Annotated in this window: 106 protein-coding genes and 3 pseudogenes (1 of these 109 only partly in view); 61 read left to right on the top strand and 48 right to left on the bottom strand. The window is 72.5% G+C overall.

What is annotated here, in order from left to right:
• Positions 1-1,775: the 5' portion of an MMPL family transporter gene (locus AB0L56_RS24615; protein ID WP_365426428.1), read on the bottom strand. The gene continues 460 nt to the left of window position 1, outside the view; the window shows 1,775 of its 2,235 coding nt (coding positions 1-1,775); its start codon is at positions 1,773-1,775; its stop codon lies off the left edge, out of view.
• A 128-nt stretch (positions 1,776-1,903) separates the two neighbouring features.
• On the bottom strand, positions 1,904-2,818 hold the full coding sequence (locus AB0L56_RS24610; RefSeq protein ID WP_365426425.1) for a DUF4232 domain-containing protein: 915 nt from the start codon (positions 2,816-2,818) through the stop codon (positions 1,904-1,906).
• Between the two features lie 138 nt (positions 2,819-2,956).
• Here AB0L56_RS24610 and AB0L56_RS24605 point away from each other — a divergent pair, with 138 nt between their 5' ends.
• Positions 2,957-3,148 (top strand): hypothetical protein, encoded by a 192-nt coding sequence (locus AB0L56_RS24605; protein WP_361037430.1) that lies wholly within the window; start codon positions 2,957-2,959, stop codon positions 3,146-3,148.
• A 66-nt stretch (positions 3,149-3,214) separates the two neighbouring features.
• Here AB0L56_RS24605 and AB0L56_RS24600 read toward each other — a convergent pair whose 3' ends face one another.
• On the bottom strand, positions 3,215-5,785 hold the full coding sequence (locus AB0L56_RS24600; RefSeq protein WP_365426422.1) for a SpoIIE family protein phosphatase: 2,571 nt from the start codon (positions 5,783-5,785) through the stop codon (positions 3,215-3,217).
• Positions 5,786-5,950: 165 nt separating this feature from the next.
• On the opposite strand from AB0L56_RS24600, the gene AB0L56_RS24595 reads away from it, so the two are divergent.
• Complete coding sequence (locus AB0L56_RS24595) at positions 5,951-6,532, top strand: hypothetical protein (protein ID WP_365426419.1); 582 nt, start codon at positions 5,951-5,953, stop codon at positions 6,530-6,532.
• 31 nt (positions 6,533-6,563) lie between these two features.
• On the opposite strand, the gene AB0L56_RS24590 is transcribed toward AB0L56_RS24595, so the two are convergent.
• Entirely contained in the window at positions 6,564-7,229 is a 666-nt protein-coding gene (locus AB0L56_RS24590; protein WP_365426416.1) for a GAF and ANTAR domain-containing protein, read from the bottom strand.
• Between the two features lie 225 nt (positions 7,230-7,454).
• Here AB0L56_RS24590 and AB0L56_RS24585 point away from each other — a divergent pair, with 225 nt between their 5' ends.
• From AB0L56_RS24585 to AB0L56_RS24555, 7 genes are all read left to right on the top strand, one after another.
• The gene (locus tag AB0L56_RS24585) at positions 7,455-8,180 is read left to right on the top strand and encodes a restriction endonuclease (RefSeq protein WP_365426481.1); all 726 of its coding nucleotides are present in this window, start codon (positions 7,455-7,457) and stop codon (positions 8,178-8,180) included.
• A gap of 49 nt (positions 8,181-8,229) precedes the next feature.
• Positions 8,230-8,496 (top strand): hypothetical protein, encoded by a 267-nt coding sequence (locus AB0L56_RS24580; protein ID WP_365426413.1) that lies wholly within the window; start codon positions 8,230-8,232, stop codon positions 8,494-8,496.
• Positions 8,497-8,581: 85 nt separating this feature from the next.
• Positions 8,582-9,484, top strand: coding sequence for an oxygenase MpaB family protein (locus AB0L56_RS24575; protein WP_365426410.1), 903 nt, complete (start codon positions 8,582-8,584; stop codon positions 9,482-9,484).
• Between the two features lie 60 nt (positions 9,485-9,544).
• Positions 9,545-10,051 carry an SRPBCC family protein gene (locus AB0L56_RS24570; RefSeq protein ID WP_361037418.1) on the top strand — a complete coding sequence of 169 codons (507 nt, stop codon included), beginning with the start codon at positions 9,545-9,547 and terminating at the stop codon, positions 10,049-10,051.
• Complete coding sequence (locus AB0L56_RS24565; RefSeq protein WP_361037416.1) at positions 10,044-11,693, top strand: NAD(P)/FAD-dependent oxidoreductase; 1,650 nt, start codon at positions 10,044-10,046, stop codon at positions 11,691-11,693. Before AB0L56_RS24570 ends, AB0L56_RS24565 begins: the two co-directional genes overlap by 8 nt.
• 74 nt (positions 11,694-11,767) lie before the next feature.
• Entirely contained in the window at positions 11,768-12,235 is a 468-nt protein-coding gene (locus AB0L56_RS24560) for a hypothetical protein (protein ID WP_361037414.1), read from the top strand.
• On the top strand, positions 12,232-13,122 hold the full coding sequence (locus AB0L56_RS24555; RefSeq protein WP_365426405.1) for an SDR family oxidoreductase: 891 nt from the start codon (positions 12,232-12,234) through the stop codon (positions 13,120-13,122). Before AB0L56_RS24560 ends, AB0L56_RS24555 begins: the two co-directional genes overlap by 4 nt.
• A gap of 318 nt (positions 13,123-13,440) precedes the next feature.
• On the opposite strand, the gene AB0L56_RS24550 is transcribed toward AB0L56_RS24555, so the two are convergent.
• From AB0L56_RS24550 to crtI, 3 genes are read right to left on the bottom strand one after another with little or no spacing between them, the layout of a single operon-like run.
• Positions 13,441-14,448 carry a DUF5914 domain-containing protein gene (locus tag AB0L56_RS24550; RefSeq protein ID WP_365426402.1) on the bottom strand — a complete coding sequence of 336 codons (1,008 nt, stop codon included), beginning with the start codon at positions 14,446-14,448 and terminating at the stop codon, positions 13,441-13,443.
• Entirely contained in the window at positions 14,445-15,449 is a 1,005-nt protein-coding gene (locus AB0L56_RS24545; RefSeq protein WP_365426399.1) for a phytoene/squalene synthase family protein, read from the bottom strand. Before AB0L56_RS24545 ends, AB0L56_RS24550 begins: the two co-directional genes overlap by 4 nt.
• Complete coding sequence (crtI, locus tag AB0L56_RS24540; protein WP_365426396.1) at positions 15,446-16,975, bottom strand: phytoene desaturase family protein; 1,530 nt, start codon at positions 16,973-16,975, stop codon at positions 15,446-15,448. The genes AB0L56_RS24545 and crtI overlap by 4 nt, the downstream gene beginning before the upstream one ends.
• A gap of 282 nt (positions 16,976-17,257) precedes the next feature.
• Here crtI and AB0L56_RS24535 point away from each other — a divergent pair, with 282 nt between their 5' ends.
• The 3 genes from AB0L56_RS24535 to AB0L56_RS24525 are packed head-to-tail and all read left to right on the top strand — an operon-like array spanning position 17,258 to position 20,827.
• A complete protein-coding gene (locus AB0L56_RS24535; protein WP_365426393.1) occupies positions 17,258-18,499 on the top strand; it encodes a lycopene cyclase family protein in 1,242 nt (413 codons plus the stop codon).
• A gap of 31 nt (positions 18,500-18,530) precedes the next feature.
• Positions 18,531-19,262 (top strand): methyltransferase domain-containing protein, encoded by a 732-nt coding sequence (locus tag AB0L56_RS24530; RefSeq protein ID WP_365426391.1) that lies wholly within the window; start codon positions 18,531-18,533, stop codon positions 19,260-19,262.
• Complete coding sequence (locus AB0L56_RS24525) at positions 19,259-20,827, top strand: FAD-dependent oxidoreductase (protein ID WP_365426388.1); 1,569 nt, start codon at positions 19,259-19,261, stop codon at positions 20,825-20,827. Before AB0L56_RS24530 ends, AB0L56_RS24525 begins: the two co-directional genes overlap by 4 nt.
• Positions 20,828-21,387: 560 nt before the next feature.
• Here AB0L56_RS24525 and AB0L56_RS24520 read toward each other — a convergent pair.
• Positions 21,388-21,810: an ATP-binding protein gene (locus AB0L56_RS24520; RefSeq protein WP_361033549.1), complete on the bottom strand. Its 423-nt coding sequence runs from the start codon at positions 21,808-21,810 to the stop codon at positions 21,388-21,390.
• 62 nt (positions 21,811-21,872) lie between these two features.
• Entirely contained in the window at positions 21,873-22,025 is a 153-nt protein-coding gene (locus AB0L56_RS24515) for a hypothetical protein (RefSeq protein ID WP_361033552.1), read from the bottom strand.
• 347 nt (positions 22,026-22,372) lie between these two features.
• Between AB0L56_RS24515 and AB0L56_RS24510 the strand changes: the two genes are divergently transcribed.
• Together AB0L56_RS24510 and pgm are read left to right on the top strand one after the other, a co-directional pair.
• Positions 22,373-22,801 (top strand): hypothetical protein, encoded by a 429-nt coding sequence (locus tag AB0L56_RS24510; protein WP_361033554.1) that lies wholly within the window; start codon positions 22,373-22,375, stop codon positions 22,799-22,801.
• Positions 22,802-22,915: 114 nt separating this feature from the next.
• Complete coding sequence (gene pgm / locus AB0L56_RS24505) at positions 22,916-24,556, top strand: phosphoglucomutase (alpha-D-glucose-1,6-bisphosphate-dependent) (protein ID WP_361033557.1); 1,641 nt, start codon at positions 22,916-22,918, stop codon at positions 24,554-24,556.
• 48 nt (positions 24,557-24,604) lie between these two features.
• Here pgm and AB0L56_RS24500 read toward each other — a convergent pair whose 3' ends face one another.
• The gene (locus AB0L56_RS24500) at positions 24,605-25,120 is read right to left on the bottom strand and encodes a hypothetical protein (protein WP_365426382.1); all 516 of its coding nucleotides are present in this window, start codon (positions 25,118-25,120) and stop codon (positions 24,605-24,607) included.
• Between the two features lie 505 nt (positions 25,121-25,625).
• On the opposite strand from AB0L56_RS24500, the gene AB0L56_RS24495 reads away from it, so the two are divergent.
• The 6 genes from AB0L56_RS24495 (at position 25,626) to AB0L56_RS24470 (ending at position 32,496) form a co-directional block, all read left to right on the top strand.
• Positions 25,626-26,618: an alpha/beta hydrolase gene (locus AB0L56_RS24495; RefSeq protein WP_365426379.1), complete on the top strand. Its 993-nt coding sequence runs from the start codon at positions 25,626-25,628 to the stop codon at positions 26,616-26,618.
• A gap of 62 nt (positions 26,619-26,680) precedes the next feature.
• Positions 26,681-27,091: an AraC family ligand binding domain-containing protein gene (locus tag AB0L56_RS24490; protein WP_365426376.1), complete on the top strand. Its 411-nt coding sequence runs from the start codon at positions 26,681-26,683 to the stop codon at positions 27,089-27,091.
• A 64-nt stretch (positions 27,092-27,155) separates the two neighbouring features.
• The gene (locus AB0L56_RS24485; RefSeq protein WP_365426373.1) at positions 27,156-28,421 is read left to right on the top strand and encodes a glycosyltransferase family 4 protein; all 1,266 of its coding nucleotides are present in this window, start codon (positions 27,156-27,158) and stop codon (positions 28,419-28,421) included.
• Positions 28,418-29,221 carry a transferase gene (locus tag AB0L56_RS24480; RefSeq protein ID WP_365426370.1) on the top strand — a complete coding sequence of 268 codons (804 nt, stop codon included), beginning with the start codon at positions 28,418-28,420 and terminating at the stop codon, positions 29,219-29,221. The genes AB0L56_RS24485 and AB0L56_RS24480 overlap by 4 nt, the downstream gene beginning before the upstream one ends.
• Before the next feature lie 342 nt (positions 29,222-29,563).
• Complete coding sequence (locus tag AB0L56_RS24475; protein WP_365426367.1) at positions 29,564-30,595, top strand: hydroxyacid dehydrogenase; 1,032 nt, start codon at positions 29,564-29,566, stop codon at positions 30,593-30,595.
• Positions 30,592-32,496: a DUF2264 domain-containing protein gene (locus AB0L56_RS24470; protein WP_365426364.1), complete on the top strand. Its 1,905-nt coding sequence runs from the start codon at positions 30,592-30,594 to the stop codon at positions 32,494-32,496. The genes AB0L56_RS24475 and AB0L56_RS24470 overlap by 4 nt, the downstream gene beginning before the upstream one ends.
• Positions 32,497-32,503: 7 nt before the next feature.
• On the opposite strand, the gene AB0L56_RS24465 is transcribed toward AB0L56_RS24470, so the two are convergent.
• Entirely contained in the window at positions 32,504-33,187 is a 684-nt protein-coding gene (locus tag AB0L56_RS24465) for a hypothetical protein (RefSeq protein WP_365426361.1), read from the bottom strand.
• Positions 33,188-33,401: 214 nt separating this feature from the next.
• On the opposite strand from AB0L56_RS24465, the gene AB0L56_RS24460 reads away from it, so the two are divergent.
• From AB0L56_RS24460 to AB0L56_RS24445, 4 genes and pseudogenes are all read left to right on the top strand, one after another.
• Positions 33,402-34,142 carry a discoidin domain-containing protein gene (locus tag AB0L56_RS24460; protein ID WP_361033580.1) on the top strand — a complete coding sequence of 247 codons (741 nt, stop codon included), beginning with the start codon at positions 33,402-33,404 and terminating at the stop codon, positions 34,140-34,142.
• A pseudogene (locus AB0L56_RS24455) lies at positions 34,078-34,357 on the top strand (hypothetical protein); the annotation flags it as partial. The gene AB0L56_RS24460 and the pseudogene AB0L56_RS24455, both read left to right, overlap by 65 nt.
• A 190-nt stretch (positions 34,358-34,547) precedes the next feature.
• Positions 34,548-35,396, top strand: a complete 849-nt coding sequence (locus AB0L56_RS24450) for a L,D-transpeptidase family protein (RefSeq protein WP_365426358.1) — start codon at positions 34,548-34,550, stop codon at positions 35,394-35,396.
• Between the two features lie 83 nt (positions 35,397-35,479).
• A complete protein-coding gene (locus tag AB0L56_RS24445) occupies positions 35,480-35,830 on the top strand; it encodes a hypothetical protein (protein ID WP_365426355.1) in 351 nt (116 codons plus the stop codon).
• Between the two features lie 58 nt (positions 35,831-35,888).
• Here AB0L56_RS24445 and AB0L56_RS24440 read toward each other — a convergent pair whose 3' ends face one another.
• Complete coding sequence (locus AB0L56_RS24440; RefSeq protein WP_365426352.1) at positions 35,889-37,481, bottom strand: glycerol-3-phosphate dehydrogenase/oxidase; 1,593 nt, start codon at positions 37,479-37,481, stop codon at positions 35,889-35,891.
• Complete coding sequence (locus AB0L56_RS24435) at positions 37,478-38,098, bottom strand: TetR/AcrR family transcriptional regulator (protein ID WP_365426349.1); 621 nt, start codon at positions 38,096-38,098, stop codon at positions 37,478-37,480. Before AB0L56_RS24435 ends, AB0L56_RS24440 begins: the two co-directional genes overlap by 4 nt.
• A gap of 73 nt (positions 38,099-38,171) precedes the next feature.
• Here AB0L56_RS24435 and AB0L56_RS24430 point away from each other — a divergent pair, with 73 nt between their 5' ends.
• The gene (locus tag AB0L56_RS24430) at positions 38,172-39,764 is read left to right on the top strand and encodes an FAD-binding oxidoreductase (protein WP_365426346.1); all 1,593 of its coding nucleotides are present in this window, start codon (positions 38,172-38,174) and stop codon (positions 39,762-39,764) included.
• 65 nt (positions 39,765-39,829) lie between these two features.
• Entirely contained in the window at positions 39,830-40,711 is an 882-nt protein-coding gene (locus AB0L56_RS24425) for a YegS/Rv2252/BmrU family lipid kinase (RefSeq protein ID WP_365426343.1), read from the top strand.
• A 3-nt stretch (positions 40,712-40,714) separates the two neighbouring features.
• Here AB0L56_RS24425 and AB0L56_RS24420 read toward each other — a convergent pair whose 3' ends face one another.
• Entirely contained in the window at positions 40,715-41,146 is a 432-nt protein-coding gene (locus AB0L56_RS24420; RefSeq protein WP_365426340.1) for a hypothetical protein, read from the bottom strand.
• An 87-nt stretch (positions 41,147-41,233) separates the two neighbouring features.
• Between AB0L56_RS24420 and AB0L56_RS24415 the strand changes: the two genes are divergently transcribed.
• The 10 genes from AB0L56_RS24415 (at position 41,234) to AB0L56_RS24370 (ending at position 50,861) form a co-directional block, all read left to right on the top strand.
• Entirely contained in the window at positions 41,234-41,923 is a 690-nt protein-coding gene (locus tag AB0L56_RS24415) for a transcriptional regulator (RefSeq protein WP_365426478.1), read from the top strand.
• 154 nt (positions 41,924-42,077) lie between these two features.
• Positions 42,078-42,515, top strand: coding sequence for a Fur family transcriptional regulator (locus tag AB0L56_RS24410; RefSeq protein ID WP_361033604.1), 438 nt, complete (start codon positions 42,078-42,080; stop codon positions 42,513-42,515).
• A 32-nt stretch (positions 42,516-42,547) separates the two neighbouring features.
• Positions 42,548-44,779 carry a catalase/peroxidase HPI gene (katG, locus tag AB0L56_RS24405; protein ID WP_365426336.1) on the top strand — a complete coding sequence of 744 codons (2,232 nt, stop codon included), beginning with the start codon at positions 42,548-42,550 and terminating at the stop codon, positions 44,777-44,779.
• A gap of 128 nt (positions 44,780-44,907) precedes the next feature.
• On the top strand, positions 44,908-45,141 hold the full coding sequence (locus AB0L56_RS24400; RefSeq protein ID WP_361033609.1) for a DUF2945 domain-containing protein: 234 nt from the start codon (positions 44,908-44,910) through the stop codon (positions 45,139-45,141).
• A 5-nt stretch (positions 45,142-45,146) separates the two neighbouring features.
• The gene (locus AB0L56_RS24395) at positions 45,147-45,497 is read left to right on the top strand and encodes a DUF3140 domain-containing protein (protein ID WP_365426475.1); all 351 of its coding nucleotides are present in this window, start codon (positions 45,147-45,149) and stop codon (positions 45,495-45,497) included.
• Positions 45,498-45,625: 128 nt separating this feature from the next.
• Positions 45,626-46,591 (top strand): YihY/virulence factor BrkB family protein, encoded by a 966-nt coding sequence (locus AB0L56_RS24390; protein WP_361033612.1) that lies wholly within the window; start codon positions 45,626-45,628, stop codon positions 46,589-46,591.
• A 148-nt stretch (positions 46,592-46,739) separates the two neighbouring features.
• Positions 46,740-47,147, top strand: coding sequence for a hypothetical protein (locus tag AB0L56_RS24385; protein ID WP_361033615.1), 408 nt, complete (start codon positions 46,740-46,742; stop codon positions 47,145-47,147).
• Between the two features lie 193 nt (positions 47,148-47,340).
• On the top strand, positions 47,341-48,576 hold the full coding sequence (locus AB0L56_RS24380) for a lectin (protein ID WP_365426332.1): 1,236 nt from the start codon (positions 47,341-47,343) through the stop codon (positions 48,574-48,576).
• Positions 48,577-48,771: 195 nt separating this feature from the next.
• On the top strand, positions 48,772-49,323 hold the full coding sequence (locus AB0L56_RS24375; protein WP_190162940.1) for a TerB family tellurite resistance protein: 552 nt from the start codon (positions 48,772-48,774) through the stop codon (positions 49,321-49,323).
• Between the two features lie 86 nt (positions 49,324-49,409).
• Positions 49,410-50,861 carry a WGR domain-containing protein gene (locus AB0L56_RS24370; protein ID WP_365426328.1) on the top strand — a complete coding sequence of 484 codons (1,452 nt, stop codon included), beginning with the start codon at positions 49,410-49,412 and terminating at the stop codon, positions 50,859-50,861.
• A gap of 83 nt (positions 50,862-50,944) precedes the next feature.
• Here AB0L56_RS24370 and AB0L56_RS24365 read toward each other — a convergent pair whose 3' ends face one another.
• Positions 50,945-51,682, bottom strand: a complete 738-nt coding sequence (locus AB0L56_RS24365) for a D-Ala-D-Ala carboxypeptidase family metallohydrolase (protein WP_361033627.1) — start codon at positions 51,680-51,682, stop codon at positions 50,945-50,947.
• Positions 51,683-51,912: 230 nt separating this feature from the next.
• Here AB0L56_RS24365 and AB0L56_RS24360 point away from each other — a divergent pair, with 230 nt between their 5' ends.
• Complete coding sequence (locus AB0L56_RS24360; RefSeq protein WP_365426325.1) at positions 51,913-52,635, top strand: FAD binding domain-containing protein; 723 nt, start codon at positions 51,913-51,915, stop codon at positions 52,633-52,635.
• 70 nt (positions 52,636-52,705) lie between these two features.
• Here the strand turns inward: AB0L56_RS24360 and AB0L56_RS24355 are convergent, their stop codons facing one another.
• From AB0L56_RS24355 to AB0L56_RS24285, 15 genes are all read right to left on the bottom strand, one after another.
• Complete coding sequence (locus AB0L56_RS24355; protein WP_361033633.1) at positions 52,706-53,158, bottom strand: universal stress protein; 453 nt, start codon at positions 53,156-53,158, stop codon at positions 52,706-52,708.
• Positions 53,159-53,227: 69 nt separating this feature from the next.
• Positions 53,228-54,295, bottom strand: a complete 1,068-nt coding sequence (gene hypE, locus AB0L56_RS24350) for a hydrogenase expression/formation protein HypE (RefSeq protein ID WP_365426320.1) — start codon at positions 54,293-54,295, stop codon at positions 53,228-53,230.
• Positions 54,288-55,427 (bottom strand): hydrogenase formation protein HypD, encoded by a 1,140-nt coding sequence (gene hypD, locus AB0L56_RS24345; protein WP_361033638.1) that lies wholly within the window; start codon positions 55,425-55,427, stop codon positions 54,288-54,290. The genes hypE and hypD overlap by 8 nt, the downstream gene beginning before the upstream one ends.
• Entirely contained in the window at positions 55,424-55,735 is a 312-nt protein-coding gene (locus tag AB0L56_RS24340) for a HypC/HybG/HupF family hydrogenase formation chaperone (protein WP_361033641.1), read from the bottom strand. Before AB0L56_RS24340 ends, hypD begins: the two co-directional genes overlap by 4 nt.
• Before the next feature lie 42 nt (positions 55,736-55,777).
• Positions 55,778-58,159 (bottom strand): carbamoyltransferase HypF, encoded by a 2,382-nt coding sequence (gene hypF, locus AB0L56_RS24335; protein ID WP_365426316.1) that lies wholly within the window; start codon positions 58,157-58,159, stop codon positions 55,778-55,780.
• A complete protein-coding gene (gene hypB / locus AB0L56_RS24330) occupies positions 58,156-58,851 on the bottom strand; it encodes a hydrogenase nickel incorporation protein HypB (protein ID WP_365426313.1) in 696 nt (231 codons plus the stop codon). The genes hypF and hypB overlap by 4 nt, the downstream gene beginning before the upstream one ends.
• Before the next feature lie 2 nt (positions 58,852-58,853).
• Positions 58,854-59,249 carry a hydrogenase maturation nickel metallochaperone HypA gene (locus AB0L56_RS24325; RefSeq protein ID WP_365426310.1) on the bottom strand — a complete coding sequence of 132 codons (396 nt, stop codon included), beginning with the start codon at positions 59,247-59,249 and terminating at the stop codon, positions 58,854-58,856.
• Positions 59,250-59,463: 214 nt separating this feature from the next.
• Positions 59,464-60,027 carry a hydrogenase maturation protease gene (locus tag AB0L56_RS24320; protein ID WP_361033652.1) on the bottom strand — a complete coding sequence of 188 codons (564 nt, stop codon included), beginning with the start codon at positions 60,025-60,027 and terminating at the stop codon, positions 59,464-59,466.
• Entirely contained in the window at positions 60,024-61,433 is a 1,410-nt protein-coding gene (locus AB0L56_RS24315) for a hypothetical protein (RefSeq protein WP_365426307.1), read from the bottom strand. The genes AB0L56_RS24320 and AB0L56_RS24315 overlap by 4 nt, the downstream gene beginning before the upstream one ends.
• Entirely contained in the window at positions 61,430-62,068 is a 639-nt protein-coding gene (locus tag AB0L56_RS24310) for a DUF6084 family protein (protein WP_361033658.1), read from the bottom strand. Before AB0L56_RS24310 ends, AB0L56_RS24315 begins: the two co-directional genes overlap by 4 nt.
• Positions 62,065-62,706, bottom strand: coding sequence for a DUF5947 family protein (locus tag AB0L56_RS24305; protein WP_361033661.1), 642 nt, complete (start codon positions 62,704-62,706; stop codon positions 62,065-62,067). Before AB0L56_RS24305 ends, AB0L56_RS24310 begins: the two co-directional genes overlap by 4 nt.
• Positions 62,703-63,287 (bottom strand): hypothetical protein, encoded by a 585-nt coding sequence (locus AB0L56_RS24300; protein WP_361033664.1) that lies wholly within the window; start codon positions 63,285-63,287, stop codon positions 62,703-62,705. The genes AB0L56_RS24305 and AB0L56_RS24300 overlap by 4 nt, the downstream gene beginning before the upstream one ends.
• A complete protein-coding gene (locus tag AB0L56_RS24295) occupies positions 63,284-65,065 on the bottom strand; it encodes a nickel-dependent hydrogenase large subunit (protein WP_365426302.1) in 1,782 nt (593 codons plus the stop codon). Before AB0L56_RS24295 ends, AB0L56_RS24300 begins: the two co-directional genes overlap by 4 nt.
• A 72-nt stretch (positions 65,066-65,137) precedes the next feature.
• On the bottom strand, positions 65,138-66,226 hold the full coding sequence (locus AB0L56_RS24290) for a hydrogenase expression protein HypE (RefSeq protein ID WP_361033670.1): 1,089 nt from the start codon (positions 66,224-66,226) through the stop codon (positions 65,138-65,140).
• 54 nt (positions 66,227-66,280) lie between these two features.
• Complete coding sequence (locus AB0L56_RS24285; RefSeq protein ID WP_365426298.1) at positions 66,281-67,987, bottom strand: hydrogenase maturation protein; 1,707 nt, start codon at positions 67,985-67,987, stop codon at positions 66,281-66,283.
• Between the two features lie 263 nt (positions 67,988-68,250).
• Here AB0L56_RS24285 and AB0L56_RS24280 point away from each other — a divergent pair, with 263 nt between their 5' ends.
• Complete coding sequence (locus AB0L56_RS24280) at positions 68,251-68,631, top strand: hypothetical protein (protein WP_361033676.1); 381 nt, start codon at positions 68,251-68,253, stop codon at positions 68,629-68,631.
• Positions 68,632-68,685: 54 nt separating this feature from the next.
• Here AB0L56_RS24280 and AB0L56_RS24275 read toward each other — a convergent pair whose 3' ends face one another.
• Both AB0L56_RS24275 and AB0L56_RS24270 read right to left on the bottom strand, forming a co-directional pair.
• Positions 68,686-70,164, bottom strand: a complete 1,479-nt coding sequence (locus AB0L56_RS24275) for a glutamate-cysteine ligase family protein (protein ID WP_365426295.1) — start codon at positions 70,162-70,164, stop codon at positions 68,686-68,688.
• 81 nt (positions 70,165-70,245) lie between these two features.
• Positions 70,246-70,469: pseudogene (locus AB0L56_RS24270) on the bottom strand (SRPBCC domain-containing protein); the annotation flags it as partial.
• 99 nt (positions 70,470-70,568) lie between these two features.
• Between AB0L56_RS24270 and AB0L56_RS24265 the strand changes: the two are divergent.
• From AB0L56_RS24265 to AB0L56_RS24255, 3 genes are all read left to right on the top strand, one after another.
• Positions 70,569-71,009, top strand: a complete 441-nt coding sequence (locus AB0L56_RS24265) for a DNA-binding protein (RefSeq protein ID WP_365426292.1) — start codon at positions 70,569-70,571, stop codon at positions 71,007-71,009.
• Positions 71,010-71,413: 404 nt separating this feature from the next.
• Complete coding sequence (locus AB0L56_RS24260; RefSeq protein WP_361033685.1) at positions 71,414-71,608, top strand: DUF2795 domain-containing protein; 195 nt, start codon at positions 71,414-71,416, stop codon at positions 71,606-71,608.
• A 108-nt stretch (positions 71,609-71,716) separates the two neighbouring features.
• On the top strand, positions 71,717-72,130 hold the full coding sequence (locus AB0L56_RS24255; RefSeq protein WP_365426289.1) for an SRPBCC family protein: 414 nt from the start codon (positions 71,717-71,719) through the stop codon (positions 72,128-72,130).
• A 24-nt stretch (positions 72,131-72,154) separates the two neighbouring features.
• Here the strand turns inward: AB0L56_RS24255 and AB0L56_RS24250 are convergent, their stop codons facing one another.
• Both AB0L56_RS24250 and AB0L56_RS24245 read right to left on the bottom strand, forming a co-directional pair.
• Positions 72,155-72,988, bottom strand: coding sequence for a pentapeptide repeat-containing protein (locus AB0L56_RS24250; protein ID WP_365426287.1), 834 nt, complete (start codon positions 72,986-72,988; stop codon positions 72,155-72,157).
• 88 nt (positions 72,989-73,076) lie between these two features.
• On the bottom strand, positions 73,077-73,655 hold the full coding sequence (locus tag AB0L56_RS24245; protein WP_365426284.1) for an ATP-binding protein: 579 nt from the start codon (positions 73,653-73,655) through the stop codon (positions 73,077-73,079).
• A gap of 263 nt (positions 73,656-73,918) precedes the next feature.
• Between AB0L56_RS24245 and AB0L56_RS24240 the strand changes: the two genes are divergently transcribed.
• Positions 73,919-74,794 carry a helix-turn-helix transcriptional regulator gene (locus tag AB0L56_RS24240; protein WP_365426281.1) on the top strand — a complete coding sequence of 292 codons (876 nt, stop codon included), beginning with the start codon at positions 73,919-73,921 and terminating at the stop codon, positions 74,792-74,794.
• Between the two features lie 91 nt (positions 74,795-74,885).
• Positions 74,886-75,701: an SAM-dependent methyltransferase gene (locus AB0L56_RS24235; RefSeq protein WP_361033699.1), complete on the top strand. Its 816-nt coding sequence runs from the start codon at positions 74,886-74,888 to the stop codon at positions 75,699-75,701.
• A gap of 50 nt (positions 75,702-75,751) precedes the next feature.
• On the opposite strand, the gene AB0L56_RS24230 is transcribed toward AB0L56_RS24235, so the two are convergent.
• From AB0L56_RS24230 to AB0L56_RS24200, 7 genes are all read right to left on the bottom strand, one after another.
• A complete protein-coding gene (locus AB0L56_RS24230; RefSeq protein ID WP_365426277.1) occupies positions 75,752-76,552 on the bottom strand; it encodes an enoyl-CoA hydratase/isomerase family protein in 801 nt (266 codons plus the stop codon).
• The gene (locus tag AB0L56_RS24225; RefSeq protein WP_361033705.1) at positions 76,549-77,814 is read right to left on the bottom strand and encodes a cytochrome P450; all 1,266 of its coding nucleotides are present in this window, start codon (positions 77,812-77,814) and stop codon (positions 76,549-76,551) included. Before AB0L56_RS24225 ends, AB0L56_RS24230 begins: the two co-directional genes overlap by 4 nt.
• A gap of 106 nt (positions 77,815-77,920) precedes the next feature.
• Complete coding sequence (locus tag AB0L56_RS24220) at positions 77,921-79,222, bottom strand: cytochrome P450 (RefSeq protein ID WP_365426472.1); 1,302 nt, start codon at positions 79,220-79,222, stop codon at positions 77,921-77,923.
• Between the two features lie 103 nt (positions 79,223-79,325).
• Positions 79,326-79,928: an ATP/GTP-binding protein gene (locus AB0L56_RS24215; protein WP_190162971.1), complete on the bottom strand. Its 603-nt coding sequence runs from the start codon at positions 79,926-79,928 to the stop codon at positions 79,326-79,328.
• On the bottom strand, positions 79,903-80,277 hold the full coding sequence (locus AB0L56_RS24210) for a DUF742 domain-containing protein (protein ID WP_361033709.1): 375 nt from the start codon (positions 80,275-80,277) through the stop codon (positions 79,903-79,905). Before AB0L56_RS24210 ends, AB0L56_RS24215 begins: the two co-directional genes overlap by 26 nt.
• The gene (locus AB0L56_RS24205) at positions 80,274-80,672 is read right to left on the bottom strand and encodes a roadblock/LC7 domain-containing protein (protein WP_361033712.1); all 399 of its coding nucleotides are present in this window, start codon (positions 80,670-80,672) and stop codon (positions 80,274-80,276) included. Before AB0L56_RS24205 ends, AB0L56_RS24210 begins: the two co-directional genes overlap by 4 nt.
• Positions 80,669-81,874: an ATP-binding protein gene (locus AB0L56_RS24200; protein WP_361033715.1), complete on the bottom strand. Its 1,206-nt coding sequence runs from the start codon at positions 81,872-81,874 to the stop codon at positions 80,669-80,671. The genes AB0L56_RS24205 and AB0L56_RS24200 overlap by 4 nt, the downstream gene beginning before the upstream one ends.
• Before the next feature lie 436 nt (positions 81,875-82,310).
• On the opposite strand from AB0L56_RS24200, the gene AB0L56_RS24195 reads away from it, so the two are divergent.
• The 10 genes and pseudogenes from AB0L56_RS24195 to narI all read left to right on the top strand — a co-directional run bounded on the left by AB0L56_RS24195 (position 82,311) and on the right by narI (position 94,010).
• A complete protein-coding gene (locus AB0L56_RS24195; RefSeq protein ID WP_365426271.1) occupies positions 82,311-83,006 on the top strand; it encodes a response regulator transcription factor in 696 nt (231 codons plus the stop codon).
• Between the two features lie 661 nt (positions 83,007-83,667).
• Positions 83,668-83,955, top strand: a complete 288-nt coding sequence (locus tag AB0L56_RS24190; RefSeq protein ID WP_365426268.1) for a hypothetical protein — start codon at positions 83,668-83,670, stop codon at positions 83,953-83,955.
• Positions 83,956-84,055: 100 nt separating this feature from the next.
• Positions 84,056-85,093: a nitroreductase family protein gene (locus tag AB0L56_RS24185; RefSeq protein ID WP_365426265.1), complete on the top strand. Its 1,038-nt coding sequence runs from the start codon at positions 84,056-84,058 to the stop codon at positions 85,091-85,093.
• Positions 85,094-85,212: 119 nt separating this feature from the next.
• Positions 85,213-86,461 (top strand): annotated as a pseudogene (locus AB0L56_RS24180) (NarK/NasA family nitrate transporter).
• A 28-nt stretch (positions 86,462-86,489) separates the two neighbouring features.
• Complete coding sequence (locus tag AB0L56_RS24175; RefSeq protein ID WP_365426262.1) at positions 86,490-86,810, top strand: hemerythrin domain-containing protein; 321 nt, start codon at positions 86,490-86,492, stop codon at positions 86,808-86,810.
• A 23-nt stretch (positions 86,811-86,833) separates the two neighbouring features.
• Positions 86,834-86,962, top strand: coding sequence for a hypothetical protein (locus AB0L56_RS24170; protein WP_365426259.1), 129 nt, complete (start codon positions 86,834-86,836; stop codon positions 86,960-86,962).
• Positions 86,963-87,215: 253 nt separating this feature from the next.
• Positions 87,216-90,899 carry a nitrate reductase subunit alpha gene (locus AB0L56_RS24165; RefSeq protein ID WP_365426469.1) on the top strand — a complete coding sequence of 1,228 codons (3,684 nt, stop codon included), beginning with the start codon at positions 87,216-87,218 and terminating at the stop codon, positions 90,897-90,899.
• On the top strand, positions 90,899-92,593 hold the full coding sequence (narH, locus tag AB0L56_RS24160) for a nitrate reductase subunit beta (RefSeq protein WP_365426256.1): 1,695 nt from the start codon (positions 90,899-90,901) through the stop codon (positions 92,591-92,593). The genes AB0L56_RS24165 and narH overlap by 1 nt, the downstream gene beginning before the upstream one ends.
• Positions 92,590-93,258 (top strand): nitrate reductase molybdenum cofactor assembly chaperone, encoded by a 669-nt coding sequence (gene narJ, locus AB0L56_RS24155; RefSeq protein ID WP_365426253.1) that lies wholly within the window; start codon positions 92,590-92,592, stop codon positions 93,256-93,258. Before narH ends, narJ begins: the two co-directional genes overlap by 4 nt.
• Entirely contained in the window at positions 93,255-94,010 is a 756-nt protein-coding gene (gene narI / locus AB0L56_RS24150) for a respiratory nitrate reductase subunit gamma (RefSeq protein ID WP_361033739.1), read from the top strand. Before narJ ends, narI begins: the two co-directional genes overlap by 4 nt.
• 41 nt (positions 94,011-94,051) lie before the next feature.
• Here narI and AB0L56_RS24145 read toward each other — a convergent pair whose 3' ends face one another.
• Both AB0L56_RS24145 and AB0L56_RS24140 read right to left on the bottom strand, forming a co-directional pair.
• Positions 94,052-95,257 (bottom strand): serine hydrolase domain-containing protein, encoded by a 1,206-nt coding sequence (locus AB0L56_RS24145; protein WP_365426250.1) that lies wholly within the window; start codon positions 95,255-95,257, stop codon positions 94,052-94,054.
• A 206-nt stretch (positions 95,258-95,463) separates the two neighbouring features.
• On the bottom strand, positions 95,464-96,561 hold the full coding sequence (locus AB0L56_RS24140; RefSeq protein WP_365426247.1) for a globin domain-containing protein: 1,098 nt from the start codon (positions 96,559-96,561) through the stop codon (positions 95,464-95,466).
• A gap of 165 nt (positions 96,562-96,726) precedes the next feature.
• Here AB0L56_RS24140 and AB0L56_RS24135 point away from each other — a divergent pair, with 165 nt between their 5' ends.
• Positions 96,727-98,238 (top strand): PTS transporter subunit EIIC, encoded by a 1,512-nt coding sequence (locus AB0L56_RS24135; RefSeq protein WP_365426244.1) that lies wholly within the window; start codon positions 96,727-96,729, stop codon positions 98,236-98,238.
• Between the two features lie 47 nt (positions 98,239-98,285).
• On the top strand, positions 98,286-99,161 hold the full coding sequence (locus AB0L56_RS24130) for an endonuclease/exonuclease/phosphatase family protein (protein ID WP_365426241.1): 876 nt from the start codon (positions 98,286-98,288) through the stop codon (positions 99,159-99,161).
• 30 nt (positions 99,162-99,191) lie between these two features.
• On the opposite strand, the gene AB0L56_RS24125 is transcribed toward AB0L56_RS24130, so the two are convergent.
• From AB0L56_RS24125 to AB0L56_RS24110, 4 genes are all read right to left on the bottom strand, one after another.
• Positions 99,192-99,524, bottom strand: a complete 333-nt coding sequence (locus tag AB0L56_RS24125) for a putative quinol monooxygenase (protein ID WP_361033751.1) — start codon at positions 99,522-99,524, stop codon at positions 99,192-99,194.
• Between the two features lie 12 nt (positions 99,525-99,536).
• Positions 99,537-101,087: an MFS transporter gene (locus AB0L56_RS24120; protein WP_361033754.1), complete on the bottom strand. Its 1,551-nt coding sequence runs from the start codon at positions 101,085-101,087 to the stop codon at positions 99,537-99,539.
• 85 nt (positions 101,088-101,172) lie between these two features.
• Positions 101,173-103,056, bottom strand: a complete 1,884-nt coding sequence (locus AB0L56_RS24115; protein ID WP_365426236.1) for a TerD family protein — start codon at positions 103,054-103,056, stop codon at positions 101,173-101,175.
• A 108-nt stretch (positions 103,057-103,164) separates the two neighbouring features.
• Entirely contained in the window at positions 103,165-104,511 is a 1,347-nt protein-coding gene (locus AB0L56_RS24110) for a family 43 glycosylhydrolase (RefSeq protein ID WP_365426233.1), read from the bottom strand.
• Between the two features lie 239 nt (positions 104,512-104,750).
• Between AB0L56_RS24110 and AB0L56_RS24105 the strand changes: the two genes are divergently transcribed.
• The 6 genes from AB0L56_RS24105 to AB0L56_RS24080 are packed head-to-tail and all read left to right on the top strand — an operon-like array spanning position 104,751 to position 111,193.
• Entirely contained in the window at positions 104,751-106,016 is a 1,266-nt protein-coding gene (locus AB0L56_RS24105; protein ID WP_365426230.1) for an ROK family transcriptional regulator, read from the top strand.
• Positions 106,003-106,875, top strand: a complete 873-nt coding sequence (locus AB0L56_RS24100; RefSeq protein WP_365426227.1) for an ABC transporter permease — start codon at positions 106,003-106,005, stop codon at positions 106,873-106,875. The genes AB0L56_RS24105 and AB0L56_RS24100 overlap by 14 nt, the downstream gene beginning before the upstream one ends.
• On the top strand, positions 106,872-107,681 hold the full coding sequence (locus tag AB0L56_RS24095) for an ABC transporter ATP-binding protein (protein ID WP_365426224.1): 810 nt from the start codon (positions 106,872-106,874) through the stop codon (positions 107,679-107,681). Before AB0L56_RS24100 ends, AB0L56_RS24095 begins: the two co-directional genes overlap by 4 nt.
• Before the next feature lie 20 nt (positions 107,682-107,701).
• A complete protein-coding gene (locus tag AB0L56_RS24090) occupies positions 107,702-108,703 on the top strand; it encodes an aliphatic sulfonate ABC transporter substrate-binding protein (protein WP_365426221.1) in 1,002 nt (333 codons plus the stop codon).
• Positions 108,700-110,241 carry a sulfatase-like hydrolase/transferase gene (locus tag AB0L56_RS24085; protein WP_365426218.1) on the top strand — a complete coding sequence of 514 codons (1,542 nt, stop codon included), beginning with the start codon at positions 108,700-108,702 and terminating at the stop codon, positions 110,239-110,241. Before AB0L56_RS24090 ends, AB0L56_RS24085 begins: the two co-directional genes overlap by 4 nt.
• Positions 110,234-111,193: a formylglycine-generating enzyme family protein gene (locus AB0L56_RS24080; protein ID WP_365426215.1), complete on the top strand. Its 960-nt coding sequence runs from the start codon at positions 110,234-110,236 to the stop codon at positions 111,191-111,193. The genes AB0L56_RS24085 and AB0L56_RS24080 overlap by 8 nt, the downstream gene beginning before the upstream one ends.
• Before the next feature lie 29 nt (positions 111,194-111,222).
• On the opposite strand, the gene AB0L56_RS24075 is transcribed toward AB0L56_RS24080, so the two are convergent.
• A complete protein-coding gene (locus AB0L56_RS24075) occupies positions 111,223-111,765 on the bottom strand; it encodes a DoxX family protein (protein WP_361033781.1) in 543 nt (180 codons plus the stop codon).
• Positions 111,766-111,987 lie beyond the last annotated feature (222 nt).

The raw sequence follows: 111,987 nt of genomic DNA, 5'->3' as shown, positions 1-111,987 counted from the left end.
GCGACGACGACGCCGTACGACGCCGTGATGGACAGCACGTTGAGGACCGCCGCCTTGACGGCGACCAGCAGCCCGCGGAACACGGCCAGGATGATCAGGAACGCCAGTGCGACGACCACGGCGATGATCAGCGGCAGCCGTTCGGCGATCAGGTCGCGGAAGTCGACCTGTGCCGCCGTCGTCCCGGTGACGTAGGTCTGCGCGTCCGTGCCGCGCACCGCGTCCGGCAGGGTGTCGTCGACCAGGCGGTTGGTGAGATCGGTGGTCGTGGAGCTCTGCGGGGAGGCTGTCGAGTACACCGTGCCGACCAGCACCTCGCCGTCCTGCGTGGGGGTGAGCGGCGTGACGGCGGCCGCACCCTCCACGCCGTCCAGGGTCTGCTGCGCCTGCGAGGCCAGGTCGGAACGCTGGGAGTCCGGTACGGAGGACTGGTCGATGACGACGGTGAGCGGACCGTTGGAGCCGGGACCGAAGGCGTCGGTCATCAGGTCGTAGGCGCGGCGGTCCGTGAAGGACGTGGGGTCCGCGCCGTCGCCGATATGACCCAGCTGGATCGAGAACACCGGGATCGCGAGGACGGCGATCGTGGCGACGCCCGCCGCCAGGAAGGCCCACGGCCGGCGCGCCACGCGCTGGGCGTACCGGTGCCAGGTGCCGTGCGGTTCCGCGCCGGGCCCGGCATCGGTCTCCGCCACGGGCCGGCGCACCCGCCAGCGGTCGATGTGCCGGCCGAGCAGACCCAGCAGCGCGGGCACCAGGGTGAGCGCGCCGACGACGGCCGAGACGACGGTGACGCCCGCGGCGACTCCGAGCTTGGAGATGAACGACACCCCGGACACGGACAGACCCGCCAGCGCGATGATCACCGTGCAGCCGGAGACCAGCACCGCGCGCCCGCTCGTCGAGGTGGCGTGCCCGGCCGCCCGCACCGGATCCTCGCCGTTCATGATGTCCTGCCGGTACCGGGTGATCAGGAAGAGCGCGTAGTCGATGCCGACGCCGAGGCCGATCATGGTCGCCAGCGTCGGCGACACCGTGGCGAAGGTGAACGCCGCGGCCAGCAGTCCTAGCACGGCGAGACCGGCGACCACCCCGATGAGTGCCGTCAGGAGGGGGACGACGGCGGCGAGCACACTGCCGAAGCCGATCAGCAGGACCACGATCGCCACGGCGAACCCGATCAGCTCGCTCACCCGGTCGTCGGGCGCGGGCCGGGCCAGCTCGCCCAGCGGTCCGCCGTACTCGACCTGGGCGCCCGCGTTCCGCAGCGGGCGTACGGCATCGTCCACCCCGTGGAGGTAGTCGTCGCCCAGGGTCGAGGGCTGTACGTCGAAGCGGACCGTGATGTACGCCGTCTTCCCGTCGGAGGACAGCGGTCCGACGTTCGGCCCGGACTGGCCGGAGGGGGAGGGGGCGGACAGCGGGTTCTGCGCGGAGAGGACATGCGGCAGCTTCTCCAGGTCGCCGACCGCGGTGGACATCTGACTGTCGAGACCGGTCAGTCGCTGTCGGTCGTCGTGCAGGACGATCTGGCTGCTGTAGCCCCCGGCCTGCGGATCGTGCCGTTGCAGGACCTCGATGCCCTTCTGGGACTGGGAGTCCGGGAGGGTGAAGTTGTCGGAGTAGGTTCCGCCGACCGAGCGGCTCGCGACCTGCAGCGCCACGAGAGCCACCAGCCACGTCACGATCACGACGAGGAAGTGCCGCGCGCACCACTCGCCCAGTCGCCGCAGGACACCCGCCTTCGGCGTCTCGGTGGTCGGCCTGGACGGCATGGACGCATCTCCTCCGCCGGGCCGAGCCGTTGCCGGCCGCCCCTCCATTACAGATGCGCCCGATCACCCCGGCACCTCGACCGTCCCGGCGGGCCCGCCGGTCAGCGGAGGCGGGAACAGCCGTGCCCTCAGGGTGACGCCGGTGCCTCCTCCCGCTTCTTCCACGGCCCCACCGCCAGCTTCCCCGTCGTCCCGAGGTCCAGCTCGGGAACGACCATCACCCGGTCCGCCCCGGACTTCACCCGCACCCGCGCATAAGGAGCGTGGACCGGCGTCCCCGCCTGCACCGTGTTGCGCCACACCAGACCGGCCCAGGCGCTCTCGCCCGGCCCCACGACGATCGGCAGGGCGGGACCGTCCGCCCCCGTGGCGCCGGCGACTGAGCTGCCGTCGCGCAGGATCCGCACCCCCTCCACGGGTTCGTGCTCCTCGTCGTAGAGCCGCACCTCGGGGTAGCCGTGCAGCGCGTAGGGCCGGGTGCCGCAGTTCTCCACGTGGACGGAGACGACCCGCAGTCCCATGGCGGCGTCGCCGTCGTCCGCGTACACCCGGAGGCCGGACTCGGGGCATGGCCCGTGGGTGTACGGCGCCTCGTCGGCCGGGACGCTGCGCACCTTGGCGATCCGTACCCCGCTCACGTTGCGCGAGCCCGCCGCCGACTCGCTCAGCCGGAGCGTGCCCCAGACGGTCCGGCCCGGAGCCACGCGCTCGACTGTCCGCTCGGTGTTGTCCAGCACGGTCCCGGCGTCGGAGAGCAGATCGAAGGTGATCATGTAGGTGAAGGGTTCTGCCCCGGTGTGGGTGACCTTGAATGCGGCGCATCCCTGGCTTCCGCCGCCGAATCCGGTGATCCGGACCCCGTCGTGCTCCGCGTCGGCGGGCCCCGGCGGAGAAGCGGCCGCGGTGCTCGGGGACTGCCCGCCACAGGGGTCGCCCGACGGGGACGGCGAGGCAATCGGGCCGCCGGCCTGCTCGGTTCCGCACGCGGTCAGGAACAGGGCGCCGGCCAGAGCGGCGATGAGGGGCAGGAGAGCGCTGCGCATGGGAGGAGTCGATCAGTAACAGCCTGCCCCCGGCTGTGACGGAAGCCACGCTTCCGGTGCCGGGTGTGGGAAACTCTCTCAAAGAGGCCGCGGTGCTGTCCGAGGGGGAGCATCGGCCGGCTGCGGAGGGGAGTCGCCGTGAGCCAGGAGACCGTGCACACGCACCAGGACGCGGACGGGGCCGCCGCGACCACACGCCGCGCCCGTTTCGGACGTCTCCCCGAGCCGGTTCGGGTGGAGGACATGGTCGAGGAACGGCCGGCCGTGACGCCGGACCCGGCCCGTTATGCCTACGATCCGGACGAGTGGCTGGTGCGCTACTGCCTGTGAGCCGTGCCCGGCGGGCGGTCCGGGGGCCGACCCCCGGTGACCCGGCGACCGGGGCCGGCTCCGGTGTCAGCGGGCGGTGTCCCAGTCGTACGCCGTCAGCAGCAGGGCCACGTCGTCCGGGCGGTCCTCGGTCCGCCGGGCGCTGCGGATCAGCTGGTCGGCGAGCTCTTCGACGGAGCGGGTACGGCTCCGGGCCAGGACGCCACGGACCGCCTCGATCCCCGTCCCGATGTCGGCGCCCGGCGTCTCCACGAGCCCGTCGGTGTACAGCGCGAGCACACTGCCCGGAGCCAGGGTGAGGGTCGTGACCGGGTAGACGGCGTCCGGGATCACCCCGAGCAGCACACCGCCGGGCAGGTCCAGGCTCTCGGTGCGCCCGTCGGGATGGCGCAGCAGCGGCGGGGGATGACCCCCCCGGACGGCCAGGACCCGGCCGGTGTCCGGCTCGAGCTCGATGTAGCAGCAGGTGGCGAAGACGTCCGTCTCCAGCTCGACCAGCAGCCGGTTGGTGTGGGTGATGACCTCCTGCGGCGGGCGGCCGCTGGCCGCGAAGGCGTGCACCGCGCTGCGCAGCTGCCCCATGACGGCCGCGGCGCCGACGCTGTGACCCTCGACGTCACCGATGACCAGGGCCACCCGGGGCCCCGTCCTGATCACGTCGTACCAGTCGCCGCCGATGGCCATGCCCTGTGTGCCGGGCAGATAGCGGCCGGTGGTGAGCATCCGGTCGATGGCCGGCAGCCGGTGCGGCAGCAGCCCCTCCTGCAGGCCGCGGGCCACGGCGGACTCCGCGTCGTAGAGCCGGGCCCGTTCCATCGCCTGCGCGGTCAGTCCGCCCAGCGCGGTCAGTGCACTGCGCTCCTCGGAGGTGAACCGGTGCGGTGCGTTCCAGCCGAGGATGCAGGAGCCGACCGGATGGCCGGAGGCGATCAGCGGCAGGAACGCCCAGGTGCCCATCGAGTTCAGGGTGATCCCCGGGTAGGCGGTCGCCAGCGCCTCGGGCGACTCGAAGAAGAGCGGGAGCCGGGTGGTCAGGGCGTGCACACCGGGCAGGTTCGCGTCGAGGGTGACCCCTTCGAACGGGTCGAGGAAATGACGCGGGTAACCGGACTCCCACAGCAGGTACATCCGTCCCTCGCGGACGGTGTAGAGGGCGATCTCCTGCGCGCCGAACCCGGGCAGCAACCGCTCGGCGACGGCCCGGCACACGTCCCTGACGGTGACGGCCTCGGTCAGCACACTGGCCATCTGCACCACGTGGTACAGCGCCCCCGCACGCGTCGGCGCGACGAGCTCCGACGGCGCCCCGGTGCCCGCGCCGGGTGCCAGGGCCCCGCCCGGCTCCGCCTCGGCCGGGGCGTCGGTGCGGAAGACGCGGCCGGTCAGCCCGTGCACACCGGGATAGAGGGCGAACCCCAGCCAGACGCCGTCCGGATCGCGCACCAGGTACGAGACCGGCTCCTGCGACAGCATCGCCGCACGGTAGCGGTCCTCGTAGGCGGGATCGTGCAGCCAGGTGAGGACATGCCACGGATGGTGGCCGAGCAGCCGTTCCAGCTCGCACCCCAGCAGTTCCTGGCAGCGCCGGTTGGCGTAGATCACCCGGCCGTCCTGGTCGAGGGAGAACAGACCGTCGGGCAGCCGCTCCGCGGCCTCCGCCGCGGTGGCCCCGCCTGCCGCGTCGACGAGGGCGCCCACCAGAATCCGCGCGGCCCCCTCCACCCGTACGACATGTCCCCACAGCTCCACCGGCCGGTAGCGCATCCGGCCGGTGTCCTCGGGCTCGTCCACCACCCTGAAGTGCCGGGCCCTGACCTGTCCGGTGTCCTCCGCCTCCCGCCGGCTCGCCCGCAGTTCGTGCTGGTCGTCGGGGCTGACCCGGGCCTCGACCTCCGCCATGGTGCCGCCGAACTCCTCCCGGGTGACGCCCAGCAGCGACAGCGCGTCGTCGTCCCCCGACCACAGGTCGCGCTCCAGGTCCCACTCGATGATGCCGACTTCCACGGCCCGGGCGGGCGGCGTGGGCAGCCGCACGTTCACCGGCTGGTCGTCGTACTCGATGCCGTACGCCACGGCGTCCGGGCCCTCCCGGCCGGGCATCCGGCGGGCGAACTCGGTGAGCCGCCGCTCCATGTCCCGCCCGGCCTTCAGCAGTGCCACCCGTCCCGACTGCCCGTCCGACGGCTCCCGGGTGGCCGAACGCAGCACGCCGAGGACGCCCACGGTCTCCCCGCCGACCCGCACGGGGTGGTAGGCGTGGGCGAACGCGTACGGCAACGCGGCGGTGAACTGCGGGAAGCGCAGCATCGTCGCCCGCTCGTCCGGCAGCCACAGATCCTCACCCCTGCGGTACGCCTCGGACATCGGCAGCGCCCCGCCCACGGGGACCCGCCACCACGGCCTCAGCAGCGACCGGGGGACACCGCACACCACGCAGAGCACCAGCGAACGCCGGTCGCGTGAGCGCAGGTACACCAGACCGCCGTATCCGCCGACGCCCTGGATCGCCGCCACCACGGGCTCGGCGAGCGCGTCCTCGATACGGGCCTCCGGGTGCGCGCTGTGGACCCTCTCCGTCTCCCGCCCGCGCATGCCTGCCGACCGCTCGCCATGCGGTGCGGCGGCTGCCTCATCCATGTCGCGTCCTCCCGGTGCGGACGCACGGGACATCCATTGGTTCGCCTTCCATCAGGATGTGCCATGCCCGCCGGTCCGGCGACCGGCCGGGAGGGAACAGCAACCTTCCGGGCATCCCGCTCGTCTCACCCGATATCAGCTGGATGCGAGCCCAGGGGGCCGAAAATGCTTCACCACAGAACGATCTGCGCGACTCTTCTGCTCGTGGGCACCGCCCTGGCGACGGCGGCGGTCCCGGCCGTGGCCACCCCGGCGGCGCCGGCCCGGGCCACGGCCTGTTCCACCGGCTGGGGCAGCCTGGCCAAGTCGGACACTGACAGCACGACCATGCCGCTGCGGAACATCAGGACCGGCCGGCACGACTGCTTCGACCGGATGGTGGTCGACCTGCCGGGCGCCGGGCGCGGCGACATCGGCTACTCCGTGCAGTACGTCGATCGGCTGCACCAGGACGGATCGGGCCGGGCGATCCCCGTCGCCGGCGGTGCCGTCCTGGAGGTGCGGGTGGCCGCGCCCTCCTACGCCCCCGAGACCGGCGAGCCCACCTACCCCGCCCGCGCCGCACGCCCCCTGCCGGGGGTGGACCTCACCGGGTACCGCACCTTCCGTGACGCCCGGTTCGCCGGAAGCTTCGAGGGCGACAGCCAGGTCGGCCTGGGAGTCCGCGCACGGCTGCCGTTCCGCGTCCTGGAGCTCCAGGACCGCCTCGTGATCGACGTCGCCCACAACTGGACGGGCACCCGCTGAGCCGGGCGTGAAAGGGCCGGGTGCTGCGCGCTCACTGCTCCGCGGTGCCGGTCTCGCAGACCCGGCGCGCCACGTCCCGCAGCTTGGTGTTGGTGCGCTGGGACTCCGTGCGCAGGATGTCGAACGCCTGGTCCTCCGTGATGTGATGCCGCCCCATCAGTATGCCCATCGCCTCACCGATCAGATGCCGGGTGGCGATGGCCTCCTGCAGCTGGGCGTCGGTCACGGCGGTGGAGAAGGCGACCGCCGCGTGCGAGGCCAGCAGCCAGCCCGCCGTCTCACTGTCCTCCGTGAACATCCCCGGCTTGCGGGAGTACATGTTCAGCGCCCCCAGCTCCTCCTCCCGGGTGTACAGCAGGAACCCCATCATGCTGCCCACCCCCAGCTCCCGGCACTGAGGCACGAACGACCGCCAGCGTTCCGGTTCCGCGGTGAAGTCGGTGATGCGGAAGACCCGTTCGGAGCGGTCGGGTCGTGCCGCGTCGAAGCAGGGCCCTTCCCCCAGGCGCTCCTGGAGCCGGTCGCTCTCGGTCACGAGGTGCTCGGTGGGCGCCAGCGAACTCACCCGGTTCCCGCGCAGTACAAGGATCCCTGACGCGTCGCAGCCCTCGACGAGGTCCACTGCCGAGCGCGTGATCTGCTGCAGGGTGGAGTCGAGCGTGTGTTCCGCCAGCAGATCACGGGCCATGGACGCCATCTGTTGAGCGAATCCCCGCCAGTCCACCGTTCGCCTCCCTGATCGCCGCAGCCAGCACACACGTGTGTACCCCGCACACCCGTGCGGCACGCCGTGAACGCCCCGATCCCGGGCAGACGGCGTACGTGATCTTCGACGGTACCCCGGCCCTCCGGGGGCACCTCCCGCCGGCCGCCAGAGAAGGGAACCACCACGGTGACCACGCCCCAGCACCGCACGCGTCCGATGCCCCGCGCACGGCGCTTCGACCTGCGAGCGACCGCCATGTTCTTCGGCCTGCTGGCCACGGCCCTGGTCACCGGCGGCCTCGCGGTGCGCGCTCTGGCCGGGGCCGCTGAGCGGCGCCCGGTGTGGGCCGTCGTGCTGTGCTGCCTGGCCGCCGCGGTCGTCCTGGCCCATGCGCGCAGACGCCGGCGGCTGTCGGCGTCCGCGCTCGCCCGCGGGGCCGGCGAGGCACTGGAACAGGCCACGGCGACGGCACTCGACGCCCTCGAGGAACCGGTGCCCGCGCCCGGTCCACCGGCCGCCGGCGCCGACGCGTACGCCCACGACTTGGACGCGCTCGGCCCCGAGGAGTTCGAGGAGGCGATAGCGGCCCTGTGCGCACGGGACGGCTGCTCACAGGTGGAGGTCGTCGGCGGCGCCGGAGACCTCGGGGCCGACGTGGTGGCGCTGTCCCCCGACGGCCGCCGCCTCGTCTTCCAGTGCAAGCGCTACGGCCACGACAACAAGGTCGGCTCGCAGGACCTGCAGCGCTTCGGCGGCACCTGCTTCACCGTCCACGAGGCGGACGTGGCCCTCGTCGTGACCACCGGCGACTTCACCGAACCGGCCGAGGACTATGCCGCGCGGTGCGGCATCGTATGCGTCGCCCGCGACACCCTGCTCGCCTGGAACGACGGCCGGACACCGGCACCGTGGACGGCGTGCGCCGGCGACCCGGAGGCCTGAGCCCGCCCGCCGGGGGCCGATTGTCAGTGGCGGATGCCACCCTGCCGTCATGGACGAGCTGGAGTTCATGCGTGCCCGGGTCTACGGCGCGGACCACGACGACCCCGGTCCACGCGAGGGCCGGTCGTACGTGGAGCTGGCCGGTGGGCCGCTGGACGGTCTGCTGCTGGACGTGACGGGCCGCGACGGGACGGAGCTGAAAGACGGCGTCGGCCTGCGCACCGAGATAGGCCGGTACGGCGCGGGCGGACGCTCCGTGTACGTCCCCCGCAGCCCCGGCGGCCGGGTGTACGACTGGTGGGGCGACGTCCCCTGAGCGATGTGGACACCGAGGGGACCGGGGCACACGTACCGTAGGGCGTCCACTGCCTGGCGCGGGCGCCAGGAGGGCGGAGCGAGCCATGGGACTGCTGACCGAAGGCGGCTCGGTGCTGCGCGACCGGATCGGTCACGCGATCTTCTCCCGGGTCGCCGGGCCGGACGGCCCGGCCAGCCGCGCACGCATCCACGGCACACCCGGACCGCGCTGGTTCGGCCCCGAGCGGCCGGTCAGAAGGGTGCACGGGGACGCCTCGATGTTCATCGGCGGTCTGTCGGCCCTGCTGCTGCAGTCGCTCCACCCGCTGGCCATGGCCGCCGTCGCCGGGCACTCCGGATTCCGCGGGGACCCCTGGGGACGTCTCCAGCGGACCAGCACCTTCCTCGCCGTCACCACCTACGGCACCGCCGACGCCGCCCAGCAGGCCGTGGACCGGGTGCGAGCCGTCCACGAGACGGTGCGCGGCACCACCGCGGACGGGGAGGAGTACCGGGCCGCCGACCCCCACCTGCTCTGCTGGGTGCACATCGCGGAGGTCGACAGTTTCCTCCGCGCCCACCAGCACTACGGCGCCCACCCCCTGGACGCGGAGGGCTGCGACGCCTACGTCGCCGACATGGCGCGCATCGCCACCGCCCTCGGCATACCCGACCCGCCCGTCGACCGCGCCGGACTCGACGAGCGGCTCGCCGCCTACCGCCCCGAACTGCGCGCCACCCCCGAGGCGCGCAGCACCGCCCGCTTCCTGCTGCTCAACCCGCCCGTCCCGCTGCTCGCCCGGCTGCCGTACGGCCTCCTCGCCGCCAACGCCGTGTCCCTCCTGCCGGGCTGGGCCTCCCGCGCCCTGTGGCTGCCCCGCGTGCCCCCGGCCGAGGGCGTGTGCGTCCGCCCGCTGGGCTCGGCCGTCACCGCTGGCATCCGCTGGGCCCTCGCACCGTCCCGTCCGGAGACCGCCGGCCCCGCTCCGCCGGCCGCCGCCGGTTGAGCCGCGCCAGAGGGGGCACTCAGTGCTGGCCGGTGCCGCTCAGGGACACGGGAGGTCGAAGTGGCAGCACGTCATCGTTTGATTCGAACGAGCCCGGGGACCGTATGGTCCGTGCTGGAGGACGGCACCCGCTATGCGGACTGGGTGGTCGGCACCTCGTCCTCGAAGCCGGTGCGCGGACAGTGGCCGGAAGTCGGCTCCGCGATCGGCTACGAGATGCGGTTCGGCCCCCTGCGCCTGACCAACGAGACCGTCGTCCGGCGCTGTGTGCCGGGCGAGGTCCTGGAACTCGAGGCCAAGGCCGGGGCGCTGGGCACGGCGCGGGTCGCCATCGAGCTCCGGTCCTGGGGCGACCACTGCCTGGTGATCGTGGACGAGCATCCGCTGCGCGGAGTGGGCGGCCTGGTGCACAACGTGGCCGTGGAGGCACTGATCCAGATCCGCCACCGCGCCATGCTCGCCCGGCTGGCGAAACTCTGCGAGGAGGAGGCGGCGGAGGAGGAACGGCGCCGCCCCGTGGGCCAGGTCGTCGCACCGAAGCCCGGCGCGGGAGGCGCCCGTGCCTGACGCGGTGGTCATCGGGGCCGGGCCCAACGGCCTGGTCGCGGCCAACCTGCTCGCCGACGCCGGCTGGAGCGTGGAGGTCCTGGAGGAGCAGCCGGAGCCCGGCGGCGCCGTACGCCACGACCGGGGCGTCCACCCCGACTTCGTCAGCGACCTCTGCAGCTCCTTCTACCCGCTCGCCGCCGCCTCCCCGGTCGTCTCCGGGCTGCACCTCGAGCGCCACGGGCTGCGCTGGAGCCACGCTCCGCACGTCGTCGCACACCCGCTGAGCGACGGCCGGTGCGCGGTCCTGGACCGCCGCGTCGACGTCACGGCCGCGTCGCTGGACGCCTTCGCGCCGGGGGACGGGGCCGCCTGGCACCGGCTGCACGACATGTGGGAAAGCCTGCGGCCCGATCTGCTGGACGCCCTGTTCACCCCCTTCCCGCCCATCCGTCCCGGCATCCGGCTGGCCGTGAGACTCCGCGGCACGGGCGGTCTGCGCATGGCGCGCACCCTGGTGCTGCCCGTGCGCCGCATGGCGCAGGAGGAGTTCCGGGGCGAGGGGGGAGGGCTGCTGCTGGCCGGCAACGCGCTCCACGCCGACCTGGCCCCCGAGGCGGCGGGCAGCGGCGGCTTCGGCTGGCTGATGTCGATGCTCGGACAGACCTACGGCTTCCCCGTGCCGGCCGGGGGCTCCGGTGTCCTCACCGAGGCCCTCGTCCGCCGTCTGGAGGAGCGCGGGGGTGTGCTGCGCTGCGGACAGCGCGTGGACCGCGTCCTCGTCCGCGACGGACGGGCCGCAGGGGTGCGCACGGCCGGCGGCGAGACGGTGGCGGCGGACCGGGCCGTGCTCGCCGACGTGGCCGTGCCCGCCCTGTACGGCGAACTCGTCGGACCCGAACACCTGCCCGCGCAGGTGCTGTCCGACCTGCGGCGCTTCCAGTGGGACTTCGCCACCTTCAAGGTCGACTGGGCCCTCGACGGCCCGGTGCCCTGGAGTTGCGAGCAGGCCGCCGGCGCGGGAACCGTGCACCTCGCGGACGGTCTCGACGAGCTCACCCGATTCGCCGCCCAGCTCGCCACCGGCAGCATCCCGGACCGGCCCTTCTGCCTGTTCGGTCAGATGACGACCTCCGACCCGTCCCGGTCCCCCCGGGGAACCGAGTCCGCGTGGGCGTACACGCATGTGCCCCACGACGTGGCGGGCGACGCGGGCGAGGAGTCGCTCAGCGGATCCTGGGACGCCAAGGAGCAGGAGATCATGGCCGACCGTGTCGAGCGCCAGGTGGAACGCTTCGCACCGGGCTTCCGCTCCAGGATCCGGGCCCGGCGCATCCTCGCGCCGCCCACGCTCCAGGCCCTCGACCGCAACCTGCACGGTGGGGCCATCAACGGCGGCACCGCGGCCATGCACCAGCAGCTGTTCTTCCGTCCGGCCCCCGGCACCGGACGCCCCGAGACGCCCGTCAGGGGCCTGTATCTGGCGTCCGCCGGCGCCCATCCCGGCGGCGGTGTGCACGGCGCGCCGGGCGCCAACGCCGCACGCGCCGCCCTGCGCCGGCACATGGCGGCCGGGCTGGCCGGGGCGCAGCGCCTGCTGACCCATCGCGACCGCACCGGCCGCAGGCAGCCGGCCACCGGCCGGCGGTCCGGCGACGGATGACCGGCACCGGACCGGCCGGCACCACCCCACCGCGGCACCCCGGGACACCATCGACCACAGGCGGAGGCGAGACGATGACCGGACACGAGGACGGACCCGACCGGGCACACCGTCGCCCCGAGGGCGTCAGCGACGAGACGGTGGAGGCACTCGGGTCGCTGTCGAAGGCGCTGGAGACGACCGAGCGGGCCCGCGGCCACCTCTACAGCTTTCACCAGCTGACCGGCACCGCCGACCTGGAACTGGACCGCACCATCGAACTGCTGCGCAAGGCCGGGCACCCGGAGTGGGCCGAGACGGTGCGCACCCAGGTGCTGGGCCGCAACGTCATCCCGGGGCACTGGACGTTCCAGATCGTCGAGGCCTACGACCGCACCTACTACCGGCCGTTCCGGGACATCGAACACGCCGCCGTGGAGGAACTGGCCGAGGGCCGGGACCACCTGTACGAGGCCGAGCTGAAGGAGGCCCGCCGCACCGTCGGCCACCCCGACCACACGGCCCTCCCCGGCACACCCGCCGACGACGGACAGGCCCGATGAACGACTCCCCGCTCAACGGCCGCACCGTCGTTGTGACGGGCGCCGCACGAGGTATCGGCGCGGCCCTGGCCCGCGACCTCGCCCGGCGCGGTGCCCGCATCGCCCTGCTCGGGCACGAGAGGGCGGAGCTGGAAGCGGTGGCGGACGCCCTGCCCGGCCCCGCGCTGGCCCACGAGGTCGACGTCACCGACGAGGCCGCGCTGGACCGGGCCGCGGAACTGGTCAGGACTCGCCTCGGTCGCCCCTCCGCCGTCGTGGCCAACGCCGGGGTCGCGGAGAGCGGCCCGTTCATCACCTCCGACCCGGCCGAATGGCGGCGGGTGATCGACGTCAACCTGACCGGCAGCGCGGCCACGGCACGCGCCTTCCTGCCGGATCTGCTGGCGACCCAGGGCTACCACCTCCAGGTCGCCTCCCTCGCCGCGATCGGCGCCGCCCCGATGATGAGTGCCTACTGCGCCTCGAAGGCGGGCGTCGAGGCCTTCGCGCACTGCCTGCGCGCGGAGGTGGCGCACCACGGTGTCGCCGTAGGTATCGCCTATGTCAGCTGGACGGACACCGACATGATCCGCGAAGGGGACCATTACCCGGCGCTGCGCGAACTGCGCGGCCACATGCCGCTGCCGGCCCGGCGCGTGCACCCGGTCGACCGGGTCGCGGCCCGCCTCGCCACCGCCGTGGAACACCGCAGCAGGGCCGTCTACGTCCCCCGCTGGGTACGTCTGGCCCAGGTCGGCCGCGCCGCACTCCCACCCATCGTCCTCCGCGCAACCCGCCACCACCTCCCCCGCCTGGAAACCACAACCCCCCTCCACCACACCGGCCTCCTAGGCCCGGGCGGCCGCGCCGACGCCCGGGCATCCAACCCCACCCCCTCCGGCGCTTGAGAAGCGGAACCCACCCCACCGGCCCCCTCGCCCCCGCCGCCCCTTCCCGTTCCCGTCCCCGGGGGCTGCGCCCCCAGACCCCCCTTTCGGCCCTTCGGGCCTCGTCCTCAAACGCCGGACGGGCTGAATTTTTGAGCCCGTCCGGCACAATCCAGCCCCTCCGGCGTTTGAGGAGCCGGGTCCGGGGGGCAGCGCCCCCGGGGTCGGGACGTGACCCCAGCCCCTCCGGCGTTTGAGGAGCGGGGGCGGGGGCAGCGCCCCCGGGGACGGGACGGGAAGGGGCGGCGGGGGCGACAAAAGCCCAGTTCTCCCGCCTGGTCAGCCCGGGAAGCGCCCTGTGGAGCGCAGGGACCAGCGGCGTTCCGCGTACGCCAGGTCGTCACGCCACAACCGCCCGGCAGCGGCCCGCATGAGCGGACGAAGCAGCGGCGCCGCACCCCGCGCCAGGGCGAACCCCGGACGGCCGGACGCCGCCACCACCGCCTCGACAACCGCCGTACGGGGCCGACCCCGGCCGTCCGCTCCCAGCGGGGTCGCGTGCGTCTCGACCACAGACCCCGCACCCTCCCCTTCCGCGATGCGCATCACCACGGTCCGCGGCTCCGGCGCGGAGAACTCGGCCCGCACCGGCACCACCAGCCGCCCCGCGACCTTGAAGGACACATCCACGATGAAGACGTCCGCGCTCCCCTCGGAGCCGTCCGGCACCCCCGTCACGGTGAGGTCGACAAACGAGTAGGGGTGGAACCAGGCCCCGTGCCAGGGATCCAGACGATTGGCCACGACGTCCTCGGGCTCACAGCTACCCACTCCCGTGTACACAGCCGTCAGGGCCCGCTCCGGCCGCTCCGGCACCACCGGCGCCTCAAGCGGCGCCTCGCCCCCGACCGCGTCCAGCCGAACCCACAGCAGCACCCCGTCATCGTGCACGGGAAACGGCTCCCACCCGGCGAACGTACCGCCGTCCAGAGCGAGTCCGTGCCAGTGGCACACCAGGGTCCCGCACCGGACGCGGCTGTCCCGTAGCGGCGCCCCCAGGTGCGGGCAGATCCCGGGCCCGGCGACCGGACGACCGTCGGCGTCCCGCCAGAGCACCAGCTCCTGCCCCGCCACGGTCCGCCCCAACGGACGGTCGTCGCGCAGATCGCGGGAGGCGCCCACCACGTACCAGTTGCCCGACGGACGCGCCTGGGCCCGCTTCAGCGCGGCGGCGATGACGGCGGGCCGTGCCTCGCGCCAGGTGGGACGCTGCCGATCCCACGGCACCGCACGTCTGCGCAGGGACAACGGCAGCCGCCGGCGCCCACCCGCGGATCCGCCACTCATGCCGCCCCCTCGGAACCCGCCGCGCACGCGGTGAGCCGACGGACATCCGGCAACCGCCCGCCGGCGCGACGTGCGCGCAGCCGGGCCGCGGCCACCCGGGCGAGCCCGTCCGCGGCGACCACCGCACGCCGCCGCCGGGGCACCACCGCCCGCCGGTGCAGCACCGCGTACCCGTCTCGGGCCACCGCGTCCAGGATCCCGCCGTACAGCACGAACGCCGTGCGGATGCACGGCCGCGACACCGGTTCCAGCATCGCGAGCCCCGGTGCCGCCTCCCGGTACACGCCCCGCGTCAGCGCCGCGAACTCCTTCAGCGCCGCGACGACACGGCGGTCCCGGCGGCCCGTGTCCCGGCTCCACCGCAGCAGCGCCCGGTCCGCGCCGTGCGCGGCGAGCAGGTCGGCCGGCAGGTATACGCGCCCCCGGTCGAGGTCCTCGCCCACGTCGCGCAGGAAGTTGGTGAGCTGGAACGCCACTCCCAGGGCGGCCGCGTGCGGCTCGGCCACGCCGCGCGGGACAACCGTCCCGAGGACCGGCACCATCTGCAGGCCGATGACCGCCGCGGAGCCGTGCATGTACCGTCGCAGCTCCCCGTAGTCGGCGTAGTCGGTCACCACCAGGTCGGCACGCATGGCGGCCATGAAGTCGGTGAAGTGGCCGTGGTCGATGCCGTACCGGTGGGCCGTGTCGGCCAGGGCCCGCACCACCGGTTCGCCGCTGTCGCCGTCCCGCAGGCCCTTGTCCAGTTCGCGCTCGAGCGCGGACAGTTCCGCGTCACGGCGCGCCGTGTCCGCCCCCGTGCCGAGCGCGTCGACGATGTCGTCGGCCCAGCGGGCGAAGCCGTACAGGGCGTGCACGGCGGGGCGCCGCTCGACGGGCAGCAGCCGGGTGGCGAGGAAGTACGTCCTGCCGTGCCGGGCGTTGAGCACCCGGCAGCGGCGGTACGCCTCGCGCAGCGCCGGATCGGTGATGCCCGCGGCGTCCAGTTCACGCTCGGTCATGCGGAAGCCTCCTGCGTCGCGTCGTGGGGGACACGCGGCCGCCCGCGACCGCCGGTGATCCGTGCCGCGGCCAGCTTCCCCGACAGCAGCACGGTCGGCACGCCGACGCCGGGCGTGGTGCCGCAGCCGGCCAGTACGGCGTTCTCCGTGCCGCGGACCAGGTTGCGGGGCCTGAACGGTCCCGTCTGGGCGAAGGTGTGGGCCGTGGCGAACGGAGTACCCGCGGCGTGCCCCTGGGCGTGCCAGACAGCGGGCGTGACGAGGCACTCGGCCTCGATGGCGGATCCCAGGCCGGCCAGCCCGCGCCGCTCCAGCTCCCGCAGCAGCCGGTCCCGGTAACGCGGGGCCAGGTCGGTCCACGCGGCGGCGCCCGGACCGATGTCGGTGTTGGGGCAGGGCGCGAGCACGTAGTGCAGATGGCGTCCCGGCGGGGCGAGGCCCGGGTCGGTGGCGGTGGGCCGGGTGATGAGCAGCGACGGGTCGCTCATCAGCCGGCCGGTGCGGGTGAGTTCGTCGAACGTGGAGTGCCAGGCGGCGCCGAACGAGAGGGTGTGGTGCGCCAGCTGGGGCCAGGTCCGGTCGGTGCCGAGGTGCAGCACGACCGCCGAGGGGGAGTGCCGCAGCCGCACCGGCCGCCGTGGCGTGCGTCCCAGGAGCCGGTAGGCGACCGGAAGGTCCGGGGTCAGGACGACCGCGTCGCAGGGCACCCGGTCGCGGTCGGTGACGACGGCGGTGATCCGCTCGCCGGAGCGCTCCAGCCGGGTGGCCTCGTGGCCGAACCGCAGATCGGCGCCCGCTTCTGCGGCGGCGTCCGCCATGGCCCGCGGCAGCGCGTGCATGCCGCCGCGCGGGAAGTACACGCCGGCGACGGTGTCCATGTAGGCGATGACGGCGTACGCGGCCAAAGCCCTGGCCGGGGGGACGCCCGCGTACAGGGCCTGGAAGGTGAAGACCCGGCGCAGCCGCTCGTCCCGCAGGAAGCGCCCGACGCGCGCCTCCAGCCGCCCGAAACCGCCCAGCGCCGCCAGCCGGACGAGGTCGGCTGTCAGCAGGCCGAGCGGGGAGTCGAAGTTGGCGTCGATGAAGCGGCCCATCTGCGCCCGGTGCAGCCGCTCCAGCCACTCGCGCAGCCGCAGGTATCCGACGGCCTCGCGGGGGCCGGCGAAACGCTCGACCTCCGTCGCCATCGCCTCCGCCCCGGTGTGCACCTCGAGACTGCTCCCGTCGGCGAAACGGGCCCGGTAGGCCGGATGCAGCGGCACCAGCTCCACGCGCTTCCGCAGACTGTCGCCGACGGCCGCGAAGGGCTCGTCGGCCAGGTCCGGCATGGTCAGCACCGTGGGCCCGGTGTCGATCCGGTAGCCGTCGAGATCCAGCCGCCCGGCGCGTCCGCCGGGCCCGCCCTCCCGCTCGACGACGGTGACGCGCCGGCCCGCGCCCAGCAGGTGCAGGGCCGCCGACAGACCGGCCAGCCCGGCGCCCACGACCACCACATGATCCGTACGGCCGGCCACGGTGCGCGTCACCGGCGGGCCTCGCTGCCGGCGGTCCGGCCGGACACACCGGATACGTACTGGTCCTCCGCATCTGTACAGCCCATCCCGGTTCCTCTCGTTCGCACACCGATCGTCGCGTCACTGGTGTGCTTCCGCCCGTGCACGACACGCACGAGCGGGACACGAGCCGGACCGGCTGGGCGAACCGCCGCCGCATGCCGTCGACGAGCGCGCTCCGTCCCGGGGGTGGCGGTCCGTCACACATCCGAGTGACCCCGAGTGGCCCGGATCGGATCGGGCACGCAGCCAGGAATGCTGGCGAGGTGGGTGTGTGCCGAGGAGCGGGAGGAGCGTGCCGTCGTGCTGGACGCCGAGGTGGCGATCGTGGGAGCGGGCGCCGCCGGACTGTCCCTGGCCCACCGTCTGTCGGAGACCGTGCCGGGAGCCAGGGCCCCGTCGGTCGTCCTGGTGGACGCCCCGCCCGGGCCGCTGCGTCCCCCGCGGCGCACCTGGTGCTTCTGGGAGCCGTTCATGGGCCGCTTCGACGCCGCCGTCACGGCGAGCTGGCGGCACCTGCGGGTGCGTCCGCCCTCGGGCCCGGCGGCGGAGGACGACATCGCGCCGCTGCGCTACAAGATGATCCGGTCCGACGACTTCGAGGGCCTGGTCGCCCGCGACCTGGCCGGCAGCCCGGTCGTGCGCAGGCTGGAGGCCACCGTCGAGACCGTGGAGGACGTGCCCGGGGGAGCGCTGGTCCGTCTGCGGGACCCCGGCGGACGGACACGCGCCCTGCGGACCCGCTGGGTGTTCGACTCCCGTCCCCCGGGCAGCCTGCCGGCCGCCCGCACCACCCTGCTGCAGCACTTCCACGGCTGGTTCGTCCGCACCGAACGGCCGGTCTTCGACCCCGGGACCGCGGACCTGATGGACTTCCGCACCCCCCAGCCGGCGACCGGCCTGTCCTTCGGTTACGTACTGCCCCTCGGGCGACACGAGGCGCTGGTGGAGTACACCGAGTTCTCCCCGCACCCTCTCACGGCCGCCGGTTACGCGTCGGCGCTGCGGCAGTACACCAGGGACGTGCTCCGACTGGGCGAACTGCGGATCCTGTCCCAGGAGACGGGGATCATCCCGATGACCGACGCCCCGATGCCCCGTCAGGTCGGCGCGTCCGTCTTCCGCATCGGCGCCGCAGGTGGCGCCACCCGCCCCTCGACCGGCTACACCTTCGCCGGGATCCAGCGGCAGACGAGCGCCGTCGCCGCCGCGCTGCGCCGGGGCCGCACGCCCGTGCCGCCTCCCGCCCACTCGGCCCGCTCCCGAGCCATGGACGCCGTGCTGCTGCGCGCCCTCGGCAGCGGCCGCGCGGACGGCCCCGCGCTGTTCTCCCGCCTCTTCGCCCGCCTGCCCATGCGGCTCCTCCTGCGCTTCCTCGACGGCCGCACCCGGCTCCACGAGGACCTCACCGTCGGCCTGCACACCCCGGTCGGCCCCATGCTCCGCTCGGCGCTGGAACTGCGCACCCTGCCGCGCCGCCCGTTCGACGGCCCCTGAACCGGGCCACCCAACAACTTACGGAGACCGCATGACCCTGCTGCGCGACGAGGAACTCACCGCCGCCTTCGACCACGCCGCCCGCGGCTACGACGCCCTGGTGGCCGCCAACCCCGGCTACCACGCCCAGCTGCGCCGCTCGGCCCGCCGTCTGGGGCTGCCGCGACGGGGCGAGGGCCTGCGGGTCCTGGACCTCGGCTGCGGCACCGGCGCGTCGACCGCCGCCCTCGCCCGCGTACTGCCGGGCGCACGCGTGGTCGCCGTGGACGCCTCCGCCGGCATGCTGGCACGCGCCGCCGCCAAACCCTGGCCCGACCGGGTGACGTTCGTACGGGCGGCGGCCGAGGAGCTGACCGGGGCGGGAGTGGAAGGCCCGTTCGACGCGGTGTTCGCGGCCTACCTCTTCCGCAACGTCTCCGACCCGGACGCGGTGCTCACCACCGTGCGGGACCTGCTGGTCCCCGGCGGCAGACTCGGCGTGCACGAGTACACGCTCGGCGGACGCCGTGCGGACCGCGCGGTGTGGACCCTGGTCTGCCGCGGCATCGTCCAGCCGGCGGCCACCGTGCTCGGGGACGGCGAGCTGTACCGCCATCTGTGGCGCAGCGTCGTGGAGTTCGACACCGCGGGCCGGTTCGCCGGGCGGCTGCGCGCGCACGGCTTCGACGCGGTGCGGGTCCTGCCCCTGCCGGGATGGCACACGGGCATCACCCACACCTTCGTCGGCCGACGGCCCCGCACCGGGAACGGGGCCGAGGGATGACGCGCCCGCACCGCCGTCCGGACGCCGGCCGGCCCGGCCGGGACCGCCGCGCCCGGGTGCTCGTGCCCCCGCCCGGAGCACGCCGTACCGAGGGCGTCCGACCGACGACCGCCGTCGTCGGCGGCGGTGTCGCAGGGCTGGCGGCGGCGACCGCGCTGGCCGAGCGGGGCGTCGCCGTGACCCTCTACGAGCGCGAACCCTTTCTGGGCGGACGGGTCGGCGGCTGGCCCGTCGAGCTGGCCGACGGCACCCGGGTGACGATGAGCCGCGGCTTCCACGCCTTCTTCCGCCAGTACTACAACCTGCGCGGTCTGCTGCGTCGTGGCGATCCGGGCCTGGAACGGCTCACCGGCCTGCCGGACTACCCGCTGCGCCACAGCAACGGACTGCGGGACGGCTTCCGCCACGTGCCGCGCACTCCGCCGTGGAGCGCGCTCGGCTTCGTGGCCCTCAGTCCGTCCTTCCGCCCGGGCGACCTGACCCGCATGAACCCGGTCGCGGCCCTTCCGCTGCTCGACGTGCGCGTGCCCGACGTGTACGAGCGCCTCGACGGCGTCAGCGCCCACGACTTCCTGGACGCCGTGCGCTTCCCGGACAGCGCCCGCCATCTGGCGTTCGAGGTGTTCTCCCGCAGCTTCTTCGCCGACCCCCGGCAGCTGTCGGCGGCCGAGATGGTCCTGATGTTCCACATCTACTTCCTGGGCTCCGCTGAGGGGCTACTGTTCGACGTGCCCGACGCGCCCTTCCCCGCCGCCCTGTGGGACCCGCTGGCCGGTCATCTGCGCGGGCACGGCGCCGACATCCGCACCGGCACGGCGGTGGAGCACATCGCCCCCTCCCGGGACGGCGGGTTCCAGGTCACCACCGCCGAGGAGGAGCGGCGCCACGACTCCGTCGTCCTCGCCCTCGACGCCGCGGGGCTGCGGTCGCTGGTCGCCCGCTCCGGCCGGCTGGGCGACGGCCCGTGGCGGGAACGCGTCGCCCGTCTGCGCAACGCACCGCCGTTCCTGGTCACCCGCCTCTGGCTGGACCGCCCCGTCGCACCCGGCCGTCCGGCGTTCCTGGGCACGAGCGGATACGAGAGCCTGGACAACATCAGTGTGCTCGACCGCTACGAGGACGAGGCGTCCCGCTGGGCCGCACGCAGCGGCGGCTCCGTGGTCGAACTCCACGCATACGCCCTGGACCCCGGAGCCTGCCGGGAGACCGAGCAGAAGCGGCTGATCGCCCAGCTGCACCGCGCCTACCCGGAGACGGCGGGAGCCACGATCGTCGACGTCCGCCATGTGTGGCGCTCCGACTGCCCCCTGTTCCCTGTCGGGGGGTACGCGGACCGGCCGACGGTGCGCACCCCGAACCCGGCGCTGGTGGTCGCCGGCGACCTGGTCCGCACGGACCTGCCGGTGGCCCTCATGGAACGCGCGGCGACGACCGGTTTCCTGGCGGCCAACGCCCTGCTGGAATGCTGGGGCGTACGCGGACAGACCCTCTGGACGGTCCCCACCCGAGGACGCAGCCCCCTGCTACGAGCCCTGACCCACTGGTCACGCCGACCGACCAACTGACGGCTTCGCTGCCGAAGCCGCGCCCAGCGGCGACCGGCCGTCGCGCCCGAGGCGGCTGCGGGTCGGTGGTCGTATGCCTGCGGCGCAACTGCGGGTCCGGTGGGGGTGCGCGTAGCGCCTACGGGTGGTGGGTGGTGCGGGGGCGGGGCGGGGGTGTCCGTCCTCGGACTGGCGCGACTGTGCCTGTTGGTAGAGCTTGGCGGCGCGGACGCGCCAGCCACTGCGGGCGAACACCCCCACCCCACCCCCTCCCCGCCGTAGGCGGCATACCCGCGGCCCGCCCGCCACCGTCATCCGCGGGTCCGTCGCACCGCCGCTCCCGCGACCCGCCGCCGCGATTCGCGGCCCGCTGCCGCCCTCCGCGGGCAGTCGTGCCGCTGGGGCGGCACGGGTGGGCGCGACGGCACCCCGCTGGCGCCGGGCTGCGCAGACACCCCCCCCCGGCCCCCACCCACGCGGGGCAGTTCGCAGGCGCCGGGCTGCGCAACCCACCCCCGGCCCACCCGGTCGGGTCGGTGCGCCGGTAGCCGTGGGCGACCTGCGCGTTGACGATCTGCGGGTCAGCGCGGCGCCCCCTCCGGACGCGGACCACGAAAGCACGCGGTGACGGTCTTGCCGTGCGGGCAAGGGTGGGCCTCCCAGGCGTCGGCCAGCGCGTCGACGAGGAGCATGCCGCGCCCGCCCAGCCGTTCGCTGCTCGGTCCCCGCGGCGTCGGCAGCGCGGCGGAGGCGTCGTGCACCGAGATGTGCAGACACCGCTGGTCCCAGGTCATGATCAGCTGGGCGGTGCTGTGGGCGTGCCGGTGGGCGTTGGTGACCAGCTCCGACACGGTCAGCAGCACGGCGTCCGCCGCCTCCGGGGCCGTGGTCGTCCAGCCCAGTGCGTCGAGATGTCCGCGCGCCCAGTCCCGCGCCGGCTTCACCTCGCTGTCCAGCGGCAGTGAGCGCGCCCAGCCCACTGCGCGGACGGACGGTCCGGTCATGGTGGTCCTTCCTGGTCACGGTCGCGCGGCCCGGCGGGTCCCGGGCCGCGCGCGGAGAGGGCTCAGCGGTGGCCGCCGCCGCGGAGCTTGCCCAGCAGACGCTGGGCCTGGGCCCGGCGCCGGGGGTCGGCCGCGGCCCGCCGTACCTGCTCGGCCGTACGCCGTCCCTGAGGGCTCCTGGCGAACTGCTTGATGCGCTCCATCATGCTCGGCATGGGTGCTCCTTTCCGCGGGTGTCCGCTCTGGTGCCCGCCGTACTCCGACTACCCTCCGTGGGCGGAGTCAGCCCTGCGGCCCGGCCGGGCCGCCCGGCGGTCTCCCACGGCGGCGCCCACGTCACCGGCATCCCGCACACCACCGCCCCGTCTCGCACGGCGGCGAAGGAGAAACACGCCGTCCGCGACTCCACGCGCGTCCATGGTCGTTCGCGCCCACCTCCGGCCAACTGCCCTGGCGAGGGCCCTTCCACGGTGCGCCGCACGCCCGGCGCCGTTCCGGCCGCCCCCGAACCCGTCGTACCGACGGCGTGTTTGCCCCGGCAGTCAGCGGCAAGTCGGTGTCCATGAGTGAACAGAACAAGAATCCGAACCGGAAGACCCCGTCCGCCCGGTCCGCCGCGACCAAGGCCCGGGAGACCACCGACAAGGCGACCGCCCCCGCCGAGCAGGCGGCCGGCAGCGTGGCCGGCAAGGCGAGTGACGCGGCGTCGACGGCCGCGTCCGGCGCCGAGCGCGCGGCCCAGGCGGCGAGCGGGGCCGCGCAGACCGCGGCCAAGGGCGTCGAGGCGGGCCGCCGAGCGGTCGTCGCCACCTCGGGCCAGGTCGCCGCCGGCGCCAAGACCGCCTGGACGGTCATCGCCAACCGCAGGTTCGTCGCCGCCGGTGCCGCCGCCGGCCTGACCGCGCTGAGCGCCGCCTCCTACGCGGTGGGCCGTCGCGCCGCACGCCACACCCACGGCCCCCTCACCCGGATGACCGGCGGACGGATCTGACCCCGGGGCGGCCGAGCGCCGCCCCTGGGCGTCGGGCCCACTCGCGCGGTACGGCCCCGAAGAGGAAAGATGTCTCCGCAAGCGAAGAATCAACCCATGCGGAGGAGTGGGCACATGCAGCACGAGCGAGCGGGCAGCCCGGCCGGCCCCGAGGATCTCGTCGACGTCGCTCGGCTGGTCACGGCGTACTACGCACTGCACCCGGACCTCGACGATCCGGGACAGCGCGTCGCGTTCGGGACGTCGGGACACCGCGGTTCGTCTCTGGCGGCCGCGTTCAACGAGGACCACATCGCCGCGACCAGCCAGGCCATCTGCGAGTACCGCGCCGAGCAGGGGACCGACGGTCCGCTCTTCCTCGGCGCCGACACCCACGCACTGTCCGAGCCCGCCCGGGTCACGGCCCTCGAGGTGTTCGCCGCCAACGGGGTCACGGTGCTCATCGACACCGCGGACGGCTACACCCCGACCCCGGCGGTCTCGCACGCCATCCTCGCCCACAACCGGGGCCGCACCACGGGCCTCGCGGACGGCGTCGTCGTCACCCCGTCCCACAATCCGCCCACCGACGGTGGGTTCAAGTACAACCCGCCGAGCGGCGGCCCGGCCGGTTCGGACGCGACCGGCTGGATCCAGGACCGGGCCAACGACATCATCCGCGGCGGCCTCAAGGACGTCCGCCGCATCCCGTACGCCCGGGCCCTCGCCGCACCCGGTACGGGCCGTTACGACTTCCTCGGCACCTATGTCGCGGACCTGCCCACCGTGCTGGACCTGGACGCGATCCGCGCGGCCGGGGTGCGCATCGGCGCCGACCCGCTGGGCGGGGCGTCCGTCGCCTACTGGGGCCGGATCGCCGAACAGCACGGCCTCGACCTCACGGTGGCCAACCCGCTCACCGACCCCACCTGGCGGTTCATGACCCTGGACTGGGACGGCAAGATCCGCATGGACTGCTCGTCGCCGTACGCCATGGCGTCCCTCATCGGGCAGCGCGACCGCTTCGACATCGCCACCGGCAACGACGCCGACGCCGACCGGCACGGCATCGTCACCCCGGACGCCGGTCTGATGAACCCCAACCACTACCTCGCCACGGCGATCGGCTACCTCTACGCGCACCGCGACCGGTGGCCGGCGACGGCCGGGGTCGGCAAGACCCTGGTCTCCTCCGCGATGATCGACCGGGTCGCCGCCGATCTGAAGCGGGAACTCGTCGAAGTCCCCGTCGGGTTCAAGTGGTTCGTGGACGGACTGGTCGACGGCTCCCTCGGCTTCGGCGGGGAGGAGTCCGCCGGCGCCTCCTTCCTGCGCCGGGACGGCTCGGTGTGGACCACCGACAAGGACGGCATCATCCTGGCCCTGCTCGCCTCCGAGATCACGGCGGTCACCGGGAAGACGCCCTCCGAGCACTACGCCGCGCTCACCGCGCGCTTCGGCGCACCCGCCTACGAGCGCATCGACGCCCCGGCCACCCGTGAGGAGAAGGCCCGCCTGGCCAAGCTCTCCCCGGCCCAGGTCACCGCGGACACCCTGGCGGGGGAGCCGGTCACCGCGGTGCTCACCGAGGCGCCGGGCAACGGCGCGCCCATCGGGGGCATCAAGGTGACCACGGACAGCGCCTGGTTCGCCGCCCGCCCGTCCGGCACCGAGGACGTGTACAAGATCTACGCCGAGTCGTTCCAGGGCCCCGAGCACCTGCGCCGGGTGCAGGAGGAGGCCCGGTCCGTGGTCCTCGCGGCACTGGGCGGCTGAGCCGGACGTCGTACGTCCCGGTCACCCGTGGCGGGTTGCCGGGACGCCTCAACCGATCCGGAGCGCGGGGCCGGAGGGCGGCGGGGAGGAGGCCCCGGGCGGCTCGGACGTCGCCGTGGGCAGCTCCGGGGGAGCCTCCTCGGACTGCTGCAGAACGGTGTCGTCGCCGGGCCCCTCGACCGGGCTTCCGGCCCCGGTGGACAGCTGGGACCATGCGCCCAGCGCCAGAGCGATCGCGGCGGCCGTGCCCGCCACGCGTCCCACGCGGCGCAGTCTGGCGCGGCGGTCCATGTCCCGCCAGGACGGGCCCTCCCACGGATCGTCGGGGCGCCACAGATCACCGACCGCCGTGGTCCCGGCATCCGCCGGGGGCACATTGGCCCGGCCGGGGGTCCTGGGCCGTGCCCCTTGGGTCCGCTGACGCGCCGACGGTTCCCTGGGCGCGGTCGCCCGGATGGCGTGTTCGGTGTCGTCGAGGAACCGCTGCCAGACGTCCTCGGGCACGGACGGCGTACCGTGGTGCTCGTCCGGCGGTCCGCCGGTGCCCGGGGTCTGCGCGGTCACGTGGGTTCATTCCTCTCCTGCGCGGGAGCCCGCGACGGCCTCTCGGCCGACTCGCCGGGGTCCCGCCAGGATGATTGCACAGCGCAAAAACGGAAGGACAGGGGGCCGGGCCGCTGTTCACTCCCGATGCGGCCGTTCGTGCCGATACGGCGGAAACCGCCCCCGGAATCCTTACAGCCGGCTGACGGTGCCTCCCGGTCGCCCCCGCACCGCCTGCCGCACGTGCCACTCTGATGACAGCACCGCAAGCGCCGCGGCACACGGGGAAGCGGCTGCCGCGGACCGGCGCCCCGGACATCCCGTCCGGGGCGTCGCGCTTGCCCGCACTCAGCCGGGTGATGGACGGGGCGGCCGCGCACGGCGGTTGAGCGCGGCGGGCGCCCTCTTTTGCCGGACCGGCAACACCGCTCGTCCCGCCGGGGCCGCCCCGGCCATGCTCGACGGACGAGCTCCGGCGCGGCGCGGACAGAGCAGCCCGGAGACCGCGGACCATCCTGGAGCGCACATGTCACAGCACCCGGCGACCGGCCTCACGCACCGGCTCGTCCCTTCGCCCGCCGGCCGGACACACGTGGTGGAGCAGGGCAGCGGCCCCCTGGTGCTGCTCGTCCACGGCTTCCCGGAGTCCTGGTACTCCTGGCGCCACCAACTGCCGGCCCTGGCGGCGGCCGGCTACCGCGCGGCGGCCGTCGACGTCCGCGGCTACGGCCGCTCCTCCCGACCGGCCGCCACGGAGGACTACCGCATGCGGGAACTGATCGCTGACGCCGTCGCCGTGGCGCACGCCCTGGGGGAACGGACCGCCGTGATCGTCGGCCACGACTGGGGATCCGCCGTGGCCTCGAGCGCCGCCCTGATCCGCCCGGACGTCTTCCGCGCGGTCGCCCTGCTCAGCGTGCCGTACGCGCCGCGCGGCGGCCCGAGGCCGAGCACGGTCTTCGCCTCGATGGGCGGCGACGACGAGTTCTACGTCTCGTACTTCCAGGAGCCGGGCCGTGCCGAGGCCGAGATCGAGCCCGACGTACGCGGCTGGCTGGCCGGATTCTACGCGGCCCTGTCCGCCGACACCATGCCCGCACCCGGCGCACCCCTGCCCCACTTCGTCAGCCCCGGGGGAACCCTCCGGGACCGGTTCCCCGCCGGGCGCCTCCCGGCCTGGCTGAGCGAGACGGACCTCGACGTCTTCGCCGGGGAGTTCGAACGCACGGGGATGAGCGGAGCGCTGGCCCGCTACCGGGCCCTGGACCGTGACTGGGAGGACCTCGCCGAACACGACGGCGCCCCCGTCACCCAGCCGTCCCTCTTCATCGGCGGCGCACTCGACGCGTCCACCACCTGGATGGCCGACGCCATCAGCGCCTTCCCCGTCACCCTCCCCGGCCTGGTGTCCTCGCACATTCTCGACGGCTGCGGACACTGGCTCCAGCAGGAACGCCCCGACGAGACCAGCCGCACCCTCACGGACTGGCTCACCATGCTGCCCAAATCCGCATGTTAGATTCGCATTTGACAGGCTCGACCGCGGACAGCGCGTCCACACACAGGGCACGGTGACACCTCATGACGTCGGAGAGCAGCGAAACACCGGACGACGAGGTCCCCCTGCCGCGGATCCTGTGCGACACGGCCGCGCTGGCCGGCGTCGAGGACGCCTCCGCCGGCGCCCTGTGGCGGCTCGCGGAGTCCGGCCGCCAACTCGACGCCAACGTCGTGCACCTCCCGCCCGGGCACCGGGTCGACACCCACCGCGAGCCCGACCTCGACGTCCTCCTGCTCGTCCTCGCCGGCCACGGCACCCTCACCGCCCCCGACGGCCCGCATGCCCTCACCGCCGGCACCCTCACCTGGCTCCCGCACGGCTCCACCCGAAGCCTCGCCGCCGGCACCGAGGGCCTGACCTACCTCACCGTGCACCGCCGCCGGCCGGGGATGCGCATCGGAGCCGCCGGCCCGGCAGTTGACCAGATGTGACCATCACGGCCACAGACTGATAACAACGGACAACGCCTGAACGCCGAACGCGGTCTAGTCCGCCATGAAGGTCTCTTTCCTGATCCATAACGCCTATGCGATCGGAGGCACGATCGCCACCACGTTCAATCTGGCCGGCGCGCTGGCCGAGCGGCACGACGTGGAGATCGTCTCGGTGTTGAGGAACCGGGAACGTCCCAGCCTTACCCTCCACCCCCGGGTGCGGCTCCGGGCGCTGGTGGATCTGCGGCACGAGGAGGACCACCCCCTGCACGGCAGACCGGCCAAGGTGTTCCCGTCCGCCGAGTACCGGCACGGACAGTACAGCGAACTGACGGACCAGCGGATCGGCGCGTGCCTTCAGGACATCGACGCCGATGTCGTCGTCGGCACCCGGCCGGGGCTCAACGTGCACCTGGCCCTCCAGGCCCCCGACCGCGTCCTGCGCGTCGGCCAGGAACACCTCACCCTCGACAACCACCACGCGGGGCTGCGCACCGTACTGCGCCGCGCCTACCGCCGGCTCGACGTGCTCACCACCGTCACCCAGGCGGACGCGGACTCCTACCGGCGCAAGATGCGGCTTCCCGGCGTTCGCGTGGAGGCCCTGCCGAACAGCGTCCCCGACCCCACGCTGCCCGCGGCCGACGGCACCGGCAAGATCGTGATCGCGGCGGGCCGGCTGGTCCCGGTCAAGCGCTACGACCTGATCATCGACGCGTTCGCCCGGGTCGTCGCCGAGCACCCCGACTGGCAGCTGCGCATCTACGGCAGGGGCGAGGAGAAGGCGGGGCTGCGCGCGCGGATCGAGAGGCTCGGCCTGTGGAACAACGTCTTCCTCATGGGCGCGGCGACCCCCATGGAAGCCGAGTGGGTCAAGGGCTCCATCGGCGTCTCCGCCTCCGACTTCGAGCCGTTCGGCATGACCATCGTCGAGGCGATGCGCTGCGGACTGCCCGTGGTGAGCACCGACTGCCCCTACGGCCCCAGGGAGATCATCCAGGACGGCGAGGACGGCCGGCTGGTGCCGGTCGGGGACGCCGCCGCCCTCGGCGCCGCCCTCCTGGACCTGGTCCGCGACGACGAGCGGCGCCGCCGTATGGGCAGGGCAGCCCTCGGCAACGCACGACGGTTCGCTCCCGGCCCGGTCGTCGCGCAGGCCGAACGCCTGTTCCAGGAGGCGATCGAGGCCCGCGGCGGCGCCGGACCCGGCACACCCGCGCCCGGTGGGCTGTCCCAGGCCCTCCGCACCGGGGGCTACGCCGCCCGCGACCTCGCCCGCGCCGCCGCGTCCGGCGCGCTGCGCACCGTACGGAAAGGACGCCGATGAGTGCGGAACCCCGCGCCGACTGCTGTGCCGACACCGCCGGAAGGATCACCTTCCGGCTGAGGCTGCCGTCGGCCACGCACCCCCGGCTGCTGCTGGTGCTCCGCCCCAAGAAGGGCCGGCCCCACCAGAAGACCCGCACGCTCGACCTGCAACCGGCCGGCGGCGACGGCGCGTTCGGCGCCGTGCTCGAACCGGAGCCCCCGCTCGAGGAGGGCCGCTGGGACGCGTATGTGCTGCGCGGCCCCGACGCGGGACGCGAACGGCTGCGCCCCGGTCTGCGCGACGTCCGTGCGCTCGTCGACGGCGGCTCGCGCGACCGGCCGTCACCGGTCGCGGTCAGGGTGCCCTACACCAGCCTCGACGGCTTTCTCTCCCTTCGGGCCTGGCGGCGCACCGCCCACGCCGAGGCGGGCGCCATCGCCATCGCCGACGGGGCGATGACGGTCCGCGTCCGCCCGCACGGTGCCCGGCTCTCCGCGGCTGCGGTGGCCCTGCTGCGGCTGCGGGGCGACAAGGACACGGTGCGCGACGTCCCCGTGCGGCCGGCGGAGGGCGGCGATTTCACCTTCACCGTCGCCTACGGGGAACTCCTGGCCGTGGACGGCGGCGCCCGGGTCTGGAACGTCTTCCTCCGCCCCGCGGACGGGGCACCCCTGATCCGGGTCGGCCGGATCCTCGACGATCTGGCGGACCGCAAGGGCTCGTTCGTGTATCCGCAGGTCACCGTGGGCGGGTCCATGGTGCGTCCCTACTACACGGTCGACAACGACCTCTCCATCGAGGTGACCACCACGGGCTAGCGGGCCGCTGCCGCGGGCAGTCGTGCCGCTGGGGCGGCACGGGTGGGCGCGACGGCACCCCGCAAGCGCCGGGCTGCGCAACTGCCCCCCGGCCCGCACGAACGCCGCGTCGCGGCCCACCCGTGCTGCCCTGGGGGTCCCAAACCCGGCGGCTCCTGACGGGCCATCGGTTCTGCGGGGCGAGCAGAGTGATCGAATGAACGATTCGCTTTCCTCCGGACGGTCCATTGACCGTGTGCCGGCCGGCGTTGACGATTTCCCCGTACCGCCGAACAGGCGTGTCCCCGGAAACGGAGGAGCCGCGGGAGGCGCCCCACCCGCGCAAGGAGTTCCCCCGCCACCATGACCGAGCCCACGCCCGGCCCGGGCCGCCGCCCCCGCGCCGCCCTGGCCATGTCCCCCGACGTCGCCACCGCGGTCGTCGACGACGCGTCATTCACGGCCCTCGACGCGCTGTGCGATCTCGCACCGCTGCCGGTGCTGGACGATCTGACCACCCCACGCGCCCGCACCGTGCTCGCCGACGTCGAGCTGCTGGTCACCGGCTGGGGCTGCCCGCCCCTGGACGCCGACGTGCTGGCTGCGGCGCCCCGGCTGCGGGCCGTCGTCCACACCGCGGGCAGCGTACGCGGCCATGTCACCGACGCCTGCTGGGAGCGCGGGATCGAGGTGTCCTCCGCCGCCGCAGCGAATGCCGTCCCCGTCGCGGAGTACACCCTCGCCATGATCCTGCTCACCGGCAAACGGGTGCTGGAAAGCGCACGCGACTACCGCGCCACCCGTACCGGACCCGACTGGCTTCGCACCCCCCGAACGGTCGGCAACCACCGGCGCACCGTGGGCATCCTCTCGGCGTCCCTCATCGGCCGCCGGGTCATCGACCTGCTGCGCCCGCACAACATCGAGGTGCTGCTGTACGACCCGTACGTCGACGACCGCGAGGCCGGGGAACTCGGTGTGGAACCGGTCGGGTTGGCCGAGCTGTTCGGGCGCAGCGACACGGTGAGCGTGCACACCCCGCTGCTGCCAGAGACCCGCGGGCTGGTCGGCCGCGAACTGATCGACTCCATGCGGCCCGACGCCGTACTGATCAACACGGCGCGCGGCGCGGTCGTCGACCAGGACGCACTCACCGACGCGGTGCTGGCCGGCCGGATCCGCGCCGTGCTCGACGTGACCGACCCGGAAGTCCTGCCGCCCGGCCACCCGTTGTGGAGCTGCGACAACGTACTGATCACCCCTCATATCGCCGGCTCCCAGGGCAACGAGTGGCGCCGGCTGGCCGATCTCGCCCTCGCCGACATCGCGCGCTGGGCCTCCGGCAAGGACTTCCTCCACCCCGTACGACGCGAAAGGCTGGCATTCCTGGCATGACCATCCCGTTCGCACTGCCCGTCGACGACCACGACGTCAGCCCTCGCACCGGATACACCCGCACCCACTGGGAGGCGGTGGCGGACGGACTGCTCACCGCGGCCTGGCGCTGGAGCACCCCCGGCTGCGCCCTGCTGGACCTGCCCGGACGTCCCTCCCACTCGGGGGCGCGCTCCGACGGACTCGAAGGCTATGCCAGGACGTTCCTCGCCGCCGCCTTCCGCGTGGCGGGCGCCGACGGGGACGACCCCCACGGCCTGCTGGAGCGGTACGCGAACGGGCTCGCCGCCGGCACCCGCACACCCGGCCGCGACGACACCGAGTCCTGGCCACTGATCCTCGACGTCGATACGCAGGGCCATCCGATGGTCGAGTCGGCGTCGGTCGCGCTCGGACTGCGGCTGACCGCGCCCTGGCTGTGGAAGCGGCTCGACCCCGGAGTGCAGGACCGTGCGGAGGAGTGGCTGCGGGGCGCGCTGCGGCACACCCCGTCGCCCAACAACTGGTACCTGTTCCCGTACACGGTCGCCGGCTTCCTGGAGTCCGTGGGGCGCGGTGACGCCGAGACGGCTGCGGCGCGGCAGCGGGCTCTGGAACTCCTGGACGGCTGGTACCGGGGCGACGGCTGGTACGCCGACGGGGACGGCCGTGCCTTCGATCACTACAACGGCTGGGCCCTGCACCTCTATCCGGTCCTCGACGCCTTTCTCACGGGCGACCGGGAGGCACTGGCGCACCACGGCCGGCGCCTGCGCGCCCACCTGGAGGGCTACGCCCTGATGTTCGGCGGCGACGGCGCGCCGCTGCACTTCGGCCGGTCACTGACGTACCGCTTCGCCGCCTCGGCGGCCGTCTCGCTGGGCGCGCTCACCGGGCACACCCCGCTGACACCGGGCGCCTCGCGCCGTATCGCCGCCGGCAGTCTGCGCCACTTCCTGGACCGGGGCGCGCTGACCGCCGACGGACTGCTCAGCGCCGGCTGGTACGGCCCGCACGAGGCCTCGCTGCAGAGCTACTCGGGACCGGCGTCACCGTACTGGGCGTCGAAGGCGTTCGTCGCCCTGCTCGCCCCCGCCGGCCACGCCTTCTGGACGGCACGCGAGGAGGCGGCACCGGTGGAGGAGTCCGACAGGGTGCTGGCCCTGCCCGCTCCGGGACTGCTCGTCCAGGGCACGCGGGCCGACGGGATCGTCCGGCTCCACAACCACGGCAGCGACCATGTGCGCCCGCACGAGGGAGAGTCGGCGGACGAGGACGACCTGCACTACGGACGCCAGGCGTACTCCACCCGCACCGGACCCACCGCACCCGGGAACCTCGCCGACAACCACCTGTCGGTGCAGACCGACGGCCGGTCCAGTGTGCGCCGCCGTATCCATCCGCTGGGCGCGGGCCACGGCGACGGCTGGGGCTGGGCCGCGTCGTGGCACCGTCCCGTGTTCGCCGGCGGTCCGCCGATGGTGCCGGGCCTGCGGGTGGAGAGCATCACCGTGGCGCACGGCCGGTACGAGTTGCGGGCGCACCGGGTGGTTGGGGCACCGGCGGGGTCCCGTGTCACCCACACCGGCTGGGCCACGGGTCCCGAGGAGTCCCTGACCTCCGACCTGTACGGACTGCATGGCTGGGGCGACCCGTTCCCGCGCCTCGTCCGCGCCCCGCGGGGCACGGCCTGGACGCCCTGGGCCGAAGTCCCGTGCCTGACCGGCGACTGCGGGGGCACGTCGGTGCATGTCGCGCTGGCGTCCCTCACCGGGGACCCCGACGCCGCGCCCCTGTCGGAGGCGGTGGAGCGGGTACGGGTGGACGACGGGACGATCGAGGTCCTCTGGGCCGGCGGCACGGCTCGCACCCGGATCACCTTCGGGCCGACGGAGGTGCGTCACACAGCGGTGAGCGGGTGAGGCCGCGTCAGGACGGGTCGGCGTTCGGGGCCTCGGTGCCGGTGTCGGGCGCCGTGTAGAAGACGGACGACCCCTGCTTGGTGCGCTGGGCCCGATTGCGGGCGACGAGGCCCTCCAGGGTGCTGCGCACCACCGTGGTCCTGATGGTGCGCTCCGGGTGCGCGGTCCGGAGCGCAGCGGTCACCTCCGCCGCCGAACGCGGCTCGCTCTGCTCACTAAGGTGCCGGCGGACCAGTTCGACCAGCTTGGGTCCGTCCGTCCCGGCCGACGGTGACGCGGATCGCGACGCCTTCGCCGCAGAGGGCTTGCGCGCCTGCTTGCCGGGAGTGGTGCGCGCGGCCGCCTTCTTCGTCCGCTTCGGCTTCTCCGCCCCCGGCTTGGCGCTGCCCCTCCTGCGCGGCGCCGGGACCGTCGCGGCGCCGGGCGCCGTCTCGTCCGCGGCGGCCTCCGCGGGCTCGGGCTCCGGCTCGGGCGCGGCCGCGGGTGCGGCGGGCGCCGGGGCGAGGCCCAGCGCCTGCTGCATGTGCACCAGGACCGTGTGGTCGTGCTGAAGGACAGTCAGCTGCTCCTGCAGCGCGGCGATCTCAGCGGTGACCCGCTCCTGCTCCTTCAGGTTTCGCTCCAAGTCGCCCGCGACCTGAGCGGTGTACTGCGACGTGAGGTCGGTCGCGGCGGTCGAGTTGTCGGACATCAGAAGGCCTCTTTCTTCCCGTCGGTTCGCCTGGTGGCCAGCCATGCTACGGCCGGGCGCGATTGACCGTTTCTTCTGACCGTTCCCGGTTGACGACGAGGAGTTCACGAGACGGAAGCGCTTCGGCCCACGGACGATCACCGGCCTGTTGCTGGCCGGCCTGATCGCGTAGGTCTTCAACCCGGTACGGCCACCGCCGCAGCGACAGCGGTCCGTGGCCTCAATCTGGCGCTCGGCAAAAAGCGTCACGGCGGGCGGCTCCCATGCCGGCCACCCGGCCGCCAACATCACAGACGGCAGCCAACTGAGCTACTGGGAGGGCCGGTCAGGCGCTTTCCCGCAGTGGGTCGACGTCGATCTCGGCGGCACCGTGGAGGCCGATCGGGTCGTTCTCGAGCTGCCCACCGCATGGGAGGCCCGCACCCAGACCCTCGCCGTCGGGGGCGGCACCGATGGATCCTCCTTCACCAGCCTGTCCGGCTCCGCCGCGCACCGCTTCGACCCTGACCGCGGCAACACGGTCACGGTGGACTTCACCGCCCGGGAGGTGCGCCGCATCCGTGTCCGGGTGAGCGCCAACACCGGCTGGAACGCCGCCCAGTTGTCCGAGATCCAGGTCTACGGCGACAGCCCGGAGGACCCGCCCGTCGACGGCACCAACCTGGTGCTCGGCAAGCCCATCCGGGCCTCCTCCACGATTCACTCGTTCGTGGCGACCAACGCCAACGACGGTGACCTCGGCACGTACTGGAGTCCAGCGGTCATGCCGCCAACCTCACGGCCGAACTGGGCGCGGACACCGACCTCAGCGGCGTCGTCGTCAGGCTCAACCCCAACCCCGTCTGGGCGAAGCGCACCCAGGGCATCGAGATCCTCGGCCGCAAGCAGACCAGGAGTTCGGGGACATCACCCTGTTCGCCCAGGGACCGAACATCCCGGGAGTGGTCATCCGTGACACCGACATCCACGACTCGACCTACGACGGGCAACCAGTTCAAGTCCGGCGGGGGAGCGGTGCCGGGCGCTCGGATCTCGGGCGTCACCATCGACCGGTCGAACAACGGGTCCGGCGTCCTTGCCATGGGCAGCGCCACCCTGACGGACGTCACCATCACCGGCTCGGCCGAAGGGGACGTGGCGATCGGACCCGGCTCGCAGTTCGTCATCAACCGCTGGCGCCCCCTGCGCGCGCTGCTCCGTCCGGCGGGCCCGTGCTCCACCCGGGCGTGCGGGCCCGTCACCCGGGCGGGTGTCTTCCCGGGCCGGGTGATTCCCTCCGAAGGAGCGCAGACGGGGGACTTCGCCGGACTCGCGCGAGGGAGCCGAGGCGGATTCGGCGCGTCGAAGTCAGGCTGAGGGCATGGCTTCATCGACCGACTGCCCGCACCGTCCGCGTCACCGCGCTCCGTCCCGGGCTGGGCGGCGGGCCGCAGTCCCCGTCCGAGCGCGCGGCCGTCTGGCGTTGCCGGCCGTCGTCCTCGGCGTGCTCGCGGTCCTGACCGGATGCGGGGTGGGCACCGGAACCACCACGCGGGACGTGCCCACCGCCACCGCACCGGCGGCCGGGCAACCCGGCCCCGCGAGCACCGCCCAGGGCCGGACCGGAGCGGAGACACCACCGCCCGCCCCGATCCCCGGCCTCGGTCCCCGGACGCAGGCATGGATTCCCGCCAACGCCCGCCAGGTTCTCGTCGTCACCGGCCGCGGCAGGGACGCCAACCGCTCGGAGGCCGTGCTGTACGAGCACACCGGCTCCGGCTGGGAGGCGGGCCCGGCGTGGCCCGCCCGCAACGCCCTCAACGGCTGGACCGACGACCACTGGGCGGGCGACCTGCGCTCCCCGATCGGCGTGTTCACCCTCACCGACGCCGGGGGACTGCTGCCCGATCCCGGCACCGAGCTGCCGTACGACCGCTCGGAGGGGTTCCGTGCCGGCGGCACGGGCTTCCGGGGGGAGTCGCTGGAGGGATCCTTCGACTACGTCATCGCCATCGACTACAACCGGGAACCGGGCACCTCGCCGCTGGACCTGACCCGTCCGCTCGGCGCCGGCCGGGGCGGCGGCATTTGGCTGCACGTCGACCACGAGGGACCCACACAGGGCTGTGTCAGCCTCGACAAGCCCCACATGAAGGAACTACTGCGCACCCTCGACCCGGACCGGCACCCGGTGGTCGTCATAGGGGACGCCGCCTCCCTGGCCATCTGAGGCGCACCCGGTGCGTCGAGCGGCCGGCGGCGCCTCCCGTCGTTCCCGCCCTGCCCGTCGCCGGACCTGTCTAGGCTGTGCCCATGGAGCAGCGGGAGATCATGCAGCGGAGCGTCGGCATCCTCACCGAGGCCCTCGAGATGCGGCGGCGGCTGCGGGAGAACCCGGACGCCGACGTGGCCAGGAACGGGGCGATCGCCACGCTTCTGGAGGAGATGCTGCCGCGCGTCCAGCTGCCCGCCGGCGCGAGCCCGCGCGAGGTGGCGGACATCGTGACCGAGAAGCTGGGCCCCGCCATCGTGCAGATCACGTCCGCACTGACCTTCGCCTTCGTTCAGCTCGCCGAGATCCACGACGAGGGCCGCACCGACGTGTCCTCCGCCGACGTCCTGCGCTCCATCTCCCTGCACTACGAGACCGGCGGCAGAGGCTAGTTGTGCCTCTGGACCGGGACACCGACTGCGGCTACTCGCTCCATGAGGTCGGCGTCCGCTAACGCTGACGTCCGGCCCGACCGTCCCGGGCCCTGTGGAAAAGCACGCGGACCTCCTCCAGTGCCATCGCCCGGTCGGCGGAGACGAGACCGATGCGGGTGCGGCGGTCGAGGACGTCCTCCTCGTCGAGCGCTCCCTCGTGGCGCACGGCCCAGAGCAGTTCGGCGCCGGTGACCGGATACCCGGGCAGCACCGGCTCGCCGAGCCGGGGATCGCGGGCGGCGAGAGCCTGGACGGCGGGTGCCTCGTCGCCGTAGAGCCGCACCAGTCGGCGCGCTGCGGGCAGGGCGGCGAGGACGTGCGGCGGCGCGGCGCCCACCAGGGGGAGGGACGCGGTGGGGGACGGGCCGGCTGCCAGCCCGCGGAGGCGGACGGCGGCGTCGACGGCGTCCTCGGCCATGCGCCGGTAGGTGGTGAGCTTGCCGCCGACGACGGTGACGACGCCCTCGGAGGACGTGAGTACCGCGTGCCGGCGTGAGAGGTCGGCGGTCCTGGGGGCGGTGTCCGCATGCTCCGCCGCCGTGTCCAGCAGCGGGCGCAGTCCGGCGAAGGCGCCGACGACGTCACCGCGGTGGACCGGGACATGCAGCACGGAGCACAGGACGTCCAGGAGGAACCCGATGTCCGTCTCCGGTGGCTGGGGGACGTCGGGGATGTCGCCGTCCACGGGTTCGTCGGTGAGACCGACGTAGACCCGGCCGTCCTCCTGGGGGAGGACGAGGACGAAGCGGTTGCCCTCCCCGGGGACCGGGATGTGCAGGCCGGCGGAGAGTGTCCCGAAGCTCTCCGGGCGCAGGACGAGATGGGTGCCGCGGGAGGGCCGTATCCGGACGCCGTCCACGAGGCCGCCCGCCCAGACGCCCGACGCGTTGATCACCGCGCGGGCGCGGATCTCGCCCGTCTCGCCGGTGAGTTCGTCACGGACCCGGGCTCCCGTCGAGGTCAGTTCCAGGGCCCTGACCCGGGTGAGTATCCGCGCGCCGCGCGCGGCGGCCGTGCGGGCGAGGGCGGTCACCAGACGGGCGTCGTCGGTGAGCCGGCCGTCCCAGGACAGCAGGCCCCCGCGCAGCCCGTCGCGCCGCAGCGCGGGGGCGAGATGGCGGGTCTCCACCACGGAGATCCGGCGCGGCGGGGGCAGGGTGGCCCGGGCCGTGCGGGCGGCCAGCCGCAGCGCGTCGCCCGCCCGGAACCCGGCCCGCGCCAGCGCGGCCTGACCGTGCGACACCAGCGGGGTGAGGGGCAGCACGAACGGCTGGGCCTGCACGAGATGGGGGGCGGTGCGCTCCATCAGCACCCCGCGTTCGACCGCGCTCTCATGGGCGACGTCCAGCCGTCCGGAGGCGAGGTAGCGCAGCCCGCCGTGGATGAGCTTGCTGCTGAAGCGGGAGGTGCCGAAGGCCAGGTCGTGGGCGTCGACGGCGACCACGCTCAGTCCGCGCGCCGCGGCGTCCAGGGCGGCTCCCGCGCCGGTGGCGCCGAGCCCGACGACCAGGACGTCGATGACGGGTCCGCCCACCGAGTCGGTCAGTTCACGCGAGCGCCGGGCGGCGGAGAGGGAGGACGCGGGGTCCGGGCCGTGGGGGGAGGTCATGGCGTGAGGGTCCTCTCCAGGATTCCGTGCAGTTCGCCGAGGAAGGCCTCGGCGGCGAGTTCGGGGTCGTCCTCGTCGGCCATGGTCCGCAGGGACAGGGTGAAGGACTGCACGATCAGCAGCACCGACCGGGCCTGCCGCACGGGATGGCCGGCGCGCACCGAGCCGTCGGCGTGTCCCTCGTGCAGAGCGGCGGCCAGCATGTCCAGCAGGGCCTCCTGGCTCGCCCCCCGGCGGTCCAGCACATAGGGCAGGAGCAGTTCGGGATCCACGTCGAGGATCTTCCGGAAGAGCGGATGGGCGCCGAAGGCGCGCACCGCCGCCACCAGCCCCTCGGTGATCACCTCCCGCGTCGGCACCCCCGGCCGCCGCTCGGGCATCGCCCCGGTGGCGACCTTGACCCACTCCCGGGTCATCAGGTCACCGACCAGCGTGCGCACATCGGGCCACCGCCGGTACAGCGTCATCCGGGAGACCCCGGCGCGGCGGGCCACGTCGGTGAGCGTGGTGCGGCGGACCCCGACGGCCAGGACGCAGTCCCGTACGGCGTCGAGCACCGCGTCGTTGTCCGAACCGCCGGAAGAACCGCCGGAAGCGTTGTGACGAATAGGCGTCATGTGTCACAGTGTAACGCCACGTGAGGCCGCGGGCGACGGCATCGCTCATTTCCGACCGGTGAGGACGACAGCCATGGACATGCTGTGGAGCGGCTGGGGGGACCCGGCCAAGGCGACGCCGCTGCCCGGCACGGTGATCGGGCTGCTGCGCGATCTGCTCGGAGTGAAACCGCGCGAGGCCGCCCCCGTCGCCATCCAGGACATGGACGTCCCCGCGAGCCCACTGGCACCCGCCGCGCGCCGCGCCCTGGCCGAGGCGCTCGGCGACGAGGCGCATGTGCGCACCGACGCGGAGTTCCGCGTCCGGCACACGCGCGGCAAGTCCACCCCCGACCTGCTGCGCATCCGCGAGGGCGACATCGCCGCCGTCCCCGCGGCCGTACTCCTGCCCTCGACCCACGAGGAGGTGCTGGCCGTCCTGCGGGTGTGCGCCGAGCACGGCCTGCCGCTGGTGCCCTTCGGTGGCGGCACCTCCGTCGTCGGGGGTCTGGCCCCCGAACGGCGCGGCGCCTTCGTCGCCCTGGACCTGCGGCGCATGGACGCCCTGCTCGACCTCGACCCGGTCTCCCGCACCGCCACGCTGCAGCCCGGCCTGCGCGCCCCCCGGGCCGAGGCGCTCCTCGCCGAACACGGCTTCACCCTCGGCCACTTCCCCCAGTCCTACGAGTGGGCCACCATCGGCGGCTTCGCCGCCACCCGCTCCAGCGGCCAGGCGTCCGCCGGCTACGGACGGTTCGACGAGATGGTGCTCTCCCTCACCCTCGCCACCCCCGAGGGCACGCTCGACACCGGCCGCGCCCCCCGCTCGGCCGCCGGACCCGACCTGCGCCAGCTCGTCCTCGGATCGGAGGGCGCGTTCGGCGTCATCACCTCGGTGACCGTGCGCATCCGCCCCGTCCCACAGGCCGCCGTCTACGAGGGCTGGCACTTCCCCTCGTTCGACCAGGGAGCCACCGCACTGCGCCGGCTCGCCCAGGACGGGCCGCGGCCCACCGTGCTGCGCCTGTCCGACGAGACCGAGACCCTGATCGGTCTGGCCAACCCGGAGGCGATCGGCTCGGGCGCCGAACAGGCCCCCGGCTGCACCGCCATCGCCGGCTACGAGGGCACGGAGGAGGACACCGCGCACCGCAGGGAGCGCGCCGCGGCCGTCCTGCGCGACTGCGGCGGCACACCCCTCGGCGAGGAGCCGGGCCGGCGCTGGGCGCACGGACGCTACTCGGCCCCGTACCTGCGCGACGCGCTCCTGGACGCCGGGGCGTTCGCGGAGACGCTGGAGACGGCGACGTTCTGGTCCCGCCTGCCCGGGCTGTACGCCTCCGTCCGTGACGCACTCACCGCGACGCTCACCGAGGCCGGCACCCCGCCGCTGGTCATGTGCCACATCTCCCACGTCTACGAGAACGGCGCCTCCCTGTACTTCACGGTCGTCTCGGCCCAGGGCGAGGACCCCGTGGCGCACTGGACGCGCGCCAAGCACGCCGCCAACGAGGCGATCCTCGCCGCCGGCGGCACGATCAGCCACCACCACGGGGTGGGCACCGACCACCGGGACTGGTACGTCCGCGAGGCGGGCCCCCTGGGCATCGACGCCCTGCGCGCCGTGAAGCGGCGGCTGGACCCGGCGGGCCTGCTCAGCCCCGGTGTCCTCCTGCCCGCCGACTGACCGGGACACCCCGTCGACCCACCTGCCCGTCCCCCACCCGTCGGCCCGCCCCGGAGGCACCCCCAATGCGCCAGTTCACCGCCGTCGTCAACCCCACCGCGGGCGCGGCCACCGGAGCGGCCGCCCTGCTCACCCTGGCCCGGCACCTCCGTGAGGAGGGCGCCGAGCTGCGCACCGAGTACAGCCGGGGCCTCGCCCACGCGCGGCAACTGGCCCGCGACGCCGGACAGCAGGGGCGGGTCGTGCTCGCCGTCGGCGGCGACGGCATGGCGGGCGCCGTCGGCGGCGCCCTCAGCGGCACCGGCGCGACCCTCGGGCTCGTCCCGGCCGGCCGCGGCAACGACTTCGCCCGCGCCCTGGGGCTGCCCCACGACCCGGAGGAACTGGCCCGCATCCTGCTGCACGGCGAGCCACGGCAGGTCGACACCATCGAGGTCACCTCGGCGGTCCACGACCGCACCGTCGTGCTCGGCAGCGTGTACGCCGGTGTGGACGCGCTCGCCAACCGCCACGCCAACCGGTCCCGGCTGCTGAAGGGGTCCGCGTCCTACTACGCGGGCGGCCTGCGGGCCGTGGCGGCCTGGCGGCCCGCCCGCTACCGCGTCACCGTCGACGGCGAGGAGCACCCGCACACCGGGTACACGGTGGTCGCCGCCAACTCGGGCTTCTACGGCTCCGGCCGCGCCATCGCCCCCGACGCCCGCGTCGACGACGGCCTGCTGGACGTCGTGATGATCGAGGACGCGCCCCGGCGGCTGTTCTTCGCCCTGATGCAGGAGCTCAGGGCTGGCGCACATGTGCGCCGGCCCCAGGTGCGGATCCTGCGGGGCAGCGAGATCCGCATCGAGGCCGACCGCGACATCCCCTACGGCACCGACGGGGAGGTCGACGCGGTCCTCCCCGTCACGGCCCGGGTGCTGCCCGGAGCGCTGCGCGTCCTGTACTGACCGTCAGGACGGGTTGCCGTGGTAGCGCTGGGCCAGTCGTGCCAGCGCGACCGCGCCGAGCAGCAGTCCGAAGTCGCGCAGCGCGACGTCGTAGTAGCCGGACAGCGTGAGCAGGTTGACGATGATGCCCGCGAGCCAGCCGGCGACCAGCCAGCCCCCGAAGCGCGGGGCGATGCCCACGACGACACCGGCGACGATCTCGATCACTCCCACCGCGTACATCGCCGACTGCGCGCTGCCCGGAACGACGTCGTCGATCCACGGCGCGAGGTAGCCGGGCCAGTCCACGAGCAGGTTCGCGAACTTGTCCAGCCCGAACAGGATCGGGGCCACGGTGAAGCCGGTGCGGAGGATGACGTACGCCTGGTAGCCGGGGTCGCTGAGCGCGGCCCGCCGCGCCGTGACCTGCGTGCCACTCGTGGTTGTGGAGGCCATGGCCTGCACCTTTCTTCTATCGACAACTCTCATTAACGATAGAACCGCGGTTCCTCTCTTTAGTCAATGCCTGTTGCTTTTACACTGGTGTTCGTGGACGACACGGAAGAAGTACCGGACAGGGACATCGCCGCGATCTCGGCCATCGCCGCTCTCGACGAGCCCACCCGCCGGCGGCTCTACGACTACGTGGTGGGCCAGGACCACCCGGTGGGCCGGGACGAGGCGGCGGAGGCCCTGGGGCTGGCCCGGCAGACCGCGGCCTTCCATCTGGACCGCCTGGCCGTCGAGAACCTGCTGGACGTGCTCCACGTGCGGCGCAGCGGACGCAGCGGACCCGGCGCGGGCCGCCCGGCCAAGCTCTACCGGCGCTCGGCCGCGCAGATCGCCGTCAGCCTTCCGGACCGGCGCTACGAACTCGCCGGCCGGCTGCTCGCCCAGGCCGTGGAGGAGTCGGGCGCCACGGGCGAGCCCGCGCGCGAGGTGCTGCACCGCCGGGCCCGGGAACTGGGCGTACGGCTGGGCGCGGACGGCGACGAGACACAGCTCCTCCGCGTGCTGGAGCGCTACGGCTTCGAGCCGCGGCACGACGGCGAGTCCGTCGTCCTGGGCAACTGCCCCTTCCACGCACTGGCCCGCGCCCACACACAGACGGTGTGCGGCATGAATCTGCACCTGATGCGGGGCATGCTCGAAGGGCTCGGCGCAACGGGGTTCGAGGCCTGTCTCGCGCCGGAACCGGGCCGGTGCTGCGTCCGCCTGGACCCCGCCGCCTGACCCGGCCGCGCCCGGCGCCGTACGACGGCGTACGACGCCGTACGGCGCGAGGAGGTGCACGATCCGGGCAGTCACCGCAGTTATCGGACACGCCCCAAAACTGGACCTGTTCGTTCTCTGGAATTATTCGTGTCTGGGCCTATAGGTTCTGCCCATGACCGCATCCCGGCCGTCGACCACCGCCGAGGAGCTCCGCGGTGCGGGCCTGCGCGCGACGGCGGCCCGCGTCGCCCTCCTGGAAACCGTCCGTGAGGGCGGCCATCTCGGAGCCGAGGAGCTCGCCTCCGAGGTGCGCCGGCGCATCGGACACGTCTCCCTGCAGGCGGTGTACGAGGCGCTCCACGCGCTCACCGAGGCAGGGCTGGTGCGTCGTATCGCACCGGCCGGCGGCCCCGCCCGCTACGGGGGGCGCGTCGGGGACAACCACCACCATCTGGTGTGCCGGTCCTGCGGCGTGGTCGTCGACGTCGACTGCGCGGTCGGCGAGGCACCCTGTCTGACCGCGTCCGACGGTCACGGCTTCGTGATCGACGAGGCCGAAGTCGTCTACTGGGGCCTGTGCCCCGGCTGTTCCTCCTCCCGCAGCACCTGACTGCGCGAACGTTTTCGCCCGGAAGGATCCCCATGACCGAGAACCATGACGCGATCGTCACCGAACCCAAGGCGGAGGAAGCAGGTGGCTGCCCGGTCGCGCACGGGCGCGCCCCGCACCCCACCCAGGGCGGCGGAAACCACCGGTGGTGGCCCGAGCGCCTCAACCTGAAGATCCTCGCCAAGAACCCGGCCGTGGCGAACCCGCTCGGTGAGGACTTCGACTACGCCGAGGCGTTCCGGACCCTCGACCTGCCGGCGGTGAAGCGGGACATCGCCGAGGTGCTGACCACCTCCCAGGACTGGTGGCCCGCCGACTTCGGCCACTACGGCCCGCTCATCGTCCGGATGGCCTGGCACAGCGCGGGCACCTACCGCATCAGCGACGGCCGCGGTGGCGCCGGCGCCGGCCAGCAGCGCTTCGCCCCCATCAACAGCTGGCCGGACAACGCCAACCTCGACAAGGCCCGCCGCCTGCTGTGGCCCGTGAAGAAGAAGTACGGCAAGAGCCTGTCGTGGGCCGACCTGCTCATCCTGTCCGGCAACGTCGCCCTGGAGTCGATGGGCTTCAAGACCTTCGGCTTCGCCGGCGGCCGCGCCGACGTCTGGGAGCCGGAGGAGGACGTCTACTGGGGCCCCGAGTCCACCTGGCTCGGCGACGAGCGCTACACCGGCGACCGGGAGCTGGAGAACCCGCTCGGCGCCGTGCAGATGGGCCTCATCTACGTCAACCCGGAGGGCCCCAACGGCAACCCGGACCCCGTCGCCTCGGCCCGCGACATCCGCGAGACCTTCCGCCGCATGGCGATGAACGACGAGGAGACCGTCGCCCTGATCGCCGGCGGTCACACCTTCGGCAAGACCCACGGCGCCGGCCCGGCCGACCACGTCGGCCCGGACCCGGAGGCCGCCGGCCTCGAGGAGCAGGGCCTGGGCTGGAGGAACACCTACGGCACCGGCAAGGGTGCCGACACGATCACCAGCGGTCTCGAGGTGACGTGGACGAACACGCCGACGACCTGGGACAACAGCTTCTTCGAGATCCTCTTCGGCTACGAGTGGGAGCTGTTCAAGAGCCCCGCCGGCGCCCACCAGTGGCGGCCCAAGGACGGCGCGGGGGCCGGCACCGTGCCCGACGCCCACGACCCGTCGAAGAGCCACCAGCCGACGATGCTGACCACGGACCTCGCGCTCCGCTTCGACCCCATTTACGGCCCGATCTCCCGGCGCTTCCTGGAGAACCCGGACGAGTTCGCGGATGCCTTCGCCCGCGCCTGGTACAAGCTGACTCACCGCGACATGGGACCCAAGTCCCTCTACCTCGGCCCGGAGGTGCCCGAGGAGACGCTGCTGTGGCAGGACCCGCTGCCGGAGCGGACGTACGACCTCGTGGACGCCGCGGACATCGCCGCCCTCAAGGAGCAGGTCCTCACCTCAGGCCTGTCGGTGTCCGAACTGGTGTCGACGGCATGGGCGTCCGCGTCGTCCTTCCGCGGCAGCGACAAGCGCGGCGGCGCCAACGGCGCGCGCATCCGCCTGGAGCCGCAGCGCGGCTGGGAGGCCAACGACCCCGACCGGCTGGCGACGGTGCTGGCCACCCTGGAGGGCATCCAGAAGTCCTTCAACTCCGCCCAGACCGGCGCCAAGCGGATCTCGCTCGCCGACCTGATCGTGCTGGCCGGCGCCGCGGGCGTCGAGAAGGCCGCCAAGGACGGCGGCTTCGACATCGAGGTCCCGTTCACGCCGGGCCGCGTGGACGCCTCGCAGGAGGAGACCGACACCGAGTCGTTCGCCGCGCTGGAGCCCACCGCCGACGGCTTCCGCAACTACCTCGGCAAGGGCAACCGTCTGCCCGCCGAGTTCCTGCTGCTGGACAAGGCCAACCTGCTGACGCTCAGCGCCCCCGAGATGACCGTCCTCGTCGGCGGTCTGCGGGTCCTGGGCGCCAACCACCAGCAGACGGCGCACGGCGTGTTCACCACCGCGCCCGGCACGCTGACGAACGACTTCTTCGTCAACCTCCTCGACCTGGGCACGACGTGGAAGGCGACGTCGGAGGACCAGACCACGTTCGAGGGCCGCGACGCGGCCACCGGCGAGGTCCGGTGGACCGGTACCCGTGCCGACCTGGTCTTCGGATCCAACTCCGAACTGCGCGCGCTCGCGGAGGTCTACGCGAGCGACGACGCCAAGGAGAAGTTCGTGAAGGACTTCGTCGCGGCGTGGGACAAGGTCATGAACCTCGACCGTTTCGACCTCGTCTGAGCCCCCCGCCCGGCTGATCCGGGCCGGCCCGCACGGGCCGGCCCGGACGTGCGCCGTCCCGAGATGCGCGGCAGACGCGCTGCCACCAGGGTGGAACCGAGCCGACCGGCACGCGAAGGAGGCCTGGGATGAGCAAGGACGGCGACCGGGGGAAGGATCTCCACCAGGGCGACGAGGTCGCCTGGAGCAGCCACGGCAGCGAGACGACGGGCAAGGTCGAGAAGAAGATCACCGAGCGCACCGAGGCGGCCGGACGCACGGTCGCCGCCTCCGAGGAGGAGCCGCAGTACAAGGTGCGCAGCGACAAGTCGGGCAAGCCGGCGATCCACAAGCCCTCCGCGCTCAGGAAGAAAAAGAAGTGAGCGCCGTGGACCCGGAACGCAAGGACGAGACCTGGGAGGAGTTCCGCGAGCTGGTCAACATGAAGCCCGCCGACCTGGAGAAGTGGCTGGCCACGGACGAGTCCCACAGCGCGGGACAGCACAAGGACGGCGGCGAGTCGACCGGCCACGCGTCCGGCCGCCGCATCGTCGGCCTCCTCCGCGCCGGCCGGAAGGAACTCTCCGACGACGACTACGAGCACATGCGCAAGGTGGTCGGCTACATCCGCCGCCACCTGGCCCAGCGCCCGTCCGGCGACGTGGGCGACACCCGCTGGCGCCACTCGCTCATGAACTGGGGCCACGACCCGCTCGCCGAGGGGTCACCCCACCGGTGAGGGACGGCCCCGGCGGCACCGTCCCCTGACCGCCACCGCCGTGGTGGCGGCGCCCAAGAGGTGTGACAGCGGCGAAAAGGGCGATCAGTGAGGGGAGCAAGCCGCCACCGCGCCAGGAGGGTCCGCACATGGGAACCGTCGTCCGCGTCCCGCAGACCCGGGACATGATCGGGGACGAGCTCTCCGGAGACGAGGCGTTCGCCGCGCTGCGGCACTACGGCGGTCTGCGCCTGCTGACCGACTCCGTCGCCCGCTTCCGCTACGCGGACGGCTTCACCAACGCGCGGGCCCTCGCCTTCCAGGTCGTACTGGGGCTGGTGCCGTTCACCGTGGCGCTGGTGGGCGTCGCGACCTCCGTGCACACCGAGGGCGTGGGCCGTGTCGTGGAGCTCGTCCTCGCCCGGATCGTGCCGGGCGCCGGCGCGGACGTCGTCCAGGACGCCCTCGACGGGACCCGTCGCACCGCCGGGGAGGGCCTCGGGAGCATCCTGGCGCTCTGGCTCGGGCTGGGCGTCGCCGTGCTCAACCTCGCCTCCGCCATGGGCCAGATCGAGCGGGGCGCCAACCGCATCTACGGCGTCGAACGCGACCGGCCCCTGCCCCGCAAGTACGGCCGTGCCGTCCTCCTCGCGCTCGGCGCGGGGCTGCCGATGGTGCTCGGGTTCGTCGTGCTCGCCGCCGGTGACGCGGTGAGCCGTGCGGTCGCCGAGGTGGTGGCCGGACGGGACAGCGGCACCGGGTGGTGGGGCGCGCTGGACGTGCCAGTGGGGCTGCTGCTGGCCTGGGTCGGCTCGGCGGTCATCTTCCGCTGGTCGCCCCGGCGTGCCCAGCCGGGTTACACCTGGCTGGCCTTCGGCTCCGCGGTCCACCTTCTGCTGTGGGTCGCCGCGACCCGGCTGCTCGCGCTGTACGTCGAGGGCAGCGGGGCGTTCGGTGCCCTGTACGGGCCGTTGACCGCCTTCGTCGCCCTGCTGCTCTGGGCCTACCTCACCGCCGTCGCCCTCTTCCTCGGCATCGCGTTCGCGGCCCAGCTGGAAGCGGCGCGGGCCGGCATCGACGCCGTGGTGCACCCGGATCCAGGCCCGGGCGGCTGACCAGGCTGGACGACACGCCGACACCGGAACGGAGCGAGCTCTGCCCGCGTTGTCGGTGGGAGGTTGCACAATGATCGGAAAAGGAGATCAACTCCGGCGCGGTGCTGGGTAGACGGTCTCGTGTCCGGCCCCGGGAAAGGTCCTGCTGATGCTCTCCACCGTCGACCGCACGAAGTCCCTCGTCGCCCTGCCGACCGCGCGCCGCCGGCACTCCAGGGCATCCGCCGGCCCGGTCCCGGACGGCCGCCCCACGGCTGCCGCCGCCGACGCGCTGCGCATCATCGCCGACCCCCGCACTCCCACCTACGTCACGGTGTACGCGAACGGCCGCCGTAGGTACAGCTACTGGCGCCCCCTCGACTCCACCACGGGCACCGGCGGCTGCTACGCGGCCCTGCCCACCGCCGACTGCGACGAGCTGCACGCGGCCGGCCGGATCACCCTGGGCGAGCCCGTGGTGGACCCCAACCGCACGACGTACCGCGTCCGTACGGCCGCGCGGGTGCAGCCCGCGTCCCTGCGGGGCGTGCCGCAGGACCGCTCCCGGGTGGCGTGAGGGCGGGCGGCGGGGCGGGCCGGGGGCGGACCGGACCGGCGTGACACCGTCGTCCGGCGTCCCCGGACTTGGTCTGTACCAGGGTCTTGACGCCCTGTTAGTTCACCCCTTAAATCAAGTGGCTGCGCATTCAACCCCCACAATCTCGGTCGGCGCACCCGTGCACTCGGGTCGCCGTACGGAAGGGAGAGCCATGTTCTCTCCGCGCACCCGCCGCAGATGGCTGATCGCCGCCCTGTCCGCCGTACTGGTCGCATCCGGTGCGGCCGGCACCACCGCCCAGGCCGAACCGGCCGGTGCCGGCGCCGCGGCGGCCGTGACGTTCTCAGACACCTTCGACGGGCCCGCCGGTGCGGCCGTCGACTCCTCGAAGTGGCAGATCGAGACCGGCGACAACGTCAACAACCACGAGCGGCAGTACTACACCTCCGGCAACAAGAACGCCGCCCTGGACGGCCAGGGTCATCTGGTCATCACGGCCCGGAAGGAGAACCCGGCCAACTACCAGTGCTGGTACGGCACCTGCCAGTACACCTCGGCCCGGCTGAACACCGCGGGCAAGTTCACCGCGCAGTACGGGCACATCGAGGCGCGGATGAAGGTCCCGCGCGGGCAGGGCATGTGGCCGGCGTTCTGGATGCTGGGCACGCCGGTCAACTGGCCCGACTCGGGCGAGATCGACATCATGGAGAACGTGGGCTTCGAGCCCTCCACCGTGCACGGCACGATCCACGGCCCCGGCTACTCGGGCTCCGGCGGCATCGGCGCCGGCTACACACTGCCCGGCGGTCAGGCCTTCGCGGACGCCTTCCACACCTTCGCCGTCGACTGGGCGCCGGACTCCATCACCTGGTCCGTGGACGGAAACGTCTACCAGCGGCGCACCCCCGCCGACCTGGGCGGCAGGCAGTGGGTGTTCAACAAGCCGTTCTTCCTGATCCTCAACCTGGCGGTGGGCGGCTACTGGCCCGGCGACCCGGACGGCTCGACGGCCTTCCCGCAGCAACTGCTGGTGGACCACGTGTCGGTGACGGCGAGTGACTCGTCGACCGGCGGCGCGATCCGCGGTCTGGCCGGCAAGTGCGTGGACGTGGCCGGGGCGAACACGGCCAACGGCACCCCCGTGCAGCTCTACGACTGCAACGGCAGCTCCGCCCAGCGGTGGACGGTGGGCTCCGACGGCACGATCCGGGCGCTCGGCAAGTGTCTGGACGTCGCCTCGGGCGGCACGGCGGACGGCACACCGGTCCAGCTGTGGGACTGCAACGGCACCGCGGCCCAGAAGTGGGTCGTCACCGGGACGCGCGACATCGTCAACCCGCAGGCCGACAAGTGCCTGGACGTGACCGGAAACAATTCGGCCAACGGCACCCGGCTGCAGATCTGGACCTGTTCGGGCGGGGCGAACCAGAAGTGGACGGTGGGCTGAGCCGGCGCCGGACAGGGGCCGCCGCCCCGGACCGTCGGGTCCGGGGCGGCGGCGTGTCCGGCGGGGCGGGTTTGCACTTCTTTTGCCATACGGGAACATGGCCTGGGCCACGTCCGTTTGACCGGACGGACCATGAAGATCCGGAACTGACGACCAGGACCGGACGGACAGCGACAGAAGCCGAGGTGGCACCGAATGGCGATGTGGGACCGGCTCAAGGACCAGGCCAGGACGCTCCAGCAGTCCCAGGGGGCACGGGCGGGGGGCGCACGGCAGCCGGGGCACGGCTCGTCCTCGTCCGGCGGCTCCAAGGCCCAGCTGCTGGGGCTGTTCAAGTCCCAGCTCGCGTCCGCCAAGGCGGAGCTGAAGAGCGGCGCCTACCGGGACGCCAGCATGGCGATGTGCGCGCTGGTCGCGGCGGCCGACGGCCGGGTCGACCCCTCGGAGCGGCAGCGTGTGGAGGAACTGATCGTCTCCAACGAGGTGCTGCAGAACTTCCCGCCGGACCAGCTCCGCAAGCGGTTCAACGAGCATGTGGACCGGCTCACGGCCAACTTCGAGCAGGGCAAGGCGCGGGCGCTGGAGGACATCGCCAAGGCGGCGAAGAAGCCGGTCGAGGCGCGGGCCGTCGTGCAGACGGGCATGGTCGTCGCCGGTGCCGACGGCAGCTTCGACGCCTCGGAACAGTACGCCGTCCGCGACGCCTGCGTGGCCCTCGGTCTCCCGCCGCAGGAGTTCGGCGTCTGACGGCGGTCCCGTTGTCAGTGGCGCCCCCTACGGTGTGATCAATGGGCCCGCCGGAGCGGCCGCGGGCCCGTGGGGAGGGGTGTGCCATGTCTGCCGGGGCAACGGTGTCGACGACGTATCTGGAGCTGTCGCAGGAGGGCGGCGGCGCGCACAAGTTCTATGAAGTGACCGTCGCCGGCCAGGTGGTGACGGTGCGCTACGGCCGGATCGGCGCGGCGGGGCAGACCCAGACGACGACGTTCGCCTCGGCGGCGAAGGCCAAGGCCGCCGCCGCGAAGAAGGTGGGGGAGAAGGTCCGCAAGGGCTATGCGCCGGCGGTGCCCGGACAGCGGGCGCCGCGCCCGGTGACCCGGCGCCAGGTGACCTCGGCCCCGTCCACCGCGCGGGCCGTGGCTCCCGTGCTGTGGCGGTTCGGCACGGGCTCGTCGGCGTTCGGCATCCATGTCGACGACGACCGCTGCTGGGTCGGCAATCAGTCCGGCGATGTCTTCACCCTGGACCACGAGGGCGACGTACTGGCCCGCTTCAGTCTGCCGGACGGCGTGAAGTGCCTGGTGGCGGACGACTTCTGGATCTACGCGGGCTGTGACGACGGCAGGGTCTACGACCTGTCCTCGAAACTGCCGTTCGCCGCCTACGACATCGCGGCCGACGTCGACATCTTCTGGCTGGACATCCACGAGGGCGTTCTCGACGTCTCGGACCGCGACGGCCGGCTCACCGTCATCGACCACGAGGACGAGCACCAGTGGACCCGCCGCAGCCAGGGCGAGCACGCCTGGATGGTCCGCGCCGACGACCGGGCCGTGTACCACGGCCACCACCGGGGCGTCACGGCCTACGCGCCCGACGGCAGCGGCGAGCTGTGGCACACGCCCACCCGCGGCGGTGTGCTGTTCGGCTGGCAGGAGGACGACACCGTCTACGCGGGGACGGCGCACCGGGTGGTGCAGCGGCTGTCGAAGGCGACCGGCGCCGTCGAGGCCACCTATGCCTGCGACAGCGCCGTGTACTCGTGCGCGACCGCGCCGGGCGGACGATTCGTCTTCGCCGGGGACGCGTCGTCGTCCGTCTACTGCTTCGACCGGGACGGCACCCGCCTGTGGAAGCTCGGCACGGGCGGCGGATCGGCGCTGTCGATGCAGTACCGCGACGAGCGCCTGTACCTGGTGACCACGGACGGCTCGCTGGTCTGCGTCGACGCGAGCGAGGCGGCGGTCTCCGCGGCCCAGCAGGGCACGGTGCCGGTCGCACGGGACGTCAAGCTCGCGGCGGCCCTGCCGACCTACGCACCGACCACGACCGCGACCGCGGTGGCCACCGTCGCCCAGCCGCCCTCCGGCGCCGTGGTCGTCGAGTGCGTGCGGCACAACGGGCGCCTGCGCGTCCACGTGGTGTCCGAGGGCTACGACGGGTCCTGGAACGTCCAGTTCCCGCGCGCGATACGGGAGCCCGGCGCGCGCTATGTGGTGGACGCGCTGCACCCGGCGGCCGGCGGCTTCTACCGCGTGCGGGGCGAGATCCGCCGGCTGCTCTGAGCGGCGCCGACGCCGGCGCCGGACGAGCCCGCGCCCGGCGGGGTTCCCCGGAGTGGGGCCGGGGAACCCGCCGAGCCGCCGGCTCAGATGCCGCAGGTGGACGCTGACCAGTAGCGACTGGCGCGGTGGTCGACATGGGTGTGGTCGTTGTGTCCCGGATAGCCGGGGCCGAGAATGCCGCGGAAGCCGTGGTTGCGGGCCTGCTTCGCCAGGGTGCACAGGGAGTGCGGTCCCGCACCCAGGTCGGCCGCGTCGCCGTACAGATGGCGGCTGCTGCTCGCCCCGCCCACGGCGTCGTTGCAGGCGTGGGAGCGGAAGCCGCTGGTGACCCGGAGCGGTTCGTCACCGAGCGCGTGCCGCATGGCCTCCAGTTTCCACATCGTCCGCAGCGCGTTGGACTTGGCCGTCGCGGCGCTCACCGCCCCGCCCGACCAGGTGGAGTTGCAGCGGTTCAGCTCGGCGTAGGAGAAGTGGACCGGCGTGCAGTCGTCGTCCTGGAGGGCGTACAGCTTGGTGTAGGTCTGAGGACCGGCCACACCGTCCGCGGACAGGCCGTAGGCGGACTGGAACCGCTTGAGCGCGGCCGTCGTGGCCGGACCGAAGTCGCCGTCCACGGCCAGCACCGAGCCGTAGCCCGGGTAGCCGCCGAGCCGGATCTGGAGCTGGGTGACATCGGCGCCCGAGGCGCCCTGCGACAGCGTGCGGGTCCACGTGTAGCAGCCGTCGGCGTGCGCGGTCCCTGCGGTGGCGACGGCACCCGCCGCCAAACCAGCCATGAGCATGACAATAGAGAGGAGAAGTCGTACAGCGCGTCCGAACATGCGATCTCCGCTTCCGGGGCAGGTGGTTCAGCTGAGTGAAGGCCAATGTGACGCGCGTCAACCATGGAGCATGCACCCGACCGAGCGCAATGGTCCCGCCGCACGGGCGCATACCGCGAAACCGTGAGCCCTGTACGCGCCCCCGACTCCCTGTCCGACAATGCAGTGCCCGTGATCGCCCGGTAAGTCCCGGGTTCCCCACCCCTGTTGAGGAAAGCAGGTCGCCCGTCGTGCTGTTGCGTATGCCCACGTCCCTGTCCGAAGCACAGCGGTATCTGGCCGAAGGGGCGGTGCCCGTCGGCGGCGCCACACTCGTCTGGGCCCTCTGGCAACGCGACGGCTTTCCCGAGCAGGCGATGTCCCTGCGCGAGCTGCCGGAGGCCACGCTGATAGAACGCGAGGCGCTGGGCGCCGCGGTCCTGCTGCACCAGGTCGACGACCGGGTGCCGGACGTGCTGCGCCGGGCCGCCTCCACCGTGGGCACCGGTGCCGTGCGGCGGACGGCCACCGTCGGCGGCAACATCGTGGGCAGCACCCTGCGCTGTCTGCTGCCCGCGGCGCTGGTGCTGGACGCCCGGGCGACCGTGCTGGACCGGGAGGGCCCCTACGAGACCGACCTCGCCGAAGTGGTCGCCAAACGGCATCTGCTGCTCGGCCTGCGCTGGCGCGACCCGGTGACCAGCGGGTACTACAAGGCGCCCGGCGAAGCGGGCGGACCGCCGCCCCTCGTCGTCGCCACCGCCGTGCACACCGGGAGCGACGGCCGGCACCGCCTCTTCGTGGCCGTCCGGGACGGCTACGACGTGATCAGCGAGACCGTCCCCTGCCACACCGGGCCCGACCGGGCCCTCGAGGCCCTGGACGACACCGGCCTGGGATCACTGCCCGCCGAGGCGCGAGAAGCGGTACGCCGGGAGGTGACCGGGATTCTGGGCGGCCCCGCGGACCGCTGAACCCGGGGCAGGCACCCGGAAGCGGGTCACACGGTGCGCCCGAGTGACCGCCGTCGTCCGGCGGGCGGGATCAGCGCCCCGCGTCCCGCCGGTGCCGGACCACGACGACCGGGCACGCCGCGTGCTGGGCGCAGCGCTGGCTGACCGAGCCCAGCATCGCCCGCGCGAACCGGCCCCGTCCGCGGTGGCCCACCACCAGCAACTCCGCACCCTCCGAGGCCCGGATCAGCACCTCCGAGGGATCGCCCTCGACCAGCCGCTCCCGCAACTCGGCGGGCCGCTCGCCGGGGAACGCGGTGCTCAGTGCCTCGGCGAACCGCTGCCGGGCCTGCTCCACGTCGAAATCCGGTTCGATCACGGGGCCGGCCCACCCCGTGGACGAGGGGGTCTCCCACGCGTGCACGGCCTCCACCACGGTGCCCATCGCCCGCGCATACCGCACGGCCCAGCGCAGCGCCTCGTACGACGCCGGTGATCCGTCCACGCCCACGACCACCCGCGGTGCCGGTTGTGTGGATTGCATGCCTACCTCACCCACCAGTCGTTGTTCGGCCTCTCCCACGCCGCCCGGCCCGGCGACCGCCCCGCCGGGTCAGCAGATGCGCGGCAGCTGCTCACCCATCGGCAGATCCACCACCCGGGTACCCCCGAGCCCGGTCCGTGCGACGACCATGCCCGGATGCTCCGCGACCACCTCACCCACCGCGGCGGCCCCCGAACCCAGCGGATGCGCCCGCATCGCAGCCAGCACCGCGTCGGCGTGCTCCCGGGGCACAAAGGCGACGAGCTTGCCCTCGTTGGCCACGTACATCGGGTCGAGCCCGAGCATGGCGCAGGCGCCGGCGACCGGCGGCGGCACCGGAACCGCGCGCTCCTGGACGACGACCCCGCAGCCCGAGGCCACGGCGATCTCGTTCAGCGAGGTGCCCAGACCCCCGCGGGTCGGGTCGCGCAGCACATGCAGATCCGGGGTGACCGACAGCATCGCCTCGACGAGCCCGCCGAGCGGCGCGGAGTCGCTCTCGATCTCGACCTCGAACCGCAGATTCTCCCGCCGGCTGAGGATGGCCACCCCGTGCACGCCGATGGCTCCGCTCACCAGGACGACATCGCCCGGAACCACCCGCTGCGGACGCAGGTCCACCCCGGTGGGGATCAGCCCGATCCCGGACGTGTTGACGTACACGCCGTCACCGTGTCCGGCCTCCACGACCTTGGTGTCACCCGTCACCACCCGCACCCCTGCGGCACGGGCGGCGGCACCGAGCGCCTCGGCGACCCGGCCGACGGTGTCGATGTCGACGCCCTCCTCCAGGATCAGCCCGCACGAGAGGTACGCGGCACGTGCCCCGCTCATCGCCAGATCGTTGACCGTGCCGTTGACGGCCAGGTCACCGATGCTGCCGCCGGGGAAAAACAGCGGTCGCACCACGAAGGAGTCGGTGGAGAAGGCGAGCCGGGCACCGCCGAGTTCCACCACGGCGGAATCGGTCAGCGCGGCCGGAGCCGCCCCGCCGAGCCCGGGAAGGACGACCTCCTCGAGCAGTTCGGCGGACAGGGCGCCGCCACCGCCGTGGCCCATCACCACACGCGGCCGGTCGCGCAGGGGCGCCGGACAGCTCCAGGAAAGCATGTCGGGCGCGGTCGTGGACTCAGACAACGCCACTCGCCTCCCGGTCCGGCACGGTCACATTCGCCGCCGGCAGTTCCAGCCGCCGGTACAGGTAGTACGCGGCGCAGGCGCCCTCACTGGACACCATGGTGGCCCCCAGCGGGGTCCGCGGCGTACAGGCCGTCCCGAACGCCTCGCACTCGTGCGGCTTCAGCAGCCCCTGCAGCACCTCACCGCTGCGGCACTCCGCCGGTTCCAGCGTGGCGATGTCCGACACCTGGAACCGGTGCTCGGCGTCGAAGTCCCGGTAGCGCGCCGACAGCCGCCAGCCGCTGTCCGGGATCACCCCGATCCCCCGCCACGCCCGGTCGGTGACCTCGAAGACGTCGTCGAGCATGGCCCGCGCACCGGGGTTGCCCTCGGCCCGTACGGCGCGCGGATAGGCGTTGTCGACCGTGTGCTCGCCCCGCTCCAGCTGCCGCACGGTCCGCCGTACGCCCTCCAGGATGTCCAGCGGCTCGAACCCGGTCACCACGATGGGCACCTTGTACCGCTCGGCCAGCGCCGGGTACTCCTCGGTTCCCATCACGCTGCACACATGTCCGGCCGCCAGGAACCCCTGGACCCGGCAGTCCGGCGACTCCATGATCGCCTCGATCGCGGGAGGCACCCTCACATGCGAGACGAGCAGGCTGAAGTTGCGGATGCCGCGCTTGCGGGCCTGATGCACCGTCATCGCGTTCGGCGGAGCCGTGGTCTCGAACCCGATGCCGAAGAACACCACCTCGCGGTCCGGGTTCTCCTCCGCGATCCGCAGCGCGTCGAGCGGGGAGTACACCACGCGGACGTCACCGCCCTCCCCGCGGACCTGGAACAGGTCGCGTCCGCTGCCCGGCACGCGGAGCATGTCGCCGAAGGAGCAGAAGACGACCTCGGGCCGCGAGGCGATCGCCAGCGCACGGTCGATCACCTCCAGCGGCGTCACACAGACCGGACAGCCCGGGCCGTGAATCAACTCCACCTCGTCCGGCAGCAGTTGATCGATGCCGTGCCGGATGATGCTGTGCGTCTGACCGCCGCACACCTCCATCAGGGCCCACGGTCCGGTCACCGTTGCCCGGATGTCGTCGAGCAGGTGTGACGCCAGCTCCGGGTTCTGGAACTCGTTGATGTACTTCACCGCCGTACCTCCCGTGCCGGTTCCTCGTCGCCGGGCCGCGCCGTCCGCGCGGCCTGTTCCCACGGATCGCCGAACTCCTCCTCGAGCATGCCGAGGTTCTCGAACAGCTCCAGGGTCCGGCGGGCCGACTCCTCGTCCAGCCGCTGCAGGGCGAACCCGACGTGCACGATGGCGTACTCACCGACCCGCAGATCGGGCAGGTACTCCAGGCACACCTCCTTGACCACACCGCCGAAGTCGACGGTGGCCATGCGGGTCCCGTTCCGTTCCTCGACGCCCAGCACTCGGCCGGGTACCGCCAGACACATGCGGATCTCCTCACTCGTCGCGCGCGGGAACGCCCGCGCCCGTCATCGGCTCGCGGCTGCCGTCCGGGCGGCCACGACCAGCTGGCCGAGGGCCAGCCCGCCGTCGTTCGGCGGAATCTCCCGGTGGCGCAGCACGGTGAAACCGGCGGCACGCAGCTCCCGGGCGCAGGCCGAGGAGAGCAGCGTGTTGGCGAACACCCCACCGGTCAGCGCCACCGTCCGGGGCCCCGCCGCCGCACGTGCCGCCAGGCACGTCTCGCGCACCAGCCCGGCGACGGCCAGATGGAAGCGGGCGGCGATCACGGCCGGGGGAACGTGCCGCCGTACGTCCTCCACGACCGCCGCCAGCAGCGGTCCCGGATCGGCGGCCGACGGGCCCGGACCGCCCGCCGGCCGGAACCGGTAGCGCGGGTCGGGTTCCACGTCGCCGGCCGACACGGCCGCCGCCTCCAGCTCGACCGCGGCCTGCGCCTCGTAGCCCGCGCGGTGGCACACCCCCGCCAGGGACGACACCGCGTCGAACAGCCGGCCCATGCTGGAGGTCGGCACACAGTTCAGGTCGCGCGCCAACTGTGTGCGCAGCACGTCGAGTTCGTCCGGCGGGCACGCGGCCGTGCACGGCAGGTCCGGTGCGGCGGCGATGCCCGCCGCGTGCAGATGCGCCAGCGCCATCCGGTACGGCCGCCGCACCGCCGTGTCGCCGCCGGGCAGCGGCACATAGGACAGGTGCGCGAACCGCTGGTATCCGTCGTAGTTTGCGAGCAGGAACTCCCCGCCCCACACGGCGCCGTCGTCCCCGTGCCCGGTGCCGTCGAAGGCGACCCCGACGACGCGGTCGCCGTCCGCGACCCCGTGCTCGGCCAGCACGGAGGCGATATGCGCGTGATGGTGCTGGACCCGTGCCACGCGACGGCTCCCGGCGTTCCGCAGCGCCCATGCCCCCGACCGGTAGCCGGGATGCGCGTCGGCGGCCAGCAGCGCCGGCCGTACACCGGTCACGGACTCCAGGTGCCGTTCGGCGCGGCCGAACGCCTCCTGGGTGGCGAGGTCGTCCATGTCCCCGACATGCGCGGACAGCCAGGCCCGGTGGCCCTCCCCAAGACAGAAGACGTTCTTCAGGTCCCCGCCGACCGCGAGCGACGGGACCACGGGAACCGGCAGCGTGACGGGTAGCGGCGCGTAGCCGCGGGAACGGCGCAGCACCAGCGGCTCGCCGTCGCAGACGCGCACCACGGAGTCGTCGCACGGCACCCGGATCGGCCGGTCGTGCGTCAGCCACGCGTCGGCCAACCCGGCCAGCCGCACCAGGGCGTCGTCGTCGTCCGTCACGATGGGTTCCCCGGAGAGGTTGCCGCTCGTCATCACCAGCAGCCGGGGCGCCCCGGCCGCCGCCAGCAGCAGGTGGTGCACCGGCATGTACGGCAGCATCACCCCCAGGTCGGGACTGCCCGGCGCGACGGCGTCCGCGGGGACCGGCGCCCCCGGCGTCGGCCGGACACCGGTGCGTCGCCGCAGCAGGACCACCGGCCGCACCCGCCCGGTGAGCAGCCCCCGCTCCACCGGACCGATGCGCACGAGGTGTTCGACGTCCTCCATGCCCCGTGCCATCAGCGCGAACGGCTTGTCCCCCCGGGCCTTGCGGCGGCGCAGCCCGGCCACCGCCTCCGGCCGGGTGGCGTCACAGGCGAGGTGGTAGCCGCCGACGCCCTTGACCGCGAGCACCGCCCCCGCGGCGAGCAGCGCGGCCGCCGCGCCCACGGGGTCGCCGTCGGCCGCAGGCGGCACACCCGGGCACGAGGTGCCGGTCACCAGCCGCAGCCGCGGGCCGCACGCGGGACAGCAGACCGGCTGCGCATGAAAGCGCCGGTCGCCGGGGTCCTCGTACTCACGGGCGCAGTCCGGGCACAGGGGGAAGCCCGCCATCGTCGTGTGCGCACGGTCGTACGGCAGGCCGGTGACGATCGTGAAACGCGGCCCGCAGTGCGTACAGGTGATGAACGGATGGCCGTGGCGCCGGTCGCCGGGGTCGCCGAGCTCGGCCAGACAGTCGGCGCAGGTCGCGGTGTCGGGCGCCACGAGCGTCCGTACGGGACCATCCGTGCGGGACGCGACGATGCCGAAGCCGAGCTCCCGCGTGACGGGCAGGTCGGTGGCCTCCACCGACTCCACCACCGCGAGCGGGGGCGCGTCCGGCGCGATCCGCGCGCAGAACCGCTCGACGGCCGACGGCGCGCCCTCGACCTCCACCACCACCCCCTCACCGGTGTTGGTGACATGTCCCGCCAGCCCGAGACCGGTGGCCAGCCCGTACACGAACGGCCGGAACCCCACACCCTGCACCACGCCCCGTACGACGACACGCGCACGCCGCGGGGGACCGGCGTCCGGTGCCGGTGCGGGGCGGACGCCGGGAGCGGTGCTCACGCCTCGGCCCGCGCCATCACCGGTGCGTGGACCGGGTCTCCGTCGGCCGCCGCGAGCGCACGGTCCACCAGGATCCCGGCGCCCTCACCGGTCCGCACGGAGGTCCGCACCACCTCGACCCCCGGATTGACCCGCTCCACATGGGCGCGGAACGCGACCTCGTCGAACACGGCCGGACCGGCCAGATCGGACTTGGTGATGACGACCAGCTGGGCGAGGCCGAACGCGGTGGGGTACTTGAGCGGCTTGTCCTCGCCCTCCGTGACGGACGCCAGGACGACGCGCAGGGATTCGCCCAGGTCGTAGGAGGCCGGGCACACCAGGTTGCCCACGTTCTCCACGAAGAGCAGCCGGGTGGCGTCGGGCAGCCAGTCGTGCAGATGCCCGGCGAGCATGTCCGCCTCCAGATGGCACAGCCCGTCGGTGAGCACCTGCTTGACCGGGACGCCCGAACGGGCCAGCCGGCGGGCGTCGTTCTCGGTGGCGAGGTCCGCGGTGAGGGCCGCCGTCGTGACACCCCGCTCCCGCGCCAGCACCAGCTCACGCTCCAGCAGTGCCGTCTTGCCGCTGCCGGGACTCGACAGCAGGTTGACGACGGTGGTGCCCCGGGCCGTGAGTTCGGTGCGCAGGATGCCCGCCGCCATGGTGTTCTTGGCGAGCACGGCCTGCCGGAGGTCGACTGTGCGGCACATCGTCAGCTCTCCTCGGATTGCGGTACGGGTGTGGGGTCGGGTGCGGCGGCGGGCGTGGACCAGTGGACCTCGGTGATCCGCAGTTCGCGGCCCGAGAGCAGTGTGCCGGCGCCCCGGCGGCAGACCGCGCACAGCATGTCCGGCGGCATCCCCGTGTTCCAGGAGCGCCCGCACGGGGTGCAGGAGGCGCGGCCGGGCAGAAACCGGGTGACGAGCTCGGCGCCCTCCAGCACCGTGCCGGCGCAGGCCAGTTCGAAGCAGAAGGCGAGGGCGTCGGGGACGACGCCGGCCAGTTCCCCGATCTCGACGGTGACCCTGCGGACCCCGTGGGCGCCGCCGGACCGCGCAGCCTGCTCGACCTGGTCCACGACCGACAGGGCGACGGACATCTCGTGCATCGCCGCTCCGTCCTGGCCGGGTGGGGTTCGCCGCCCATTAGAGGCCCGGCCGGGGCGGCGGACGGCCCGGCACGCCGGGGCCATAGCCCGATCGGCGGGGCTCACATCCTGCGCATGCGCAGGTAACGCCGCGCGTCCGGCCAGAGGTTCACGGCGATCGCCACCAGTGCGGACAGGGTGAGAACGGCGGCGACACCGCCGACGATGCGTTTGCTCATGGTGCTCTCCGAAGGGTTGGAAGGGGGGTGCCGTCGGGCCGGATCAGGGCTTGGTCGCCGGCCGGCCCGCCGATCAGACCGGCGACCAGACGCGCCGCCTCGGGCACCGCGGCGGCGACCCGCGGGCTGAGGCCGATGCCCTCCTCGAGTGAGGCGGGTTCGCAGCCCACGACGAGGATGCGGCGGGGCGGCACCGCGCCGGTGCCCGCGCACAGGGTGTCGAGCAGGGCGAACACCGCGTCGGGCGACATGCGGTGGCCGTCCAGAGGGACACCGTCCGGTGACGGCCGGCCGGCGGCCCCGGCCGCGTCGATCACGTACAGGGTGCCCGGCTGCCCGCCCCGCGCCGTCGCGTCGAGCACGACGAGCGTGTCGTACCCGTCGAGGAGCCGGTAGGCCAGGTGGACGCCGCGGATGCCGATGTCGGCGACCTCGACGCCCTCCGGCAGCGGCCGTCCGGCCACGACGCGGGCGGCCTCGACGCCGAAGCCGTCGTCGCCGAGGAAGATGTTGCCGACCCCGGCGACCAGGGTGCGCGGGGGTGCGTCGGCGCCGGTCACGGCGCCTCCACGTCGATCTCGTCGGGCTGGAAGTAGAGGTAACGGCCCTGTTCGCGGCGGATGTCGGCGCCCGGGTCGTCCTCGACGGTGACCGCGATGTGCACGCCCCCGTCGACGTCGTGGAGGACCGCCTCCACCAGGGCGCGCCGCCCGGCGAGGAACAGGTCCTGGGCGTCGGTGTGCCGCAGCCGGGGCCGCAGCACGACGCGGCTGCCCGCCCGCACCTCCCGCCCGTCGACCAGGACGTGGTCGTGGGCCGGGTCCACCGAGGCGTCCGCTCCCGGATCCCACCAGGGGGTGTCCGGCCGGGCGAGGCCGCCCTCGGCGTCACGGAGCACCGGCGGGGCGGGCGCGGTGACCTCACGCAGCCCGCGGACCGCGCCGTGCAGCCGCTCCAGTACCTCCGCGGGCATCGAGTCGGTGAGGTCGATCACCGCCGCGGCCCGGTCGTCCGTACCTCTCGCCTCACGCTTCTCCTCGTCGGTGAGGGCCGCGGTGCGCAGGGCGAGGATCTCGTCGATCTCCGTGGCGTCGTACAGGGCGCCCAGGCTCTCCGGGGCGATGGCCGGATGGTCCTCCAGGATGATCGGGGAGGAGAGCACCAGGTCACGGGAGTCCGGCTCCCCGGCCAGCACGGGCCAGGTGTGCAGATTGCGGCAGGCCGCGGCGGCGCCTCGGGCCCACTCCGGAGGGTCCGTCAGCGACAGGAAGCCCCCGGCGTCCAGATGCAGCAGCGTGTGCGTGGCGACCAGCGAGCGGGACAGGGCCGCGTCTCGGTCGTCGCCCTCCTCGGGCAGCCACTCGCCGGTGTTCTCGACGACCACACGGAGCCGCTGCGTGGCGTACGGGCCGTCCAGCGGGCTCACCGACAGACGCAGTAGGCCCTCCACCGCCTCATGGCGCCGCACCAGCCGCCCCACGACCGTTCCGTCGGCGTCCGCGACCGGCTCGGTCTCCTCACCGGCCGGCCTGCCGAACGGGACGACGGTGCCGGAGCCCGACAGCTCCTCGACGGGAACGGTGAGCCGGACCCGCTCCTCCCGGCCCTCGTCCCACGGAACGATCACCCGGTCCGCCAGGCGCAGTTCGCCGACGGTCTCGAAGTCGCCGTCCGGCAGGACCCGCTGCACCATGCGCCGCCGGGCGTGCAGGAAACGCACCTCGACGGACAGGACCGTGCCCCGGCGCGGCTCCATCAGCAGCTCCGTGTGCTGGAACTCGTGCTCCGCGGCCGTCGCCGTCCAGGACGGGGGCACCAGCACCCCGAACTGCCAGCGCAGCCTGTTCTTGGCCGCCGACGCCCGGTACGGATAGAGCACGTACCCTTCCAACAGCACGGCGTCGGCGACCTGCCGGGCCACCGCGAGACGGGCCTCGGCCGAGGCGGTGAACGTCGTCGTGGTCATCGTGTCCTCTCACCCGCGGCGTCCAGCAGGTCGTCGAGGGTCGCCTGCCACGAGGGCAGCGCCCGCCGGGACCGGTAGGCGAGCAGCGCGTCCATGGCGTCCCGCGGCAGCCGGATCCAGCCCGAGCCGGGGAAGTGCCGGTCGACCATCTCCCGCCAGGTCCTTACCGGCATCCGGAACACCGCCTCCCTGTCCCAGGGGACGGGCTCGACCCGGAACCCGCCGGCCCCGGTGAACGCGGTCCCGGAGAACAGCATCCGCAGCGGCACCTCCCCGTCGTCCAGGGCGTGGAAGTAGCGGGACGAGGCGATGTCCATGTCGTAGGTGCAGGGCACCACCAGGTCGGTCTCGGTCTCGCCGGTGAACCCCGAGACCATCACCGGGACCTGGGCGAACTCCATGGGGTTGAGGGTGCTGCCCCAGCGGGACCGTTCCCCGAACAGATCGGTCAGGGCGGCGGCCTCAGTGTCGTCGTAGCCCCGGCGCGCGGGCTCGATACGGATCTGGCAGCGCAGCGCCAGCGCGTGCACCCGCGCCCCCGGGGACGCGCTGACCCGCAGCCGGAACACCAGCGCCGGACCCGCGGCGTACGGGTCGGCGCGCACCCCGGTGCAGGCGAAGCCGAACTCGGTCACGACGGGCTCCCCCCGATGTCACGGGCCCGCTCGCGCACATGGCCGAAGAACTCCTCCAGCTCGGCGCGTGCCTGCGCGCCACCGTCGAAGCCCTGCCACCGCAGTCGCATACGGCCCACCAGTTCGTAACAGATGTCGATCGGCACCAGATGGCACTCCACCCGCCCCTGGTGGCGGCGCAGCAGCAGCGCCTCCACATCGGGTTCCAAGAGCGCGGCCAGGGGGGAGGCGGCCAGCAGCAACTCCCAGGTTTCCGGCTCCAGTTCGCTCTCGGTGGCGCCGGCCGGGCTCGGGTAGAACGCGACCGGCCGGCCGAGGGCGGAGTTGCGGAAGAAGAACGCCACGCCGACGGGGATGCGCAGCCGCTCCCAGGAGGCCTCGTCGAGTCCGTGCCCGGGGTCGCTCAGAGTGCGGCCCGGAACCGCACGGAACCGGCCCGTGGAGGCGCCCGAGGTGTCCAGCAGCCGGGCACAGGGGTCACAGGCGCAGGCCAGGGCCCGGTTCTCGGTGTCGACGAGATGCCGGTGGCCGGGGTCCGGCAGGGCGGCCGAGCACAGCTCGCAGCGTTCGTCGCGGGGCGGCCGGGGCGCGGTGAACCGGAACAGGCCCCGTCGCACCGGGGGACGGCTCGTGGTCACGGTGCCGTGGTGGCCGCCGGGCGGCCCTCCGGCTCCGACGGGGAGGGGCCCGGCGGACCCGCCCCGATCTGGAGCAGCACCGGCTCGGCTACCGGGTCCGCCTCCCATGTCACCGCCGTCACCTCGGGGGCGAAGGAGGCGAGTGTGTCCAGGGCCGCCCGTTCGACGGCGTCCCGGGAGCCGCCGCAGCCGCAGCCCCCCGAGCCGGCCGTCCGCAGCCGCAACTCGCCCGTGACCGCATCGAAGCCGGTGCTCTCCACGTCCTGGGGGAGGGCGTCGAGGGCGTGGGCGATCCGGGTCGGCGCGTCCTCGGGATGCAGCCCGTGCAGCACCAGCAGGCCCGCGACGAGCTCGTCACGCAGCAGCGCGTCCAGGGCCTCACGGGCAGGCCGCTCCGGGCGGCGGCCGAGCAGGTCCAGGGCCCGCGCGAACCCGCCGCCGTAGAACTCCATGAGGACGCGCACCAGTTCCTCGGCGGCCTCGCACGCCGCGCGGTCGCCCGAGGAGGCGAGCCGGTCGAGGACCTCCTCCACCATCCGCCCGGCCGTCTCCGCGTCCGGCGTGCCCTGCGCGCCGCTCATCCGGCCAGCCCGCTCAGGCCGGTGGGCACGTGCATCGACTTCACCGTCCGGCCGTCGCCGACGTACATGTGGACACCGCACGGCAGACAGGGGTCGAAGCTGCGCACGGTGCGCATGATGTCGATGCCCTTGAAGTTCTCCGGGGAGTTCTCCTCGAAGATCGGCGTGTTCTGCACCGCGTCCTCGTACGGGCCCGGGGTGCCGTAGCTGTCACGGGTGGAGGCGTTCCACGGCGTCGGCGGGTACGGGTGATAGTTGGCGATCTTCCCGTCCCGGATGACCATGTGGTGCGACAGGACGCCGCGCACCGCCTCGGTGAAGCCGACGCCGATCGACTCGTCCGGCACCTCGAACTTCTCCCAGGTCTGGGTGCGTCCGGCGCGCACCTCCTCCAGGCCCTTCTCCGCGCTGTGCAGGGCCACGGCGGCGGCGTACGCCTGGAAGTAGGTGCGGGCGCGGTTGCGCTCCAGGGCGTTGGACCACTGCGGGATCTTCCACTCGAAGGTGGTCTCCGGCATGGTGAGCGTGCGCGGCAGGTTGATGACGACGCTGTGCCCGGTCGCCTTGACGTACCCGATGTCGACGAGCCCGGACAGCGCGGTGGACCACAGGCGGGCGAGCGGACCGCCGCCGGTGTCCAGCGGCAGATGCTCCTTGCCGTCGAACCAGCGTGGCGACATCACCCAGCTGTACTTGTCGTCGAAGTCGCGTTTCTGGGGCGCCGGGATGGTGTGCTGGTTCCACGGATGGCGCGGGTCGACGGGGTTGCCGAGCGGATCGTGGGTGACGAACCGCTCCTGGCCCTCCCAGTCCTCGTAGTAGGAGCTGCCCAGCAGGATGCGGATGCCGAGGTTGATCTCGGTGAGGTCGTTGGTGACCAGCCTGCCGTCCACGATCACACCGGGGGTGACGAGCATGCGCCGTCCCCAGTCCGTCATGTTGGCGTAGGTGAAGTCGCAGTACTCGGGATCGTTGAAGGCGCCCCAGCAGCCCAGCAGCACACGCCGGCGGCCGACCTCCTCGTAGCCGGGCAGTGCCTCGTAGAAGAAGTCGAACAGGTCGTCGTGGAGCGGCACGACCCGCTTCATGAACTCGCAGTACCGCATCAGGCGGGTCATGTAGTCCGTGAAGAGCTGCACCGATCCGATGGTGCCGACCCCGCCCGGGTACAGCGTGGAGGGGTGCACGTGGCGGCCCTCCATCAGACAGAACATCTCCCGCGTGTACCGGCTGACCTGGAGCGCCTCCCGGTAGAACTCGCCCTCCAGCGGGTTGAGCGAGCGCATGATGTCGGCGATGGTGCGGTAGCCGTGGACGGCGGCGTGCGGCGCCTCGGTGCGTTCGGCGAGCTCGAGGACGCCCGGGTTGGTCTCGCGGACCATCTTCTCGCAGTAGTCGACCCCCACCAGGTTCTCCTGGAAGATGTTGTGGTCGAACATGAACTCCGCGGCCTCACCGCAGTTGATGATCCACTCACCGAGGTGCGGCGGCTTCACGCCGTACGCCATGTTCTGCGTGTACACCGAACAGGTGGCGTGGTTGTCGCCGCAGATGCCGCAGATGCGGCTGGTGATGAAGTGCGCGTCGCGCGGGTCCTTGCCCCGCATGAAGACGCTGTAGCCGCGGAAGACCGACGAGGTGCTGTAGCACTCGGCGACCCGCTTCTGCTTGAAGTCGATCTTCGTGTGGATGCCGAGGCTGCCCACGATCCGGGTGATCGGGTCCCATGCCATCTCCACCAGGCCGGTGCTCTCACCGGTCGTCGTCGAGGTCGCCATTGTGTCGGTGCTGCCCTTCGGTCGTTCGGGTCGGTGAGGGGGTCGGCGGAACAGCGGGGCAGGGGGCGCCGGTCACCAGGGCGGCCGGTAGCCGGTGGTGAGTTTCCGGCCGGTGTGCCGCCACTTGGGCTCCTTGTCCACCGTCCGTGCCGTGATGGTCCGCAGCTTGCGCACCACGCCTCCGTAGGCGCCGCTGGCGGTCGTGGAGAGCTTCGCGCCGGGAGGTTCGTCCATGAACGGCATGAACTTGTCGGGGAAGCCGGGCATGGTGCAGGCGATGCAGATGCCGCCGACGTTCGGACAGCCGCCGATGCCGTTCATCCAGCCGCGCTTGGGCACATTGCACTTCACCACGGGACCCCAGCAGCCGATCTTCACCAGGCACTGCGGGGAGTCGTACGCCATGGCGAACTGGCCCTGCTCGTAGTAGCCGGCCCGGTCGCACTGCTCGTGCACGGTGGCCCCGAACAGCCATCTGGGGCGGAGCTTGTCGTCCAGCGGGATCATCGGCGCGGAGCCCGCGGCCTGATAGAGCAGATAGGTGAGGGTCTCCGCGAAGTTGTCCGGCTGGATGGGGCAGCCCGGGACGCACACGATGGGGATGCCGGCCTCCGACTTCCAGTCCCAGCCCAGATAGTCCGGCACGCCCATCGCGCCGGTCGGGTTCCCCGCCATGGCGTGGATGCCGCCGTAGGTGGCGCAGGTGCCGATGGCCACGACGGCGAGGGCCTTGGGAGCGAGCCGGTCGATCCACTCGCTGGTGGTGATGGGCTGACCGGTCTCGGGGTTGTCCCCGAAGCCGCACCAGTAGCCCTCCTTCTTGATCGACTCGTTCGGCACGGACCCCTCGATCACCAGGACGAACGGATCGATCTCCCCGCGCTCGCCCTTGAAGAACCACTCGATGAACGTGTCCGCGCCCCCGACCGGTCCGCACTCGAAGTCGATGAGCGGCCAGTGCACGGCGATCTTCGGCAGGCCGGGCAGAGCGCCGAGCGCGATCTCCTCGATGCTGGGCTGCATCGCGGCCGTCAGGGCGACCGAGTCGCCGTCGCAACTCAGGCCGGCGTTGATCCAGAGGATGTGGATCGGCTTGTCGTCCGTGCCGACGGCGCCGGACGTCTCCGGCTCGGCGCTCGTGGTCGGGGGTGCTGCGTTCATCGGGGCTCCTGGGGAGGAATGCGGCGATGCCGATGTCTCGGCCGGGTCCGTGGCTCAAGCGTCGGCCACATCGGGCGGCACCGCAGGCGGGACCGGCGGCGGTTCCTTGCGGCAGAAGGCCCTGCGGAGGGCGTGGTAGGGCGCGGTGGGGTCAAAGAAGATCCTGTGCATGTTCGCGAGTTCCCGCTCGCGCACGGCCGCCAGTGGGGTGACGGCCTCCCGGCGCTCGCTTTCGGCCTTCTTCGCGACGAGCCGCGACTGCGCCGGGGAGGAGCCGGCCAGTCGCTGAGCCAGCCGGGTGACCTCGGAGGAGAAGCGGGCCGGAGCGCGTTCGATCACCTCGTCGACCAGGCCGATGTCCCGGGCCTGTCCGGCCCCGACCGGGAGGGCTTCCCGCATGAGCCGCTCCGCCGCCGCGGCTCCCACCCGCCGCGGCAGGCTGTAGGTCCAGTACTCGGAGCCGTACAGGCCCATGAGGCGGTAGTGCGGGTTGAGCACCGAGCCGGAACGGCACCACACCTCGTCCGCGGCCAGCGCCAGCATGACGCCCCCGGCTGCCGCGTTGCCGCCGACCGCGGCCACGACGAGCCGGTCGTTCGTGGTCAGGACGGCCTCGACCAGGTCGTTCATGGCGTTGATGTTGGACCAGGACTCCAGCGCCGGGTCCGCCGCCGCCTCGATGACATGGAGGTGGATGCCGTTGGAGAAGAAGTCGCGGCCGCCCCCGAGGACCAGCACGGACGTGGGCCGCTCGCAGGCCGCCCGGTACGCCTCCAGCAGCCGCCGGCAGTGGTCGGTGGACATCGCGCCGCCGGGGAAGGAGAACCACAGCGTTCCCACCGGGCCGTCCTCCCGGTACCGGATGTCCGACCAGGGGGCACCCTCCCCGGCGGGGCACAGCGGCGGCGTGGACAGCCGCGGCAGCCGCGGCAGCCGGTCGCCCAGGGCGAGCACGGCGGGCAGCTTGCAGGCACGCGGCGCGCCGGGACCGGTACGGGCCCGCAGTTCGGGCAGCCACACCGCGCCGTCGGCCGTGGCCCGGCAGACCGCGCCCGCCCGGGTCGCCAGCAGTTCGCCGGGGCGTCCGCGCAGCCGGTACTCGGGATGACCGCCGTGCAGGAACCATTCTCCGCCGAGCAGTTCGTCCAGGACACCGGGCTGCGAGTCGGCGGCGCGCAGCTTGCGCAGCACCGTCCCGGTCGGATCGTCGGCCCACGCGATGCGGCGGGTCTCCTGTCGCATCGGCGGGCGGGTGCGGGCGCCCGGCACGGCCGGCAGGGAGCTCTGCGCGGCGGGGGAGTGGCGGCCGGAGGCGAACCGTTCGACGGCGGTCAGTACGGCGTCCACGGCGGCGTCGGACAGTTCGTTGCGGTACAGATCGCTCTTGCCGGTCCGTGTCACGGGGAACGCCGCCGTGGCCCATACGGGCCCCGCGTCCATCTCCTCCTCGGCCTGGAGCACGGTGACGCCCCAGACGGTGGCGTCCTCGTGGATCGCCCAGTCCAGGGAGGACGGTCCCCGGTCGCCGACGGGCCCCGGGTGCACGATCAGACATGTCCGGGTCGTCCACACCTCGCGGGGGACGACCGTCTTGAGCATCGGCGCCACGACGAGCCGGGGATCGTGCCGGTCCACGGCGCGGACGACGTCACCGCTCGTGGGCGTCACCTCGACGGCGACGGCGTGCCCGCGGACCCGCAGTTCCGCGTGGACCCGCTGGGTGAGGCTGTTGTAGGCACTGGCGATGAGCAGGATGCGCATGGGCGACAGCCCTTCCGGGGTGCTGAGGCCGTCGGCGGGAGGCGGCCCGGCTGTCTGCGATGGTCGGGCATCCGGGGCCCGGAGCGTCGACACGAATCCCACTCATCACCCGTGCGAGTGATGGTTCCGACCACCTGCGAGGCGGTCAGGTGGTACAGATCCCGACTTCATCCGACATGCCCCGGATCCAGATGAGTGGGAGGCTTTTTGTGCCGGGGCACTGACGAAATGTGCTCCCTACGAGTGAACAGGTGGGCCGACACATGCCCGATGATCGCAAGTCGCCGAAGCCGTCGCGGGACCACGGGCCCAGTCGCCATGAGGGGACCGAACACCACGGCTGGTCGCCCGACGTCGACGAGACACGGCAGCAGGAGAACCCGAGCGCTCGCCGCTCCTTCCACACGGAGGAAAACGCGCCGTCACGGGGAGCGGGCCGCGAGCAAGCCGAGGAGGAACGCACGTCCGTCCCGGGCGACGTCGCAAGCAGCGAGACGCAGCGGGGCGAGGAGTACGCGGAGCGGAGCGAGGAGGGGAGGCAGGACACGGGACCCCGGGGCCGGTCCGCGCGCCCCAGCGGCACCAAGGACGACTCCGCCTTCACCGGGGTCGACCCCGACGACTCCGGACCCCGGCCCGGCTGACGGACGGGCAGCGCGGAAAGGCCCGGTGCGGACTGGTCCGCGTCACCGGCCGGGTCACTCCACGGGCCAGGTGTGGACCGGGGCGTTGAGGTGCATGTACTCGATGTACTGCTGTGTCATGCGCCGCAGCGCCTCATGGCGGCCGCAGTGCGCGGTGGCGTCGATGTGATGGAACATCTCCTTCTGCCACACCGCCCCGTTGCGGCCCGTCACACAGCGCTGCTCGATGACGCCGAGCAGCGGCTCCCGCCAGGCCTCGTCCATCCCTGAGCGCTCCAGACCGCGGTGCGCCAGGGGCAGCAGCCGCCGCAGCACGAGTTCGGCCGCCGGCACCTCACCCATGCCGGGCCAGTACAGCCGGGCGTCGATGCCGTACCGCGCCGCCGACCTGAGGTTGTCCTCGGCGGCCGAGAAGGACATCCGCGACCACACCGGCCGGTCCTCCTCCACCAGGGCACGGGTGAGCCCGTAGTAGAAGGCACCGTTGGCGAGGGTGTCCGCGACCGTCGGGCCGCCGGGCAGCACCCGGTTCTCCACCCGCACATGCGGCTTGTCGTGCGCCACGGCGTACACCGGCCGGTTCCAGCGGTAGATGGTGCCGTTGTGCAGGGTCAGCTCGCCGAGCTCCGGGATGTCGCCTCGGCTGAGCGTCTCCGTGGGGTCCTGGTCGTCGCACAGGGGCAGCAGGGCCGGGAAGTAGCGCAGGTTCTCCTCGAAGAGGTCGAAGACGCTGGTGATCCAGCGTTCGCCGAACCACACCCGGGGTCGTACGCCCTGCGCCTTGATCTCCTGCGGGCGGGTGTCGGTGGCCTGCTCGAACAGTGGGATACGCGTCTCGTGCCACAGTTCCTTGCCGAAGAGGAAGGGCGAGTTGGCCGCGAGCGCGACCTGGACCCCGGCGATGGCCTGCGCCGCGTTCCAGTAGTCGGCGAACTGTTCCGGGGAGACCTGGAGGTGGAACTGCGTGCTGGTGCACGCGGCCTCCGGCGTGATGGTGTCCGCGTAGGACCGCAGCCGGTCGATGCCGGTCACCTCGATATGCAGGTCCTCGCCGCGCGCCGCGAAGATCTGGTCGTTCAGCAGCCGGTAGCGCGGGTTCTCCGACAGCGCGCCCTCGCCGACGTCCTCCTGCCGCAGGGTGGGCAGGATGCCCGTCATGATCAGATGCGCGCCGATGGACGTGGCGCGGTGTTCCGCGTGGTTCAGCGCCGCGCGGATCTCCGATTCCCAGGCATCCGGGCCGCCCGCCGTGAGCCGCCGGGGGGCGATGTTGATCTCGAGGTTGAACCGGCCCAGTTCGGTGTCCCAGGCGGGGTCCGCGATGGCCTCCAGGACGTCGGTGTTGCGCATCGCGGGCTCGGCCCGGTCGTCGACCAGATTCAGTTCGATCTCCAGCCCCACCTGCGGGCGCTCGGCCTCGAAGCGCGACTCGCGCAGCATCTGCGCCAGCGCGTCAAGGCACTCCTGCATCTTGATCCGGTATCGGCGGCGATCCTCGCGGGTGAAGGTGAGCGCCGGGACGTCGCGTCCCATCGGTCCCTCCAGGGCTCTCGTCCTCGGAACCTGTCCACCCAAGCGTCGCACCGGCGGACGACTCCGACCACGTGAAGAGGTTCAGCCCTTCTCGCCGCCGGCGAGGAAGGCGGTCAGACTGTCGAGGAGCATGGTGCTGCCCTGCTCGGCCATGTCGCGTTCCTCCGCCGTGTCGTCGAGGCCGCGGCCTTCCCGGGGACGTCCATGCCGACCACCAGCAGGCGGTTCTCGTCGAGATCGAGGTAGGAGCCGGTCAGCGGGAACTCACCGCCGTCCGGGCTGACCATGGTGGCCTTCCCACCGGGCGGGTCGCATCTGTGGACGGGCGGGAGCGCGGAAAGTCATCGGCGCGACGAAGGTTCATTCCGTTGACAACAAGATGTTCATTCAGGAATCTTGCTCCCATGGCGCAGACCTCTGAACACCCCACCGACCCCTTCACACCGCCGAGTTCCGACGCGGTCCGCGAGCAACGGGCCCACGCCTCCTTGTTCCGCATCGTCGAACGGCACGCGGCCACCGACGGACAGCGCCGTCGCCAGACCCACCCCGGTGTGATCAGCCCGCACGAGGCGGTCCGGCTGGTGTCGTTCCTGCTCAGCGGCGCCGCGACGCTCGAGGACGGTGAACCGGAGGTGGACCGCGCGGACATCACGGCCGCGCTGAGCCTCGTACCGCGCGCCCGTGCCGAGATGGACGAACTGGAGGTCGGTCTCCTTCAGATGGCGCGGGGACGCGGCATGACCTGGCCGGAGATCGCCTTCGGCCTCGGCCTCGGCAGCCCCCAGGCCGCCCGACAACGCTACGAGCGGCTGACCGAACGCACCGACCCCGGCCCGGACTGACCACGGCCCGTCGCGTCGCCCACGGCGAGGGCAGCCTGCCGCCAGGCGGCGCCCGGTGGGCCACCGACGTGCCGACCGCCGTCCCGGACGGCAGGCGCACTGGGGCGCGCGTAGATGAGGACATGGCGTCCATGGCCACCCTTTCACTGTTTCAGCCCGTCCGGCGAAATCCAGCCCCTCCGGCGTTTGAGGAGCGGGGTCTGGGGCGGAGCCCCAGGTCGGGACGGGAAGGGGCGGCGGGGGCGAAATCATCCGGGCGGACCGACGTGCGCCGGGTACTCGGCTTCCCGCCGGCACGGGTCACCCGCGTGCCGGGGCCATGCGACGCATCGCCCGCCCGCGCCCTGGGTACCCGCCGTACCCTCGCGCGGATCCACCGCGCCGTCCCCGTACGGGAGGCCGACATGGCCGAGATCAGCCCCATCGACGTACAGAAGGCTCTCAAGGGCGCCGACTATCCCGCCAGCCGCGACGACCTCGTCAAACTGGCGAAGAAAAACGGTGCGGACGACACCCTCGTCCAGAAACTGGAGCACTCGGGGAGCAAGAAGTTCGACGGCCCCAACGACGTGCAGAAGGCCGTCTTCGACAACAAATGACGCCGAGGCGGGCCGCCCGCGCGGCCCACGCCCGTGCCGGTCGCGAAGGCGGCCCCGCCCCGCAGGCGCCCGCCACCCGCGCGCCCCAACCGAAAGGCGGTACCGGCCATGACCGAGTACGAGCGTTCACGCACGATGCCCGCACAGCCCGAGCATGTCTTCGATCAGGCGGCGAACATCGACCAGATGGCTGACTGGCTGCCCGAGGAGCTCCATGTGCGCGCCGACGAGCTGCCCGCCGTCATCGTGCACCACGCCCGGCGCGAGCAGGACACCTCCGCACTGCTGCGCGCCCAGCGCGACCAGATGCGGCTGGAATGGGGCACGCGTGAACGGGGCAGCTACGCCGGCTGGCTGCAGGTCGCGGGTATCGACAGCGGAGCGAGCGAGGTCACGGTGCACCTCTCCTTCTTCGAGAAGAGCCATGACCCGGGCGAACAGCGGGTGTGCGACGCCCTGGACTCTAGCCTGAGGCGCCTGGAGGAACAGGTACGGCTGCGCGTCGACACCGCGGCCGGCTGAACGTCCCTGCGGCCGGCCGTCGGGCTACCAGTGCGCGGGCCGCTCCAGCGCGGAAGGCAGCACGGTGGCGGCGTCGCCCCTGGCGGCGTTCACCTGCGCCTGGGTGAGGAACAGCGCCCCGGTGAGGTCGGCGCCGCAAAGGTCGGCGTCGCGCAGATCGGCCCCGATCAGGTCGGCGTCCCGCAGATCCGCGCCGCTGAGATCCGCGGCGACGAGCAGGGCACCGCGCAGACTGGCCCCCCTCAGATCGGCGCCGGACAGCCTGGCGCCCATGAGGTCGGCCCCGCGGTGGTTCTTCCTGCGGCCGGGGACATGGGCCCGGGCCAGCTCGCCGGCCCGCAGCAGCAGCACGTTGACCTCGCCACGCAGCGCGTTCACATCCAGTCCGGTCAGCGACTCGGCGCTGCCCCGGGTCAGGTCCTCGATCCGGGCCAGCGCCCGCCGCAGTTCCTTGTGGACGGGCCGGGCCGCCGGCAGGGCGAGGGCCTCGGTGATGTACCAGAGGAGCTCCTGCAGCTGCCGCATGACGGGGAAGACCTCGAACATGCCGCGCGCCGTCTCCGGCGCCCGCCGCCAGTCGGTGCCGCCGAAGGTGACCTGGGACACCTTCTGCCCGGCGCCGAAGCAGTCGAAGACGGTGCAGCCGGGGTACCCCTCGTCGCGCAGCCGCTCGTGGATGCCGCAGCGGAAGTCGGTCCGCAGGTGGGAGCACGGCCGCCCCGCGGGCTTGTCGGCGGCGAAGTCGGAGGAGCGGGCGAAGGGCAGTGCCACGCAGCACAGCCCGAAGCACGAGGAGCAGTCGGCCCGCAGGCCCTCGCTGTCCCCCGGGGAGGCGGGGGCTTCGTGCTGTGGCGACACCGTGTGCTCCAGTCGTGCGGTGAGCACCGCACACCGCGGTGCTCCGGACCGGGCCCATTCTCGCAGACGGCCGCCGCCGGCCCGGCCGTCACCTCGTGCGCGGATCCGCTCCGCCCGGCGACGCGGGCCCCGACACTGCGGCCCCCCGGCGCAGTTCGGCCCAGACCGTGCGTCCGGGCCGGCCCGGAACGTCGGTGACCGCCCAGTCGCTGCAGAGCGCGTCGACCAGGAGCAGCCCACGGCCGTTCTGGTCGTCGGGGCCCGGCCGGCGGAGTACGGGCCCTTCGAGGCCGCGGGCCTGGTCCTCGACCTCGATGCGGATCACGTCCGCCGTCAGGAGCAGCCAGAAGCGGATCCGGTCGCCGGCCGAGTGGGTGAGCGCGTTGGTCACCAGTTCCGAGGTCACGACGACAGCGTTGTCGCACAGGTCGTGACCGATGCCCCGTGCGGTCAGCAGCTCACGCACCCCGCGCCGGGCGGTGCGCACCGACGCCGGGGTGGTCGGCAGGTCGAACGCGCGCGTCTCACGAAGGGCGTGGGGCCCGGAGGCGAGACGGCCGGGGCCGTGCGGCTGGGGGAGTGGAGCCGATTGCCCGCCTCCGGGTGATCTGGGTGAGAGCTCGTTCCCGGCGTGGTACAGCTGCCTGGGTAAGGGGGGCCGAGCCATCTCCGTGGGCCTTTCGTGTGCCTGCGCGCGGGGGGACCGGCCCCACCTCGGCCGGGGGTCAACCGGCCGACTCCGTACGGCCGTTCAGCAGCCGCGGGGACGGTGCGGACACTCTGACACCTGTCAACGGCGGCCCGCAAGCGGCAAGTTGAAAATTGCAGCCGGGTGCGGGCATGCTGCTCCCGGCAGCGCCTGATCGAACGTGTCCAGGCGAGCGAACGCGTGAGACGGTGAGCCCGGAACACGATCTGAGGGGGCACGGCGTGACCGCGGAGACCGACTGGGGCGGTGTCCCTTCCGTCCTGCGCAGGATCCTCGGCAGACAACTCGAGGAGTTACGCGGCCGGGCCGGTCTCACCTACGAGGAGGCGGGCGCGGCCATCGGGGTCAGTCACTCCACGATCCGCCGGATGGAGGCCGCCAAGGTCGCCCGGCTCAGACTCGCGGACGCCGAGAAGCTGCTCCGCGTCTACGGGGTGAGGGACCAGCAGGAGATCGACACCTTCCTGAAGTCGGTCCGCGAGGCCAACAAACGGGGGTGGTGGCACACCTACCGCGATGTCATGCCGGACTGGTTCGCCGCGTACCTCAGCCTGGAACAGGCGGCCCTGCAGATCCGCGCCTACGAGAGCCAGATCGTGCACGGGCTGCTGCAGACCGAGGCCTACGCCCGCGCCCTGCTGAGCGCGGGCAACCCGCACGCCCCGGCCGAGGCGACCGAGCGCCGGATCGCCCTGCGGATGCGCCGGCAGGAGCTGCTGCGGCGCGAGGCCCCACCACGGGTGTGGGTGGTGATGGACGAGACGGTGCTCCGCTGGCCGGTCGGCGGCACGGACGTGATGCGTGCGCAGATCGACCACCTCATCGAGATCCAGCGCCTGCCCCAGGTGACGCTGCAGATCATGCCGTTCTCCAACGGCCCGCACCCGGCCGTGCGCGCCGGTGCCTTCCAGCTCTTCCGGTTCCGGGCGCGTGAACTGCCCGACGTCGTCTACCTCGACGGCCTGGTCGGCGCCGTCTATCTCGACAAGGGTGCCGACGTCGTGGTGTACCGGGAGGCGCTCGACCGGGTGAGTGCCCAGGCGACACCCGTGCCAAGAACCGAGGCCGTTCTCGAACGGATCCGCAAGGACCTCTGATCCACGGGGAGTTCCCGCAGGGGAACGCCCCCGGAACACCGCACACCCCGCCCGACGCAGCGCCCCTCACGACGTACGAAGGAGACCCGAGGTGCCCGAGAACGGATGGTCGGCCGACCGCATCGACACCGAGAACGCACACTCCGCGCGGATCTACGACTACATACTCGGCGGCAAGGACTACTACCCCGCCGACCAGGAGGCCGGCGACGCCATGGCCCGGGAGTGGCCGGCGCTCCCCGTCCATATGCGGGCCAACCGCGACTGGATGAACCGGGCAGTCCGCTGGCTCGTCGAGGAGGCGGGGATGCGCCAGTTCCTCGACATCGGGACCGGCATTCCCACCTCCCCGAACCTGCACGAGATCGCCCAGTCGGTGGACCCCGGGGCACGCGTGGTCTACGTCGACAACGACCCCATCGTGCTCACCCTCTCCCAGGGGCTCCTGGCCAGCACGCCCGAGGGCAGGACGTCGTACATCGAGGCCGACTTCCGCGACCCGGCGAGCATCCTGGACGCACCCGAACTGCGGGAGACCCTCGATCTGGACCGGCCGGTGGCCCTCACGGTCATCGCCATCGTCCACTTCGTCCTCGACGAGGACGACGCCGTCGGCATCGTCCGCCGGCTCCTCGAGCCGCTGCCGTCGGGCAGTTACCTGGCGATGACGATCGGCACGGCGGAGTTCGCCCCTCAGGAGGTGGGCCGGGTGGCCCGCGAGTACGCGGCCCGCAACATGCCGATGCGGCTGCGCACCATCGACGAGGCCCACGAGTTCTTCGAGGGCCTGGAGCTGGTGGACCCGGGCATCGTCCAGGTGCACAAGTGGCACCCGGACGGCACCGGCGAACAGGGCATCCGGGACGAGGACATCGCGATGTACGGAGCGGTCGCCCGCAAGCCCTAGCACGACGGCCGGGGCGCCGGCCGTCGCGTCAGCTCTTCACACGGCCGGGGTCAGCGGAGGGCGCGGGGGCGGTGCTGCTCGCTGAGGACCGCCGCCATCAGTTCGGGGTCGAGTACGGAGACATCGGCGAGCCGGGTCGAGGCGGTGAGGGAGTTCAGCAGGGCCTTGGTGACCCGCAGCGCCGGGGCCGGCCGCCGCAGGAGGGGCTTGACCCAGGCCGTGACGGCATCGTCCAGGGCGTCCCCGGGCACGACCTTCTGCAGGATCGACAGGGTATGGGCCTCGGCCGCGTCGAAGACCCGGCCGGTGAGGATGATGTCGCGGACGCGGGCCGCCCCGGCCTCGCTGATGAGGCGGGGGAGCAGACCGCCCCAGGCGGTCGGCAGGCCGAGGGCGAGTTCGGGCAGGCGGAAGACCGCGGTGTCGGCGCCGACCCGCAGGTCGCAGGCGAGGGCGAGGGCGACACCGGCGCCGATGGCCTTGCCATGGACGCGGGCGACGGTGACGGCGGGGTTGGCGGCGAGGGCGTCGCAGACGCGCCGGGCCCGCGTTCCGGAGGCGCGGATGCCGCCGCCGGCGGGGTCGTGGGCGAGGTGCTCGGCGAATTCGCCCCGGTCGCCGCCGAGGCAGAAGTCGTCCCCGGCGGCGCTGAGCACCAGCACCCGTACCGCCGGGTCCTGGTTGTCGAGGACGGTGAGAAGGTCGTCCAGCATGCTGTCGGTGACCGGGTTGCCCTGTTCAGGAACGTTCAGTTGGACGGTGAGGAGAGGACCCTGCCGGTGGACGCGCAGGGTCTTGAGTATCCGCTCGGCGGGGAGGGCGGGGACGTCGGTGAGCAGCGGGGCGTTCATGCGGTGACCTTCAGGGAGGTGATCCGGCGGAAGACGATCCGGGAGGTGTCGTAGGAGGGGGGCGCGGCGGGCCGCAGCGTGGGGAAGCGCTCCAGCACCTGGGCGAGCAGTTCGCGGGCCTCGAGCCGTCCGAGACCCGCTCCGAGGCAGTAGTGGGCGCCGCCGCCGAAGGTCAGGTGGCCGCCGCCGCGCCGGATGTCGAAGACGTGCGGATCGGGGTTGCGGCGGGGGTCGTGGGCGGCCGACCCGTACAGCACGTGGACGGTCGTGTCCTTGGCGACGGGCGTACCCGCGAGGACGGTGTCCTCGGCCGCGACACGGGAGTTGAGCCACACCGGCGGGTCGTAGCGCAGGGTCTCCTCGATCGCGTCGTCGATGTGCTGCGGGTTGCGGCGCAGCCAGTCCGCGCGGGAGGGCTCCCCGGTGAGCAGCCACACGATGTTGGTGAGCAGCACCGCGGTGGTCTCGAGCGAGGCGATGGTGATGAACATCGTCAGGTCGTACAGCACCCGGTCCGCGGCGGCCCGGTCGTCGGGGTACCGGGCGTCCCAGTAGTGGATCCAGCCGGTGAGGGCGTCGTCGCCGGGACTCTTCCGCCGCTGCCGGATCAGCTCGGTGAAGAAGGCCCGCATCTCGAGTGTCGCTCCGGCCGACACGGCCAGTTCGCTCTTGGTGGGCAGCAGTTCCTGGGCGTAGACCTGCCGGTGGGTGAAGTCCAGGATGTGCGCGAAGTGCTCCTCGGGGATGCCCAGCCAGTCACCGACGGTTCTCATGGGGAGCTGCTCGCTCACGGTCTCGACGAAGTCCGCCGCCCCGTCCGTGCGCAGCCGTTCCTCGAGGTCGTCCAGCAGCCCGGAGGCCAGGGCGGCGATCCGGGGGCGCAGCGTCTCCAGGGCGCCCCGGTCGAAGGGGTTGCCCAGGGCGCGTCGCTGGCAGGTGTGGGCGGGCGCGTTGAGGCGGATGAGGGTGTGGGTCATTTCCCGGGTGGCGGGGGCCTGCCAGCGGTCGGGGTCGGGCTGGCGGTCCTGCCAGGCGAAGTCCGGTACGAGCCAGTTCCTGCCGCGCAGGACCTGGCTGCACGCTGCGAACCCGGTGACGAAATAGCCGCCCCAGGGGGCGCGTACGACGTCCCCCAGGGCCCGCAACTCCTCCCAGACCGGCAGTGGGTTGGCCTGCCCTTCGCCCGAACGCAGGCGACGGAGGAGGGAGATGACGGCTCGGCGGTCGGTGGTGGTGCCGCGTATGTCGCCAACGGCGGTCACGCAGAGCTCCTTTGGCTGGGCGCTGTCGATCAATACCGCCGGAACCTACCCTTCCACCCTCCCTCGTCATGCGCCGCTGCGTGTTGCTCCTGTCACATGCAGTGCATCAGACCCGGAAGATGTCCAGGAAACTGCTCCAGAACCCCTTCTTGCGCGCCGGTTCCTGCCGGACCGGTGCGGACGCCGACGCCGGGAGCGGCCCCTGCGCACCCGGAGCCGCCGCCCGGTTGCGGACCGCGGCGGCCATCCGGGTGGCGGGCGTGGGACTGAACGTCACCGGAAGCGTGACCAGGGCCCGGTGGAACGGCCCCGGCCGCCACTCGAGGTCCTTCTCCGGCACCGCCAGCGTGAGGTCGGGCAGGGCGTTGAGCAGCCGCTCGATCGCGGTGGTCGCGATGACCTGCGCCGGGTCCTTGGCGGGACAGGCGTGCGGCCCGGCGCCCCACGCCAGATGGGCGCCCCTGCTGTGCGCACGGCGCGCCTCGGCGAGCGCGGGATCGCTGTTGGCGCCCGCGAAGGAGATCACGACCGGCGTGTTGGCCTCCGCCACATAGCCGCCCAGATCCACGTCCTGCACCGGGTAGTGGGTGGCGTAGTTGGCGATCGGCGTCTGGTTCCACAGCACGTGGTCGAGCGCCTCCTCGATCAGCATGCCGCTCTGCCGGCCGCCCGCGCCGGACAGCAGCAGCACCAGGGCGTTGCCGATGAGGTTGCGCTCGGGCTCCACGCCCGCGCCCATCAGCATCACCAGCTGGTCCTTGAGCTCCTCGTCGGTCAGCCCGGCCGGGTGCTGGATCAGCCATGAGGTGACGTCGTCGCCCGGCCGGCGCCGCTTGAGGGCGATCAGCTCCATGAGGCAGGCGGTGAGGTCCTCGTTGGCACGCAGCGCGTCCTTGCCGTCGAAGATCGCCGACATGGAGGTGGTGAGGGTGTCGCCGATGTCCGCCGGGCAGCCGAACAGCTTGTTGAACAGCAGCAGGGGCAGCAGTTTGGCGTAGTCGTTGAGCAGGTCGGCGCGGCCCCGCTCGCTGAAACCGTCCAGCAGGTAGTCGGCGATCGGCTCGACGTCGCGCCGGATCCGGGTGATGTTGAGCTGCGCCAGACTGTCGACCACGGCCTTGCGCAGCCGCAGGTGCACCGCACCGTCGGTGAACAGGCAGTTGGGCCGGTACGCCATCATCGGCAGCAGCGGGTTGTCCATCCCGATCCGGCCCTCGTTGAGCGCCGTCCAGCGGCGGGCGTCGCGGGCGAACAGCTCCGTGTTCTGCAGCACCCGCAGCGCCGTCTCGTGGCCGACGACCAGCGTGGCGTCGACGCCGGGGGAGAGCTCCACGGGGCCGGCCGGGGCGTGGGCGCGCAGCCGGTCGTAGACCTGCTGCGGGTCGGCGGCGAACGCCGTGTCGTGCATGGGGCATCTGCCGACGGTGGCGGCGGATGAGGTGTCAGGGTCCATGAGGTCTTCCTTAGTGATCCGGGAACCGCCGTTCCCGGTCCGGGCGGGCGCGCGGCGGTCAGGCCACGCGCTCGAGCAGGTGTCTCACCAGTGCGATCAGCGCCTTGGCGGAAGACTGCTGGTCGCGGGCGTCGCAGTAGACGACAGGAGTGTCCGGGAGGAGGTCCAGCGCCTCGCGCACCTCGGCCTCGCTGTAGGTGGCCGCGGGGTCGAAGCAGTTGACGGCGATGGCGTACTCCAGGCCGTACCCCTCGACGAGGTCGATGACGGGGAAGGTCTCCTCCAGCCGGGCCGGGTCGACCAGGAGCAACGCCCCGAGCGCACCGCGTGCCATGTCCTCCCACAGCTGCATGAAGCGCTGCTGGCCGGGGGTGCCGAACAGGTACAGCACCAGGTCGTCGCTCAGGGTGAGGCGGCCGAAGTCCAGGGCGACCGTGGTGGTGGTCTTGTCCGCGACCCCCCTCAGGTCGTCGATGTGGACGGACGCCTGGGTCATCTTCTCCTCGGTGCGCAGCGGAGTGATCTCCGACAGCGAGCCGATGAACGTCGTCTTGCCCACGGCGAAATGCCCGACGACCAGGATCTTTGCGGCGTTGGTCACCGCGCTGGAGACGTAGATGGATTTCTGCGCCGTCTCAGCCGATGAGGGATTGGAGTCCATTCAGAACCTTCTCGAGGGTCGCTCTGTCAACGTTCTGGGCCCGGGGCGGCTCGGCCCGGCGCAGCAGGTGCCCCTGTTCCGCTAAATCCGAGAGGAGCAGCCGGGCCACCCCGACGGGCAGGCCGAGGTGGCCCGCCACCTCGGCGACCGACAGGTAGCCGCCCGCGCACAGCTCCCAGATCGCCCGGACCTCGGGACCGGCCCCCAGCGGAAGCGTCCGGTCGGGAGCCAGGGTGACCAAGGTGTGCAGCGACAGTTCGTCCGAGGACGGCAGGCTCCGCCCGCCGGTGATGACATAGGAGCGGACGAAGTCACTGGTGACGGGTGCTTCCTCCCCGGGCGTCGTCATGCGCCGCCGCCGTGGTCGCGCGGCGCCACACTCATCGCCTTGCTCAGCGCCGTCACCGTCTTCTGCATACGGAACGACATGGCCTCCATGTCGACGTCCAGCGCCGCCGACACCGCCAGGTAGGCGCCCTGCCCCGCGGCGATCAGGAAGATCCAGCCGCCGTCGTACTCCAGCAGCGTCTGCTTCCAGATGCCGTGCCCGGCCCCCACGAAGCCGGCGACCGCCCGGCTGAGGGACTGCATGGAGCTCATCGCGGCGGCGTTGGTCTCCGCGTCGTCGCGTGAGATGTCGTCCGAACGCTGCAGCAGCAGGCCGTCACCCGAGACGAGGACCGCGTGGCGGGCTCCACGCACCTCGAGCACGTCGTTCAGCACCCACGACAGGTCGGTGTTCACTGGTGGTCAGGTCCTTCCGTGGTGTTCGTGTTCCGCCCGAGCTGGGTGCCGCGAGCGAACGCCCCGAGGCGCGACGCGGTCACCTCACCGGCCGACTCGGAGGTCTGCTCGTCGATGGCGGGCTCCGGGGCCGGCACCACCGAGATGGGTCCCTGACGCCGGCGGCGCTTGGGCAGCCCGCCGCTCGTCGTGCCCACCACGTGCGACGGGCCCACCGGGACGGGGGCCAGCCGATGCGGAGTGCCCTCCTGGGATGCGGCCGCGGGCTCCCGCTCCGGTTCGGCGGGGATGACGACCTCGGCCGCCAGGAGACTCTCCGGGACACGGATCACTGCGCGCACTCCGCCGTAGGGGGACACCGAACCGACGGAGACGGCGAAGCCGTACCGGGCGGCGAGCATGCCGCACACCGCGAACCCGAACCGCGGCGGGTCACCGAGACCGGTGATGTCGACCGGGCCGTCCGCGGACAGCAGGGCCCCCGCACGGTCCTTGGTCTCCTGGTCCATGCCCAGACCGGCGTCGTCCACGATGAAGCACACACCCGTCGGCACGGCCTGGATATTGACCTCGACCGGGGTACCCGGAGCGCTGTACGTGGTCGCGTTGTCCAGCAGCTCGGCCAGCACCACGGCCACCGGCTCGACCGCCTTGCTGGAGACGGCGACGCTGGCCTGGGCGTGAATGCTCACCCGGTTGAAGTCCTTGATGCGGCCCTGCGCGCTGCGGGCCACGTCGTAGACGGTCGCCACGCCCTCGCGCCGGCCCAGCCATCCGCCGCACAGCACCGAGATGCCCTTGGCCCGGCGGCTGAACTGGCTGCCGGTGTGGTCCACCGACATCAGGTCGGCGAGCACCTCGGTGTCGTTGCCGTACTTTTGCAGCAGCCCGTCCAGCAGCAGTTGCTGTTCCTCGGCGAGCGACTGCAGGGTGCCCATCGCCGACTTCAGTACGGCCTTGGTCGCCGACTCCGCGTCGGCGCGGACGTCCGCGAGGTCCCCGCGGTGCCGGCCTTCCATGGAGGCGATGTGCCCCTGGAGCTGGTCGATACGGCCCTGGGCCAGGCCCAGGTTCGTCTCGAGGTCACTCCTCGTTCTTCGGAGTGCCAGATTGGTTCTCCGCGCCCGCTGCACTGCGAAGACCGCAGCGACGAGCACCACAAGCAGGATCCACAGGAGCGGATCCTTGATCAAAGACGTCATGAGACTCTCTTCAAGTCGCGTCGCGTCGGGAGAGCGGGAAGCCCGCGGATCCGTGGGTCGCGTCCAGCCGTCGCACGGCGCGGATCCACGGGCGGACCAAAGCCTCAACTCCTCAGCGAGACGGGGCCTTAGAGACTGTCCCCCGTACGCGTTCATGACGCGCCGCCAGCCTACTGAAAGTCCGATGATCTTAACAGCTCTATGGCCGTAACACGCCTGTCCCGGTAGCCACTTGACTTCCCTCACGAGACCCACACACGCGGGCGTGAAGCGGGCAGGATGGTGACCCGTGAACGACCGCCACGGCCTCCTCCGGGCCCGACGCGACCGGGGGCGGAACAGGTGGCGGAACAGGGCCGACCGGCCCTGGCCATCCGGCCCCGGACCGGCGAGGATCCTTAAGTGGAACCTGTACGCGGAGAACGAGGAGCACGCGATGGCGGACGGCGAGCAGCCCGGCCCTGACGACCCGATCCGGGTCTTCCTGCTGGACGACCACGAGGTGGTCCGGCGCGGGGTGCATGACCTGCTGAACGACGAGCCGGACATCACGGTGGTCGGCGAGGCCGCAACCGCGGAGCAGGCCCTCGTGCGCGTCCCCGCCCTGCGCCCCCAGGTCGCGGTCCTCGACGTCCGGCTGCCCGACGGGGACGGCGTGAGCGTGTGCCGCGAGCTCCGCTCGGGCATGCCCGACCTGGCCTGTCTGATGCTGACCTCGTTCGACGACGAGGAGGCTCTGCTGGACTCCATCATGGCCGGGGCCTCCGGATACGTGCTCAAGCAGATCCGGGGCTCCGATCTGGTGACGGCCGTCCGGACGGTCGCGCGGGGCCAGTCGCTGCTCGACCCCAGCGCCACCACCAAGCTGATGGCCCGGCTGCGCGGCGGACAGCAGAAGGAGCAGGAGCGGCCGGACGTGCTGCCGGGGCTGACCGAACGGGAGCGGGAGATCCTCGAGCTGATCGGCGAGGGACTCACCAACCGGCAGATCGGCCAGCGTCTGTACCTGGCCGAGAAGACGGTGAAGAACCACATCTCCCGCCTGCTCGCCAAGCTCGGCGTGGAACGCCGCATCCAGGCCGCCGTAATCGCCACGGAGGCCCGCGACCGCCTGAGGCACGACGGCCACTAACCGGCCACGGGCCACGGCGGGCGGCTTCCTGTGCCGGTGCGGGGCTCCCGCCGCATCGGTGCGTCGTGACCGGGCCCGGCCGTGCGGTCCCGGCCGTCGCGGATGACAGGGGCCGGCCGGCCCGCAGCACAGGAGTGCCGGACGGGTGATGGTGCACCGCCCGCACCCGCGTCGCCGGTACGGCCGGGGACGCTCGCCCGACCGCACCTCACCGGCGCCGCTGCGGCCCGGCCCTACTGTGAGATCCGGAGCGAGGGACCAACGGCCCAACGGTTCCGGACCGGTCGGCCGCTGCGCGACCCGGCCCGGACCCGGCAGGCTGACACCGACCACCCGGAGTGTCCCGTGTACCACCGTAAGCAGCATGCGGGCGGCCCATTCCCCCGCCGATCCCCGTTCACGGATGCTGCGCACGGCCGGGGCCGGTCACCGTTCGGGCGCCCGGTCAGCAGCGACTCCCGGGCGGCCGGACGCAGGCCGCTGTGAGCGTCTGACAGCAGTGGACACCGTAGGACTGTGGTCCCCCCGGCGGCTGCTCGCCCCGGAGGCAAAGACGCGCCCGCAGTACCGGTGCGGTGTTGGGGGCCTCGGGGGCTTCGGCGCCCGGGCGGCGGCCTTGCGCTCCTTGCGCGTACCGCGACGGCGGCGCTCCACCGTCCGTGTGGTCGCGAAGAGCACCCAGGAGCTCACCGTCGAGGCGGGACCAGGTTCGGGATGCTCACCGGCGCGCTTCCTGCCGGTGCAGCTGGATACAGGGGCCGCCATGGCCTGGCACAAGGGCGTCACCTGGGCGTCCCCGGCCGAACCCGGATACGGCCGCACCCTGGTGGTCAAGCTCGGCCTGTTCGCCCACCGACGTGGCCCGGGCCCTCGCTGTCGTCTCCCGGGAGTCGTCCTCCTCGCCCCCGGCCCTGCCGGCCAACATGAGGGCCCGCTCGGCGCCCGGTGAGGGGCCGGGTGGCCCTCGTCAAGCGGGCGGCGGTGACGGAAGGTGGATATCAAGGGCAGTCCCCTCCATACCGGAGGTTCCCGGACAGCGAGGAGCCACGATGCACACCGACAAGATCGACGCCCTCGTGCTGGAGACGCTGCTGGCCGCGGCGGTGGCGGCGCCGTCGATCCACAACACACAGCCCTGGCGCTTCGGTTTCGACCTGGGCACCCGGGCCGTCACGGTCCACGCCGACCGCAGCCGCTCCCTGCCCCTGGCCGACCCGGTCGGGCGTGCCCTGCACCTGTCCGCCGGCTCCGCGGTGTTCAACCTGCGGGTCGCCGCGGCGCACCTCGGCTGGGAGCCCGTCGCGCATCTGCTGCCGGACCCCCGCGAACCCGACCTGCTCGCCACTGTGCAGCTGACCGTCCCCGCCGCCACCGCGCCGGACTACCGCACGCTGTACGCGGCCGTGGCCCGGCGCCACTCCAGCCGGATGCCGTTCAGCGGCCGCCCGGTGCCCGAGCGGGTCGTCGCCGACATGGCCGACGCCGCACGGACCGAGGGCGCACACCTGTATGTACCCGACGTCCTCCAGACGCGCCGCCTGCTGCGGGTGACGTCGGCGGCCGAACGGCGCAACACCACGGACCGGGAACGCACCGCCGAAAGCCGCGCGTGGATCGCCCCGCCCGGATCCAGCTCCTACGGCATCCCGTACACCACCTCCCGCCCGCTCGACGCCGCCGGGCGCATGCCGATGCGCGACTTCACCGGCCGGCCCCCCGTGCCCGGGCGACCGCGGCTGCGGTTCGAACGGCACGCCCAGGTCGCCCTGTTGTGGACCGTCGGCGACCGGCCACGTGACTGGCTGCAGGCGGGCCAGGCACTGGAACGCGTGCTGCTGGTCGCCACCGCGCACGGCGTGCGGACCTCGCTGCTCCACCAGGCCATGGAATGGCCGGACCTGCGGGAGGCGATGCGGGTCCCCGCGGCGAAGTTGTGCCGCCCGCAGATGCTGATCCGCTTCGGGTACGGCCCTGAGGCGAAGGGCGCGGGCACCCCTCGGGCAGCGGCCCGTCCGGCCGACCGTCCCGTGTCCCGCGCCGTTCGGACCCCGCGACCGGGACCGCGGGACCCCGGCTCGGAGGACTGACGGCCCACAGCGGCACCGCGCCCCCCGGCCGACAGTGGCAGTGGGACGCCGGCACAGAGCCCGGGCACCCGCGGCCCGACGCGATACGGGCCGCACCGCGAACAGGGAGGACGGGCGGCATGCTGCAGCCGTCGGGCACGCCGAATCGAGCACCAGGACAAGGTGCGGCCGTGAGCCCAACGGCCTGGCTGATGCTGGCCCTGGCCACGGCAGGGTTCGCCCTGAACTTCTGGGCCTGGGCACTGCTCAGCCCCCTCGCCCCCCCGGCTCCAGGACTCCCTGGGGCTGTCGTCGTTCCAGCAGTCGCTGCTGGTGGCCGTGCCGGTCATCGTGGGCTCCCTGGGCCGCATCCCGGTCGGCGCCCTCACCGACCGGTTCGGCGGACGGGTCATGTTCCCGCTGGTCTCCGCGGCCAGCATCGTGCCGGTGCTCTTCCTGGGCCTGGCAGGGCACTCGTCCTTCGCCGCGCTGCTGGCCGGCGGCTTCTTCCTCGGCATCGGCGGCACCGCCTTCGCCGTCGGCGTGCCGTTCGTCAGCGCCTGGTTCCCGCCCGAACGGCGGGGCCTGGCCATCGGCGTCTTCGGAGCCGGTATGGGCGGCACCGCGATCAGCGCCCTCACCACGGTGAAGCTGGTCGACGCGGGCGGCATGGCCAACCCCTTCCTGATCACCGCGGGGGTGCTCGCCGTCTACGCGGTGCTCGCGGCCCTCGTGCTACGTGACGCCCCCGGGCGCACCGTGCCGACCGAGCCGCTGGGCCGCCGCCTGACCGCCACCTTCGCCCTGGGGGTCACCTGGCAGGCCTCCGCCCTGTACGCGGTGGCCTTCGGCGGCTACGTCGCTTTCTCGGTCTACCTGCCCACCTACCTCCGGACGGGCTACGGGCTCACCCAGGCCGACGCGGCCAACCGCATGGCGGGGTTCGTGCTGCTGGCCGTGGCCATGCGGCCGGTGGGCGGCTGGCTGTCGGACCGCGTCGGCCCGGTGCGGGTGCTGAACGGTTCACTGGCCCTGGTGGTCGCCGGAGCGCTCTCGCAGTCGTTCACCCCGGCCCTGGCGCCCCTGGGCACCCTCGCGTTCCTGGTCATGGCCGCGGCGCTCGGCGCGGGCAGCGGCGCCGTCTTCGCCCTGGTGGCCCTGCTGGCCCCGGCGAACAAGGTCGGATCGGTCACCGGCGTCGTCGGCGCGGCGGGCGGCCTCGGCGGCTTCCTGCCCCCGCTCGTGATGGGCGCCCTCTACGGCTCCTACGGCTCCTACGCCTGGGGCCTGGTCCTGCTGGCCCTGGTGGCCGCGGCCGCACTGGCCTACACCGGGACCGCCGTCCGCCGCGGGACCGACCACCGCGTCCCCGCCGCCCAGCTCCGCTGACCGCCCCAGCCCGCCGAGGAGGCACACCATGTGCGAGTACTGCGGCTGCCAGTCGCTCACCGCGATCGACGAGCTCACCCGCGAGCACGACGCGGTGGTCCACCTGATCAGCCACGTCCGCGACGCCCACCGCGACGGCGACGTCGACCGGATGGCCGAACCGGCCCGCCGGATCGGCGGCGTGCTGGAGCCGCACACCGAGGTGGAGGAGCACGGGCTGTTCCCCGCGCTCGCCGACGAGTTCCCCGAGCAGCTGGCGGCCCTCGAGGAGGAACACCGCCGTATCGAGGTCGTACTGGCGGAGGCCGGGGCGGGCGCACCGCCGGATGCCACCTGGCCGACCGGCTGATCCGGACGCTCGACCTGCTGCGGTTGCACATCCTCAGGGAACAGGACGGTGTCTTCCCCGCCGCGCTCGCGGCGCTGTCCACCGAGCAGTGGGAGGCGGTCGAGGCGGTGCGTGCCCGAGCCGGCACCCGTATGGAGCAGCCGGCGGGCTGAGACCGGGACCGGGCCCGACCGGCCCGGTTCGCCTCACGGCCGAAGTGAAACGAGAGTACAAAGGGAGGCACGGCCGGAAAGAAACCCTCGCTCCGGTGGTGGTCCTTGCCCGGGCAAGGCAAGCGAGTGCGTTCAAGGTTGGGAGCCGAGCGAGCATCCGACGGGCGTGAACCGCCCGGGAAGGAGCGACGGAGTGGCCACCGAGGCGAGCCCCTCACCGGGAAGGACGGGCCGGGACAGCAAGCCCCCTGGCTTGGACGGCGAGCTGGCTCAGGCACTGGTCAGCACACGCCGCTTCTTCACCCGGGCCGAGATCTCCGCGGACCTGCGCTCGATGCACGTGAAGGGCGGCCGCCTAGCGGACGAGTTCTACCGTGACCGCTGGTCGCACGACAAGGTGGTGCGCTCCACCCACGGCGTCAACTGCACCGGCTCCTGCTCGTGGAAGGTGTACGTCAAGGACGGCATCATCACCTGGGAGGCCCAGCAGACCGACTATCCCTCCGTCGGCCCGGACAGCCCCGAGTACGAACCGCGCGGCTGCCCCCGGGGCGCGGCCTTCTCCTGGTACACGTACTCGCCGACCCGGGTGCGCTACCCGTATGTGCGCGGTGTGCTGCTGGGGATGTATCGGGAGGCCAAGGCGCGGCTGGGCGACCCGGTGGCGGCCTGGGCGGACATCGTCTCCGACCCCGAGCGCTCCCGCCGCTACAAACGGGCGCGCGGCAAGGGCGGTCTGGTGCGGGCGACCTGGGCGGAGGCGGTGGAGATGGCCGCCGCCGCCCATGTGCACACCATCAAACGGTACGGCCCGGACCGGCTGGCCGGATTCTCCCCGATCCCGGCCATGTCGATGGTCTCCCATGCGGCCGGGGCCCGCTTCTACTCCCTGCTCGGCGGGGTGATGCTCTCCTTCTACGACTGGTACGCCGACCTGCCCGTCGCCTCGCCGCAGGTGTTCGGCGACCAGACCGACGTACCGGAGTCCGGCGACTGGTGGAACGCCGGGTATCTGATCATGTGGGGCTCCAATCTGCCGGTGACCCGCACCCCGGACGCCCACTGGATGGCCGAGGCCCGTTACCGGGGGCAGAAGGTGGTCGCGGTCTCCCCGGACTACGCGGACAACGTGAAGTTCGCCGACGAATGGCTGGCCGCACAGCCCGGTACGGACGGCGCGCTGGCGATGGCCATGGGGCACGTGGTCCTCCAGGAGTTCTTCGTCGACCGCGAGACCCCGTACTTCGCCGACTACGTCCGGCGGTTCACCGATCTGCCCTTCCTGGTCACGCTCGACGAGAGCGAGGACGAGCCGGGCACGTACACACCCGGGAAGTTCCTCACCGCCTCCGACCTCGGCGGCGAGCACGCGGCTGCCGAGCACGCCGAGTTCCGGACGGTGCTGCTGGACGAGGCCACCGGAGCGCCCGTGGTGCCGAACGGCACCCTCGGCCACCGCTTCGGCGAGTCCGGCGCCGGGAAGTGGAACCTCGACCTCGGTGAGACCCGCCCCCTACTGTCCGCCGAGGGCGGCGACGAGCCGGCCGTCGTCGTCGTGCTGCCCCGCTTCGACGCCCCGGACGGCGCCGCCGCACGGCTGCGCCGCGGGGTCCCGGTACGCCGGGTGGCCGGGCGGCCGGTCACCACGGTGTACGACCTGCTGCTCGCCCAGTACGGCGTGGCCCGCGCGGGACTGCCCGGCACCTGGCCCACCGGCTACGACGACGCGACCGAGCCGTACACCCCGGCCTGGCAGGCGGCGATCACCGGCGTGGACGCGGACCGGGCGGCGCGGATCGCCCGCGAGTTCGCCGCCAACGCCGAGGACTCACAAGGCCGTTCGATGATCATCATGGGCGCGGGCGCCAACCACTGGTTCCACGCCGACATCATCTACCGCGCGTTCCTGACCCTGACCACCCTGACCGGCTGCCAGGGCGTCAACGGCGGCGGCTGGGCGCACTACGTCGGCCAGGAGAAGGTCCGCCCGATCACCGGCTACTCGGTGATCGCCACCGCCTCCGACTGGAACCGCCCCGCCCGGCAGATGATCCAGACCGCCTACTGGTACCTGCACAGCGACCAGTTCCGCTACGACCCGTTCTCCGCGGACACCCTCGCGGCGGCCGGGACCGGGGGCCCGTTCGCCGGGAAGTCCACGGCGGACGTCATCGCGGCCTCGGCCCGGATGGGCTGGATGCCCTCGTACCCGACCTTCGACCGCAACCCCCTCGACCTGGCCGACGAGGCAGACGCCGCGGGCCGCACCGCCGGCGACCATGTCGTGGGCGAACTCAAGGCGGGGCGGCTCAAGTTCGCGGGTGAGGACCCGGACGCACCCGAGAACTTCCCCCGGGTGCTCACCGTCTGGCGGGCCAACCTGCTGGGCTCCTCGGGCAAGGGCAACGAGTACTTCCTCAGGCACCTGCTGGGCACGGACTCCTCGGTGCGCGCCACCGAGGCCCCGCCGGACGCCCGCCCCCGGGACGTGGTGTGGCACGACGAGGCCCCGGAGGGCAAGCTCGACCTGCTGCTCACCCTCGACTTCCGGATGACCAGCACCACCGTCTTCTCCGACATCGTGCTGCCCGCCGCGACCTGGTACGAGAAGTACGACCTGTCCAGCACGGACCTGCACCCCTTCGTGCACTCCTTCAACCCGGCGATCGCCCCGCCCTGGCAGACCCGCACCGACTTCGACATCTTCCACACCCTCGCCGCGGAGTTCAGCCGCCAGGCCGAAGGCCACCTCGGCGTCCGCACCGACCTGGTGGCCGCGCCCCTGCTGCACGACACCCCCGACGCACTGGCCACCCCGCACGGCCGGGTGCGGGACTGGAAGGCGGGGGAGTGCGACCCCGTGCCCGGCCGCACCATGCCGAAACTGATCACCGTCGAACGGGACTACGTGGCCATCGCCGACAAGATGGGCGCGCTCGGCCCCCTGCTGGACTCCCAGGGTGCCACTACCAAGGGCGTCACCTTCGACGTCGGCCGCGAACTCGAGTACCTGAGGCACCAGAACGGCACCGTGCGCGGCGGAGCCGGTGACGGACGGCCCTCCCTCGCCCGCGACTCCCACGCCTGCGAGGCCATCCTCGCGCTGTCCGGCACCACCAACGGACACCTCGCCACCCAGGGCTTCCGCACCCTGGAGGCCCGCACCGGCACCCGGCTGGCCGACCTGGCGGCCGAGCACGAGGGCAAGCAGGTCACCTTCGCCGACACCCAGATCGCCCCGGTCCAGGTCATCACCTCACCCGAGTGGTCCGGCTCGGAGACCGGCGGGCGGCGCTACTCGCCGTTCACGATCAACGTCGAGCGCTCCAAGCCCTGGCACACGCTCACCGGCCGCCAGCACTTCTACCTCGACCATGACTGGATGGCCGCTCTCGGCGAGCAACTTCCCGTCTACCGGCCCCCGTTGAACATGCACGCCCTCTTCGACGAGCCGCGCCTCGGCGAGACGGGCGAACTCGGCATCACCGTGCGCTATCTGACCCCGCACAACAAGTGGTCCATCCACTCCGAGTACCAGGACAACCTCTTCATGCTGTCCCTGTCCCGGGGCGGCCCCACCATCTGGATGAGTGCCCAGGACGCGGCCAAGGTGGGAGTGAGGGACAACGACTGGATCGAGGCCGTGAACCGCAACGGCGTCGTCGCCGCCCGCGCGATCGTCTCGCACCGTATGCCCGAGGGCACCGTGTACATGTACCACGCCCAGGACCGGCTCATCGACGTCCCCCGCACCGAGACCACCGGCCGGCGCGGCGGCATCCACAACTCCCTCACCCGCCTGCTGATCAAACCCAGCCATCTCATCGGCGGCTATGCCCAGTTGTCATTCGCCTTCAACTACCTCGGCCCCACGGGCAACCAGCGTGACGAGGTCACCGTCATCCGCCGCCGCGGCAACCAGGAGGTGGCGTACTGATGCGCGTCATGGCCCAGATGGCGATGGTGATGAACCTCGACAAGTGCATCGGCTGCCACACCTGCTCGGTCACCTGCAAACAGGCGTGGACCAACCGTACCGGCGTCGAGTACGTGTGGTTCAACAACGTCGAGACCCGCCCCGGCCAGGGCTACCCCCGGCGCTACGAGGACCAGGAGCAGTGGCGCGGCGGCTGGGAGCTCAACAAGAAGGGACGGCTCGCGCTCAAGGCGGGCGGCCGCTTCAAGAAGCTGATCACCATCTTCGCCAACCCCGTCCTGCCGTCCCTGGACGACTACTACGAGCCCTGGACGTACGACTACCAGACCCTGACCAACGCCCCGCTCCAGGAGCACACGCCCGTCGCCCGCCCCAAGTCCCTCATCACCGGCAAGGACATGAAGATCACCTGGTCGGCGAACTGGGACGACGACCTCGGCGGATCGGCGGAGCACGGTGACAAGGACGTGCTGCTGAACGAGGTGTCGGAGAAGATCAGGTTCGAGTTCGAGCAGACCTTCATGTTCTACCTGCCGCGCATCTGCGAGCACTGCCTGAACCCGTCCTGCGGGGCCTCCTGTCCTTCCGGCGCGATCTACAAGCGCGAGGAGGACGGCATCGTCCTCGTCGACCAGGACCGCTGCCGGGGCTGGCGGATGTGCGTGACGGGCTGCCCGTACAAGAAGGTCTACTTCAACCACCGCACCGGCAAGGCCGAGAAGTGCACCTTCTGCTTCCCGCGCGTCGAGGTCGGACTGCCCACCGTCTGCTCCGAGACCTGCGTCGGCCGGCTGCGGTACATCGGTCTCGTCCTCTACGACGCCGACAGGGTGCTGGAGGCTGCCTCCACCCCCGACGAGACGGACCTGTACGAGGCGCAGCGGCAGGTGTTCCTGGATCCGCACGACCCTCAGGTCGCCGAGGCCGCCGAGCGGGCCGGCATCCCGTACGACTGGATGGAGGCCGCCCGGCGCTCCCCGATCCACGCCCTCATCAACACCTACCGGGTGGCCCTGCCGCTGCACCCCGAGTACCGCACCCTGCCCATGGTCTGGTACATCCCACCGCTGTCCCCGGTGGTCGACGCGGTCCGCGACACCGGCCGGGACGCCGAGGACCACCGCAACCTCTTCGCCGCCGTCGACGCCCTGCGCATCCCCGTCGACTACCTCGCCCAGCTGTTCACCGCCGGCGACCCCGCCCCCGTGGACGCCGTACTCCGCCGCCTGGCGGCCATGCGCGCCTACATGCGCGACATCAATCTCGGCCGCGAACCGGACGCCTCCATCCCCGAGGTCGTCGGCATGGGAGAGGAGCAGATGTACGACATGTACCGGCTGCTCGCCCTCGCCAAGTACGACGAGCGGTACGTCATCCCCACCGCGCACGCCGAGCAGGCGCACCAGCTGGAGGAACTGGCCACCGAGTGCAGCCTCGACTACGAGGGCGGCCCCGGCATGGGAGGTTCCGGCCCCTTCGGCGAGGCGTCCGGCGGCGCCTCGCCCGTCGCGGTGGAGAACTACCGTGCACTGCGCGACCGCCAGCTCTCGGACACCCCGGCGACCCCGCACGACAGGGCCACCCGCGTCAACCTCCTCAACTGGGACGGCAAGGGCAGTCCACCCGGCCTCTTCCCGCCCGGCGACGGGGACCGCAGCACGGACGGCGGCGGAGAGGTCGAACCGAAACCATGAGGAACAAGCTCAAACTCAGGCCCGCGCACCGGGTCCAGCCCTGGCACCCCTACGCCTGGCAGTTGCAGTCCCTGCTCCTGGGCTACCCCGACGAGGACCAGCCCGGCCATCTGTCCCTGGCCCGTCGTGCCGCCCCCGCGCTGCCCGCCGAGGTGCGCGAACCCCTGCTGCGCTTCGTCGGGCACGCCGAGGACACCGGCACCGAAGCCCTGGCCGCCGCCTACGTGGCCACCTTCGACCACCGCAAACGCTGCTGCCCGTACCTGACGTACTACGCCCACGGCGACACCCGAAAGCGCGGCGTCGCCCTGGTGCGGCTGAAGCAGATATACGCCACGGCCGGATGGCGGCTGACCGACGACGAGCTGCCCGATCACCTCGCCGTCGTCCTGGAATTCGCCGCCACCGACCCGGACACCGGTCTGCGCCTGCTCACCGAGCACCGCGCGGGCCTCGAACTGCTGCGCCTCGCCCTCCACGACGACCATTCCCCCTGGGCCGATCTGCTGAACTCCGTCTCCGCGACCCTCCCCGCGCTCGCCGGCGACGAACGCAAAGCGGTCGCGCGGCTAGCCGCCGAGGGCCCGCCCGGGGAAGAGGTGGGCCTCGACCCGTACGCACCCCCGCAGTACCCGCCCGACCTCTCCACCGGAGGCTCCCGATGACCGCGTCCCCGCAACACCTCACCCTGGCGGTGGAGTCCGGCACCGGCGGCATCATGCTGTGGGTCGTGCTGCCCTACCTCAGTCTCGCGGTGTTCGTCCTCGGACACATCTGGCGTTACCGCTACGACAAGTTCGGCTGGACCACCCGCTCCTCGCAGCTCTACGAGCGCCGCCTGCTGCGCATCGGCAGCCCGCTGTTCCACTTCGGCATCCTGCTCGTGCTGCTCGGGCACATCGTCGGGCTGCTCATCCCCGAGAGCTGGACGGACGCCGCGGGCATCAGCGAGCACGCCTATCACGTCATCGCGGTCGCCGTCGGTACCGCCGCGGGCATCTGCACCCTCGGGGGACTCGCCATCCTGATCTACCGGCGGCGCACCGTGGGCCCGGTCTTCTCGGCCACCACCGTCAACGACAAGGTGATGTACCTCCTCCTGACGGTGACCATCGGGCTGGGTCTGGCCGCGACCGTGGCGGCGAACCTCGTCGGCGGGGGCCACAACTACCGCGAGACCGTCTCCCCCTGGTTCCGCTCGATCTTCGCCCTGCGGCCCGACCCGGATCTGATGACCGGCATCCCGGTCCTCTTCCAGCTCCACGCCCTGAGTGCCCTGCTGCTCTTCGCCGCCTGGCCGTTCACCCGGCTCGTCCACATGCTCACGGCCCCTCTGGGCTACCTCACCCGCCCCTACATCGTCTACCGCAGCCGCGACACCCGGCTCGGCACCCGCGACTGGGAGCGGATCCGGTAGCGCCCGGCCGGACGGGCGTCCGGCCGGGGCGGCACGGTGGGTCAGTTAGGGGCGAGCTGCGGGGCGACGTCCTCGGTGACCGTCTCGCTGGGGGCGGCGCGACGGGCCTGGGCCGCGTCGGAGCCGCAGAAGGAGGCCTCGAGGGTGGCGCCGAGGGTGGCGTTGACCGTTCCGTTGTTGGAGGTGTTGGCCAGGGAGGTCATGCTGCGGGCGCCGTCACTGGTGGTGAAGGCGTAGGTGTAGTAGCCCTGGACGGTGCCGGTGTGGCCGTAGACGGTGGTCCCGCAGGACAGGGTGCGGCCCCGCAGGCCCAGCCCGTAGGACTGCTTTCCGTCCGAGGTGACCGGAACCATCGTGGTCATGTCCCGCAGCTGTTCGGCCGGCAGCAGCCTTCCGGACAGCAGCGCGGACAAGAAGCGGTTGAGGTCCTCCCCGTTGGAGATGACCGCTCCCGCGGACTGGGCCCAGGAGACCGTCTGCTCGGTGGAGTCGACCGGCGGCAGCGTGGTGTCGTCCTGCCGGAGGTAGCCACGGGCGTACGAACCGGAGAGCGATGTGCGCGGATGGATGTACGAGGTGTTCCGCAGCCGCAGTGGCGTGAAGATGCGCTGCTGGTAGTGCGTGGCGATGGGGGTGCCGGTGGTGTGCTCGATGAGCCGGCCCAACACGACGAAGTTGGTGTTGGAGTAGCTGTACGCGGCGCCCGGCTCGTTGTTCAGGGGGCGGGCCGTGGAGAGATGGATCAGCTCCTGGTAGCTGAAGACCCTGTGGCGGACGGCCTCGAAGCCCGGGACCGTCTGCTGGAACATGTCGTTGGTGTAGTCGTACAGCCCGCTGCGGTGGCTGAGCAGGTGACGCACGGTGATGCGGTCGTCCGGCAGCGGCTCGGGCAGATAGCGGTTGGCCGGCGCGTCGAGCTCGACGCGGCCCTCGGCCACGAGTTGCAGCAGCACGACCGCGGTGAAGGTCTTGCTGACGCTGCCCGCGCGGAACCGGCGGCCGGTGTCCATCGGCGTGTGGGCGGCCTTGTCGGCCTCCCCGGTGGCGATGTGACGGCTCAGGTCGCCGTCGTCGATCCGGGTCAGGGCTCCCGGCGCACCCTGGGCCAGCGCCGTGCGGTGCACGGCGCTGACGGCGGCGGTGTCGGGGTCGGGCAGGGACGTGCTGTCGGCGAGGGCCGGAGAGGCCGCCAGCGTGACGATCAGGGTGGAACCGGCGAGCATCATGCTCACGTGTTTGATTCGCATCCGCGTCTTCCTGATGTGGGGGGAACCGGGGAGCGCGCGCCCGCAGCCCTCCTCCCCGGAGGCCGGCCAACTCCCTTTGCACATAGGAAAGTTGGCGAGCTGCCCGACGGCGGCGGGGCGGCAACGCTCGCATCGTAATGCACCGGCGGCGGCATGCCCCGGGGACACGGCCGCCGCCGGGTCGCACATCAGAACCTGCGTGTGTGTTACTTGCTGTGCCAGAGGTCCGGGCCGAACACCTCGTAGTGGATGTCCTTCGGGCTGAGCCCCAGGGTGAGGAGGTCGCCGCGGACGGCCCGCATGAAGGGCAGCGGTCCGCACAGGAAGGCGGTGACGTCCTCGGGCAGGGCCAGCAGGGTGACGTCGGTCAGGCCCTCGTGGACATGGGGCGCCGCCTGCTCCTCCGGCTTCTCGTACCACAGGTGCAGCGTGCCGTTCGGCAGCCTGCCGACCAGGTCGTCGAGTTCCGTGCGGTGTGCGTGGTGGGTGGGGGAGCGGTCGGCGTGCACGACCGTGACATGCCGTTCGGCCGAGGCGTTGGCCAGATGGTCCAGCATCGACAGCATGGGCGTGACGCCGATGCCGGCGGAGGCGAGGAGCAGCGGGCCGTCGCCCTCGGGGAGCACCAGGTCGCCGAAGGGCAGCGACACCTTCAGGAGGTCGCCCGGGCGGGCATGGGCGTGCAGCCAGGACGACACTTCGCCCTCGGGGACCCGCCCGTAGGCGGAACGCTCCCGCTTGACGGTGATGCGCCACGTCTTGCGCTCGGGAGCCGTGGACAGGCTGTACTGGCGTATCTGCCGGGCCCCGTCGGGCAGTTCGACCTGGACGCTGACGTACTGGCCGGGCTTGAACGGCCCGGTGGGCAGTCCGTCGGGCCGGCGCAGTTCGAAGGAGACAGTGTCGGGGGACTCCTCGACGCGCTCGGCGATCTCCATGTCGTACCGGACCGCGCCGTTCTCGACCCCCGCCTCGGCGTACAGCCGTGCCTCCATGGCGATAAGGGCGTTGGCCATCAGCCAGTACACCTCGTCCCAGGCGGCCGCCAGCTCAGTGGTGACGGCGTCGCCCAGGACCTCGCCGACGGCGCCCAGCAAGTGCCGCCCCACGAGGGTGTACTGGTTGGGCGTGATGCCGAGTGAGGCGTGCTTGTGGGCGATGCGTCCGAGCAGGGCGTCGGGACGCTCACCGGGCCGTTCCACCAGCATGGTGGCGAACGCCGCGACGGCACCGGCGAGGGCTTCGCGCTGGGCGCCGCTGGCCTGGTTGCCGCGGTTGAAGAGGTCGCGGTATCTCAGATTCATATTGAGGGGGGTGTGATCTCTACGACGTCGCACACCGGCAGACCCTTGACGCCCGCGATCACTGAAAATACCTTTCAGTTCCGACCGGCGTACCGAAAGAAAATTTCGACCGCCGTCGGCCGCCCGGCGTCATCCCCCCACATCACAGCAAGGCATGACCGCACCATGAGTGAAGACAACAAGCATCACGCCACCGCTGCCGCCATCCTCCCGCTGGTCGGGGGTGCGGAGAACGTGGCGTCGGTGGCCCACTGCATGACCCGGCTCAGGCTGGGACTGCACGACCGGTCCCTGGTGCGGGAGGACCAACTCACGGCATTTCCCGCGGTGTTGGGGATTGTCGAGGACGACACCTACCAGATCGTGCTGGGGCCGGGAACGGTGGCGCGTGTCACCCCCGAGTTCGAAGCGCTGGTCGAGGCCGAGAGGGCAGGGACCGCGCCGGCGCCTGCCGCCCCGGACGCGGGAGCCGACCCCGTGACGGCCGAGACCCTCGCGGCGCAGGGAGCCGCGCTCAGGGCGGAACGGAAGGCGAAGAACGCCACACCGTTCAAGCTCTTCCTGCGCCGGATCGCCAACATCTTCGTACCGCTCATCCCCGCTCTCATCGGCTGCGGCATCATCGCGGGCCTGAACGGTCTCCTCGTCAACCTGCAGTGGCTGCCGGGGGTCACTCCGGCCCTCGCCGCCATCGCCTCCGGGTTCATGGCGCTGATCGCCGTCTTCGTCGGCCACAACACGGCCAAGGAATTCGGCGGCACCCCGATCCTCGGTGGTGCCGTCGCGTCGGTCATCGTCTACGCGGGAGTGGCCAACGTGGAGGCCTTCGGCCGCGACCTGTCTCCCGGCCAGGGCGGCGTGCTCGGCGCGCTGGGCGCCGCATGGCTCGGCGTGCACGTGGAGAAGTGGTGCCGCCGCCGGGTCCCCGAGGCCCTCGACGTCCTGGTGACGCCCACCGTCACCGTGCTGGTGGCCGGACTGGCGACGCTGTTCGGGCTGATGTTCCTCGCCGGTGAGGTGTCCACCTGGATCGGCGACGCCGCCGACTGGCTGCTGGCCCACGGGGGCGGGGGCGCCGGGTTCCTTCTGGGCGGACTCTTCCTGCCGCTGGTCATGCTGGGGCTGCACCAGGCGCTGATCCCCATCCACACCACGCTGATCGAGGGCGCCGGCTTCACCGTCCTGCTGCCGATCCTCGCGATGGCGGGTGCGGGACAGGTCGGCGCGGCCCTCGCGATCCATCTCCGGCTGCCCCGCAACACCTCGATCCGGACCACCATCAAGTCCGCGCTCTGGCCCGGACTCCTGGGAGTCGGAGAGCCCCTGATCTACGGTGTGTCCCTCCCCTTGGGGCGCCCGTTCGTCACGGCCTGCGCGGGCGGCGCCTTCGGCGGCGCGTTCGTCGGTCTCTTCAACCAACTGGGCACGGAGGTCGGTTCGACCGCGATCGGTCCCTCCGGCTGGGCGCTCTTCCCGCTCCTCGACGGCAACCACGGTCTGGGGCAGACGGTCGCCGTGTACGCCGTCGGTCTGCTCGTCGGCTACGTCGCGGGCTTCCTCACGACCTACTGGTTCGGCTTCACCAAGGCCATGCTCATGGAACTCAACGCAGCCCCCGATGCCCCGGCGGACGGGCAGCAGCCCGCTCCCACGACCCGCGTGACCGAGAGGGTCTGACGACGGGGTTCGGAACCGGTCCCACCCCTACGCGACCTGGAGAAGGCATGACGCCCAGATTCCGACGCCCTGTCCGCACCGGCCGTGTCGCCGCCGTGCTCGCCGCCGTCCTGTTCACCGCGACGGCGCCGGCGGCAGCGGACGACGACGCCCCCGATTCCCGCGCCCCGGCCGTCCCGCTGCGGGTGGCGACGTACAACATCCACGCCGGGGCCGGTCAGGACCAGGTCTTCGACCTCGACCGCACCGCCGCCGCGCTGCGCGATCTGCACGCCGATGTGATCGGTCTCCAGGAGGTCGACGTGCACTGGGGCGCCCGGAGCGCTTTCGTGGACGAGGCCCGTGCCCTCGCCGAGAAGCTGCGCATGCGCGTGTTCTTCGCACCGATCTACGACCTGGAACCGGCCGGCGAGGACGGCGAGCGCCGGCAGTTCGGCGTCGCCGTGCTGAGCCGCCATCCGGTGCTCCACGCCGACAACCACGAGATAACCCGGCTCTCCACCCAGACACCTGACCCGGTGCCGGCCCCGGCGCCCGGTTTCGCCGAGGTGGTGGTCAACGTCCGGGGTGCGCGGGTGCACGTCTACTCCACGCACCTGGACTACCGGGCCGACCCGTCGATCCGTGCGGCCCAGGTGGCGGACATGCTCGACGTGCTGGCCGCCGACCGCGGTCCCAGGATCCTCGTCGGAGACTTCAACGCCGAGGCGACGGCACCCGAGTTGGCGCCGCTGTGGCGGACACTGCGGGACGCCGCGCCCGGCGGTGGTGGCACCTTTCCGGCGGCCGACCCGGTGAAGCGCATCGACCTGGTCACCGTCTCGCCCGACGTCGGGGTGGCCGGTGCCCGTACGGTGGCGACCGAGGCGTCCGACCACCGGCCCGTGGTCGCGGACCTGAGGGTTCACCGGCGCGGACGCTGACGGCGTATCACCCTTGTCACCCCGTCCGTATCACTCCTTCCGGTCCACGCTCATCTCGCCCAGCTCCGACCAGTCGTCCTGCGGGATCGACATGTTCACGATCCGGGGGGTCTCGGCCAGATGGGGCGGCAGCGTCCGCTGTGCGGTCCGGAAGTGTTCGGACTGCACATGGGCGGCCCCCGCCTCGTCGTCGCGGAAGGCCTCGACCAGGACGTACTCCGTCGGATCGTCCAGACTGCGGGACCACTCGAACCACAGGCAGCCCGGCTCCTCGCGGGTCGCCGCGGTGAAGTCCGCGGCGATCCGCGGCCACTGGTCGGCGTACTCGGGGCGTACTCGGAACTTGGCGGTAATGAAGATCATCGCACCACTCTCTCATCCCGGTCCCGGTTCCGTGCTGCCCTGGAGGCGTTCCAGGTCGGAGGGCCGGACCTGGATGGCCACCACGGCGATCAGCGCGGCGAGCGCGGCGAAGATCGCCGCCATGATGAACGCGGCCGAGACCCCCGAGGTGAGGACCTGGTCGCCCCAGGGCCCCGGCAGTTCCCCGGTGCGCTGGAAGCGCAGGCGTTCGGCGGGGGTGGCCTGCTGCAGGAAGAGCGGTACCTGTTCCTCCGCCTCGTTGCGGCTGGCCGTGCCGTACATCGTGACCAGGATGGACAGGCCGAGCGAGCCGCCGACCTGCTGGGTGGCGTTGAGCAGGCCGGACGCGGCGCCGGTCTCCTGGACGCGGACGTTGGACAGCGCCATGAGCGTCAGCGAGACGAACTCCATGCCCATGCCGAGGCTGAAGACCAGCATGGGACCGAGAACGCTGCCCGCGTAGGTGGAGTGGACGTCGGTCAGGGTCAGCCAGGCGAGCCCCGCCGCCGCGAGAAGGCCGCCCACCACCATGAAGGGTTTCGGCCCGTACACGGGCAGGAACCGCGAGGCCAGCCCCGCGCCGATCGCGATGACCGCGCTGACCGGCAGGAAGGCGAGTCCGGCCTGGAGTGGGCTGAAGTCCAGCACGTTCTGCACGAAGAGGGTCAGGAAGAAGAACATGCCGAACATCGCCGCCGCCAGGCACAGCATGATGCCGTAGGTGCCCGCGCGGTTCCGGTCCCGGAACATGTGCAGCGGAGTGATGGGCTGACGGGACCTTCTCTCGACCAGGACGAAGCTCGCCAGGACGATGACGGCCGCGGCGAACGAAGCAAGGGTCAGGGCGTCCCGCCAGCCGTCCTGGGCGGCCCGGATGAACCCGTAGACCAGCAGCACCATGCCCACCGTGGAGGTGAGGGCGCCGGTGAAGTCGAAGCGGCCCGGATGGCGTTCGGACTCCTTGATCCAGCGCGGTGTCGCCAGGACGATGAGCAGCCCGATCGGGACGTTGACGAAGAGCACCCACCGCCAGTTCAGCCACTCGACGAGGATGCCGCCGGCGAGCAGACCGATGGCGCCGCCGCCCGCCGACACCGCGGCGAAGACGCCGAACGCCCGGTTGCGTTCCGGTCCTTCACGGAAGGTGGTGCTGATCAGCGCCAGGGACGTCGGCGAGGCGATCGCGCCTCCCATGCCCTGGAGCGCGCGGGCGGCCAGGAGTTGGCCGGAGTTCTGGGCGAGCCCGCCGAGCAGGGAGGCCACCACGAAGAGCAGCACCCCGAAGACGAACACGCGCCGTCTGCCGAGGATGTCGCCGGCCCGGCCGCCCAGCAGCAACAGGCCGCCGAAGGTGAGGGTGTAGGCGTTGACCACCCAGGACAGGCTGGTGGTCGAGAAGTCCAGCGAACGCTGGATGTGCGGCAGGGCGATGTTCACGATGGTGATGTCCAGCACCACCATCAGCTGACACGAGGCGATGACCAGCAGGGCCATCGCGTTCCCGCCCCCGCCGGCACGGCCGGTGTGCTGCCGGGCGGAGGCCGATCGCGGACCGCTGGTCATACCGGGTCGCCCTTTCGGGAGTCCACCGTTCGACCGTACGCGCGCATCCGGGCCCCCACCACTCGGGCATCGCGAGCGGCGCCGGTCAGTCGGCGACGTCGACTCCGTACGCGCGGGCGAGCGCGTCGAGACCGTGGTCGTACCCCTGCCCGACCGCACGCAGCCGCCACAGGGGACCGCGCCGGTAGACCTCGGCGAGCAGCATCGAACGTTCGGTGGTCGCCGCGTCGAGGGTGGCCTGGACGAGGGGCGCCGCACCCGTCCCCGGACCGGAGCTGATGTGGACGGCGCCGATGTCACCGAAGGTGAGGGCGCCGTCGATGGCGGCGGCGATGACGATCTTGCGTGCGCCGGGCGGGAGCGTGGCGAGGTCCATGCTGACGGTCTGCTCGGTGGGCCCGTCGCTCAGCAGACGCACCGTGCCCGCGGGATTCTCCGGGGCGCCGTAGAAGACGAAGTCGTCGTCGTAGGGGACCTGCTCGTCCTCGTCCACGATGAACGCCACGACGTCGATCTCGGACGACGCCTGCTGCGCCCAGGTCGCGGTGACGGTCCAGTGGGCCGCGCCGGGACCCGTCGTCCGGGGCAGGTCGACGACTCCGCCGCGCGGCAGCACGCGTACCGCGTCGGCTCGCCCGGGCGTGCCCGGCTGCCCCGCGCCGACGGGATCGGTGAGCCAGTCCGCCTCGTGCACCGGCAGTTCCAGGGAGGCGATGCGGGCCATACGGCGATCACCCCGGCCCCCGTCGAGGACGACGACGTCGGTGACACTGGCGGACAGATTGATGGCGGCCGCGGCCCCCAGCTCGACGATGCGGGCCCGTACGGCCACCGCGGCGGCATGCGTGCCGCCGAGGGCGAGCACCCGCCGCCCCTTGAGCGGACCGCCCGGCGCGCGGGCCCGCGTACGGGCGGCCGTGGGTTCGGTGGCCGGGAGCTCCGCCGTCCCCGGCGGGTCCGCGGGTGCCGGGCAGCCGGCGGCGGGCTCCTGCGGGACACGCGGCGCGGGCACACCCGAAGCCCCGGCCGGGACGGCGGCGCCCTCCTCGTGCGGAGTGCCGGGCCGTACGTCGTCCAGCAGGCGCAGGAAGGTGTCCTCGTCGAACAGCGGCACACCCTCGGCCCGGGCGCGCCGGGCCTTTGCCGAGCCCGAGGCGCCGTCATTGGTGACCAGGGCGCTGGTGTGCCGGCTCACCGACGACACCACGTTGAGCCCCGCAGCCGCCGCTCCGGCCACCAGTTCGGCGCGCGGGGTCCGGGTGGATCCGGTGACGGCGATCTTCATCCCCTGCACCAGCGGCCCGCCGGGCGCCGCCCGCCCCGGGTTGCGGTACGCGCACGGTGCCTTCGGCGGCTTCGGCGCGAACCGCGGGTCCTGCCGCGGCGGACAGGCCACAAGAGGCAGGGGCAGATCGAGCAGCGCCGCCTGACGCAGCGAGCCCCGCAGGACGCCCGACAGCACCCGGGCGTCGTCGAGCGCGTCGTGCGCCTGAGTCTGCTCGACGCCGTAGTGCGCGGCGAGCGTGCCCAGGGTGAGGCCGTCCGTCGGGGGATCGATGCGACGGTTCAGGGTCAGGGTGCACAGCCGCCGGGCGACCGGCAGCACCAGGCCCGCCCGGGCGAACTCGTGGGCCAGGAAGTCGTAGTCGAACTGCGCGTTGTGGGCCACGAACACCCGGTCCCGCAGCAGGGCGCCGATCCGGTCCGCCACCTGCTCGAAGGCCGGCGCGCCGCGCAGTCGCTCGGGCGTCAGTCCGTGCACATGGACCGGCCCCGGATCACAGCCCGGATCGAGCAGCGTCGAGAACTCACCGGTCTGTTCTCCGTCCGGGCCCAGCGTCAGCACGGCCACGGACAGCACCCGGTCCCGCCGCGGGACCAGACCGGAGGTCTCCACATCCACCAGCGCCCATTCGAAGGCGTAGTCGCGCAGGCCGGCCGAGTCGGAAGCGGGGGACAGGAGAGTCATGGCGGACAGGATGGTGTGATGTCCGCTCATCTTCAAGTTGGTTACCGTTTCCTCCGTATTCCTCCCGGCGCACAGCGTCCTGCGTACCGTGCGCCGGGAGAAACCGCGTCAAGAACCGGACCCGCGCCCGGGTTTGCGTCGCTGCACGTACAGATGGCTGTCCGACGGCCCGGTCCATTCCAGGCGTACGACACCGGGTACCGCGGCGTCGCCGATGCGCACCGGGTCCTTCCAGTGGCCGGCGGCCGGGTTGCGGAAGAACGTCGCCCACAGGTGGCCGTCGTGGTCCCTGAAGAAGTTGTTGTGGCCGGCGCCGACACCTGCCGTCCACCGCTCGGAGTACGGTCCTTCGAAGTGGTCGGCGACCGCGACGATCACGTCGTACTGGTACTGCACCCGGCCGGGTCCCGGCGGGTCGTAGGCGTTGCGCGTGGTTCCGTAGGCGTTCACCGACGTGCGGTCCCACGCGGCGTGGAGCAGGTAGTACTTGCTCTTGTGCTTGAAGACGTAGGCCCCTTCGAGGTACGGCTCGGGCGAGTAGGGCGTCTGCCGGAATCTCGGCAGGTCCGTCGTGGTGACGATGTCCTCCATGTCCTCCCGGAACTTGGCGTACAGGTCGTTGTGCAGGACGAGCCAGGCGTCGTCGCCCTCGCTGTAGAGGCCGCCGTCGATGTGGTGGTAGGCGCCGGGCTCGATGAAGGCGGGCCCGCCGATGAACGAGTCGCCGAACGGTTTGTCGATGTTGCCCTCGACCAGCCGGTACGGGCCCTCGACCCCGCCCTCGCTCACGAGCATGAACGACCCGACCTTGCGGGAGTGGTCGCCCATGCACGCGACGATGTACCACTTGCCCCTGAAGTGGTGCACCTCCGGCGCCCACACGTTGCCGCGCTTGCCGAACCGTTCGTCGTGCCAGTACTCCTGCCAGGGCGCGACCACGGTCCGCCCGGGCCGGTTCTCCCCGACGAACTCGGGTGACCACACCTTTCCCTTCTCGGCGTCGGGCCGGATGCGGGTCGTGTCGGCCAGTCCCCACGGCCCCTCGAGGGAGCGGGACACCCACACGAAGAGGCCGTCGTTCCAGGGGCCGGCCGCCTCCAGTCCGGGCACGCGCGTGGTGCCCGTGGCCACGTACAGCGGACGGCCGTCCACGACGAAGCAGTTGACGTACGTGTCCCGCATCCAGACCCGGCCGAGCTCCCGGTCGCGGGGGCGCAACTCCAGCGGCAGCACGAAGGAGTTGTCCTCGCGCGGCCACAGATCCAGCCGGGTGTCCGCGAGGCCGTAGGGCTCGGGGTCGGGCCAGTTGGCCGGGTGGCGCCGCGACGGCGGGGCGAGGGCCGGTGCGGGGCCGGCCGCCTGCGCGGTGGCGGCGGGCAGGGCGGCCGCCGCTCCCAGGCCGGCGGCGCCGGCGAGGAGGGATCGTCGGTGCATTCGGTTCGGGGCATCGCTCATCGCCAGGTGCTCTCCTTCGTGGTTCCCGCCCATGACTCGACGGCAGCTCTCGGGAAGCTGCGATGACGGGGGGATGCCGCACAGCATGCGAACGCCGGAGCATTTACGTCAACACCGCGGACGAAAATGCAAGATGACAGGTTGTCGCAGGGGTTCACTGACCAGGCTTCCTCCCGGCTTCGGCGCATCTTTCTGTCGGAGTGTTGACGGAATAATGCGGCGTACCTACCTTGACCGGCATGCAGATGCCCAGCGGAGTGCATGCGCTTGTCAGACGGACCCATGAGGAACGCGTCCTGCGAGCGCTGCAGGAGAACGGCGCCATGAGCCGCGGCGAGATCGCACGGGTCGTGGGACTGTCCCGGACCACCCTGTCCGAGATCACCGGAAGCCTGTTGCAACGGGGCGCGATCGTCGTCGTGGACACCGATGCCTCGAAGCGCGAGGGCAGCGGCCGGCCGGCCGAACGGCTGGCGCTCGACCCGGCGTCGGCGCAGTTCATGGGCGTCGACTTCGGTCACCGTCGGGTCAACGTCGTCGTGGCCGACGCCTCGCACGACATCATGGCGTCGGGTTCCGTACGCTACGACGACACCACGCCCTGGCAGCAGCGCACCGACCTGGCCCTCGGACTGGTCGAGCGGCTCACCACCGAGGCCGGCGTCCACTACGGAGCCCTCCAGGGCATCGGCATCGGCGTGCCCGGCCCCTACCCCGCCCCGGAGGCGGCGGCCTGGCCCCGCGCCACCTCGGCGGGCACGGCGCTGCGCCCGGCCCCGGAAGGCGTCGACCTGGCCTTCGCCGCGCGCTTCGACGCACCGGTGATCGTGGACAACAACACGCGGCTGGCCGCACTGGCCGAGGCGATCAGCGGCGCTGACAGCATCGCCGACCTGGTGTACGTCCGTCTGTCGGACGGCGTCGGCGGCGGGCTCGTCGTCGGCGGCCAGCTGGTGACCGGCTCGTCCGGGCTGGCCGGCGAGCTGGGGCATGTGACCGTCGAACCGGCGGGCCGGCCGTGCCGGTGCGGCAAGCGCGGCTGTCTGGAGACCGTGGCCTCGGTCCCCGCGATCCTCGCCGCCTGCTGGGAGTTCGGCCTTCCGCTGGAGAACCTGGACGAGCTGGCCGCCGCCGTCACCCGCTCGCACCCCGTCGCCGAGCGGGTGCTGCGGGAGGCGGCCGCCGCGGTGGGACGCGTGGTCGGGGCGGCGACGATGACGCTCAACCCGGCGAAGGTCGTCATCGGCGGCGAGATCGCCCGGCTGGCGCCCGTCGTCGTGGAGCAGGTCGCCGCCACCCTCGCCGCCGATCTCTTCCCGACCGCGTCGGCCGGTCCCGTCGTCGAGGCGGCCCGGCTCTCGGACGACGACGGCGCCATCGGTGCCCTCGCCGCGGTCTTCCACAGTTCCCCCCTCCTGGCGAGGTATCCCGAAACCGCCGACGTGCGGGCCGGCAGTCATGCCCGCACCACCGACACCGAAGGAGCGGCGCATGTCCGTCCTTGACAAGCGGGGCGCCCGACCGCCACACCCCGTACCCGAAAAGACGTCCGGGGAGCCGGCCGGCTCCGGCTCCCCGGACGACGACAAGACCGCGCCGGAGCGCGGGCGGTCCTCCGGCCGGAGCGGGTTCCCCCTGCTCCTGAACGCCGCGTCCGTCGTGCTGGGCATCGGCATCTGGTGGGCCCTGGCCGCCGCCGGATTCAAACTGCCGACCCCGCCGGAGGTCGTGGAGCGGGCCGGGACGCTGATCGGCGACGGGACGCTCGCCGACGACGCCCTCGCCAGCCTGACCCGCGTCCTCATCGGCTTCGGCCTCGGCACGGCCGTGGCCATCCCGATCGGGTTCCTCATGGGCTGGTACGGCATCGCGCGCGGCCTGATCGAGCCCTGGATCCAGTTCTTCCGCACCATTCCGCCGCTGGCGATCATCCCGCTGGCCGTGGTCGCCATGGGCATCGACGAGACACCGAAGATCTTCGTCATCTTCCTCGCCGCGTTCCTGGCGTGCGTGATCTCGACCTTCCAGGGGGTGGTCAACGTCGACCGCACCATGATCAACGCCGCGCGGGTCCTCGGCGCCAAGGACGCGACGATCTTCGCCCGCGTGGTGGTGCCCGCCTCCACGCCGTTCATCCTCGTCGGCATGCGGGTCGGTCTCGGCTCGGCGTGGGCGACCCTCGTCGCCGCGGAGCTCATCGCCGCCCAGGAGGGGCTCGGATACCGCATGCAGAACGCCCAGCTCTACTACGACCTCCCGACGATCTTCGTCGGGCTCATCTCGATCGGGATTCTGGGTCTGCTCATGGACCGGGTCCTCCTCCTCGCGGAACGCAAGCTCACCGGATGGCAGGAACGCCGATGACCAGCAAGCCGGCCAAGATATCCGTCCAGGGCGTCACCAAGACCTTCGCCCTCGGCCGTGACACCTTCACCGCCCTCGACGACGTGTCGATCGACATCGCGGACAACGAGTTCGTCACCGTCGTCGGCCCCTCGGGGTGCGGCAAGAGCACCCTGATGAACATCCTCGCCGGGCTGGAGACACCCACGGCGGGGCGTGCCCTGGTGGACGGCGCTCCCGTGTCCGGGCCCGGACCCGAGCGTGGCGTGATCTTCCAGCAGTACGCGCTCTTCCCCTGGCTGACCGTGCGCCAGAACGTCGAGTTCGGGCTGCGGACGACCGGCGTGCCCAAGGGCGAACGCCGCAGCCGGGCCCAGCACTTCATCGAACTCGTGGGGCTGGAACGTTTCGCCGACGCCCTGCCCAAGACGCTGTCCGGAGGCATGCGCCAACGCTGCGCCATCGCCCGTGCCTACGCCGTGGATCCCTTGATCCTGCTGATGGACGAACCATTCGGCGCCCTCGACGCGCTGACCCGGGTCAAGCTCCAGGAACAGCTGCTGCAGACATGGAGCCAGGACAAGCGCACGGTGCTGTTCATCACCCACGACGTCGACGAGGCCGTATTCCTGGCCAACCGGGTGATCGTCATGGCCGCCCGGCCCGGGCGCGTCTACGACGTCATCGAGGTCGACGCCGTCGAACGCAACGAGGAGTTCCGCCTCAGCGCCGAGTTCGCCGCACTGCGCAACCGGGTGTGGCACTCCGTCTACCACCAGGAAGGCCGCACCGCCGTCTCTTCCGCCGCCCACGCCTCGACACCATGACCAGGAAGGGACACCCCGCCATGCCATCCACCCTCACCCGCAGAACCTTCTCCGCCGCCCTCGCCAGCCTGTCCGTGATGGCCCTGCTGACCGCGTGCGGGGGCGACTCGTCCTCCGGAAGCTCGGGCGACACGGTGCGGTTCGGCTACATCAACGACTTCAACGGTGCCAGCCTGATCGCCATAGCCGAAGCCAAGGGGCTGTGGAAGAAGCACGGGCTGACCCCGGAGACCAAGGTCTTCACCAACGGCCCTCTGCAGATCCAGGCCCTCGGAACCGGCAATCTCGACTTCGGCTACATCGGCCCGGGCGCCATGTGGCTCCCCGCCTCGGGGCAGGCCAAGGTCGTCGCCATCAACACCCTCGGCAACTCCGACCGGGTCCTCGCCCAGCCGGGTATCACCTCGATGAAGCAGCTCAAGGGCAAGACCGTCGCCGTCCCCGAAGGCACCTCCGGCGACATGATCCTCACGCTCGCCCTGAAGAAGGCGGGGATGACCAAGAGCGATGTGAAGGTCGTGCCCATGGACCCGTCCACCATCGTGTCCGCCTTCTCCTCGAAGCAGGTCGACGGGGCGGGCTTCTGGTACCCCGCCGCGGCCACCATCAAGAAGCAGGTTCCCGACATGCGGGAACTCGCCAAGAACAGCGACTTCGAGAACGACGTCTCCTTCCCCACCGCCTTCGTGGCCGGCAACAAGCTGGTGTCCGACAACCCGGAGAAGGTCGAGAAGGTCCTCGCCGTCCTGCGCGAGGCCATCGAGTTCCGTTCCTCCCACACCGAGGAGGCCATCGAACTCACCGCCGAGAAGCTGAAACTCCCCGTGGACCAGGTCGAGGCCGACGCCGCCAACAACAAGGTGCTCAGCGTCGACGAGATCGACGCGCTGACCGAGGACGGCACCATCGCCAAGTGGCTGACGGGCATGAACGACTACTTCGTCGAGACGGGGAAGCTGAAGAAGCCCGTCGACCCCAAGACCTACTACACCGGCGACCTCTTCATCGGAGCAGGCCAGTGACCCAGTCCAGCACCAACGGCGCCGGCAGCACGCCCGGCACCTCCCGGAAGAACATCCTCTTCCTCATGACCGACCAGCACCGGGCGGACACCCTCGGCGCCTACGGCAACGCCCTGGCGCACACCCCGGTCCTCGACGAACTCGCCGCCACGGGGACCCGCTTCGACCGCTGGTACACCCCCACCGCGATCTGCACCCCCGCCCGGGCCAGTCTGCTGACCGGCCAGGCGCCCTTCCGGCACAAGGTGCTCGCCAACCACGAACGCAACGTCGGCTACCTCGAGGACCTGACCGACGACCAGTTCACCTTTTCCCGGGCACTGAGGGAGCACGGCTACAACTGCGGCCTCATCGGCAAGTGGCACGCCGGCACCCGGCGGACGGCGGCGGACCACGGCTTCGACGGCCCCGAACTGCCCGGCTGGCACAACCCCGTCGACCACCCGGACTACCTCGCCCATCTCGCCGAGCACGGTCTGCCGCCGTACCGGATCAGCGACCGGATCCGCGGCACCCTGCCCAACGGCGGCCCCGGCAACCTGCTCGCCGCACGGCTGCACCAGCCGGTCGAGGCCACCTTCGAGCACTACCTGGCCACCCGTGCCATCGAACAGCTCGAGAAGTACGCCGCGGACTCCCGCGAACGCGAGCAGCCCTTCTTCCTGGCGCTGCACTTCTTCGGTCCGCACCTGCCGTACATCCTCCCCGACGAGTACTTCGACCTCGTCGACCCCGCCGACGTGGAACTGCCGCGCTCGATCGCCGAGACCTTCCACGACAAGCCGCCGGTCCAGCGCAACTACAGCGCTCACTGGACCTTCGACACCATGCCGATCGAGACGACCCGCAAGCTCATCGCCGTCTACTGGGGCTATGTGGCGCTGATCGACAGGCAGATCGGCCGCGTCATGGAGGCCATGGAACGGCTGGGCCTGGTGGACGACACCGCCGTCTTCTTCACCTGTGACCACGGCGAGTTCACCGGCTCGCACCGGCTGCACGACAAGGGCCCGGCGATGTACGAGGACATCTACCGCACGCCGGGACTCCTCCGCGTCCCGGGCGCCCCGCCCGGCGTGGTGCGCTCCGAGTTCGTCAGCCTGCTCGACTGCACCGCCACCATCCTGGAGCTGGCGGGCATCGACCCGAAGCCCGCGGTGGACTCGCGCAGCCTGCTGCCTCTCGTGCACGGGGAACCCGCGGACTGGGAGGACGACATCGTCTGCGAGTTCCACGGCCACCACTTCCCCTACCCGCAGCGCATGCTGCGCGAGGACCGGTACAAGCTCGTAGTCAACCCCGACTCGGTCAACGAGCTGTACGACCTGGTGACCGACCCGGACGAACTGCAGAACGTCTACGCCCACCCCGAACGGGCCGAGGTCCGCAGACGGATGATGCGCCGCCTGTACGACGTACTGCGCGAGCGCGGCGACAACTTCCACCACTGGATGACATCGATGTACGAGGTCGGCGAGGTGGCCCACGACCCCACCCTGAGCGGTCTCGACGAGTCCACGTACCGGACCCATGACTGACGGCCACCGTTCCTGCTGCACCCCGGCGGACACGCCAGTCACCGCCGGCCCGCACCCGGCGGTGACGGCCGCCGCCCCTCGCGAGCGCTCCACACGGGGTCAGGTTGCGCTGTCCGGCGGCGAGTTCGCCATGGGGGACGCCTTCGGCGAGGGGTACCCCGCCGACGGGGAGACGCCCGTCCACCCGGTCCGTCTCAAGCCCTTCCACATCGACGAGACCGCCGTCACCAACGCGCGGTTCGCCGCCTTCGTCAAGGCCACCGGCTATGTCACCGACGCCGAGCGGTACGGCTCCTCGGCGGTCTTCCACCTCGTGGTCGCCGCCCCCTCGGCCGACATCCTCGGTCACGCCGCCACAACCCCCTGGTGGATCAACGTCCGGGGTGCTCACTGGCGCCGCCCCGAAGGCGCCCGTTCCGACATCACCGCCCGGCAGAACCACCCGGTCGTCCACGTCTCGTGGAACGACGCGACCGCCTACGCACGGTGGGCGGGCAAGCGCCTGCCCACCGAGGCGGAATGGGAGTACGCGGCCCGCGGAGGACTGTCCGGCCGCCGCTACGCCTGGGGCGACAACCTCACCCCCGACGGCAGATGGCGCTGCAACATCTGGCAGGGACGCTTTCCCCACACCAACACCGCCGAGGACGGCTATCTGACCACGGCTCCCGTCAAGTCCTACCGTCCCAACGGCTTCGGCCTGTGGAACACCGCCGGCAACGTGTGGGAGTGGTGTGCCGACTGGTTCTCGCCCTCCTACTACGCCGAGTCCGCCCCACGGGACCCGCGCGGCCCGGACACCGGAACGGCACGAGTGATGCGCGGCGGCTCGTACCTGTGCCACGACTCCTACTGCAACCGCTACCGGGTCGCCGCCCGTTCGGCCAACACCCCCGACTCCTCGTCGGCCAACCTCGGCTTCCGTTGCGCCAACGACGGCGGGGAGCGGTAGTGCGTGCCCGCACCACCCGCACCGGGCACCTACTCGAACAACGCCTCCTGCTCACCCTCCCTGGCCTTCCGCAACCGGCGGTTGCGGGCCCCCACTATCACCGCCGTCGCCGCCGCCACCGCGCCGAACGCCACGGGGATCATCCAGTTCTGGTTGGCCGCATGGCCGAGGGCGTGGTCCAGGGAGAGCCGGCCGGGCCCGGTGACGGCGAGACCTGCGGCGGTCAGGCCCAGGGACGCGGCGTACTCGAAGCCGCCCTCCTGGTTGAAGAAGCCGTTGGGCGCGTGCACGGCGGACGCGCCCGCCATCGCACCGGCCGCGGCGGCGCCCGCGGCCGGGGTGGCTAGGCCCAGCGCCAGCAGGGTGCCGCCGCCGGCCTCGGCGAGGCCCGCCAGCGTGGCGCTCGTCCTGCCGGGCGCGTAACCGACGGACTCCATGAACTGGCCGGTGCCCTCGATGCCCCCACCGCCGAACCAGCCGAACAGCTTCTGCGCGCCGTGCGCCGCGAGCACCCCGCCCGTCCCCAGCCGGAGCAGCAGCAGACCCAGGTCGCTTCGGTCGTAACAGGTCACATCGTCTCCCCGGGAGCGGTGGCTTGGCCCGTCCACCGTCGCACCCCCGCCCCGGACCGGGCCCGCTGCCGGTCGCCGTTCGGGTGACGCCGGTGGCGGGACCCGGCGGCCGGCACGAGGCTGACGGCTTGACTTCCTCCCCCGCCTAAAGGCGAGGGATTCCAGCGGTCGCCCGCTGGGGTTCCTGCTTCACCGACGACCGCCCCGTCCGGGAGGACTCCC

Origin of the sequence: Streptomyces sp. NPDC052079, from assembly GCF_040680275.1 — a bacterium.
Taxonomy (GTDB): domain Bacteria; phylum Actinomycetota; class Actinomycetes; order Streptomycetales; family Streptomycetaceae; genus Streptomyces.
The sequence above is the reverse complement of the archived record's forward strand: the minus strand, read 5'-3'. Positions and strand labels throughout refer to the sequence as shown.

Excerpts from the sequence above, each read along its gene's own strand:
- AB0L56_RS24610 (WP_365426425.1), bottom strand. The coding sequence starts at position 2,818 with ATGCGCAGCGCTCTCCTGCCCCTCATCGCCGCTCTGGCCGGCGCCCTG.
- AB0L56_RS24600 (WP_365426422.1), bottom strand. The coding sequence starts at position 5,785 with ATGGATGAGGCAGCCGCCGCACCGCATGGCGAGCGGTCGGCAGGCATG.
- AB0L56_RS24595 (WP_365426419.1), top strand. The coding sequence starts at position 5,951 with ATGCTTCACCACAGAACGATCTGCGCGACTCTTCTGCTCGTGGGCACC.
- AB0L56_RS24590 (WP_365426416.1), bottom strand. The coding sequence starts at position 7,229 with ATGGCGTCCATGGCCCGTGATCTGCTGGCGGAACACACGCTCGACTCC.
- AB0L56_RS24585 (WP_365426481.1), top strand. The coding sequence starts at position 7,455 with ATGCCCCGCGCACGGCGCTTCGACCTGCGAGCGACCGCCATGTTCTTC.
- AB0L56_RS24580 (WP_365426413.1), top strand. The coding sequence starts at position 8,230 with ATGGACGAGCTGGAGTTCATGCGTGCCCGGGTCTACGGCGCGGACCAC.
- AB0L56_RS24575 (WP_365426410.1), top strand. The coding sequence starts at position 8,582 with ATGGGACTGCTGACCGAAGGCGGCTCGGTGCTGCGCGACCGGATCGGT.
- AB0L56_RS24560 (WP_361037414.1), top strand. The coding sequence starts at position 11,768 with ATGACCGGACACGAGGACGGACCCGACCGGGCACACCGTCGCCCCGAG.
- AB0L56_RS24555 (WP_365426405.1), top strand. The coding sequence starts at position 12,232 with ATGAACGACTCCCCGCTCAACGGCCGCACCGTCGTTGTGACGGGCGCC.
- AB0L56_RS24550 (WP_365426402.1), bottom strand. The coding sequence starts at position 14,448 with ATGAGTGGCGGATCCGCGGGTGGGCGCCGGCGGCTGCCGTTGTCCCTG.
- AB0L56_RS24545 (WP_365426399.1), bottom strand. The coding sequence starts at position 15,449 with ATGACCGAGCGTGAACTGGACGCCGCGGGCATCACCGATCCGGCGCTG.
- AB0L56_RS24535 (WP_365426393.1), top strand. The coding sequence starts at position 17,258 with ATGCTGGCGAGGTGGGTGTGTGCCGAGGAGCGGGAGGAGCGTGCCGTC.
- AB0L56_RS24530 (WP_365426391.1), top strand. The coding sequence starts at position 18,531 with ATGACCCTGCTGCGCGACGAGGAACTCACCGCCGCCTTCGACCACGCC.
- AB0L56_RS24525 (WP_365426388.1), top strand. The coding sequence starts at position 19,259 with ATGACGCGCCCGCACCGCCGTCCGGACGCCGGCCGGCCCGGCCGGGAC.
- AB0L56_RS24520 (WP_361033549.1), bottom strand. The coding sequence starts at position 21,810 with ATGACCGGACCGTCCGTCCGCGCAGTGGGCTGGGCGCGCTCACTGCCG.
- AB0L56_RS24515 (WP_361033552.1), bottom strand. The coding sequence starts at position 22,025 with ATGCCGAGCATGATGGAGCGCATCAAGCAGTTCGCCAGGAGCCCTCAG.
- AB0L56_RS24510 (WP_361033554.1), top strand. The coding sequence starts at position 22,373 with ATGAGTGAACAGAACAAGAATCCGAACCGGAAGACCCCGTCCGCCCGG.
- pgm (WP_361033557.1), top strand. The coding sequence starts at position 22,916 with ATGCAGCACGAGCGAGCGGGCAGCCCGGCCGGCCCCGAGGATCTCGTC.
- AB0L56_RS24495 (WP_365426379.1), top strand. The coding sequence starts at position 25,626 with ATGTCACAGCACCCGGCGACCGGCCTCACGCACCGGCTCGTCCCTTCG.
- AB0L56_RS24490 (WP_365426376.1), top strand. The coding sequence starts at position 26,681 with ATGACGTCGGAGAGCAGCGAAACACCGGACGACGAGGTCCCCCTGCCG.
- AB0L56_RS24485 (WP_365426373.1), top strand. The coding sequence starts at position 27,156 with ATGAAGGTCTCTTTCCTGATCCATAACGCCTATGCGATCGGAGGCACG.
- AB0L56_RS24480 (WP_365426370.1), top strand. The coding sequence starts at position 28,418 with ATGAGTGCGGAACCCCGCGCCGACTGCTGTGCCGACACCGCCGGAAGG.
- AB0L56_RS24475 (WP_365426367.1), top strand. The coding sequence starts at position 29,564 with ATGACCGAGCCCACGCCCGGCCCGGGCCGCCGCCCCCGCGCCGCCCTG.
- AB0L56_RS24470 (WP_365426364.1), top strand. The coding sequence starts at position 30,592 with ATGACCATCCCGTTCGCACTGCCCGTCGACGACCACGACGTCAGCCCT.
- AB0L56_RS24465 (WP_365426361.1), bottom strand. The coding sequence starts at position 33,187 with ATGTCCGACAACTCGACCGCCGCGACCGACCTCACGTCGCAGTACACC.
- AB0L56_RS24450 (WP_365426358.1), top strand. The coding sequence starts at position 34,548 with ATGGCTTCATCGACCGACTGCCCGCACCGTCCGCGTCACCGCGCTCCG.
- AB0L56_RS24445 (WP_365426355.1), top strand. The coding sequence starts at position 35,480 with ATGGAGCAGCGGGAGATCATGCAGCGGAGCGTCGGCATCCTCACCGAG.
- AB0L56_RS24440 (WP_365426352.1), bottom strand. The coding sequence starts at position 37,481 with ATGACCTCCCCCCACGGCCCGGACCCCGCGTCCTCCCTCTCCGCCGCC.
- AB0L56_RS24435 (WP_365426349.1), bottom strand. The coding sequence starts at position 38,098 with ATGACGCCTATTCGTCACAACGCTTCCGGCGGTTCTTCCGGCGGTTCG.
- AB0L56_RS24430 (WP_365426346.1), top strand. The coding sequence starts at position 38,172 with ATGGACATGCTGTGGAGCGGCTGGGGGGACCCGGCCAAGGCGACGCCG.
- AB0L56_RS24425 (WP_365426343.1), top strand. The coding sequence starts at position 39,830 with ATGCGCCAGTTCACCGCCGTCGTCAACCCCACCGCGGGCGCGGCCACC.
- AB0L56_RS24420 (WP_365426340.1), bottom strand. The coding sequence starts at position 41,146 with ATGGCCTCCACAACCACGAGTGGCACGCAGGTCACGGCGCGGCGGGCC.
- AB0L56_RS24410 (WP_361033604.1), top strand. The coding sequence starts at position 42,078 with ATGACCGCATCCCGGCCGTCGACCACCGCCGAGGAGCTCCGCGGTGCG.
- katG (WP_365426336.1), top strand. The coding sequence starts at position 42,548 with ATGACCGAGAACCATGACGCGATCGTCACCGAACCCAAGGCGGAGGAA.
- AB0L56_RS24400 (WP_361033609.1), top strand. The coding sequence starts at position 44,908 with ATGAGCAAGGACGGCGACCGGGGGAAGGATCTCCACCAGGGCGACGAG.
- AB0L56_RS24390 (WP_361033612.1), top strand. The coding sequence starts at position 45,626 with ATGGGAACCGTCGTCCGCGTCCCGCAGACCCGGGACATGATCGGGGAC.
- AB0L56_RS24385 (WP_361033615.1), top strand. The coding sequence starts at position 46,740 with ATGCTCTCCACCGTCGACCGCACGAAGTCCCTCGTCGCCCTGCCGACC.
- AB0L56_RS24380 (WP_365426332.1), top strand. The coding sequence starts at position 47,341 with ATGTTCTCTCCGCGCACCCGCCGCAGATGGCTGATCGCCGCCCTGTCC.
- AB0L56_RS24375 (WP_190162940.1), top strand. The coding sequence starts at position 48,772 with ATGGCGATGTGGGACCGGCTCAAGGACCAGGCCAGGACGCTCCAGCAG.
- AB0L56_RS24370 (WP_365426328.1), top strand. The coding sequence starts at position 49,410 with ATGTCTGCCGGGGCAACGGTGTCGACGACGTATCTGGAGCTGTCGCAG.
- AB0L56_RS24365 (WP_361033627.1), bottom strand. The coding sequence starts at position 51,682 with ATGTTCGGACGCGCTGTACGACTTCTCCTCTCTATTGTCATGCTCATG.
- AB0L56_RS24355 (WP_361033633.1), bottom strand. The coding sequence starts at position 53,158 with ATGCAATCCACACAACCGGCACCGCGGGTGGTCGTGGGCGTGGACGGA.
- AB0L56_RS24340 (WP_361033641.1), bottom strand. The coding sequence starts at position 55,735 with ATGTGTCTGGCGGTACCCGGCCGAGTGCTGGGCGTCGAGGAACGGAAC.
- hypB (WP_365426313.1), bottom strand. The coding sequence starts at position 58,851 with ATGTGCCGCACAGTCGACCTCCGGCAGGCCGTGCTCGCCAAGAACACC.
- AB0L56_RS24325 (WP_365426310.1), bottom strand. The coding sequence starts at position 59,249 with ATGCACGAGATGTCCGTCGCCCTGTCGGTCGTGGACCAGGTCGAGCAG.
- AB0L56_RS24315 (WP_365426307.1), bottom strand. The coding sequence starts at position 61,433 with ATGACCACGACGACGTTCACCGCCTCGGCCGAGGCCCGTCTCGCGGTG.
- AB0L56_RS24300 (WP_361033664.1), bottom strand. The coding sequence starts at position 63,287 with ATGAGCGGCGCGCAGGGCACGCCGGACGCGGAGACGGCCGGGCGGATG.
- AB0L56_RS24295 (WP_365426302.1), bottom strand. The coding sequence starts at position 65,065 with ATGGCGACCTCGACGACGACCGGTGAGAGCACCGGCCTGGTGGAGATG.
- AB0L56_RS24290 (WP_361033670.1), bottom strand. The coding sequence starts at position 66,226 with ATGAACGCAGCACCCCCGACCACGAGCGCCGAGCCGGAGACGTCCGGC.
- AB0L56_RS24285 (WP_365426298.1), bottom strand. The coding sequence starts at position 67,987 with ATGCGCATCCTGCTCATCGCCAGTGCCTACAACAGCCTCACCCAGCGG.
- AB0L56_RS24280 (WP_361033676.1), top strand. The coding sequence starts at position 68,251 with ATGCCCGATGATCGCAAGTCGCCGAAGCCGTCGCGGGACCACGGGCCC.
- AB0L56_RS24275 (WP_365426295.1), bottom strand. The coding sequence starts at position 70,164 with ATGGGACGCGACGTCCCGGCGCTCACCTTCACCCGCGAGGATCGCCGC.
- AB0L56_RS24265 (WP_365426292.1), top strand. The coding sequence starts at position 70,569 with ATGGCGCAGACCTCTGAACACCCCACCGACCCCTTCACACCGCCGAGT.
- AB0L56_RS24260 (WP_361033685.1), top strand. The coding sequence starts at position 71,414 with ATGGCCGAGATCAGCCCCATCGACGTACAGAAGGCTCTCAAGGGCGCC.
- AB0L56_RS24255 (WP_365426289.1), top strand. The coding sequence starts at position 71,717 with ATGACCGAGTACGAGCGTTCACGCACGATGCCCGCACAGCCCGAGCAT.
- AB0L56_RS24245 (WP_365426284.1), bottom strand. The coding sequence starts at position 73,655 with ATGGCTCGGCCCCCCTTACCCAGGCAGCTGTACCACGCCGGGAACGAG.
- AB0L56_RS24230 (WP_365426277.1), bottom strand. The coding sequence starts at position 76,552 with ATGAACGCCCCGCTGCTCACCGACGTCCCCGCCCTCCCCGCCGAGCGG.
- AB0L56_RS24220 (WP_365426472.1), bottom strand. The coding sequence starts at position 79,222 with ATGCACGACACGGCGTTCGCCGCCGACCCGCAGCAGGTCTACGACCGG.
- AB0L56_RS24215 (WP_190162971.1), bottom strand. The coding sequence starts at position 79,928 with ATGGACTCCAATCCCTCATCGGCTGAGACGGCGCAGAAATCCATCTAC.
- AB0L56_RS24210 (WP_361033709.1), bottom strand. The coding sequence starts at position 80,277 with ATGACGACGCCCGGGGAGGAAGCACCCGTCACCAGTGACTTCGTCCGC.
- AB0L56_RS24200 (WP_361033715.1), bottom strand. The coding sequence starts at position 81,874 with ATGACGTCTTTGATCAAGGATCCGCTCCTGTGGATCCTGCTTGTGGTG.
- AB0L56_RS24195 (WP_365426271.1), top strand. The coding sequence starts at position 82,311 with ATGGCGGACGGCGAGCAGCCCGGCCCTGACGACCCGATCCGGGTCTTC.
- AB0L56_RS24185 (WP_365426265.1), top strand. The coding sequence starts at position 84,056 with ATGCACACCGACAAGATCGACGCCCTCGTGCTGGAGACGCTGCTGGCC.
- AB0L56_RS24175 (WP_365426262.1), top strand. The coding sequence starts at position 86,490 with ATGTGCGAGTACTGCGGCTGCCAGTCGCTCACCGCGATCGACGAGCTC.
- narH (WP_365426256.1), top strand. The coding sequence starts at position 90,899 with ATGCGCGTCATGGCCCAGATGGCGATGGTGATGAACCTCGACAAGTGC.
- narJ (WP_365426253.1), top strand. The coding sequence starts at position 92,590 with ATGAGGAACAAGCTCAAACTCAGGCCCGCGCACCGGGTCCAGCCCTGG.
- narI (WP_361033739.1), top strand. The coding sequence starts at position 93,255 with ATGACCGCGTCCCCGCAACACCTCACCCTGGCGGTGGAGTCCGGCACC.
- AB0L56_RS24145 (WP_365426250.1), bottom strand. The coding sequence starts at position 95,257 with ATGCGAATCAAACACGTGAGCATGATGCTCGCCGGTTCCACCCTGATC.
- AB0L56_RS24140 (WP_365426247.1), bottom strand. The coding sequence starts at position 96,561 with ATGAATCTGAGATACCGCGACCTCTTCAACCGCGGCAACCAGGCCAGC.
- AB0L56_RS24135 (WP_365426244.1), top strand. The coding sequence starts at position 96,727 with ATGAGTGAAGACAACAAGCATCACGCCACCGCTGCCGCCATCCTCCCG.
- AB0L56_RS24130 (WP_365426241.1), top strand. The coding sequence starts at position 98,286 with ATGACGCCCAGATTCCGACGCCCTGTCCGCACCGGCCGTGTCGCCGCC.
- AB0L56_RS24125 (WP_361033751.1), bottom strand. The coding sequence starts at position 99,524 with ATGATCTTCATTACCGCCAAGTTCCGAGTACGCCCCGAGTACGCCGAC.
- AB0L56_RS24120 (WP_361033754.1), bottom strand. The coding sequence starts at position 101,087 with ATGACCAGCGGTCCGCGATCGGCCTCCGCCCGGCAGCACACCGGCCGT.
- AB0L56_RS24115 (WP_365426236.1), bottom strand. The coding sequence starts at position 103,056 with ATGACTCTCCTGTCCCCCGCTTCCGACTCGGCCGGCCTGCGCGACTAC.
- AB0L56_RS24110 (WP_365426233.1), bottom strand. The coding sequence starts at position 104,511 with ATGAGCGATGCCCCGAACCGAATGCACCGACGATCCCTCCTCGCCGGC.
- AB0L56_RS24105 (WP_365426230.1), top strand. The coding sequence starts at position 104,751 with ATGCAGATGCCCAGCGGAGTGCATGCGCTTGTCAGACGGACCCATGAG.
- AB0L56_RS24100 (WP_365426227.1), top strand. The coding sequence starts at position 106,003 with ATGTCCGTCCTTGACAAGCGGGGCGCCCGACCGCCACACCCCGTACCC.
- AB0L56_RS24095 (WP_365426224.1), top strand. The coding sequence starts at position 106,872 with ATGACCAGCAAGCCGGCCAAGATATCCGTCCAGGGCGTCACCAAGACC.
- AB0L56_RS24090 (WP_365426221.1), top strand. The coding sequence starts at position 107,702 with ATGCCATCCACCCTCACCCGCAGAACCTTCTCCGCCGCCCTCGCCAGC.
- AB0L56_RS24080 (WP_365426215.1), top strand. The coding sequence starts at position 110,234 with ATGACTGACGGCCACCGTTCCTGCTGCACCCCGGCGGACACGCCAGTC.